This window comes from Achromobacter sp. SD115 (assembly GCF_017355315.1).
Lineage (GTDB): Bacteria > Pseudomonadota > Gammaproteobacteria > Burkholderiales > Burkholderiaceae_B > Achromobacter > Achromobacter xylosoxidans_B.
Map to the genome: position 1 here is coordinate 1 of NZ_JADIJM010000025.1, position 107,664 is coordinate 107,664.

A 107,664-nucleotide genomic window follows, 5' to 3' on the forward strand; every position below is an offset into this window, starting at 1 on the left:
CGTCCCCTTCCCGGCGAATTCGCCGGGTGGGGATCGGCAGGCCCCAAAAGCGCGGGGGCTGCTGCCCCCCTGGCCGGCCGCCTGGCGGCGTCCGCGCTTCCGACCCCCCGGGGAACCGCAACGGTTCCCCCGCGCCCGCTCACGGGCGCGGCTCCCCCTCCTTCAACCCCACGGTTCTCCAGCAGGAGGGACGACACCGCCAGCGTCAACTTAACCCCACGACAGTGCGCGGCCTGGACCGTTTCGCACCATCACACACCCGAGGAAATCTCATGAAAATCTCCGACTGGAAAACCAAAGTCCTGGCGCTATTTCGCCCTGGCCGGCACGATCACGCGCCCGTTTCAAACGGCCCTCGAGCTCTCTCCGCCGACAGTGAACGCAAGCCGGTTGAAATCTCGATTATCAGCACCGGGGAGCGATTCGTACATGCCCCCTCGCTCGGGGCGGCCGCCGAGCTCCGCGACCTGTCGGCCGATCCGCATCGAGACGAACTGGAACGCGGCGCGGCGGAGGGAATCGAGCGCTGGGACGGAAGATCCGTCCGCGACATCGACACGGAACGCTTCTACGACTATCCGCATCTCGAAACGCACACGGCGCTGGAGGCCACCGTGCCTGTGCAAGCCCGCGCAGAATTCTGGAACCCGGCGCCACAAGACCCAGCCTATCGGTCCAGCATCACCGTGCTAGCGATCGACCAGTTGGGCGAGGCGCTCGTCAAGCAGTACGTGGTCGAAGATGCTCGCGACGCCGAGGGGTGGTCCTATTCCGTCATGTCCGCCGACCGAGCCGCCCAACTCCTGAGAGATTACGGCGCGGCCGCAGATCTGAAGCTCGACGTTGCAGATGACCTTTGGGACGGCTCGCTTCCCGTACAGCCCGCAGAGATTGGCGCGACCTATCGCGGACAGATCGTCTCGATCCATGGCGATATCGCGTGTCAGATTGTTGGTGATGAGATCGCAATTGAACACAGGATCGGCACGCTGGCCATTTCCGACCCCCAGCAATACGTGGGCAAGGAAGTGGAGATCAGCTACCCGTGCGGAAAGGTCGGCCTGGTGCGCCAGGTCGACACCCTGGCGATGGCAACGACCGCTTTGGAAAAGGCCGGCGCGGAGAAAACTTCAGCCGCCCTCGAGCGGTAGAGAAGTATGCCGAAATCAGACGGTGAAGCAACTCACTATGGAAAAGAAACACTCGTCACAGGACGGCGTTCAGCCCACCACAGTTCAGCAGCTAAACGACCTTCGCGTTGCTGATTCGCAAGCGCGACTTCGGACGCTTCTCCCTCTCATCGACGATTTGAGGCGGCAAGGCGTTTCCCATTCCGGGATCCTCGAAGTACTTAGCCGCGCCGGAGTCACGTTGAAGCCCGCGTCGCTACGGCAGGCGCTGCACCGTTGGCGCCGGCGCCAACAACAGCCGTCACAACCATCCAGGGTTGCGACGGTCGGCAGCGCGTCTGCTGTTCCAGAAGTTCCGGTCGCTGCGTCACCTCAAACGCCAACCAGCAGCATTCAAAGCAAAGCCGACCTGGTTCGACTTCGCAATGCTTCAGATCCCATTGACCTCAACGAACTGGCCGAAATCGGCCGAAGAAAATAGGCATCACCCATGAAAATCGCAACCGTCAATTATTCCGGCTCCGTCGGCAAAACCGTCACGACGAGCCACCTGCTGGCACCCCGTATTCCGGACGCCGAGATTATCGCAGTTGAGTCGACCAACGAAAGCGCGGCCGATCTCGGCCTGGATGTCGAACAAATGCGTGGCGGGCAGTTCGGCCGTCTCTTTCGCAAGCTGCTTATGGCAGAAGCTGCCATCGTCGACGTCGGCGCCTCCAACATCGAGGACTTTCTGGCCGAGTTGGTGAAGTATGACCAGGCGCATCTCGAGATCGACTACTACGTCCTGCCCGTGGTCGCCTCGGGCAAAGCGCAACGCGAGACGATCAAGACGATCCAGGCTCTCTCCGAGATGGGCGTACCGGCCGAACGCGTGCGGGTGCTCTTCAATCGCGTCGACTCCGACGTCCGTGAGGAGTTTGCCGCCATTTTCGGATACGCGCACCAGTCCGGCGACTTTCGGGCGAATCCGGAAGCAGTGATCTTTGAGAACGAGGTATTCGATCTGCTGGCCAACAAGCGCACCACGATCAGGGAGATCCTTGCCGATCCGCGCAACTACCGTCAGGAGCTGCGCGAAGCTGATCGAAACGACCAGAAGCTCGTCAGCCATCTCAGCGACATGCACGCCCTGCAATCACTGGCGAGGCCCGTCGACATGCAGCTGGACAGGGCATTCGGCGCCCTCTTCATGTAGGGAGGCACTATGACCGCGATTCCGCCCGAAAGCCCGGCCACTTCCTCCGTCATTCCCCGCAGCAGAATGGAGCTTCTGTACCGCGACATGTTGCAGGAAAGCGCGCAGCTCGTCGTTCTGATCGAGCAGCTGACCGTCCGGCAACAAGAAATCGCGGAAACGATGCAGGCGGTTCCGGCCATGGTGCGTCAAGCTGGCTTGGACGCGGCTGCGCACGCGAGCGGCAACGCGGCGCGTGCTCTGCTAGAAGCAAGCCGGACGCTCGGAAAATCGGCCACAGACGCCCGTATCGCAACGCGCGTTGCAACTCGAGCATTGCCCGCGGCCGCGTGGCGAGCTGGCGTGCTTTGCGGCGTATGCGCGCTCGTCGGAAGCGGGATCGGCGGCGCGTTAGTGGCCCTCGCTCTTCGCTAGTAGCCCTCGCAGGCCCAATCTCCAAGGCGCCCCGGGGCGCCTTAATCATCTTCCAAAAGGACTTTCATGGCACCCGACATACGCCGGCGAATCATCAAATTCGTCCTCTTATTCCTGCCCCTTTCTGCCTGGCTTCTCACGGCCAAGATCATGTCAGGCATTCCGCTCTCGCACGTTACCTGGCTAGTCCTGTCGCATTGGGTCATATCGACGCCGGACTACCCCGCTCTGATCGCGGCGCCGAGCATCGGCTTCGTTCTGGCCCTGGCACTCTCGCTCACGCTCAAAAAATACTCGACCAAAGAAGGCTTTGACGGCGCGGGGTACAAGAAGCACATACGCGGCACCGAGGCGGTGCCGATTAGAAAGCTCCAGAAGGTTTGCACAGAGCGAGACAGGCAGCAGATCGATGTGGCCGGCGTCCCGATGCCGACTAGCATTGAGAACCTCCACATCCTTCTGAACGGCGCGACAGGCAGCGGCAAGTCTGTCCTCCTACGAAACCTCGTCTATTCAGCCCTCCGCCGGAGCGATCGCATGGTCGTAGTCGATCCAAACGGCGACCTCTACGGCAAGTTCGGCCGTGAAAGCGATGTGCTGCTCAACCCATACGACCAGCGTACCGAGGGGTGGTCGTTCTTCAACGAAGTCCGCGCTGATTACGACTGGAAGCGGTTGGCGCTGTCAATTGTCCCGCTTGGCAAGGACGCTAACGCTGAAGAGTGGAACGGCTACGCTCGTCTTCTTTTGCGAGAGACTGCCCGCAAGCTCAACGAGCTGGGAACGCCTTCAATCGACGAACTTTTCCGATGGACCACTATCGCCTCGGACAAGGACCTGCGCACCTTTCTGTCTGGCACGCTGGCTGAATCGCTATTTGCCGGCTCCTCCGAGGCCAGCAAAGCCCTGACCAGTGCCCGCTTTGTCCTTTCCAAATACTTGGCAGAACACGTCACCATGCCCGCTGGCCAGTTCAGCATCCGCGACTGGATGGAAGACGGCCACGGCAGCCTTTACATCACTTGGCGCGAGGACATGAAGGAGGCGATGAAGCCCCTCATCTCCGCCTTCGTTGACGTCTTCTGCTCGGCGCTGCTCTCGTTGCCGGAAGACCAGGCTAGACGCTGGTGGCTCGTAATCGATGAGTTGGGCTCGATGGAAAAGATGGCCAGCCTCGAGGACTTCCTTACCAAGGGTCGCAAGAATGGCGGGCGCGCACTGGCCGGCCTGCAGTCCGTATCGCAGATGGACGATATTTTTGGAGAGAAGATGTCGCAGACATTGCGGGCTAGCTTTCGCTCGCTGGTGGTGCTCGGCGGATCAAAGACCGACTTTGAAACGGCCGAGATTATGTCCAAGTCACTGGGCGAGCACGAGGTATTGCGGCCCGACTACTCCGACAGCCGAAACCCCGGAAAGACGGCCAACACGACCGAGCGCATGGAGCGAAAGATCGAACGTGTAGTGACGGCCGCTCAGGTTCAAACATTGCCTGATCTCACTGGTTGGGTCGCATTCGCCGGCGATCGGCCAATCGCGAAATTCCTCCTTAAGCCGAGGAATTTCGCCATTCGCAACGCACCTTTCGTGGAAGCGAAGCGAGCCGGTGCGCGGAGCATGGCCAATGCTCCCACCGACGGTCCCCAACCTTGGACCGCGGTGGATCTGCCCGAAGATCCGACCATGGCCGCATAACCATTTCACGCCGGACCGTCACCTTGCATGGCGGTCTGCGCGTACTGGAAATCTAATGATCTCTTTGAAATCGATCCATCGGAGCGCTGCCACAAAGGCCTCGCATTACTACGCCGACCAGAAGGACGATTACTACAGCCGCGACGGGACCGCCGCCCAGTGGCAAGGCAAGGCGGCTGACGCGCTCGGATTGACCGGCGCCATTCAGCAGGAGGAATTTCTGCGCGCGCTGCGCGGTGACTTCGGCCCTGACGTCAAACTATCGCGCTCGGTCAGGATGGATGCTGAGGCGCGTGCGGCACTGGACATGACGTTTTCACCGCCCAAGAGCATCAGCATCCAGGCGCTGGCTGGCAAGGATCCGTCAGTCATCGAGGCGCACGACTACGCGGTGAGCAAGGCGCTGGAATTTCTGGAACAAGAGCTACTGCGCGCGCGCCAGTCGGAGCACGGAATAACCACTACGGAGCGGACGGGCAACGCGGCTATCGCGAAGTTTCGGCACGAGACGGCCCGGCCCACCGACGGTGCCTATTCGGATCCCCAGCTGCACACCCACGCGCTGTTGATGAACCTCACCCAACGGGCCGATGGGCGCTGGGTCGCCATATCGAACGATGAAATTTATCGATTGAAGTCCATGGTGGAATCGGTGTATCACGCCGAGCTGGCCAGCAGCCTGGAGAAGTCCGGCCATCAAATTCGCTACGAGGGCAAAAGCTTCGAACTCGCGCACATCTCTCGGGACCACATCGAAGGGTTCTCCAAGCGTTCGCAGGACATCAATGCCGAACTGGCGGCGTTGGGTGAAACTCGCGAATCTGCGAGCAGAGCACTCAAGCAAACTATCGCCCTCAAAACTCGCCTGGACAAGGCTCCCGAAATTTCTCGCGAAGAGCTTCAGCGTGACTGGGAACGACAGGCGACTGAACTCGGCATTGATTTCAATGGAGCAAAGCAACCGCTGGAAAAAGATGCCGAATTGGAGAGCGGCAAGCCACCCCGTCAGGAATTGACGCCGGAGGCGGCTGCTCTGATTGCCAACGAGTGTCTCCGGTGGGCGATCAAACACCACACCGAACGCGAATCCGTAATGGACGGAAAAGAGATGCTCAAGACCGCGCTGCACCGTTCGCATGGCATGGGGATAAAGCTGGGCGATCTCAAATCGGCCGTCAAGCGCTCACTTGATAAAGGCCATCTGATCCTTGGGACGATTCAGTACCGGCACGCGAAGGACACAGACGGCGCCGGCGAATCACGGTCAGACTTGGTCGCCGCCCTCGTCGTCGGAGGCATGAGCAAAAAACATGCGGAAGAAAAAATCCGCATTTCGATTGCTCGCGGCGAGCTTGTTCCGACCGGTGCAAGGTACACCACACAGGTGGCACGGGAGCGCGAAAAGCGAATCCTCCAGATCGAGCGCGAGGGGCGTGACCAGGTCGCACCAATCTTGGATACTCAAGCAGCCAAAGGCGCTATGGCTGGCCGCTCGCTGAAGCCAGGCCAGCTGGCGGCCGCCAATCTGATCCTCAGTACGCCACACCGGTTCATCGGCGTCCAAGGCCTCGCGGGGACCGGCAAGTCGCACATGCTGGCCCAGGTCAAGGAGGCCGCTGAAGCAGCTGGCTTCAAGGTCCAGGCCGTGGCGTCCTACGGCAAGCAGATCGAGGCCTTGCGGGAACTCGGAATGGAATCCAGGACCGTGGCGTCTGTTCTGGAGGCACGTCAGAAAGACCGCTTCAAGCTCGACCCGAAAACCGTCCTGGTCATCGATGAGGCGGGCGTGGTCCCTGCCCGCCTCATGGAACGCCTGATGAAAATGGCGGAGGCTGACGACGCACGCATCGTCATGCTGGGCGACACGGGCCAAACCAAGGCCATCGAGGCTGGCCGCCCGTTTCACCAGTTGCAGGTCGCTGGCATGGCCACGGCCCTAATGGGCGACATCATTCGGCAGAAATCGCCTGAGTTGAAGGCTGCGGTGGAACTAGCTGCAAAGGGTCAGGCGTCGGCCTCCCTTGGCGTGTTAGATCAGAAGCTGAAAGCCGTGCACACCATCAAGGACGACGGCGAACGATATGACGCGATAGCGACGCGATACGCAACGCTGAACGACGATGAGCGGCGGGAGACGCTTATCGTGACCGGGACGAACGATTCGCGGAATGCCTTAAACGAGGCCACCCACCAAGCACTTGGCCTCGGCGGGCGCGGCTTTGAATTCAAGATGCTCACCCGACGTGACACTACGCAGGCAGAACGGCGAGTGGCCAAGTACTTCGTCGCTGGGGATATTGTGCAGCCGGAGCGGGACTACAAAACCGGGAATTTGCGCCAGGGCGAGATGTACCGCGTTATTGGGGCGCTTGCCGGAAAGCCCAATGACCTGGTCGTTGAGCATATGGAAAGCAAGGTCCGGACCACCTTCAATCCTGCCCGCGCCGCCAAGCTATCAGTCTACGAACCGGTCAAGGCAGAATTATCCGCCGGCGATTGGGTTCGGGCGACGAGGCACAACGCGGCTCTAGATTTGGCCAACGGTGATCGGTTTGAAGTGCTCGCGGTCACGCCCACAACGGTCACCATCGGCGGCAACGGCCGACGAATCACGATGAACGCGGCAACAGCGCCGCTGCATCTGGATCGGGCCTATGCGTCCACGAGCCACAGTGCGCAGGGACTGACATGCGACCGCGCGCTGATCAACTCAGAGAGTTTTAGCCGCACCACGCAGCGCGACGTCTACTACGTGGCGATTTCCCGGGCACGCTTTCACACGGAAATCTATACCGAGAATGCCGCAAAGCTGTCCGGTGCCGTGGACCGGCTGGAGGAGAAGACGGCGGCGCTGGACATCGGCCTGGAATCTACGCGTCCATGGCGTCCGCACAAGGCGCCTGCAGCCATGGAACACCACTCCAAATAGGATAAACAATGCAATCTACTCAAACACCGTTCTTCACCCTTACCGTCGAGGGCAGCTTCGTCCATATCAAAAGTACCGGGCTGGCTGGCGCCCAGGGCTTGATCCGTTTGGTGGAGAGGGACGCCATAGATACCTTCGATCAACTGCGGCACGCCCGCGAGTCCTCCTACGCGAACTGGGCGGAGGATCCGTACCCGGTGGAATGCGGAGCGGTGCTGCTGCGCGTCGATGACTTTACCCACGCGGACTACGGTCGCCTGCAGGTCGAGCTAGAACGGCATCCGTCTGGCGGATCCTTGGCTCTGGGTGAACCTGAGCAAGAGCAGATCCAGCTGCAAGCACTTCTGCAATTGCGGGACCAGGTCATGCACTTGTTCGAGGTATCCAAGCCAGACGAAGCGGCGCGGGCGCGCACTGCCGAGCGAGCGCAAACACTGCTCCGGCAAGCCAAAGGCCTCACCTTTCTACCGCCGGAAGGCTACTGCTATCGCTGCGAGCAGGACGTCACCCTGGACGTTACAGACGCCACCGGCATGACCGGCTGCCCGAAATGTCACGTGTCCTGGTGCGACTAGCGTCCAAGTACGAGTGCAGCTCATATGCTTGTCGACAAGCTGTCACGTTGCGTAGACAACGTGTAGACGTGGCGTCACAACGTGTAGACAAGCCGTCACAACGTGTAGACACGGCGTCACAACGTGTAGACAAGGCGTCACAAGGCGGGCAGTTGCAGCGCGAGAGTCCGCAAAATCAGACGTTTGTATACAGTGAGGATGCAAGCGCCAGCCTGCGTTTGCGCGGGTTTATGTTTTGAGGCGCTTTTCGTTGTCAGACAAAAGAAAACAGCCCGCCGCAAGGAAAACCCAAAAAAATCAAAGAGATGACCCCACCCGGAGGGTGCGTCCTGTGTGGTGGCTTTAAGGGACCCGCCGCCGCCCTGGCGGTGGGGGCCTTAAGGGCACCTGTGAACGTCCGGGGGACGTTCACGAAGTCCGCAGGACGGCCCCGCCGGCGCAGCCGGTGGGTATGGCCGCCCCGCATCGAAACCGCCGCCACGACCAAAGCAAAAGGCCGCCCGAGGGCGGCCTTTTGCTTTGGCGGATGGTTTAGGTCAGTGCGCTGCTGCCGTTGAGGCCAAGGGCCGAACAGGCGGTGGCTCACGCTGTAGAGCCTGCCACAAATCATAGTTGGCCTGCATTGCCACCCAAGCCTGGGCGGTACTGACCCCAGCAAGCTCCAGCCGGACAGCCAGATCGGGGCGGACACCAGCCTTGCCCTTGAGTACCCGGGAAAGTGCCACCCGCGACATGGCCAGCCGGTCAGCAGCCCCGGTCACAGACAGCCCCAAGGGGGCAATTACATCCTCCCGGAGAATTTCCCCGGGGTGCGGTGGGCGGTGCATAGTCATGGTCTGGCTTCCACTAGCTCTGCCCCGCCAATCTTGCCCGACAGGTCCGAAAAGTTGCTGATCCGCACCGATCCGTCCGGGAACCGGGCGACCACATCAAGCTGTCCACCCATCGCCTCGATGTGGCTGCGCAGCGTCGAAATGTACATGTCCGTGCGCTTCTCCATCTTGGCAATGGACGGCTGCTGTACGTGCAGTATCTCGGCCAGGACCTTTTGGGATAGCCCACGCGCCTGACGCAATTCCTGTAGAGGCATGTCCAGAAGCATCTCTTCCGTAGCGGCCTTGGCGCGAAGCTGAGATTCCGGCGACATGGCCGCCCGGAGCGCTGCAAATTTCTTAGCCATTGATCTGCCCTTCCTTTCGCAATTGTTCCAAATGATCGTCGTAAAGCTTGTCCGCTCGCGGCACAAACTCTTCATACCAGCGGTCATTCCCCGTTTTGTCGCCGCCTATCAGCAAGATGGCGGTCCTCCGGGGGTCAAATGCGTACAGGGTACGCAACGGATGCCCGCCCGCCTGAGTTCTAAGCTCACGCATGTGTTCGTGCTTGGAGCCGTTAATTCCACTCGAATGCGGAAAGCCCAACGACGTGCCCCGTTCCTCCAGCAGGCCGACCGTGGCGGCCACTGATTCCTGTTCGCTGACGGACAAGCTGTTCCACCAGTCTTCGAACTCATCCGTGAACTCAACTTCCCAAACCATCGGTTCCCCGCCTTAGCTGTTTGAAGAATTATAACCCTCGTGGAATATTCCATCAAGGGAATATTTCGGAAGTTTCTCTTGTCGTAGGCGACCGACGGACCGCAATGTCCGTCGACTCGCGTCCTCAGCCAGGGACCGCCCAGCGTCCCCGGCCCACATGCTCCTTATTCCTCCATTTCTCCCATCGGGCGTTCCACGGCCATTGCGACTTGAAGGGGTTGAGTGCGCATGATTTCAGGTACCCAGCCTTTGCCTTCCAGCAATTGCTCGGCGGTGGCGGCGGCCTGGGCCTTCTTCATGGCCAGCAGCGGGCTCGCCTGCTCCGCATCGACCGCCTCCGTGACCACTGCCGCGATCCGCTCCTTTGACACGTGGGCGAGGTAGGTTTGCGCGGTTGGCTTCCACCACTTGCTCATGTCCAAGCCGATCACTGTGCCTAAGCGGTCAAGGTGCCGAGGTTCTTCACCATAGGAATGGCTTTGGCGGCGGTAAATGGAAACGCTTGTGAGTACGGCGAGCAAGTCGATGAGGTCAGTCTGCGACTGATCCAGCAGCCAGGGCAGTACGGCTGCGGGGTCCTCCGGAACGTGCATCATGACGGCTTCGATCTGCGCATGCACCGCTGCCCATGCCGAACTGTCCTTGATGCCTTCGTCCGCCTTCGCCAGCTCGTCGTGCGCTGTCCGCAACGAAAAATCGAAGGTATTTCCGGCGCTGCTGCGGCGGCTTCTGTCGAAATCCCCCAGCATTTGTTCGATAAGCAGGCAGAGGGCGAGCGTCGGGCGCATCATGATTTCGGCTTGGAGCGCAATGACGCGCTGTGCCTGGAGCCGGTTGGTCAGCGCCTCTGAATGCACGGGCCGCGTCATAACGGGGGGCAAGTCTACGCCCGCCGTTTTCTGGCCATCTGCGTCGTTGCTTCGCGTGGCTTGTGCCACGGCGTCGCGCTCGTCCTGACGGATCAGGCCCCGAGTGACGGTCAAGTCGCCTTGATAGTCCAGGTGCACAATCGCGCCGCACAGGGCTTTCAGGTCGGCCGGGTAGTCGTAAAGCTCGGCCCGGATTTCACGAATCTGCCCTTCATAGCCGCGAATCACGCCGCGAACTTTGTCCAGGTCGGCCGCGCCATGGCCTTCGGACTCTTGCAATTCAGCAAGCTTTGTCCGCGCCGCTTCGATCTTCTTTTGCAGTCCGTCGATCTGCTTGGCCTGGGCCTTGGTCGGCTCCTGGTTGACGCGATGAATCTCGCCAAAGGGCTTTTTGTCGGCGTACTCGAAAGAAACACGGCATTCCACCCACAACCAGCCCTCTGCCTGCACCGCCTTGAACAGCTTGGACCGCTGCATCTTGGCATCGGCCATGCTGCGCACCTTCTCCGGGTCGGCCAGATAGGCGTCGTTCTCGAATAGGTCGCGGCGAACTTCCCCGCCCGCCTTCTCATACGCGGCGACGGTCACGTACCGCGCCACGGGCGAGTCGCCGCGCATTTCAGTTTCGGCCAGCAACTGGCGGATGTGGTCATCGCGGTTCCAGTATTGGCCCGCCGACGCCTTCCATGCCGCCTCCTGGCGGGTGTGGTCGGACACGGAAGCCAGCGCCTGCATTTCGTCCATCTTGATTTTGCCGTCGCGGAACAACTGCATGAGCGTGGGCGAAACGCCGCCCAGCGCCAGCAGCTTCTTGACGGCCGATTCTGAAGCGCCATGCGCGGCGGCGATGGCCGCAACCGTCCAGTTTTCGGCGCGCAGACGCGCATAGCCTGCATACACGTCTGCCGGGTGCATCGCCTTGCGCCCGAAGTTTTCGACTAGGCTGGCGTGGTAGGCGTACTCGCTCGGAATGACGAGGCAAGGGACCGGGTAGTCGGTTGGGAAAACGCCGCCTTCGATCAGCAGGCCAAGGGCTGTCCACCGCCGTCCGCCCGCGCACACTTCATAGGAGCCGTCCGGCGCCGCGACCACAACGAGGTTTTGCAGGAGTCCGCCCATCGCCTGGATGGTGGCTTTCAGCTCCAGAATCTCGGTGTCCTGTTTGCGGTCCTGCGCACTTCGTGCTTGGTACGCTTCGCTGAGGCGCAGTTGCGAATGCGGGATATCCATGCGCGTGGCGGCGGCGTGGATGGCGGCGAGTTCGTTGGAATCGATTTTCATCAAAATGCTCCGGGTCGATATCGAGATCAGTGCAGTTGCGCGGGGATTTCGGGCGCGTCAAGCGCCGCGATGAGGGCAGCAAGCTGGCGCATGGTCATCGCGGGAATGCGAAAGCCCAGGCCCAGCAAGTGAGCGCGGCGCATGTCGTTCGCCAATCTGATAAAGTCGTGGTTCATCACGATTCTCCTAGTCCGAGGGTTGCGGGTGATGGCCCTTGTCGGTTGCAGCCGACTGGGGCCTTTTACTTAGTAGCCAAGCCAGTTCAGCAGGTCGCGCCCGCGATATAGTGGGTGGTTCCCGTTGTCGGTGAAAAAGTCTTCGGCGCTCACTTGGTGATCACGGATCTCCTGCATCACCTGGAACCGGGTCAACACGGCATCCTCTGCCGCGTCCTTTTCGCGCAGGCCGTCCGCAGCGACCGGGCCGGTGTCCAACAGGTCGGCCAGCAGTTCGATCATGTCGGGCCGGTGGCCTGTCCAGGCGACCAACTCGTTTTCGATGGCGACGGCCAAGACCGGCGCGGTGTCATAGCCTTTTGCCGAGAGCGCTTGAGCGAAGTCGGCAGCGCTGCGTTCGGTGAAGTCGATGCCGCGCGCGGCAAGATCATCCTTGGAAAGCTCGCACTGGACGCAAGCCAGGTGGGTGTACAGAACGACGTCGCAAGACATGGCGGATTTCCTTGTTTGACTAGACTTCGGTTGAACCGATCCAGGACGTTCCCAGGAACGCATCGCAGCCGATCACGGCCGATTCAGGTTGCACAGCGCAAAGCCCCTCATGTGTCCAGCCGTGTGCCGGTGCCTGTTGGACGTGCAGGGTCGACCCATCCAGGCCGCGCAGGAGCAAAGGCTGGTGGCGCAGTGCGGTCAGAATGTCCGGCTCGCCTTCCATCTGGTCCGTTACGTACTTGATAAGCATCTGGGTTCCCCTCTCAGCCGTGATGCGGGCAAGGATTGCCAGAACCATCGTTGCAACCCGAACACGCTGCCATCACTACGGACTCTTCTGCTGCGTCCCAGCCGTCCACCCATGCGCTTGCCAGTTCGGCAACATCGGCCAGCAACGGCGGTACGTCGTCGGCGTCACGGCCACGGGTGAAGTCTTTGCGGCCTTGAACGTGAGCCAGCATTTGCGCGTAACCAAGGTCCATGAAACGGCTGTCTTCATTGAACATCCCTGCTGCTTTGGTGTGAGCAACGCGGGCGTCCAGGCCGCGAAGGAACACCACTGCGGGCTTCGGCATTGCGATTGTCTGAACAGTGTTTGCCATGGCTATTTCCTTTACATTCAAGAGCGTTTTTGGAGCGCTGACCGATCCTGAAGAAGTCGTCCGAGCGTAGGTTTGTTGGATTTGGTTGTTCATGGTCTTTCCCTCCGCGTTATTCGCATCCGTTCCTGTGAGGCCTGTCCGTGCCGTCCGTGGCCACGTAGTGACGACTGGAAAGGGCCGGAGCAGAGGCCGCATGCGGAGCGCAGCCGAAGGCGAGCACCGAACGGGTGAGCACCGGACCCTTGGAGGGAGAAACGCAGTGGTACGGTCGGCGTTTTAGGACGGGGCTCGCGGGAATGGATGCATTGCGAGAGACAGGGCGGCGACACCAAAGCCAGGCGCGCGCCGAGCGCCCCTACCCGCGCGCAGCGCGGGTCAAGCTGGCCGCAACGCGGCCGGCAAGCGGCAGCGCGCAGCGCCGGCAGGCGCGAAGGCGTGAGCCGACCGTAGGGAGGGTAGGACTGAAGCCCCGCAAGGGGGTGAGACTGGCGGGGTTGGCCAGGCTCAACGCGAAGCGCGATGGCCCGACCCGTAGGCGCAGCCGCAGGGGCACGCCCAATGGGGAGTCGTGATCAAAAAATCAGTGCTGGGATTGGGACCCGGGCGGCATCGAGACATTCAGCAAATCCAGGGCCTTATTTGCCCTATCTCGTGCGTCGTCGATGATTTGATTTTGCCGAACGATGTACTTGTACAGCGCTTTGGGGCTGTTTTCAGCTTCGACCAAACCTTGGTCGTTGATGATCTCGGTGCACATCTCGACGCACTCGTCGCAGATCGTGAGCGCCTTCTTGCCGGGAGGATTTTCTCGGGCGATCAGCTTGTGGACTTCGTCCTGAGACTTATCGCAAAATGCGCAATGCAGCACGGTCGGCTGCTTTTTTCGCCGAGGGCTCTTTTTATTGTTTTCGTCCATGGGGCGCAGGGTCCGCGTCAACGCGTCGCTAGGTCAGAGTACGTGCGAAATCTAGCACAAGGCCCAACAGCCCGGATGGGTGTTTTTCCTAGTTGTATCCCAATTTCGTAACGGCATTTTTGGCTAATGCCTCCGGTAGTTCTTTGAACAGGGAGAGTCACGGTGGATGGAACCATGATTATCAACGGTGTCCGTGCAGCCTACAGGACGATTCAAACGCCGAATGGAAAAGGGGTGATAGCGGAGGTGAAGTACGCCGACAACGGACAGTGGGAGTGCGTCGGTGGACTTCAAACGGTGTTTGCTGACGACGCCTCGGCCCGCCGTGCGATACAGAATCACGTCTCCGCTGACTGGTCTAAAAGGACGAACCAGGGGCGGTGAAGGGAGGCGGGACGCGCCGGCCTTTTCCCGCCATTCGGTCGCCGTTTCGAGATAGCCAGGCCGCCAGGCCTGGCTATGCCGTTCAGCCGTTTCGGTGATGGTCTACCATGCCGGCCAAGTACGCCGCCTGCAATGCCCTCCAAAGATCCCACACCGGTATTTCGCGATAGTCCTTCAAGCGGATCCTCTGAAGTTCCAGACATTCAATGTCCAAAATTTCCAGGGCGATGTTTTCGATGGCCAGTTCCGCGGCCTCGGATAGTTGCAGCATTGCCATCCGTTACTCCCTATCCAGTTCGATCAGCACTTGGCTGGCCAGCTCGTTCAGGTTGATTTTCGACTGGGCGATGGCTTGCACCTCGTCCAGCGGCAAGGATTCGAGGAATCGCGCCATGCGTTGTTCAATTTCCTGAGCTGCCAGCACCGGCCAGGCACCGTATGCGGCGATCGCGGATAAACCGGCCCGGTTGTTGCGGCCGTACCCTTGCAGGTATGCGATAAGCCCACTCTGCATTTCGCTAGCTGCCCGGCTCATGCTGCGATCTTTTCCTGGTTGGCCAGCGCAAGGCGCTGCACTGCGGCCTCGTGATACTTCGGGTCCATTTCGATCCCGTAGAAGCGCCGTCCGGTTTGGCGGGCGGCCACGCACGTGGAACCGGAGCCGGCGAACGGGTCTAGAACAATGTCGCGCGGGCGGCTAAAGGTTTCGATCAGTGGCGTCAGGCATTCGACCGGCTTCTGGGTCGGATGGTGGCGGTTCCCCGTGTACTTCCAGGGCAGCACATCGGGCAATGGTGTCGCCGGCAGCGCCGGCTGGCCCTTGGCCAGCAAGTAGGCGGACTCGTGCTGATACGCCAAGAATCGCGCATTCGACTGGTATTGCTTGGCGAACACGATGTGACCGACCACACGAAAGCCCGCCGCGCGCCAGGCCGCGAAGAACCGATCTACGCGGTTCCAGCCATAGAACGAAATGCAGAACGCATCATCGCGAAGCACGCGGAACATCTGCGAAAACGCCGGCGTCATCCATTCATCGGTGCGGTCGTTGGCAATACTCCGGCCGGATCGGTCCACGTAATTGACGAGGTACGGCGGATCGGTCAACACCAGGTCAACACAGCGATCCGGCAAGGTGGGAAGAACGGACAGGCAATCGCCCAGGACAACACGACTCATGGTTGGCTCCTTGCGTGCAGCAATGTCAGCCGATCTGCATTGCACTGCACGGGGCAGGCGGGCGCAGCCCACGAAAGCGCGGTCAAGGGACGTGGAATAAATAGCGAACGCAGAGAGCGGTTTATGCCGCGAAAGCCCTTGAAGATGGGGCCGCGGCCACAAAGCCGCGCGCAGCGGCCCTAGCGTCCGTGCGGGAGTGGGATGCGACTGTATGCTCCGTGCAGTGCTTGTGGCTCTACATGGTCCGCAGTTGGCGCGTGGCTAGCGCGCCAGGCCCCGGAAGGGGCCATCGCACCTTGCTAGAAGAGCGACATCTGGCCACCGGCGGCTGCTTGGCGAATGGCTTTCGGAATGGCCTGCAGCGGCTGCTCAACCTCAGATGAAATATCCCCGGCGATGGTCTCGTCGACTTGGCCCTGGTCTGCGGCCGCCGGCGCCTGCAGGAGCGCTCGAGCGCCCTCTTCCGCTTCGCGATGGCGAAGCCGCGCGCCCCAGCCGCCCAGGATATGTGCGGGCGTAATCCACTGCTCCCGGCACTCGCCCGTGAGGCCGTTGCCATGAATCACCACGGCCGGCACGTGCAAGAGCGCCAGCTGAATGAATGTCATATGCACGCACCGCTGATCGATGTCGATTGCAGTCGCGTGCATGCACTGCTGATAGTTCAGCTGCGCATCGTGCATCGCGTGCGCCGCCGCGATCAACATGCCGCCGGCGCCGCACGCCGGCTCCAGTACGCGGACGAACTCCTGCGCGCTCGTCTTGTCGACCAGATCCTGGCCATTGCCCATCATCATGTTGCCCATCAGGCGCGACACCTCATAGGGCGTAAAGAACTGGCCGGTGCCGGCGTTGCCCATGTCCAGCATCATGAACGTGCTCCCCAGCACGTCGCCAAAGTCTGCTGCCTGAACCCGGACCTCGTAGGCCATGACCAGGTGCGAGAACGCTTGGACGAGCTGGTCGAGTTTAGCTCGCTCGTACTGAGCGATCACCTGCAGGTAGCGCTGCTCGCGTGCGTCGCGCTGCGCGAGATCGGCATGGGCCAATGCGATCGCGCAGATCTCTACCCAATCGCTCCACACGCGGTCGATGCCGCGTGTACGCGCGACCTGCCGAATGAGGCTGACGATTTCCTTCTGATGGGCGTCGGCGCCGTTCAGGAAACGGCGTTGTTGTGCATTTGAGGTTTTGGCCATGTGGTCTCTCCGGTTGCCAGGGCGGGAATGCCCGGAACTTGAGAGTCACGGCGCAGCGCAGCGCTCAAGTGTCGAAGACGGCCAACGGCCGCAAGTGGCGCCGGCGCAGCCGGTGCCGCGCCGCACTTGAACGCGAGAACGACGTGGCACCCTGACCGGGAATGCAGACTCGCCACCCCGTATGGCCTTCAACGGTCCAACTTCAAAGCGCAGCCGTTCCCCTGCAGCGTCACTTAGCAGGGGCTGAGCCACGATGGCCTGATGGTGCTCAGAAGAAGAAAGGCCCGCCGAAGCGGGCCGGAATGGCGTCAATCGATCGCCGCGAAGATGGCATTTGCCTCGGCGTGTTCGCCGGCGAAGTCGCGCAGGGCGTGGTACTTCTCGGCCAGGTCGTCGCTGCGGTACTGGCTGCACAGTTCGCACAGGGCGTACAGCGTTGCCACGATGCCGGCGGCGTCCGCCGACATGGTCCGGTCGCACCAGTTCATGGGCCATACGATGTGAAGCGTCTCGTAGTCGGCCGGCGCCATGTAGAAGCCGTTCGGGATTTCGTAGTAGTGCCAGAAGCCGCCGCTGTACTCCTGCGACAGACGATCCAGCCAGTTGTAGACGGAGATTTCTCCGCGCAGCATCAGGCGGCTGCCGAAGTGTTTGGGCAAGAAGGCCAGACGATCGTGATCGGGGACCAGGCGGGCTTCAGCGCGGGTGGCGTGCATCATGTAGTGCTCCTTGGAAGAGGGCCCCAGCCGGGGTGGCAGGACGGGAGCACTGGCGCCCTGCGGAACAAGCGCCGGGGGCAAGGGGACGTGGAATATAAAGCGCGCGTAGCGAGCGGCTATATGCCGCTACAGGGACTTCCTGGTCGTTGCAAGAGCCATAGAAAAGTTGCCATCAAAGCGTTAATTAAGAACCGTACGGGAACGAACACACGCATACGTGAACGCAGCGCCGATTCGAAGATGACGAACGAACATGGTGCAGACTGCGCTTCTACAGTCGGTCTTGTGCGCTTAACATCACGCGGACCCAGATACAAACCGCTCAGCAAGGCTCCATTCGAAAGTCGGCGCTAACTTCACGCCGGCGGCATATACGAGCTTGCTTGCTGACGGTCTGACCAGTTCTAGTATCTTCGCTTGCGAGCTGCCGATGCGTTACACAGACTCAGGATGATGACGTACTGAACGGGCTAGGACTCACGTACGCTCGATCAAATTTCCGATCAAGCGCCAGGACCGCCCACAGAATCCTGGCGTTCTTGTTGGCCAAAGCAACGGTCGCTTTCTGCCATCCGATACGGTCACATAGTTTTTTCGCCCAGACTGAGGATGGATCATTTCTCTTCGCGCACGAGAAAATTGCCGCCTTGGCGGCGGTGACGATCAGGCACCGCAAGTAGGAATTCCCGCGCTTTGTAATTTTCCCGAGATTGGCCTTTCCTCCACTTGAGGACTGCTTGGGCGTCAACCCAAGCCAAGCGCCGAACTGGGCTCCGCTCTTGAATTGTCGAAAGTCGCCGACGTAGGCGACCAGAGCCGAAGCGGTAATCGGGCCAATGCCCACCAATTCTGTCGCGCGTCGCGCCTGGGGATCTCGCCTCACATGCTCGTTAATGCGGTCATCACACCAGGCAAGATGCTCTTCAAGCTCGATCCAATGTGAGTACGCCTGCCGGATTACGAGGCGTGCAAATGCTGGCATTTCGTTGGTAGCGTCATCGATTATGTCCGCTAACCTACGTCGCAGCACTTCCGGAGAACGAGAGACGCCGATGCCGAATTCCGCCAAAAGTCCACGAATCCTGTTGATGCACGCAGTTCGTTCTTCCTTAACGCCCTCGCGGACCTTATGCACGCTCATGATTGCCTGCTGCTCTGCCGATTTAATCGGGATCGCATGAATGTGCGGTCGCGAAGCGGCTTCGCAGATCGCAGCTGCGTCGTTTGCATCGTTCTTCCCGGTTTTTCCCTGGATTCGGTACGGCGCAACAAACTGCGCGGCAATGATCTTCACATCCAGGCCAAACGCAGTTAGCTTGCGCCCAATATGATGGGCGCCCGAACTGGCTTCCATTGCCACCACGCATCCTTCTGGAAGTTGAATACACCACTCGAAGAATCTCTCTCGAGATACGGCTCGATTGACTATGGTCGCGCCCGCGTCATCAACAGCATGGATCTGCAGGACGGTTTTCGACAGGTCTACCCCAACCCTAACAATCTGCGCCATGATTCGTCTCCAAAGGAATAAAGATGACGATTGATAGTACGGCTGCGGAGTTCGCCATCAGAAGGAAGTCCCTTTGTATTCGAAAGCCCCTTGAGCCTGGCGCGCGCAGGGCCAAGATGCGCCCAGGCCTGACACCCAGGCTGGTCCCGTTCCCAGCACCATGCCGTCCGCCTTCTCCGAATCGGATAGCGTCCGAATGACAGCAAGTTCGGCGGTTGAGAGGCGGGACGTGATCGTCGTTGTGGCGGGCGATCCCTTCTTCCGAGGAGGTTGTGAGCGAGCCGCACCAACAAATCTAGCCCGAGACGGAAGCTACTCTGCTTGCCACGTGCGCGCCAGACGTGGAATCGTTTGGGTGCGCTGTCTATGCCGCATATCGCCCCTGCACGCCGATTTTCTTCGATCTGAACAATAACTTGCCGGAATTTGCTGGGCGGAATACAAGTACTGTCAGCCGCCAGAATCAGGCCACTCTCGGTCATGTCACACCAAACCTGCAAGGAAGGCCTTTGAAAGACGTTGACCTTGCTGCATTGCAGATCGCCTGCCGGAATTTGGCGAGAGGCGCCCTATGGTCAGAACAGGGAACACCCGAGATTGCCGTGGCGAAGCTTGCGGGCGAATTCATGCGAATCGTAGCTACGCAAGTCGCTGACGTGATCGAATGCGGTCGAGATCCCAACATAGTCACACGTGCGGTCAGCTACCTGACCTATACCCATGTCGCTCCAGTTGGAGTCGATGTGAAATGGTGGTTCACTGAGTTGCTCACTTGCCTAGTTGAACTCGCCGTGCCATCAATGATCCAGACGCCCGAATCCAGCGCTTTCCTGCTCGATGTGCAAGAAGGGATCGCGGAATCTTTGGGGCCGGGAGAGGACTAGAGGCGGGGGCCTAAAAGAGCCCGGCCTATACTGAACTGACAGCTCCTTCCGACGAGGTCAGCGATGTGCGGTCGATTTGTCCAGAAGTCGGGTCCGCTCGATTACGTCGAGCGGATCTTTACCAATTTGGGCCAGATCTTCGCGGACCCAACGGGGCCGCGATTCAACATACCCCCGGGCACACGCCCGCTCGCTTTGCATCGCCTGGCCGAGGGCGCGGAAGCGATGGCACGCCTGCCCTGGGGCTATAAGCGCCCCGACTCCAAGCACTTTATGAGCAACGCGAAGCTGGAGACCATCTTGAAGAACGGGTGGCCCTGGCGCTTCCTGATCGGCGCCGGTCGAATTTTGGTGCCTGCCGATGGGTGGTATGAATGGCCCGTGCAGCCGGACGGCAACAAACAACCGTAATACATACATGGCGAAGCCCAGCTCTACTTTGCGGCGCTCACGGCGTGAGAATCGGGCGCTGAGCTCGATGCCGCGCATGGGTTCGCTATCGTGACAAACGACACCCGGGGCGGGATGGTGGATGTCCACGCCAGACTGCCTGTGGCGCTGCCGCCGGATGTCGCTCGGCGATGGGTCGATCCGTCCTACCTGACGCCCGACGCCCGCGCGCTATTGAACGAAAGCGTGCCTGAAGACGCCTTCACCTGGCATCCGGTGCGACAAGAGGTGGGAAATTCGAAATATCAGCTTCCGGACGCTATTGAACCAATATAACGGCGCCAGCGGTTCGTTGCGTCCCCGACTTGTAGTCCGCCCCGAGTTTAGCGGCTGAACAACTCCCAACATCTAGGCTGGAACGCGCTTTGCAGAGATACGTCATTGGCTAAACAGCGTCAGCGCGCGGAAGAGATGACGATGAACTCAGATGAATATCTTGCAAAGATGATCCTTCGCTCCACACCTCCACGCCATTTCGGGGATTGGGCGGACATCCTAAATGAATACGCCTTCTGCCTAGAGAAATGCAGCGGGAAGCTGGACGCCGAAGAACTCGACCGCCTCTTAGACGTCGGCGCGATGTTCTATCGAACGCTGGCGCGTGCGGAAGCCTATCGGGAGGAAATCATCAAGGACACGTGACGCCTGCTGTGGACCGCAAACATCATCCTGAGCGGATAGCCATCCCGCTTCCCAGGCGTCCACAGCCGCCTGCCACTCATGAATTGGCTGCCCGCTATGCCCCGCCATATTGTGGGCCTTCAAGAAGGGGCAAGACAATATCGACTCGCCGCAGCGCGCGGCCATCGCGCCCAGTTCCACAACGCTATGCATGATGGTTCTCCGAGAGACGGTTCACTCAGTTTCCCGAATTCAGCGCGCTTGGGTCAACGGATGCAACATTTTGAGGTATGACTGAAAAATCGGTTGGCGTGGCACTTCCGTCGCCGAAGCTCTGGACCAGCGTTGCCAAGTCACGGACTGACCGGCCAGCATGGCCGGACAAGGCGGTCGCCCCAACAATCACAAGGACCAGCCGCATTCAATTTATACTGTATATAAATACAGTACCCTTCCCCCCGCGCATCATGCTTTGCACTGTTACTCGTACCCACCACCTCGGTGTAAAACGTCCCGACCGAGACCCTGCTCCGGCGATCACCGGCACGGTCCGTATGTACTCGATCATGCGCGATGACATGAAGCGGTACATCCGCGTCATGACCATGGACGGCCTTCAAAAGTTCGGGGCGACCGCCAAGGGCGCAATCCCCGACCTTCTACAGCCGGAATTGCTAACGTTCTCGTCGGACCGAGGCATGATGGTCTGCGGCTTTGAAGAGATCGACGGTCGACGTTACTACCAGGGCTGGTGGATGCAATGGATCCAAGCATCACCTTGTAGGAACTAATGAATGTTCTCCTTACGACGGCGTGTGCGCTCAATACGCAGTCGTTAGATTCGGTCTATCTTGCTTCCCCTGAGCTGGCGGCGCTGCGCACGAGACTGGACGAAATCGCCGATGAACTGCACCGGCTTCAGGCCGACGCGGCAGGCTGCCCGTGATCGGCGCGAAATACATAGCACTCAATACCTCGCCGGAGCCGGTTTCGATTTTTAGCTCCAATTGATGGTCGATGGGGGCCGGTGGGTATGTGGGAGAAGCGCGGGTAGCCGGTGGGCATACCCTGTGGTCAAGCGCGTGGTCAGGCGGAGCCTGTCCACCGTTTGTCCATCAGCGGTTGTCCAGGGGCCGAGCACAGCGAGCCGGGCGGTCGCGAAGCGATCATCCACATATCCACGGGTCCGGATAAACGTGTTTTGAATGGGGTGTTTAGCGGCTAAACAGACCGAAAGGTCTGCAATCGGCCAGAAACGGTCAGCCATGGCAGACTTCCGGGCGACGGCTTCAGGCTGTGAGCCGCCGGTCGGCCCCGCCTTCCCATGAATGACGGCTGCCAGGAAGAGCGGACACTTAAGAGCAACCGGGCTCGCCACCCATATCTGAAGACCTGATGCAGCCAGCGTGGTCACTCGTGGACAGTGGCAGCGAGAAGGCGCATATTCATGACCTATTCACTCGGTGGGAAACCATCATGGAAGTCACTGCCCCGGTTGTTCACCGCGATCCCTGGAACAAGGGCAAGATCGTCGGACAGAAGGCACCCTTCAAGCCGAAAGACATCTGGGCGCTGCGCGTACGCCTTCAGATGGAGAGCCGGGCGCGAGAACTCGCGTTGCTCAACTTCGGAATTGACAGCAAGCTACGCGGATGTGATCTTGTCTCCCTCAGAGTCCGCGACGTTTGCTATGGCGATCAGGTCGCTTCACGCGCAGTCGTCATGCAGCACAAGACGCAGCGGCCAGTGCAGTTCGAGATCACCGCGACCACGCGCGACACGCTTCAGAAGTGGATCAAGGCTGCGGGCCTGAAGTCCGACAACTTCTTGTTCCCCTGCAGGCTGCACAGCTCTCCCCATCTTGGTACCCGCCAGTGCGCAAGAATCCTGGAACATTGGGTCGAACAACTGGGCCTGGATCCGGCGGACTACAGCACTCATTCAATGCGCCGCACAAAGGCGACGCTCATATATCGCAGGACCAAGAATCTTCGCGCTGTTCAGCTGCCACTTGACCACTCCAAGCTCGAGTCGGCCGTCCGCTATCTTGGCATCGAGGTCGACAATGCTCTTGAGATTTCTGAATAGACGGAAATCTGACAGTCTTGTACAGCAACTGTTCCACGTTCGCCGCCCGGGGTGTGCCCACAGCTGCCTATGATCACCTCTTCGACGGTCAACGTCGACGCGCAAGCATGGCGGTGAGAATGCGAAGACGTCGGCCCTGGCCGCTGGATGCAGCCCCAGTATTCCGATACATTCTATTTACATGGCAAAATTCAATGCCAGCACTGTCCGTTTCTTGACCTATGCAGGCCGCGCCGGATGGTGATTGCGGGCATGCCTCATCAACCCAGCCGCCAGAGATAGAGGAAACAGGAGACTTCGAGTTGCAGCCGACACAGCACATGCCACCTCCGTCCGAACAGCTGCAGCCCGATACGCAAGCTCTGCCAGTCGATGCAACAGTACTTTTCGTAGCGCTGCAGTACCAGTTGCTCGTGGCCGTAGAACAGTGCCACGACCTCATGCCCGGGGAGTGCCTGTGGATTGAAGCCATGGGCGATGTCACCGTGCCGGGCAAGACCCAGATCGAGGTCAAGCACTACCGTGACAAGCTGACCGACAGCCACCAGAACTTCTGGAACACGATCCGGAACTGGCTGCATGAGCGGTTTGACCGCAGCAGCTACAAGTCCCTGGTGCTTCTGACGACTCAGGAGTTCGGAGCCCAGAGCCGCCTCAAGGACTGGAACATCCTGACCGCTGTGCAGCGGCTTGAGCGCATGCAGGAGATCGGCGGCGACGGGGCTGGCGTACCGCGGACGCAAATGGAGGAGCCACCCGAGCCTCAGGACGAGACCATCCAAACTGCTGAAACTACGGCCCGCAAGCCGCCCAAGGCGCGGGCACTGCAGCAGGAGGTGCTAGCGCCCGAGAACCGCGCGGCGCTGATGGAGGTGTTGGAACGCATGCTCATCATCCCGGGCGAAGACGCTCTGCCAGAGCGCATCGACAGCTACAAGACCCGCTACCTCAAAGCCATACGACCGTCACTGCAGCAGCAGTATCTGGACGACTTGCTGGGCTTCATGTTCAGCACCGAACTCGTCCTGAACGGCTGGAAGATCACCCACGAGGCGTTCACCGCCAAGCTGACGGCTCTGAACGCCTCGTGCATGAAGCATCCGGCAGAGTTCCCTTTGAGGGATCTCCGACCGCTGGAAGAAAAAGTCGATCTCGACGAAATCAGGCCCATGCTCTTCGCCAGGAAGATCCTCGAGATTGAGGGCGAAAAATATCTCAAGCACGCGGCCCTGCACCGCCTGTTTGCGCAGGACACGATTTCCGGGCTCTTCAAGGATCAGATTCCCATAAAGCCCTCGCTCGACCTTTACCTCCACAACCACCGCAGCAACCATTTTGTGGCGCGAGAAGCCGCCATTCTGGATTGCGACGGGCTGCAGGACGACGCGGCCCTCAAGAAGGCGTCACTCAAGTTCTACCTGGCACGTATGAAAGCTCCGACGGAACCTTTTTGCGCCATGGCCAACACCATGCCGGAATTTCGCAATGGCATTTATCACATGCTGGCAGACGAGCCCCCCGAAAACAAGGACGATGAATTTCACTGGAAACTCTGGGAATGATGGATACCGCCGCCGATCATCTCTATATCCTGCATCGCAATGCCTTTGCGCTGGCGCCGGTGATCCAGAGCTTCTACCTGAACTGGGAGCCGATGGAGAAAGACATCCTGCTGAGCTATCTGGTTCTTCCCCTGGTGTCGTTTCCCGCGATGCAGGAGTATTTGCATACCGCCAATCGAACCAGCTCGATCCGGACGATGACATCCGACTCTTCGCGGTTGGTCGGTCTGGCGCTTCGCATCTCGGAATATGCGCCCATCACCAACAAGGCCCTGTTGATACTGCGCGCGGATGAAAGCCTTCAACTCAACGACGACCTGTCGGTTCTCGCCAGCGAAAACCGGCAGTCGGAGAATGCAGACCCCAAGATGCTGCGTTATGCGCGTCAGCTCGCCATGATATTCAGGAGTGAAAGCGTCGTGACCATTTATAGAATGCTGGGATTGAAGTCGCTATGAAATGTTATGTCCGATATATCGGCGTGATCGACCAGGAAAATGAGGCGCACAGCGTTAAGTTCAAGCAAGGCTTGAATATCATTACCGGCAAATCTTCGAAGGGCAAAAGTGCCATTCTCGACATCTTCGATTACTGCATGGGCAGCTCAGAAGACACGATTCCGCAAGGCATCATCACCCAGCGGGCGAAGATATTTTTCACCGTATGGCGCTTTTCCGGGATGGCGGTCGTCGCCGGCCGCAGGGCAGACAACGCCAACCAATGTTTCCTGCGAGAAGTCAGTGGCGAGCAGGCCAGGCATGTGCTGGCCTACGTCAAGGACGTGGTCAACTTCTTCACCGCGCAATACCAGCTTAGCCGGATCGAATTCTCCAAGAGCCTGGGGCGCTACTTCGGCGTCACCATGGACGACATCGACACCGACCCGCTGCAGAAGCAGCTCATTGGTCAGAAAAGCCCGACGCCTTCCATCCGTAGTTTTGCCTCGTTCATGCTCCAGCATCAAAACCTGGTGGCCAACCGGCATGCGATCTTTTACCGCTTCGACGAAAAGCGAAAACGCGAACAGGCCATCGATCACTTCAAGATCTTCATGGGGATCGTGGGAGAGGACTATTTCGACCTGGCCAAGAAACTCGCCGAAGCAGAAACCGAGCTCAAGCGTGCCCTGGCCGTCATCCCCAAGCAGGAGCAGATCAAATCGGCCGGCATCGAAGAGATGGCAGGCCACCTGCGTGAGTTCCACGCCCTGGCGGGCACGCCGCTGACAGAGTTGACCGCCGAAGAAATCTGGATGCAGCCGGCGCAGGCCTTGGAACGCTTGACCGGCATCGCCGTCACGGTCGATGGGCAGTCCGATACCTTCGACGCGACCCGCAAGGAACTGCGCACACGCAAGGCCGAGATCATGGCCGAGATCCAGAAGGCCCTGAACACGCGCTACCTGCTCGACGTCTCGACACAGCAAGTCGAGGGATTCGCCGGTGCCATGACGGATCTGCCCATCCCGAGGGCAACCCATCTGGACCATGCCGTGTGCCCGGTCTGTGCGTCACCCTCGGAGGCCGCCGAAGATGAGGCCAACAGACTCTCGGCGGCCATCCACTGGCTCAACGGCGAGCTGAAGGTCTCGGCCTATGCCCGCGAGGGCTTTGGCCAGGAGCGTCGGGACATCGACGAGCAACTCAAGAAGGCGCGCAAGGCCTTGCGGCAGGTCGAAAACGCACTGCGTCCACTGGACCAGGAGGCCGACCGCCTGCAGCGCTCGAAGTCTGTCGATGCGGCAGCGCAGAAAGCCAAGATCAAGCTGGAAATTGCCATTGAGCGCCGCATCGAGAGTCCGCCCACGGAAACCACGGAGTTGGTGAAGTTGCTCCAGGACCGGGTAGCGGACCTGAAATCGAAGAAGGCTTTGCTCGATGTTGCGCCCCGGCTGCTGGCCTTGCAACGCAACATCAACCGGCGCCTGGAGATCGTTGGCACACATTTCGACTTCGAGGACTCCTACAAGAATGGATCCCTGAAGTTCGACATCGATTCCTTCGACCTATGGCATGAGACACCGGGGGTAAACGGCGCGCCGGAGAAGAAAGTCTTCCTGCGGTCGATGGGCAGTGGCGCGAACTGGCTGTATTCGCACCTGACGCTGTTCCTGTCCCTGCACTACCAGTTTGCGGCCTACGCCGACTGCAAGCTGCCGCCCGTGCTGTTTCTCGACCAACCGACGCAGGTTTACTTTCCCTCCGCCGACTACGGAAAGGAGTTTAATGCAGCCCAATTGCGTGCGAACCAGGACGCCGCCAGCGCGCCCGGCAGCCCACAGTCCGAAACGACTGCGGACGAGCCCTCGACACGCGCCGCGAACTCGCCTGTGGACACGCACACACGCATCTCGACGGCCGATGACGACTTGAATACCGTCGCCAAGATGTTCACCGTCCTGGCCAAGTTCTGTGATGACACGGCACAGGAGGTCGGCAACAAGCCGCAAATCATCGTCTGCGACCATGCCGACAGACTGGAGCTCGGCGAGGGCTACGACTTCGAAGACTTCGTCGCCGATCGCTGGCGTGACCGTGGCTTCATCGCGACGTGACCCTGCAGCAGGCCCAGGCATACATCGGTCCGCCCGTATCGCCTGGATGGACCTGGCGGGCTTTGTGCTGGTGTTCGTACTGCTGGCGCTGGTAGGGTCTCTGAGTGACCGATTCGGGTCGAGAGCGGGCGTACACGGGGTCTGCTCGCGACTGTGCATTCAATCGGTCGTTGCAACACACTAGAGGCTGCGCAAGCAGAGAGAGTGTTGCACATGAAGCAAAGACCTCGAATCTACTACACGGAAGATCAGAGACTCCTCATGTGGGAGCGCTGGCGCAAGGGCGAATCGCTTCAGCAGATTGCTCAGCTATTTGGTCGAATTCACTCATCTATTCAGCGGATCCTTTCAGAGACGGGAGGCATTCAGCCAGCATCACGATGCCGTTCTCGTCTGGCGCTGACGCTAGCTGATCGAGAGGAGATTTCGCGGGGGCTGGTCTGCGGCCGGTCGATCCGTTATATCTCCGTAAAACTTGAACGGCCCGCCTTGCTGAAAGGAATTGACCTTAGCAACTACCCGCAAGCTAAGCTCAATGAAATTGCTAGAGCTCTGAACGAGCGTCCGAGGAAGACCCTGGGTTACGACAGCCCAGCACAACGATTTCAACAATCAGTTGCAACGACCGGTTGAATGCACAACCACAATCGGACATTCGCCTCAGCACTAGAGTCCAGGTTTGCTACTGGGGTTTCGGGCCCCATGCGCGTAGTTTCCGGGACTAGGCTCGGCCAACTCCCGGCATTCGCGATCTTGCGGTCAGTCCGCCGGATGCTTCTTTTCATTCGTCATAGCCAGTCCAGCCTCTCGCCATGCTTCGATCCCTCCCACGAGATACCGCGCAGGGATACCCCTTGCGTTGAGCGCCAACGCGATGCTTCGGCTGACTTCGTGGCCATGTACGCAATAGACCACGACAGGCCCGGACTTGTCGAAATTGCGCATCCATTCCGTAGGCTGCGCAGGGTCTTGCCACTCAGAGCCCGCAACCCTCTCGCAAGAAAGGGAAAATACCGCGCGCCGTCGCACGTCCAGAATTGCGATTGCGTCCACCGCCGCTGCTTCGGATGCTTGGATTTCCATCCCTAAGCTCGCTTCGTCTATCGCCCGGGCATACCGTGAAGCGACGACACGCCATTGGATTTCGGCCATAAATGAGTCGACGTAGGCAGCTGCCTTCGCACCAAAGTCGATGTGATAGGCGTGCTCGTACATGTCTAGTGCGAGCAATGTCGATGCACCAGCCAATAGCTGGGTGTGATCACCGGCCCAGTGATTGACCAACTTGGCGTCACGCGAGGACCACGCGAGGATCGCCCAACCGGATCCCCCACTCATCGCTCTTGCCAGAGAGGTGAATTCAGCGCTCCACTGATTGACAGACCCAAAATCGCGCTCCAATGCGACGGAAAGCCCTCCTGCGGGGAGTACCCCATCACCTCCTAGAACTTCAAAGTAGGCCTCGTGCAGAAACACGGAGTTAGCTGCGAGCAACTCCTCTCGCTTGGCGCCCACGAGCGAAAAGGCCGGCGTTGATTCCCAACGCGACTCCTTCATTTTTTTCCTAATAGCGTTCAATCGTGCCAGCGCGCCCAGGTAGTTGTTGTCATAGTGGCTGCGCACAAGCTTTCCACTCAGCCCAGAGATCCGTTCTGAATCCACGAGGAGCGGCTTTGCCAACAGTTCCATGATGACTCTCCTTTTGCTATTGCGCCTAACACGTTAGGCCGCTCTACCACTCTCGGACGCATAGTTCCAAGTGTGTGTTTCGCCGCGCGCGTGGCGGCACCAAGCGTACAAAGCGTCGTAGACCACCATGCCGTGTTCGAGCATCTGATGGTCGTCAGGGAAATTCCGAGACAGCCCGAGCGATACGGCCAGAAGACCGGCGCATTGGGGCGCAAGATCCAATCTGTCGGTATCCGCCCCGCGTACGATCACCGCCAAGTCCTTAAGACTTGCGTCGTGCAGTTCGTATTTATCCAGGAATGTGTCAAAGCTGCATCGCTCCCCGACGTGCGTCAGGGTCACTCCTGGGATGTCGTACGGCACAGCTCCCGTTGCTTCGGCCTCGCTCAGCACGCGGTCGGCCGGGACATACAGGAACTCGGGTTCTTTATCGATGTACCGGCTAATCAGCCAAGGACAGGCTATACGGTCAATCTTCGGATGCTCCCGCGTAATCCATTTCATGGCACCACCTCATAGGGTGAGTTTCAGGATAAGGCCAATGACGGCGCAAGCCGCAATGACCTCGATCACACCGCGTTTGAACTTAAACAGCGCGATGGCGGCGCCCAGCGCAATCAACGCCGAGCCCAGTTCGAAGCGTCCTGCCAAGCCCTCCGGCCACAGGACGTGATAGCCAAAGAACACCGCTAGATTGAGAATGACACCGACAACCGCCGCGGTGATCGCAGTGAGTGGCGCGGTGAACTTCAGGTCTTCCTTTGTCGCCTCGACCAGTGGGCCACCGGCCAGAATGAACAGGAACGACGGTAAGAAGGTGAACCAGGTGACGATCGTCGCAGCCACCGTGCCTGCCAGGAACAGCGTCTCCGGGCCCAATAGTGCTTTGGCGTACCCGCCGACGAATCCGACAAAAGCAACCACCATGATGAGCGGACCTGGGGTGGTCTCGCCCAGCGCCAGACCGTCGATCATCTGGATCGGTGTAAGCCACGCATAGGTGTCCACGGCACCTTGATAGATGTACGGCAGCACTGCGTAAGCGCCGCCGAAAGTAAGAAATGCAGCTTTCGTGAAGAACCAGCCCATCTGCGTATATGCACCATGCCAACCGTACACAGCGGTCAGTACACCCATGGGCACGCCCCACATCAATGCCGCTATTCCAGCAATGGCCGCCAACCGCGGCCAACGAAACTTGGCATGGCTGGGCGTGGGGGTGTCATCATCGATCAACGCGGGGCCGAAACCTGAGGCGCCTGAGCCATGCCGCGCGCCGGTTCGAAAGTACTCGGGCCATTTCTTGCCGCCTACGAAGCCGACCAATGCCGCCACTGCGACGATCAGCGGGAATGGCACATTCGCAGCGAAGATGGCCACGAAAGCCGCCGCCGCGATGCTCCAAAGAACGGGATTCTTCAGTGCGCGTGAGCCGATCCGGTGCGCCGCGTGCAGGACGATGGCCGTGACGGCTGGCTTGATCCCATAGAACAGTCCAGCGATGACGGGAACGTCGCCCCAAGCCACATATACCCATGACAATCCGATCAGAATGAATAGCGAGGGAAGCACAAAAAGGCCCCCTGCAACCACTCCCCCCCAGGTCCGGTGCAGCAGCCATCCGATATAGGTGGCCAACTGCTGGGCTTCTGGACCGGGCAGCAACATGCAGTAGTTCAGCGCGTGCAGAAACCGGCGCTCGCTGATCCAACGACGCCGCTCCACCAGTTCGGTGTGCATGATGGCGATTTGCCCAGCGGGCCCGCCAAAGCTGATGAAGCCTAATTTCAACCAGAACCAAAGCGCCTGACGAAAGCTCACGGGCTGTGGCGCTTCCATGGGAACCGAGCTTTCCAAAGGTGGCGTCCCTGCCTCTTGCAATCGGCTACTCATTTCCTGCCCCCTTTGCAAAGCTGGCCGCCAAGCCGTCAAAAATGCCACTGGCTAAGGCAAACAACTGGTCGTCATCAGTGATCGTCTCGCGCAAGCCAGCCAAGACCTGCTCCACGCCTGCAGCTTCCGCGGGTTGCACGCCACCAACGTCCAGGTAATGAATGATCGATCCCAACCGGTCCAGCGCCCGACTTTGCAAGCCAAACGCAGCCAAGAGCGTCTCGAACGTCACCTTGACGCCGACATGGGAAAAGGTCGCGCCATCGAAGTCGAAGCTCAGTGCGTCGTCCGGACAATCCGCTGGCGATTGAAGCCATAGAAAACGGGCGTCCGGGTCGATGAACCTCCGAATCAGCCAGGCGCTAGCCAACCGATCCACCCACGGGCGCGCCCGCGTGGCCCAGTGGCGGCCCCGGTATTCAGCGGCCGACAAGCGAGGAATCGCCCCGTTCGCCGCATGGGGCTCGTCGGGCGACAGCGCACGATTCGCCCCCTCTTCCAACTCTTTCAGCGCGGCATCCGCTTGCCGCTGGGCTTCGGCAGGGAAAAAGTCGATGGCCGCAATCTGAACGAACCGTTTGCGCAGCTTGCGGGTTTGCTTGAGCGTGTCCATGGCGCTGTCGGGCGTCAACAAGCTATGCACTTGCGCGGCCTCCTTCATCAGCTCGGCATAGTCCGCCGAGCGGTCGAAAAGCGCCTGATACTCGCTTTCCTCGTCAACATCCATCGTTGTTTGAAGCAGATGGGCCGTGCCCCCGTTGTCTCGCACTTCGCGCCCTATGGTGGCCAAGGTGTCGTCGCCGTCCTGCCTAGGCAGAAGGTAGACACCGTCGCGCAAAACAGCGGCGCCACATGCCTTCAAGGCGCGCCAGGCGCGCATGCGCGCCGTAGCGTTTTCGGTAGGCAAGGAGAGGACGAGAGTTAGCCAGTTCATGAGCGAAGCGTACATCCAAGAAGTTATAGACGCTACATAAATGTAGATATATCGACAAAATAATATTCGTGCGCCAATGCAACAGTTCCCTCGTACTAGTCATGGTTTTTGCCCGCATATCCCCCCTAGGGGGATACTATCGGTGCATGACGACATCGACTCCTCACCACCACCATGACGCCATCGCGAAGCGACTCAAGCGCGCCGAAGGCCACTTGCGGAGCATCTTGCAGATGATCGAAGAGCATCGTCCCTGCCTGGACCTTGCCCAGCAGTTGCACGCGGTCGAAAAGGCGATATCCCAGGCCAAGAAAGTTCTCATTCAAGACCACATTGACCATTGCCTGGAAGATGCGGTGGGCGAACTCAACGACGAACGTCGGCGCACCATCGACGAGTTCAAAGAAATCACGAAGTACCTCTAGCGGAAGCAACCATGCTGTCATTCTCCGACCTCCTCGCGCAGGGCGCCTCTCACGCGTGGCTGTTCATTCCAAGCGCCATACTTCTTGGCGCGTTGCACGGCCTTGAGCCCGGGCATTCCAAAACGATGATGGCGGCGTTCATCGTCGCAATACGAGGAACGGTTGGCCAAGCCGTGTTGCTTGGGGTCACAGCAACCATCTCGCACACCTTGATCGTGTGGGGAATCGGGCTTGGAGGGATGTACTTGTGGCAGGGTGTAGATGCCGAAGGCCTGGAACCCTACTTCCAGCTGGCATCAGGGTTGATCATCGTGCTGATTGCCGCCTGGATGTTCTGGCGCACTTGGCGCGAACAACACGCGAACGATCCCCACGACCACGATCATGGTCATTCGCACGAGGCGCATGCTCATGGCGAAGCGCATCGGGAAATCGACACGGGCCATGGCCGGGTAGTTTTAGAGGTCTTCGAAAACCGAGTCCCACCGCGCTGGCGTTTGCGGGCCCTCAATGGGCAAGCGTGGCGCGCCGCCGACGTCAACGTCTCCATAGAACGTCCGGATGGCTCGGTACAGAGTTTTGCTTTTGTCGATCATGGCGGATACCTGGAGTCCGTCGACCAGATTCCGGAACCCCATCAGTTCATGGCGCGGTTGACCTTGAGCCACGGACATCATGCGCACAGCTATGACGTTGCCTTTGTCGAAAACGATGCCCATCAGCACGACCACATTCACGAGGAGCTCCGTGGGTTGGACGTGACAGGAGAAGGCTTTCAAGACGCTCACCAATTGGCGCATGCGAACGACATCCGGCGTCGCTTTGCGGACAAGAACGTCACCAACTGGCAGATCGCGCTGTTCGGACTTACGGGCGGGCTCATTCCCTGCCCTGCCGCAATCACCGTGCTGTTGCTGTGCCTGCAACTCAAGGAATTCACGTTGGGCGCAGTTCTCGTGCTGTGTTTTTCCATCGGTTTGGCGATCACGCTGGTCACGGTCGGCGCCGTTGCGGCCTTGAGCGTACGGCATGCGACAAAACGGTACAGCTGGTTCTCCACAGTGGCGCGTCGTGCCCCGTATCTCTCCAGCATATTGATCATCGCCGTCGGCATCTATGTGGGGTTGAACGGTTGGATCGGCATGCGCGCCTTGCATGCGTAGGATTAACTGAATCAAGGAACAAGAATGCTAAGCATCCTTGCCAACAGAACGTATCGCCACTTGTTCACCGCGCAAGTGGTTGCGTTGGTAGGCACCGGCCTCGCCACGGTCGCTCTCGGTCTACTGGCCTACGATCTTGCGGGCGCCAGCGCTGGCGAGGTGCTGGGCACCGCACTGGCAATCAAGATGCTGGCCTACATCGGCGTCGCGCCTATCGCGGCTGCCTTCGCTGAGCGCCTGCCCAGACGAGCCATGTTGGTCGCCTTGGATCTTGTACGCGCCCTCGTCGCGCTGACGCTTCCCTTTGTCACGCAAACGTGGCAGATCTATATCCTCATATTTCTGCTCCAATCCGCGTCTGCGGCATTCACGCCGACTTTCCAAGCCACCATCCCGGACGTGTTGCCAAAAGAGGCAGACTACACACGGGCGCTTTCGCTTTCCCGGCTAGCGTATGACCTGGAGAGTGTCGCCAGCCCAATGTTGGCGGCACTTCTGCTGACTGTCGTGAGCTTTCACAGCCTGTTTTGGGGCACCATGGTGGGTTTCCTGGCCTCGGCCGCACTTGTGGTTTCGGTCGTGCTGCCCAAAGCGAAAACCCCTCCCCCCCGCGGCATATCCGAACGGACAACGCGCGGCTTGCGCATTTATCTGGCCACCCCGCGTCTTCGCGGCCTTCTGGCACTGAACGTGGCCGTCGCTGCCGCCAGCTCAATGGTAATCGTCAACACTGTGGTGCTCGTGCAAGGGCACTATGGACTCACGCAACACGCAACTGCGTGGGCGCTCGCGGCGTTTGGCGCCGGCTCCATGGTGGCGGCTTTAACGCTTCCAGGCATTCTGGAGCGCGTCCCCGACAGGCGTGCCATGTTGGCGGGTGCCGCCGTCCTGGCAGTTGGCTTATTGGGCGGCATGGCCGTGACGTCATATGGTGGGCTGTTGCCCTTGTGGGTAGCGTTGGGGCTAGGCTACTCACTCGCTCAGACGCCGTCGGGCCGATTGCTACGGCGTTCAGCCCATCAAGAGGATCGCCCTGCGCTTTTTGCAGCACAGTTCGCGTTGTCGCACGCCTGCTGGCTCGTCACATATCCGCTTGCGGGTTGGCTAAGTGCCAACGCCAGCGCTCACACAACATTCCTCATCATGGGCGGTGTTGCGTGCGCAGCCGTTGCCGTCGCGGCGGCGATCTGGCCATCGCACGATCCGGACCGGGTCAAACACCAGCATCCAGACCTCGATCCAGGTCACCCGCACCTTACGGTCGACGAACATGGAGCGACCGAAGATCATTCGCATGAATACATCGTGGACGATGATCACCGCCGGTGGCCTGACCGTCCCAAGTAGCGACAGCGACTTTGCCGACGATTTCGGTTTTCGTATCTTTTCTATACAAACATGATTAAATGTTAGTTGCCGTCCATAGGGGACTGCTCTAGAGAGGAGATCGATTATGAAGAAGCTCGCTTTGGCTGTTATCGCTATGCTGGTCTCGGTATCCGCGTTGGCACATAGCGGCGGCACCGATAAGAATGGTTGCCACCGAGACAACAAAAATGGCGGCTCGCACTGCCATTGAAGCTTGAAAGGCCCGGGGTCGGCGACCATGCTGCCCCCGGGAGAAGGCGGATAGGCTCCCGTTTCGGACCCAAACTCTTACGAAATTGTAAGTTGACCCCATCCCCCCCGCCAGGATAAGATCTGAGCCAGATCTAACCCGATTTTCGGCCTACAGCGTTAGACGAATCTCGGAGCACCGCTTCCCGTTCTATGCCCCTTCCCATCAAAAAGGCCGTTTCCTTACTGCTGTTTGCCGCAATGCTGGCGAGCACGGTACTGCTCGGCTGGGGAACAGGTTGGGTAACTCATAGCGACAGTCATGGAGAGACTCTTGTGCTGTCGGACGCCGAGCGTCATGCCGGCGAAGAGGCGGCGCCGGGCCAGCTTACCGACACGCAGCACCAGCTTCTACACGAAGCGTCTCACCATCCCTTTGGCCTTGTGCCGGCAGTTGCACAAACACTTCTTCTACCCCACCTAACGGCGCTCCCATCGCTCGCACGACCACAAGTGCCGAGCTTGGCCATTGCGCCGCCGCTGCGTCCTCCTCGCAGCGCACTCCCTCTCTGATTTTCATGCCCGCAAAGGGCTGATTGTTCAATTCGCTCGCGGCGACAAGAAGCCGCGTGAGCGTTGCTGCGCCTGTCTGGCGCCTTAGAGAGTCTCATGAAAAACCTATCGGCCACGGCGCGCCGCCGCGCTCGCTTGTGCCTTGTCGGCTGCCTGTTCGTGTATTCAGCCGCATTCGCGGCAGATCGACCGGCCGCCTTCGTTGTCGCGGACGACCAGATTGCCGCACTCGGGATCACGTTATTGCCGTTGTCCTCGGCTTCGCCGCAAGTTAAGACGGCTTATCCCGCTAAGGTCGTGCTGCCGTCCAATGCCGACCGGGTCATCAGTTCGCCAGTTTCAGGTCTTCTTACACAGATCCTCGCGCTACCCGGCCAAGCGGTAGACGAAGGAACGCCGCTCCTCACCGTCGCGAGCAGCGAATACGGCCAACTTCAGCTCGACATGATCCAGAACGGGGCCAAGGCCTCGCTCGCGCGCCAGAATTTCCAGCGTGAACGCAGCCTGTATGCCGAGGGCATCATTCCGCAACGACGGGTTCAGGAAGCTAATGCCGCCCTCCGTGAGGCAGAAGCGGCTCTGCTGCAGGCTCAGGCTGCGTTGCGCTTGACTGGCATGACAGTGTCCGAGATACAAAGTCTTGAGAAATCGGCCGCGCCCCAATCGACGCTTACGGTGCGCGCTGGCCACAAGGGCGTAGTCAACGCGATCACCGCGCGCCCGGGTCAACGGGTCGACACGACATCGCCCCTTGCGGAAATCTCCAGCGCCGAAATACTGTGGCTGCAGATTCAAGTGCCGGCGACGGAGCTCGTGTCGTGGACGGAAGGTTCCCAGGTGACCGTCCAAGGGCGTGAAGTAACGGCCCGCCTTATTAGCAGCGCAGCAATCGTAGACGCCGGGTCGCAGACCGTTATCGTGCGCGCCGAAGTCGAAAAATCGGCCACGCCCCTACGTCCTGGCGAGGTCCTGAGCGCAGAGCTTGCATCGAGCGAAGGACCGAAAGGATGGAGTATTCCACTTGCTGCCATCGCGCATGACGGAAAGAACGCATATGTCTTTGTTCGAAGCAAGGACGGTTTTGAAGCTCGCCCTGTCAAATTGCTGGCGAGCGCGGGGAACGTTACGCGAGTGTCCGGCGCCCTGAAGGATGGCGATCAGGTAGCGACAGCAGGGGTCGTGGCCTTGAAGGGCGCTTGGTTGAAGAATGGGGAGAAGGAGTGATGCTCCAACGCCTCGTTCAGTTCTCGCTCTCGCAGCGGCTCTTTATCCTGATCTTGGTCGCGATCCTCTCCGGAGCCGGTTGGTATGCGTACCGAGGGCTGCCTATCGACGCCTTTCCTGACGTATCGAGTACCCAGGTAAAGGTGATCATGAAAGCCGCGGGCATGACGCCAGAGGAGGTCGAAAACCGCATCGCAGTACCAATTGAAGTAGAGATGCTTGGCATACCAAACACCCGCATCCTGCGGTCGGTGACCAAGTACGGGTTGGTCGACGTGACGATCGATTTCGAGGACGGCACCGATATTTATTGGGCGCGACAGCAGGTCAGTGAGCGGCTTGGAGGGATTCTGGAGAATCTTCCGCCGGGCATCGAAGGCGGCATGGCCCCCATCACAACGCCCCTCGGTGAAATGTTCATGTTCACCGTGGAGGGCGACTCCCTATCGCTCGCCGAGCGACGGAGCTTATTGGATTGGGTCATCCGTCCTGCACTACGCTCAGTGCCTGGTGTAGCCGACATCAACGCACTGGGTGGCGTAGTACGCGCTTTCGAAATCGTGCCGGACGCCCTGCGCATGGCCGCTGCTGGTGTCACAAATGAGCAACTACGAGACGCCGTCTCCGCCAACAACCGCAACGACGGAGCCGGACGCCTGGGCGAAGGCGGCGAGGTGCTGCTGGTTCGCAGCGAAGGAAATGTTCGAGATTTAGACGACCTCCGTGCAATCGCCGTGCCTTCGGCAAACGGCAAATCCCTGCGTCTTGGAGATCTCGCCGAAGTCAAAGTTGGAACCGTCACACGATACGGCGTGGTCACCCAAGACGGAAAGGGCGAGGCCGTGCAGGGTCTGGTTTTAGGACTTGCCGGCGCCAATGCACAACGCGTAGTCGAAGGCGTCCAAGCAAAACTGGCAGAGCTTCAACCGACCCTGCCTGCTGGAGTGACGATCAAGCCATTCTATGACCGTGCATTGCTAGTCGATCGAGCGGTGGGAGCCGTCTCGAAAGCGTTGCTCGAAGCCACCGCGCTGGTGATCGTGCTGCTTGGCGCATTTCTTGGGAATCTGCGCGCCGCCCTTACCGTCGCCTTGGTATTGCCGCTGGCAGCATTAAGCACCTTCATCCTCATGCGTTTTTTCGGCATGTCCGCCAACTTAATGAGCTTGGGGGGCCTGGCGATCGCCATCGGCATGTTAGTAGATGCCGCAGTCGTGGTGGTTGAGAACATTGTCCAACGCATCGCCAGTGATCCCACTGCAGGAAAGGTCCCGCGACTCCATACGATTTATCGAGCGGTGAGAGAAGTTTCCGTTCCTGTGACCGCCGGCATTCTCATCATCATCACGGTGTTTCTCCCGTTGCTGACGCTACAAGGCCTTGAAGGAAAGTTCTTCGTACCTGTCGCGATCTCCATCGTATTTGCACTTGCAGGATCGCTGGTTCTGTCGCTCACCGTGATTCCCGTTCTGTCCTCCTACCTGTTGAAAGAGGTCAGCCATCACGAGCCTTGGCTGCCCCGCAAACTACTTGGCTTGTATGAGCCCACTCTTGAGTGGGTAATGAAGCGACAGAAACTCGTTGCCGGTTGCGCAATCGCAATGTTGCTCGGCGCCGCAGTCATCTACACCCAGGTCGGCAAGACTTTTATGCCGACGATGGACGAAGGCGAGCTCATTGTCGGCATTGAGAAACTGCCCTCGATCAGCCTTGAGGAAAGCGCCCAGCTGGATATGCGCATTCATCAAACACTGATGGCCTCGGTACCTGAAATTACGGGCATCGTGGCTCGTGCCGGGTCCGACGAGATTGGGCTCGATCCCATGGGGTTGAACCAGACCGACACGTACCTTCTTCTCAAGCCACGGGACGAGTGGCGTATGGGCAGCAAGGAAGCCCTCATGGACGAAATCCGCAAGGTCTTGGATCCCATGCCCGGCATCGAATACAGCTTCACGCAGCCGATCGAAATGCGCGTATCCGAAATGATCATCGGCGTTCGTGGAGATCTTGCCGTCAAGATCTATGGACCTGACTTGGATGAGCTCAATCGCTACGCTCAAGAAGTCGAGTCGGTACTGAAAACGGTTCCCGGGAACCAAGACGTTTACACGGTTCAAAACGACGGCGTGCAGTATCTGCAGGTGAAGGTAGATCGGGTGCAAGCCGGGCAGTTCGGACTCTCGGTCGAGGCGATTCAGGATGCACTTCGCGCTCAGATAGAAGGCCAACGTGCGGGCGAAGCAATCGAAGGCAACCGTCGAACTCCAATCGTCATCCGCGGTCCAGAGAGTACCCGAATGTCCCCCGCCGAGTTTGCGGCCATGCGCCTAACCACGCCAGATGGCAGAACGGTGCCTTTATCAACGCTCGCCAAGTTGGAACGCGAAGCCGGGCCGGTCAAGATCGATCGCGAGATGGGCAGCCGATATAGCGTCGTGATCGCCAACGTCGGCGGCCGCGACCTGGTCGGATTCGTTGAAGAGGCCAAGGCGCTGGTGGCCAGCAAAGTTCCGTTGCCGACCGGCTATCGGATTTCCTGGGGCGGGCAGTTTGAAAATCAGCAGCGCGCGGCGGCTCGACTCACGGTTGTTGTTCCCGTGGCCCTGGGCATGATCTTCACTCTGCTCTTCTCCACGTTCAGGTCCGTGCGGCAGTCATTGCTCATCTTGAGCAACATCCCGTTCGCTCTCGTAGGCGGCATCGTTGCGCTCTGGCTTACCGGCGAATACCTGTCGGTGCCAGCGTCTGTGGGTTTCATTGCGCTTCTTGGGATCACCGTACTCAACGGTGTCGTTCTCGTCAGCTACTTCAACCAGTTGAGGCTGGAAGGTCTTTCTTTGCGGGAAGTGGTAGTGCAGGGAGCCAAACGACGCCTGCGGCCAGTTCTGATGACGGCCTCGATCACCGCCTTCGGGCTCATTCCCCTGTTGTTTGCGACTGGCCCTGGATCTGAGATTCAGCGCCCTCTGGCCATCGTCGTCATCGGCGGTTTGATTACCGCCACAGCTCTCACCCTCTTGCTCCTTCCGATCCTCTACCTGCGCTTCGCGTTCAGCAAGCGAGGAGACGCCCATGTTTGAAACTTGCCTCACCATTCTCTGCACGCCTTCAGTCGAAGAAGGCATACAGGATCTTCTTCTCGTGATGGAGCCGTCGCCCGTATTCATCCGCCAAACTGCGGCCGCTCATGGAGTCGCTTTTGGCGCCCTGAGCCAGGCGGAACAGGTCTTGGGACGCGCGGCGGCCGTAGAGATCCGCGTGTTATGCGATCACCAGCAGGCAGACGAAATAGAAGAACGGCTTAGCGCCACGTTCGGAAAATCGGGATTGCTCATGTGGCGCACTGCGGTCGCTCAGTCCGGAGGGCAGAAATGATAAAGCCCTATATTTTTGCCGCTGTGCTCGTCGCAACGATGCCTGCGCAAGGGAAATCGCCAGCGCAACCCGGCGTCAAAATGCCGGATACGATGCAGGTCCGCGAGCTGCTTAACAAGGATCCGGCGGTAGCCGCGGCGATCGCGAACTTACGTGTTGCCCGCAGCGCGGCCGGCATTCTTGAGGATTCTCCCTATGAATGGACGCCTTCCGTTAGCGCGCAGCGCCGGAATGTGAACACCGGAGAGCACTACAACGAATGGAACATCGGTGTGGACAGAGGGATTCGTCTTCCCGGGAAAGCGAATGCGGATCGGGAGCTCGCCGGCGGCGTGCTCAGCGAGGCTCGAGCCAAGTACCGAGCACAAATACACAACTCCGCCACTGAGCTGATGAGGCTCTGGGTCGACTGGCTGCACGCCGAGGCGGCAAATCGCCTTGCCCAGACCAACTATGAGACCGTGCAAAAAAGTGTGCAGGCTGTCGAAAGACGTGTAAAGGCGGGCGACGCCTCGCGACTGGACCTGGGATTGGCGCAAGCCGAACTGGCAGATCAGAACCGACAACGTAGCCAGGCCGCCATGCTTGGCGATATTGCGTGGTCCCGCCTGTCCATGCGCTTCCCAGGCATTGAGCGCGAGCCGACTGAACTGCCTCTACCTGAAAAATTGCCGCAGGATGATGTCGAGCTTCGGACTCGAATCATCGACGCAAGCGAGGATCTTCAGATTGTCCAGACTCAATTGGCCCAATCACAAGCGGCTGCGGCCCGGGCGCGAGCCGAACGCGTTCCCGATCCAACCGTCGGTCTATATACCGCCTCCGAACGCGGCGGCGCCGAGCGTTATTGGGGAGTACGCGTCAGCATACCTATCCCCGGAGGCGCGCGGATCCAGCGCGCCGATCAAGCGGCGGCCAGCGCAGACGTTTCTTATCAAGGACTTGAACTCAAGCGACGCCAGCTAGACGTCGAAGCATCGAGCGACATCGCTGCGGCCCGCGGAACTTTGTTAACCGCCGAAGTCGCTCGGCAGAACGCGGAAATGCTATCGAAGAACGCCGCGTTGATGCAGCGCGCATACAGCCTCGGTGAGGTCGACCTGCAGAGCCTTCTGATCGCGAAACGTCAGGACACCGGAGCGAATGCCAGCGCATTGGCGGCCCAAGCCGAGGCATTGAAAGCGGCCTACAAGCTAAAGATAGACGCGCATCTGATCTGGGATCTCGACAAAGACTGACCCCCAAACGCTGTCGCTTCCAAGAGGAGCGCAGCAAAGGACTGAGTCCAGGAAAATCATGATGAAGATTCTCTACACAAATTTTCATGTCGGACCCAACGTCAGCGGTCACGCCATATACATCTCTCGCCTGGCGCAAAATCTGGTGGGGCGCCACTCTATCAGTGTGGCCGCGCCACCAGGGTGCGCACTTTTACGACTTGCGGCGGACATTCCGAATGTCAGCACTTACCCCATAGAGTTTTCATCTCGCATCTACCGGATGCCCGCTCCGGCAAGAAAGCTGCGCGCCCTGCTCGAACGCGAGAATTTCGATGTAGTACACGTCAACGGATCTGCTGATCACAAGCTGGTTATCTTGGCGTCTCTTTTCTTAAAGCAACGACCAAAGATTGTTTTTACGAAGCACAACGATCAGCCCATATCTGCGCTGAGCGCGCGTATCCGTACATGGTTAGGCACCGATCACGTGATTGCCGTATGCGATCACGTCCGCAGGAAGCTCGCAAAGACGGCATACGCGAACGCCGGCATATCCACGGTATTCAACGGCGTAGATACGAGAGCCTTTCGCCCATCTAGCGGGAAGGACAAATTCGGTATGAGAGCGCGCTACTTCGGCAAAGAGCTTGCTGGCCGCATCGTGCTGGGAAGTAACGCAGGGACGGGCGAGTACAAGAGCTGGATGGACATGATCCGCGCTGTTGCCCGCTTGCCTCTGGCAGTGCGGGAGCGCTTCCATGTAGCGGTCGCAGGGGGCCCGATATCCAGCACCGACCTTGCGGAAATACGAGGGTTCGGCATGGAAGGTCGATTTAGCTATGTGGGAATACTCGATGACGTTAGACCGTTCATTTCTGCGATCGATGTGGGCTTTGTTCTATCTCACCGGGTAGAGACTATCTCTTTCGCATGCCGTGAAATGATGGCCTGCGGAAAGCCCGTGATCGTCACTGAGTACGCTGGCCTACCCGAGAATATTACCCGCGGCATCGACGGCTGGGTGGTCCCCCCACGCTCCCCGGATTCAGTCGCAGCCTTGCTTACCGAGATCGCAGGGCAGACGTTCGACCTCTTTGACATGGGCGTCGCAGCGCGAAGAAAGGCGGAAGCCGAATTCGATCAGATTGACTTTATCCACGGTACCCAACGTGTCTATGTGGAACTGGTTTTCCCCACCCCAAGACGGCACGAATTGAGCGGCGCCAATGGATAGAGCTGAAGGTCGGCGTCCGCGTGCACGGTGTTTTTTTGATGCCGGTAAATGTCACTGCGCCTGGATTGATGTCTGGAGAAGACGCCGCTTCGAGGGCTTATCTCAACCGATCACACCGCCTACCCCTGCTCCGCCATTGAAATTGACCCATGGAGTTAGAACATGAAACGGATTCTCTTCGTCTCGGCGTACGCAGCTGTCCTGACGGCGTGCACGAGCGCCCCAACCGAAAGATCTGGGTTAAGCCGGATAGAGGTGCGGGCTGACGTAGCGATGTGGCAGCGATCGGGCATGGACCATTTCTACCGCGGCCGGGGGCCAATCGACGTCTTCAGCCCGGCGTATCGCCGTAGCTATGCGGAGTACCAGCGCCTGAAAAATGGCCCGGAGTATCAGGCTGAAGTGGAAAGACTACGGGCGGAAGCCGCCTCGAAAGTCCCAGACTAAGTCACGAAAGCGGCGACATGGGGATGTAGGCCTACAGATACTTTGTGATTTCCTTGAATTCGTCGATTGTACGCTGACTCTCCGCACTGACCGCCCCAATCGCACTTTCAAGACAGTGATCGATGTGATCCTGTATCAGTACTTTTTTTGCCTGAGAAATGGCCTTCTCCACAGCATGCAGCTGCTGGGCCAGCTCTAAACAGGACCTACCATCTTCCATCATCTGCAAAATGCTGCGCAGATGGCCGTCGGCTCGCTTTAACCGCTTGGAGACCGCATCGTGATGATGGTGTGGCTGTAGGGGGCTTGCTTTGCTCATGATGGAAGCATCATACACAGAAACATGCTGGAGCATTTGGTGCCAGCGCTCCCCCCCGCATAAGCTCGGCACGCCTGGACTCTCACTCTTTTACAGACCAGCTCCTTCGGGACAGCCAGCAGCGACGTCGCCTCGTGTCACATAGGTTCGCTTGGCTATTCGGTAAACGGACGCCGGGGGGAGATTACGAGCCACAAAGCTGACCAGACTGAAAGATAGTTCGAATTTGTCGAGAACCGATTGCGAGACGGGGCAACGAAATCCATAGGTGAACAAATACAAAGCCCCCTGAGGCACCATGACATCAAAGACCGTCCGAAGAACTCGCTCGTGCTCTAGACCGCTCATGTTCAGCAAGGGCAAGCCGCAGACCGTGGTCGAAACTTCTTTGAGCTCGGGATACTGGACCGGACATAAATCCTGAGCAAGCACTTGAAGTACGGTAGCGGCAGGGAACTGGACCTTCAGCCCTTGGCTCAAGGTAGCGTCCCGCTCTACCAAGATGAGCCCTGCCGGCGAGACACCTTTCCGCAGGATCTCTCGGGTGAACACGCCTGTGCCGCATCCAAGCTCCAGGATTCTCCCGGGCCCCGGCTGCACCGACGCTGTTATCGCAGCGGCAAGCGCAGCGCTTGAAGGCAGTACGGCGCCCATTGATAGAGGATTAGAGACCAATGCGGAGAGGAATTCCTTCGTTTCTGTCAACCAAGTAGCTAATGGGTTCCTAGACTGCACGGAGATTGGGCGCACCTGAGAGCGGCGAGAGTTCATGAACGGGATTTCCGATTGATTGTGGCCCCTGCCACAACCGGAGAACAAAATGGTGCGGCGCTTTCGGGCAGATATACGGCCACGGCCGGCCTAGGCGGGCAGAGGCGAATGGCGGCGAAGTGGCGGACGGGAAACGGCAAATTTCCCGCCCACCGGTAGACTGCCGGTTAAAGAACGCGTCGAATTTCCGCGTAGTCCCCATTGGTCTTTAGAGTGACGGTCACTGTGGCACCGTTCCGATTGCGCCAGAACCAGCCATGGTTTCCGTCGAAAGCAGCTTCCAGTACACCGTCATCAGCGTCCACGCCCCGCCCCTTTTCGTAGCTGATGGACTTTCCTTTGGTGTCTCCGTGCGTATCGAAGTTGACCGATCCGCCTTTCGATGCCCAGCTGAATTTGGCCTGTGCGCCTTCCTTCATGACGAGCTTGATTTCCGCACCCTGTCCCGGCGCGAGCTGGAAAGACACTTCGTCAGATCGTCCCGCCACTTTTTTGGAGGCAGCGGCTCCTGATGATGCGGTTACAGCCGGCGGCGTAGTCGGTACGGGCTGCGTGTTCACCGCCACCGTTGGGGCAGGCTTCACAGGGGCTGCTGGCGCGTCTGAAGCCCCCGGGGCAGCAAGACCCGCTGCCGTTGCATTCGGGACGGCACCACGAGAGAGCAGGGTCTCTATGCGTTCGAGCCGATTCAAAACAGCCTTTTGATCGGCTCCGCCGGAAGCGCTTGCGCCATCGCTGGCCCCGTCAGCGGCGGCTTCCGCAGCCAACTGAGTCTTGATCTGGCCCATTTCTGTCAGACCCAACAGGCGGCCGATGCGAGTGGGATCTATACCGTATTCGGACGGAAGCACGATAGTGACCAACAGGAATGCGGCGCTCACGGCAGCAATAAACGTGGACCGTTTTAGTTGGGCGGACGTTGGCAGTTCTTCGCGCGTAGGCTTATCGGTGTTGTACATGTCAGGGAATCCTTGAATTTCAGGCCACAAACAGGCCGGTAAGTTGGTAGCCAATCAGGACGAATCCAGCACACATCATCACGACGTTGGCCGAGTACGCGTGGCGGAAGAAGCTGTCGGTCCGACGCCAGTAGCCCATGACGATGAGAATCGCGGACAGGGCGAGCAATTGGCCGATTTCGACACCGACGTTGAACGCAAGCAGGTTTGGCACCAGCCCGTCTGGCGAGATGTTGTATTCGATGATCTTTGACGACAGCCCGAAGCCATGGAAGAAGCCAAATATCAATGTGGCTGCCTTCGTATTGGGCTGGAAGCCCAACCATCGTTGAAAGGCTCCCATGTTGTCGAGCGACTTGTACACGACGGATAGCCCAATGATCGCGTCAATGATGTAGCTGTTGATGCCCACGTTGAAGTACACGCCCAACAACATCGTCGTGGAGTGTCCAAGGGCAAACAGACTGACGTAAAGGCCAATGTGCTTGAGCCGATACAGGAAGAAGATGACGCCAAGCAGGAAGAGGATATGGTCATAGCCCGTGACCATGTGCTTGGCACCCAGGTAGATGAACGACAACAGGTGAACGCCTGAAATCTCCTGGATGTACCCCTTATCTCCTTCTGCCACGGCGTGGCCAAACGCGGCTCCGCTCAGAAGGGAAAGGGCGAAAAAAAGCAGTAGGGATGAGACGAGCAGGTGGCCGCGAGTTGCGCGCGCAAGCGTCTGCCCGTATCGATGAGCGATAGCGGTCATGCGAGTATCCATTAGTCGATGAAATTGGCCGCTGATGCGGCACGATTACAGGGCGACTACGGGTCTCGGTGGACGGTCTAGCAAGAATGGCGTGTGCGAAAGCGGCAGGCCAACCCGGCGGGTCTGCCATGATCGCTGGCGATAGGTTAGCGGCGCTGATGAAGAAGCAACCAAACCCGTTGCGTCGTGCGAATGATCGGCCTGGTTGTGGCCGTGCGAGTGCTTTGCATCCGGGTTTCCCGCTTGTGAAGCGGTCAATGTCGGGTCGTAATGTTCGTGCACGTGACCATGCAGCCCGCCTTCGACGCCCCAGCCCGGCTGGCCAGCAACCGCAGCGAATAGTTGATCCGGTGCGCTGGTGGTCGGGAGTACGAACACAATCATCGCGATGAACGCGATGACGTGTCGGATAAGGCGTAGATGAAACGGCAAAAGTGTCAATGACGCGATGGTCGAGCTGTAGTGGTCCGGACTAGGCGCGCCCGCACGGGGCGTTGCACCAACCGCCGAATTATATCCTCCCCCGTAGGATTTGCGGAACTGCATTAGATGTCTGTTCCGCGATGCGAAAGGGATCACGTATGCCAACTTAAACATGTTATATCATTGCAAAAATCTGTGCCTGTCACCTAGCTATGACCACAGAACCGGCAAACATTTGATGGCCGCATCTGCCTTGATTCCCTTGACCTGAAACTTAGGTTATAGCGGCAAGCCTGTCGTCGACCACGTCAGTGGCCACAGCTGCGACTTACCCGCTTTTAGCTTTGCTTATGCGGAACGACGCGCACTAGTACCTACGGGGGCCTGTTTAGACGTTATGTATCTTATGGCTGCTTGGTGGGGGCCGGTGGGTATGTGGGAGAAGCGCGGGAAGCCGGTTGGGCATACCCTGTGGTCAAGCACGTGGTCAGGCAGAGCCTGTCCACCGTTTGTCCATCAGCGGTTGTCCACGGGCCGAGCACAGCGAGGCGGGCGGTCGCGAAGCGATCATCCACATATCCACGGGTTCGGATAAACGTGTTTTGAATTGGATGTTTAGCGGCTAAACCGAACCGGTTGGCGCTGCCCCTCTGACGTGGAGCGCACCCGACCCGTCATGTCCACGTGCTAGCATTTCTGCCGAGACGCATGTCCCAGACAGCGTGCGTCTTTTTTGCGCTGAATGGCCCTGACCTCGCGGTCAGGGCCACCTTATTGGTCAGCACGGATGTTCACCTATCAAGGTGCCGGTGGATGGATACGCTGAAATAGACCGTAGAAATTTAGCGGCTAAACAGGTGCCCGCTCAGCAACCCAGGTCGCGATCACGCTGATGTTGTATAGAGTAGGCCTGCTCGGCCTGTAGATCCGTGCGCTCGACCAAGCCAACGCCACCATGCGGATAGCGTATCCCGACCATCTGCCCCGGGACGGCGAGATCCACGTTGAGCAGCGCGCGACGGCTGTGCAGGACCATCTCTCCAGCCTGGCCCTTTTGCTCTTGAACCAGGTACCGCTCGGTCAATCCGATAACCACGCCTTCATAACTCTGCCCAGGAGTAGCCTGGACGACGTGTGCGCGATCGCCTGCCACCGCCCTCGCCAGATCCAGAGCGTATTCCCGGTCAATTTCTCGGAGACTGGCGCGAATCAAGTGCGCCATGCGATGCGAGTCTCCTTGATAGGCTTCGATCGACGCCTTCGTCATCTCGCCCCGATCAACGCCCTGCCAGTCAATGCCGTAGCCGGCATCCCTTGCAAGCTGACCGATGAACTCCCGAATACTTCTGCCATTGCCTTCGCGGAAGGGATGCAGCACGTTCAACTCGCCCAAGTAATGGCCAGCACGCTCACTGAACGAATCGGGCCCAAGGCCTTTCAGCAGCCCGTCTCGAGCAAGTGGCCGCGAGATCTGCGGCGCATAGCTCGCGATCTGTTCGTGACTGGCGAAGCGCGTTGTGCCCTACGAAAGTCGACTGTGCGGATCTTGCCCGCCCAGTCATAGACGTCGCCGAACAGCCGCTGATGGATCTGTTGAAGGTGCGCCAAGTCAAACAGCCCCCGTATGGGGTCCGCAGCAAGCTCATAAGAGCGCACGGCGGCGAAGGTTGCCTCCACCTTGTCCAGTTCGGCCTGGTCAGTGATTTCAAGACGATTACGCAGAACCCCGGAACAGGGTCTACGTATGGATCTTGCGCGTTGATAGGGTATTTGGCCATGAACTGGCCTATTCGGTCATTGAAGCTAACGAGCGGGCGACGAACGAAATTCGCCAGCGGCGATGCGGGCATGCAGCGTACGGAGGACGTCCGACACGCTCAATTCACCAGCCGCTGCACGTTCAAGATCGGCAACAGTGCGTGAGTCGGGTTCCAAGCCTTCCAGCCGCTGGTTCGCCACCGCATTGGCTACAGCGCGGCGCCGTTCTATCACGTCATTAGAAGTCAGCATTGGGGTATCTCCAGAGGCGTTTCATTTTACTGCAACAAGCCCTCCTTCAGGGCCTAGCGTACCGAGTGGCCCCAACTGAACGACGTAAACCCGGCCGTGTCATTCTGGCTTTCGCCGCGACATAAAGCATGCACTGATGATGATGAGGAAAGCGATAGCGAAGAACGAGAGAATGTCGACGAACACCCTCGTGTCTGGGGCCAGGCTTTCCATAAACATGTATTCGAGGTAGAAGAACCCGATCGCAGCCGCGATAGCCATTAGCAGCATGCAGATCACAGTCACCCTAAACACCCACAGGTTGCCCAGGCATTGACGGGGCCTCGGACGCAAATGGCTATCGCACACGTCATATCTCCAAAGTCACAAGGTTGTTTCCAGGATGGCGGTCTGAGCTATGCCGCTTCAGATTCTGAACTGTTCGCGCGACGCTCCTGCGAGCTCCGCAGCAGTCAGCCAGCGCGGCGCTCGCCCACGTCCGGTCCAGGTATAACCAGATTCAGGATGACGGTATTTCGGCGCGACCGGGCGATGGGATTCGGTTCGCTCAACAGCCTTTTTGCGCTTGGGCCGAGCGGACTTCGTTGCGCCATATGCGGCCTGGATATCCGAGGGAGAAATCTGGAACTCGTGCATTTGCGCGACGATCTTTTGTACGGCCGACGCCCGACCGTTGGCGCGCAGGGTTTCGGCACGTCGCTGTAGAGCTTGAATTTGAGCGTTGAGCTTGGCGAGCGATTTGTTCGATTGCATTGTGGTTTCCTCGGTCTTTTGCTGGCGAATAGCCCGTTGGCTAGTCCGTTTTGTGTATTGGAGATCAGGAGTTGTTGATGACCATGCCGACAAAGATTGGCACCGCTGACGCAAAGAAAGTTACGTTAGCTATGGTGTCCCAGCCCGTCCATCGCGCAATGATGGAAGTCGCCATAAGTACACATCCGACAATCAACGCCACCTTTCCCGGACCCTTTTCAATCATCACTGCCTCCTCATTTTCAGGTTCATTTTGAGTTTGCTACGTTTAGCCGCTAAACATCCAGGGGCCATGTCATTCGTTAACGAGCTGTGGCCTCCAGATCTTTACTAGTTCTTTGAACGCCTCGTGAACGGGGGTGGTGAGCGTGTCCGGATAGGATCGGCTGCGCCGGACGAGGGCGATCACTGACGACATGTCGTCGTAGATTTCTTTGTCCACGCTCCACAGATCAGCTAAATCGAAGCCGCCGCAGCTCGTCGCGTTCCACCAGGCAAGCAGAAAGTCCGCGACACGCTTGCTCTGGCCGGTGTCCCGTAGAGCAATTTCGATGAGACGATTCAAGGCGTCCATGCCAGCCCGGCGCAACGCCGGGTTGGCTGCGTCTCGTTGCTCTTGATCTAGGACGTCCCTGCGACGTTGAAATTCGTCTTTCACCTCGTCTGGGAGTTCACGCTTAAAGCGGGTACTGGTCGTGTCTGCATCAGAATTGAGCGTCGCGCCCTGCTCTGCCTTCTGGCCCGCTTGCCGATCATCGACGGGATCCTCGGATTGCGTAGGGCCCTTGGGCTCGACCGATTGTTCCTTCGGCTTGTTGCCTTGCCGAATAGCTTTTACGGCCGCGCGGGTGGGCTTCTGTTCCGGCGCATTGAGGAGATCTTCAACCGCTTGCGGGTCTTCCCGATATGCAATCACGAGTTCTTTGGCAACGGTGACGTCGGTGATCTGCCCATTCGCAACCGCCTCCGCAACCAGCTCTGGAAGGTTGAGCATTGCGACGTGCATGCTGACCCATGCCTTGGACTTCCCCATCTTGAGCGCGATATCCGACTGGGTCATGCCTTCCGCAAGCTTCCCACCGATGAAGTCCGCCATTTCACGCCCGGTCAGGCCCTCGTGATGAAGGTTCTCCGTCACCTGGTCGAAGTCGTCGAAATCAGGATCTTCGTGTGCGGGAATCTGGTCGAGACCGACCTCGCGCGTACCCAGATAGCGGCGGTGTCCATGATTAATTATGAAGTCGCCCGGGATGGTCGGGTGAGGGCGCAATGAAATGGGGCACAGCACCCCTCTTTTCCCTGCCGCGACTCTTTCCCGAATAGTCGAGGCCATCTCCGCGATACTCTCCTTCGTGAGCCCCGGATTGCCGGCGCGACGAACGTTCCGCGCATCGAGATGGATGCGGGCGACGTCGTACATCTTGAAGCCGCCCTCCTGCTTCGGGTCGTCCAGCATCGATGCCAAGTCACCCAGCCCTTTCAGATCCATCATGCCTTTACTCCCATCTTGGTGCGGATGTACTGGCCCAGGGCGCGCATTTCGGCGCCAGCCGCACGCGCGGTGGTCTTCTTGGATTTCCAGACGGGTTCGCCAATAGACTGTGCTTCAGCGACACTCGTGCGTAGACCGATGGTGACGGGCGCAAGCAGCTTCTCGTGGGCGGCACGGACTTCTGCCAAATGTCGGACCTGGCGCGGATTCCGCCGATCCACCATGCTAGGAAGTAGCCCAAGAAATTGCAGCTTAGGATTGCGCTGCCGAGCATTGAGTATCACGCGCATCATCTTCTTGATCCCTTCGATGCTGTACTCCTCCATCTCCACAGGGGATATGACCGCATCGGCAGCGTGAAGCGCTGCTGCCAAGGCGATACTTACGCCCGGCGCTGTATCAATCACGCAGAGGTCATAACCCTTTTCAGCGAAGGCCGACAGATTTACCCGGAAATTTGTCAGCGCGGTCTCGAGCGGCATGTAGATCAAGTTCGCCAGCAGCTGATCTGCGGCGATCAAGGAGATGCTCGATTCGGGCGTGGCCACTGCCGGCACGCTGTCGAGAAATAGTGCGCTTGCAGGTATTGCCAACCTGAATCGAGCCAGGGTCTTCGAAAGGTCGCCGCTATCCAAGTCGATGACCAAGACCTTAGCCCCCGCTTCGGCTGCTTCAAATGAGGTGTTGACGGCGGTCGTGGTCTTGCCGACACCGCCCTTTCCTTGTGCGACTGCGAGGGTCTTCATGAGGGTTTTCCTAAGCCGTTTATGCAGCTATTGCTGCTTTTCAGTGCGCGCCCTGACTCGATGTGGGGCAAAATGCGCTCGCGCGCAGCGTTGTATTGATGCTTATCGGCGACGCGTCGGATGGTCCGTATCCACCTCGATTGGTTTGGTGGGAGGCGCGTCGGAAGCGAACACGTCGGGGCGTATCAATTCCAAGAACATTCTTCGCGCATCGGGTATTCCGGACTGGCGCCATTTGCTTACGGAAGGTGAACGAACCTTGCATAGGCGTGCCACGGCATTCGTGCCGCCCAAAAGGTCAATCTTGCGAGAGTCAGGGTGTAGTTCTTTATTCATTGTCGAATGATAGCCATAGCTAGCTATTTGCACAAGAAATCTTGCGTTCGATGCCAGCCATGGCTTTGATAGCTCGGGCTAGCGTGTACCCATGAAAACACTCTCTGACCGAATGCACGCCGCGCTCATCGCCGCAGGCAAAACCCAAGCGGATTTAGTTCGCGCGACAGGTGCAAAGAGCTCATCTGTAGCCAACTGGGTCGGCGGGCGCACGAAAAATCTGCGGGGGGAGAACCTAGTTATCGTTTCGAGGCTTCTAAACGTATCGGAGGCCTGGCTTGGTGCGGGCGTCGGCCCAAGAGAGCGCTTCAAAGCGGGCTCCTGGCCCCTCCGGTCGATAAGCCCAGAACAATGGGAGACATTGCCGCAGGGGCTTCGAGATCAGGCCGAAAGCTACATAGGCTACTTGCTGGAAAGGCACGCCAGCGGCGAGTCTCCAGACACATCCCTTAATAAATCTACGGTCAAGCCGTTGAAAGAACTAGGAGCAGAGCTTCAGGAAGTCAAAGCGCGACTACGTCACAATGTAACAAAGGATAAAAAAGTTGACGTACTCGAAACTGAAGGTCGTACAAAGCGGAAACGCGCGTCCGGATCAACGCGCTCGTAATGACTGGTGCTATCGGCACACATCCGTGGCGCACGAGGACCAGAAAGACATAGCGGCACACGCCCACGTGGACATCACGCAAGGCGGTGAATTCCGCTACACCATCAAAGCGCCGGAGGACGAGCTCCTCCCTCTCATCACTGCTAGCTACATCATGCTGGGCGAGCTGATAGAACAACTGGGAAAGCAAAAGTAGACGGGAAGGAAGGCGCTGAAACGCCTTAAATGCTAGCCTTGGCTATTGACATGTTTGCTAGTTATGGCTAAATTGGCATTTCGTCATGAAATTTGCTTTTCGTAACCGGCGCGCCTCAAAACGAACCGATGCGAAGCGGCAAATGTTGGATGAAGCCGCTCTTTAACCACCTGAAAACAAATACGCCCTGCGCAACTTCGGCTGTGCAGTGGGGGAGATAGCCGCGAGCGAAAGCTTGGCCCCAGGCATTAAAGAAGCGGCAAGAATCAATGCGCCAGACGAGGCCCGTGAAGCTCGTTAGCAACAGTGCTGACGTACAAATCCGGCCAGGTGCAGAGCCTGGCGGGCGCATTGATCTCGTGCAGTGAATGGAGTTGCTTTCCACCCCTGCTGAAGTGAACCGGCAACCGCAACCGCGAGGCCGGACTTTCAAACGAGCGCCTAAGTAAGACATGCTCCACGTGGCGAATAACGTGTTGGGCGAACACCGGGCAGGGTCTCAACTTGCCCGCGCCGTGCAAGTCGGCAGGAAGCCGCCAACGTTGTGGTATTTCGGCGGCGGCATCCGAATAGGCGTTCAGCAGAATTTTTCCCGGTGTTTAGCTGCTAAACACTTCGAAAGTCGAGCGCTCCGATTCGGATGGCACATGGCTCCATCTCACGTAGGTCTATAGCAGCTCAGCTGTTCATTAACAACGGCATCCTTGGGATGTTGGCGCTCTCTTCGACCGCTATCTCGTATCCGTCTGCATCGCCATCCTGACAGGAGCCATCTCCATGCTGACGAGAGGCATCTTGGTCTGCCGCACATGGTACCGCTCACGCTCGACATGAGTCCGTCAAGCGGGGCTTCCTTCATACGGAAATTCAATGAAAAAACATATGATTATCTGGGGAATCGTATCCGTGATCCTCGCTGCGGGCTATGCGTCGTACGAGTTTTACTCCTCCGCCAAAGAAGACTGCCACAGGCAGGCATACGTAGCCACCACGTTTTGTTCGATCGTGCGGAAGTAAGCCATGGATCGCAAGGTCTACCCGGTTGAAATAACGCTTGGGTCCACTACACGGCCGTACTCGCCAGAGTTTCAAACGGCTGACCAGTTCAAGGAAGGCTGGAAGCGCGTGCTGCTGATGGCACATGGCAAGGCAGAAGTCCGTTGCTCTTGCGGTGGCACGGGACAAAGGCGCCTGTCGATCCATGGCCGTTCGAACTCCGATCGCTTCCACTTAGCCCGCTTTCCCGAAACGGGATCAGAGCACAGCGAAGACTGCGTTTACTACGGCGTAGATCCGAGCATGTCCGGACTCGGATCATATCGACGTGGCGTGGTCCAGGAACTCGATGACGGCGCGGTCAAGATCAAGCTGAAGGTCGGGCTTCAACAGCGTGCGACAGCCGCGCCAGAAGAAGGAGACGCCTCGTCGGCCGCCGCGCCGCCGATGCCTGCGACGCGCCCGCGAGCCGGTCAAGCAAGCATGACGCTACTGGGCCTCCTGCACTTTCTCTGGACACAAGCGGGCCTGCACGCATGGTCGCCAGGCATGGAAGGAAAGCGCAATCTTGGTGTGGTGCATTACCACTTGATGCGCTCGGCCATGACTACCTACGCTGGGCGTGTGCGACTGGCTCAAAACCTCGTGATCGCCACGCCGACCGCGAGTGGGCAGCAAGCTGGACACAACAAGGCTAAGGCCCTGGAGGCGATTACCCAGCGACGGCGCTTGGTTGTAGTGGCACCGCTCGCGCAGCACCAAGAAGGAATGGAAGGCAGCGCTACGCTGCCTATCGCGGGGTTTCATGGAATCCCGTACCTGAACCTCGATGAGAACGTCTGGGAACCGTTGGAGCGCCGCTTTGCCCGAGAAATCGACTCTTGGCGGGCTGGGAATGCCGTCATCGCTGTCGTACAAACTGACCCACCCAAGTCCTCTGGCGGCAGCATGCGCGCGCAGGTTGTCGATATCGCCCTGATGCAGACAACGCGCGACTGGATACCAGTCGATTCAGGCTACGAGGCTCTGGTCGCTGAAAAGCTCGTGGCCGAAAAGCGTCGATTCGAAAAGCCGCTGCGGTTTGATGCTGGCGAGGATGCCGTTTTCCCCGACTTCTGGCTACGCGATACTGACACGCCCACGCCTTTGGAGGTTTGGGGTATGAGCACGCCCGAGTACCAATCTCGAAAGGCAGAAAAAACAGCTCTTTACGATGACAGGTATGGGGAAGATGGATGGTGGTCCTGGAACGCCGGAGCGGGAGATCCAGTTCCGAGTTTCCCCTCATGAACACATAAACGCTGAACCACGGAGATTCACGTCGTGAGCGAATATCTAACAGCATCAGAGCTCGCCGAACTTGTCGGCTGCAAGGCGAACCAACGAGCCGCTATGGCAAATTGGCTCACCGCTAACCGTTGGAGCTACGTCGTGACTATGAAAGGTCTACCGCGCGTGCTTCGCGAATACAGAAACAGAAAGCTAGGTCTTGTTGATGAGCAAAGAACAAAAGCCCGCCTCGAAGCGAGCCCGAACGTCGACGCGTTCCGGCGGCCAGCGAGAACCCACAGGAGTGGCGCGACTCTATAAACGCGTCGGCACGAACGTCGTGTCGTTCTATTACATTCACCCCGACGGCAGGGGCGAAACTCTGGGCAGGGCATCACTCGGCGATAAAGCGGCTATTGAACAGGCCCGTCGCACAGCTATGCGACGGGCCTTAGAAATCCGCGATGGTGCAGTCCTTGCTGGCTCCGTTGCCGAAATGATCGAGAAGTTCCGCGATGAGATCGATTCAACGCACTATGCAGATCAAAGTCAGCACGGGAAGGCACTGAGGCTCGCCGCTTACGAAAATCTGTCTGCCTTTTTTGGAAGAATGGGGCCAAGGACTCTACGCAAACAACACGGCTATCAATATCTGCAAGCGCGGGCCGAAGCAGGTGCGCCCGCTCGCGCAAACAAGGAGCTCTCGCAGCTAGCAACGATTTGCCACTATGGGGTGCGTTGGGACTTGATGGAAGACAACCCGTTCACGGGAATGATGCTCAACAAGACGGAGACGAAAGTCCGCGTGGTCAGTCGACGGCAAGTTTTGAGGTTCTACCTTTGGTCTCTCAAACAGCGCCAGAACTATCGAACGCTGGGCTGCGCGGCGATGTTCACGTATCTCACTGGGTTTCGTGCCGCCGAGGTGCGTCCGTTTACAAAAGACGGCCTCCAACGTGATGGCGTTATCGTCGTCTCCGCAAAACGGAAAAAAGGTGAAGCAGCCTCAGTAAAGCGGCGATACTGGTCTCGACGATTGCGTTGTGTAGTCGAACGCGCCCTACAGCGAGAGGACAAGATCGCTAGCAAATACCTGTTCGCTGCAACCCGCCGGGGCGCTTGCTATTCAAGGTCAGGATGGGGATCTTCTTGGCAAGACGCCATGAACGCTTGGATCAGAGCTCAGGACCAATCTGTGAACGAAACTGACCTCGTCACGGATCATCCGCTCTACTTCTCACTGCTTGATATTCGCCCGGCAGCAGTTTCCCGAAAGTTGGAGATGCAGGCCAAAGACGCATACGACTTCGCCGGTCACGCGAACCCGTCAACGACGCACAAGCACTATGATCGCCGACTGGTGAAAAGTGCCGCAGCAACGGAGTGAATTTAAAACTTCGAATTTCTATTTAAAAATTCACATCGTGAAATGAAAAAAGGCACTTAGCTTTCGCGTAAGTGCCTGATTTCTTTGAATTCTTTGGGGTGGCTGATGGGGCTCGAACCCACGACAACTGGAATCACAATCCAGGACTCTACCAACTGAGCTACAGCCACCTCTGGTACTGCTTTCTTCCTTGCCGCGCCGCTTTGAAAGCTGCTCAACAACGAAGAGGCCGAATTCTAGCACGTTTTTTTGAAGATGTGAAAACGGCCGCCGCTTCCCCACTTGCCAGGGCCGGCCGCCTTGCTATCCTTCGCCATTGATCATCTACGGAGGCCGCGCTTACGCCATCGCCATGGACCGCATACACGCAATCTTGACCGATTATTGGCCCCATCTGGTTTTTGCCATCAGCATCGTGGCCGGGACCGGCGCGGCGGTGCATGCCGCGATGACCAAGCAGGACGTGCGGGCAGCCATCGGCTGGGTGGGGGTGGCGCTGTTTTCGCCGCTGTTCGGCGCGCTGTTCTACTTCGTGGCGGGCATCAACCGGATCCGCAAGACGCGGTTGTCGCAGCAACGCGACGAGGCGATGGTGGTGGATGCGGAGCAGGTCGAGACCGCGCCCGTGGACGTGGCCCCGATCTCGGGCCAGCAGTTCTCGTCGCTGAAGGTGCTGGGCGACCGCGTCAGCCGCTTCCGCCTGCTGGGCGGCAACGCGGTGCGGCCGCTGGCTGGCGGCGACGAGGCCTATCCGGCGATGCTGCAGGCGATCCGCGAAGCGCGCCACGCGGTGGCGATGCAAAGCTACATCTTCGACAACGACGCCATAGGCCGCGAGATGGCGCAGGCGTTGATCGAGGCGCGCGAGCGCGGGGTCGAGGTGCGGGTGCTGATCGACGCCATCGGCTCCAAGTATTCGCGCCCGCCCATCGTGCGCATGCTGTCGCGCGGCGGGGTGCCGGTGGCGCGTTTCATGACCAATCCGCTGGGCGTGCTGCGCATGCCCTATGCCAACCTGCGCAGCCACCGCAAGGTGCTGGTGGTCGATGGACGCGTGGGCTTTACCGGCGGCATGAACGTGCGCGCGGCCTTTGTCAGCGCGCTGGCAGGCGACGGCACCAACCGCGACACCCACTTCCGCGTGGAAGGGCCGATCGTGACGCAGCTGATGTCGGTGTTCGCGCACGACTGGAACTTCACCACCCACGAATCGCTGCCCGCCAAGCCCTGGTTCGATCCCGAGGCCCTGCCGCCCACGGGCGACGTGCCGATGCGCTGCGTGCCGTCAGGCCCCGACCGCGCCCTGGGCAGCACGCACAATATGCTGCTGGGCGCGCTGGCGGTGGCGCAGCGCCATGTACGTATCCAGTCGCCCTACTTCCTGCCCGACCAGACCCTGATCGGCGCGCTGGCCACGGCCGCGCGGCGCGGCGTGGTGGTGGACATCGTGATCCCCGGCAAGAACAATCTGCGGCTGGTCGACTATGCGATGACGGCGCAGTTGGACCAGGTGGTGCGCACGGGCTGCCGGGTCTGGCGCTCGCACGGCGCATTCGACCATTCCAAGCTGATGACGGTGGACGATGCCTGGGCCTATGTGGGCTCGTCCAATCTGGACCCGCGCAGCCTGCGGCTGAATTTCGAGCTGGACACCGAAATCTACGACGCGGGCGTGGCGCGCTGGATCGGCGCGCGGGTCGACGGGTTGATCGCGCAAGGCCGGCGCGAAACGCTGGAGAACCTGCTGCGGGCGCCGTTCGCCAAGCGCCTGCGCAACAAGGTGATCTGGCTGGCCACGCCCTATTTGTGACGATGCCGCCGCAACTACGGTAATCTTGCGCGATGCGCTACGAACTCACCGATCTCCGCCTGTTCCTCGCGATCGCCGAGGCAAAAAGCCTGTCTGGCGGGGCCAACGCCGTGCATTTGACCGCGTCCTCGGCCAGCTACCGGCTGAAGAACCTGGAGTTCGCGATGGGCGTACCGCTATTCAAGCGCGAAGCCCGCGGCATGGAACTGACGGCGGAAGGGACCTTCGTGCTCAAGCATGTGCGCTCACTATTGGCCGGGGTCGAACGCATGCACGGCGAGGTCAGCGGCTTCGCCAGCGGCCTGAAGGGCAGCGTCAAGCTGTTCGCCAACAGCAGCTCCCTCAACGGCTTCATCGTGCCTAGCCTGAGCCGTTTCCTGTCGGCCAATCCCAACGTCAACATCCTGCTTGAAGAGCGTTCCAGCAATACCATCGAGGCGGCCATCGCCGGCCAGGAAGCCGACATCGGCATCTTCGCCGGCCGCGCCAAGTCCGCCGGCGTCAACGCCACGCGCTATGCGGTCGACGAACTGATCATTGCCGCCCCCTTGAACCACCCCGTGGTGGAAAGCTCGCCCGTGCGCTTTCCTGCGGTGCTGGACCTGGATTTCGTCTGCATGAGCCGCACCAGCAGCAACTACGTCTTCTTGTGTGACATGGCCAAGCTTGCCGGCAAGACTCCCAAGGTACGCATCCACGTGCACACTTTCGACGCGGTGCTGTCCATGGTGGAAGCGGGCGTGGGCGTGTCCCTGGTGCCGCGCAGCGTGGCCGCCAATGCGCTGCGCGAGAAGAGGATCGCGGCCGTGGCCCTGAGCGAACCCTGGGCCCTGCGCGAACTGACGCTGGTCACTCAGGCGGGGGTGCCGCCCTCGCCCTTCGTCGAGCAGGTCGCGGGGTACCTGCTCGACGATCCCATCGTGGCGGCCACGCGCGAGCAGGATTGATACTTCGCCAGGAACCAGGCGTCCCGGCGCAGGCCTGACCGGATCAGGCTTTGGCGCGGCGCTTGTTTTCCAGGAATTCGTTCATGAATTTTTGCGGTTCGCCGGTGTTGAACGCCACGGCGAATTCAGCGACGCTGTCCTCGATCCCCTCATCCACCGGCATGGTCTCCCACCGGCGCAACAGCTTCTTCTGCTGACGCAACACGGCCGGCCCCAGCGCGGCGAAGCCTTCCGCCACCTTGCGGACGACGCTGTCCAGCTCGGCCTGAGGCACGGCGGCGTTCACCAGGCCCCAGTCCTGCGCGCGCCGGGCATCGATCAGATCGCCGGTCAGCAGCATCCAGGCGCTGTTGGCGGCGCCGATCAAACGCGGCATGAGCGCCGCATGGATCACCGAGGGTATGCCCACCTTCACTTCGGGCATGCCGAACTGCGCATGATCGGCGCAGATGCGCAGGTCGCAAGCCAGGGCAAACTCCAAGCCGCCCCCCAGGCACCAGCCAGGAATGCGCGCGATGACGGGTGCCGGGAAATGGCGGACGTCATTGCAAAGGTCTCGCAAGTTCGAAATGAAGCGCCGCGCCGTCTGCTCGTCGAGCGCGGCCATTTCCGCGATATCGGCGCCCGCGACGAAGGCGCGGTCGCTGGCGCCGCGCAGCACCAGCACGCGGACCGACGGGTCCGCGCGCAGCCATGCCAGCGCGTTCCGCAGGCCGTCTATCACCGGCGTGCTCAGGATGTTCAACGCGCCGGCGTCCAGCATGGTCAAGGTGGCTATGCCGGACTCCTCGATCTCGGCTCGGGCATGGGGAATGACGTGGGATCTGGTGCTCATGAAACCTCCTTGTTATTGCATCTTCTCGAACTTGATGTCCTCGACCACCGTTTTCCAGTGGCCGTAGGATTGCGCGATCAGCGCGCCGAACTCGTCCCGCGACATCGGACTGGGCACCGCGCCCTGCTTCTCGATGGCGTCCGCGGTCGCCGGATCGGCCAGCGCCTGCCGCACGGCCACGTTCAGTCTGTCCAGCACCGCTGGCGGTGTGCCCGCGGGTGCGGCCAAGCCGAACCAGGAGGGGTTGTTCATGGCCGGCAGGCCAGCCTCGGCGTAGGTCGGCACGTCCGGCAATACCTTGAGCCTGCGCTTGGCCGCCACGGCCAGCGGGCGGATGCGCTGGGCCTGGATCAGCGGATAGGAAGACGGGATGTTGTCGAATACGACTTGCACCTGCCCTGCCACCAGATCATTCAGCGCCGGTCCCAGCCCCTTGTAGGGAACGTGCAGCATGCGGGTCCCGGTGGTCTTCAGAAACAGTTCTCCGTTCATGTGGCTCAAGCCGCCGTTGCCGGACGAGCCAAAGGCGTACTTGTCCGGCGCCGCCTTCAGCAACTGTTGAAACGCCGCCAGGTCCTGCGCGGGCAGCGACGGATTCACCACCAGCACATTGGGCACGTCGGCCAGGTTGCTGATGGGCGCGAAGTCCTTGACCGGATCGTAGGCGCTCCTGGCGTAGACGTTCGGGTTGACCGCATGCGAGCTTTCGACGGCCATCACCAGGGTATAGCCGTCGGCGGGCTGCTTGGCGGCGTAGGCCGAGCCGATGCTGCCGCCAGCGCCCGGCCGGTTCTCGATCACCACGGATTGGCCGAGCTGCTCGCCCAGCTTGCCGCCGACCACGCGGGCGATGATGTCCGTGGTGCCTCCCACGGCATAAGGGACGACCAGCCGGATGGGCCGGTCGGGATATTCGGCGGCCGCCATGGCCGGCAAGACCAGGCAGACGCATGCCGCCAGGCGGAATTGGGAAAGTTTCATTGTTTTGTCTCCTCGGGGGGTATTACTGCAATGCGGGATCCGGCAGCACCGCCGCCGTGTGTTCGCCCAACAGCGGCGGCGCCGCCCCCAACGCGTCGGCGGGGGTGCCGGCCAGCATGGGATTGCGCACCAGGCGCACCTCTCCCAGGGCAGGATGATTGGCGGTCTGCAGCAATCCGCGATGCAGCACCTGCGGATGCGCGAAGACCTCGTCCAAGGTGTGTATCGGCCCCCAGGGCACGCCCGCCGCGTCGAAGGCGTCCGTCCAGCGCTTGCGCGCCGCGGCCGCCAAGGTTTCGGCGATCAGCGGCCGCAGGCTGTCCATATGGGCCAGGCGTGCGCTGTTGGTCGCGTAGCGCGCATCGGCCGCCCATTCGGGATGGCCGGCCACGCCGCTGAAGCGCGCGAACTGGCCGTCGTTGCCTATCGCCAGGATCAGGTGGCCGTCGGCGCAGGCGAAGACCTCGTAGGGCGCGCAGTTCGGATGCGCGTTGCCGCTGCGCTTGGGCGCCTCGCCCGATACCAGGTAATTGGCTCCCTGGTTGGCATTGAGCGCCACCGCGACGTCAAGCAAGCAAATGTCCAGCGGCATGCCTTGTCCGGTCTGGTCGCGCTGGCGCAAGGCGGCAAGCACTGCGGAGGTGGCGTACATGCCCGTCATCAGGTCCACCACCGCGACGCCGGTGCGCAGCGGCCCCGCGCCGGGCGTGCCATCGGGCTGCCCCGTGTAGCTCATCAGTCCTCCCATGCCCTGGAATACGTAGTCGTACCCCGGCTTGCCCGCCAGCGGGCCGGACTGGCCATAGCCGGTGATGGACAGATAGATGAGCCGCGGGTTGATGCGCGCCAGCGAGGCATAGTCGAGCCCGTACTTGCGCAGGCCGCCAGCCTTGTAGTTCTCGACCAGGATGTCGGCATCGGCGACCAGTTCACGCACACGGGCGGCGCCTGCCTCGGTGGCGAAGTCGATGGCGACGGACTGCTTGCCGCGGTTGCAGGCCATGAAGTAGGCCGACATCGAGGCCCCGCCGTCCGCGGACCGCAGGTCTGGCGGCCCCCAGCCACGCGTATCGTCGCCGCGGTCGGGATGCTCCACCTTGACGACCTGCGCGCCCAGGTCCGACAGGTTCTGCGTGCACCATGGGCCCGCGAGGATGCGCGACAGGTCGACGACTTTGACGCCGCGCAAGGCATTGTGAAGCATAGTTTCTCCGTGATTCAGGCGATCCGGAAAAGTATGCAGGCCGCCTTGCGCGGTGAGGAGTCGAATGTTTCGAACGCTGTGTTCGTCGGCATTCAAGCGGCCGGCGCGCCCTGTGGACCGGCGCAGTCCTTTAGAAAACCGCGAAAGTTGGGTTCGAATATTTCGGATGGAGTAATGCGCAGGCCGCCTCCATACTGGCCGCACGGAGGCGTGGCGGCAGTCGCGCCGCCTTGACGACAAGACTCCAGGAGACAACCATGATCCGCAATATCCTGCGACGCGGCGCGCTCGGCGCGCTGCTCGCAAGCAGCCTGGCGGCGGGCGCCGCCCATGCCGCGTATCCCGACCATCCCGTCACCGTCGTGGTGGCCTTTGCCCCCGGCGGCATGACCGACATCGTCGCCCGCCTGCTGTCGGCGGAACTGGGCAAACGCTTCAACCAGACCTTCGTGGTCGAGAACAAGCCGGGCGCTGCCGGACAGATAGGCACGGAACTGGTCGCGCGCCAGAAGAACGACGGCTACACCCTGCTGGTCAGCGCCACCGGGCATGTGATCGGCCCGGCGGTCAACGACAAGGTCCGCTATGACCCGATCAAGGACTTCGAACCCATCTCGATCCTCGCCCGCGCGCCGAATCTGGTGGTGGTCAACGCGGGCCTGCCGATCAAGACCATCCCCGAATTCCTCAGCTGGGGCAAGTCGCAGCCTGGCGTGCCGTATGGTTCGGCGGGATTCGGTGGATCCACCCATCTGGGCGGCGAATGGTTGAAGAAGATTACCGGCGTGCCGATGGAACACGTGCCCTACAAGGGCGCGTCGCCGGCCACCAATGCGGTCGTTTCGGGCGAACTCAAGGTCGCGGTGCAGGACGCGATGAGCGTGGCGCCCTTCATCAAGTCCGGACAGCTGCGTCCCATCGGCGTCGCGAGCGCCGAACGCAGCAAGCTGTTCCCGGATCTGCCCACCTTCGCGGAATCGGGCGCGCCCGGCCTGGACGTCTACACCTGGCTGGGCTTCTACGCGCCTGCAGGCACGGATCCGGCCATCGTGGCCAAGCTGAACGAAGCCACCAACCAGATCATGAACTCGCCCGAAATGGTTCAGCGCCTGGCCGGACAGAACAGCGAGCCGCTGGGCCCGATGACGCCGAAACAGGTAAGCGGCTTTGTCGCGGACGAAACCGCCAAATGGCGCAACGTGGTTCAGACCACCGGCGTCAAGGTGGAATAGGCGCAGCCGAGGCGGTGCTGGCCGCCCTTGCGGCCGGCGCGGCCGCTAGTGTCTCGTTTCGTACCTGCGGGACGGGACGCTAGCCGTCCGACGCCGGCGCCGACGCCGCGCGCACGGCAAACACCGCGTTGGCCTTGAGCATGACGCGGCCTTCCACCTGCAGCAGGCAAGTGGCGTAGATCAGGCGCTTGCCCTGCTTGTCGATCTGGACGCGCGCCTCGAGCCAGTCGCCGGGCTTGACGGGGTTCATGTACTCCACCGACATCTGCACGGTGACAACCGACACCTGCGCCTGAGTGGCGATGGTATGCCCCAGCGCGCTGTCGGCCAGGGTAGCCAGCAATCCGCCGTGGGCAATGGCATGCATATTCGTGTGGGCCAGGCCCAGGCGCAACGCGAGCACATTGTCGCTGTCGCGCTTGTACAGCGCGCCAAGTTCGGCAAGATGCGCCATGAAGGGACTGCTCGGGCGCCAGGGCGCAAAACCGGAAGGTATGGAGTCTGTCATGGCTGGGATTTATGTCTGGGGGAATACAGTATCGCAAAGAAGGCCGCGGCCGGCATGACGCCGGGCGCGGCCGTGGCCATGGCGCGGACGCGTCAGAATGCGGTCCTGCCCTCTTTCACCAGCCGCTCGAGCAGCGGTGCGGGCGTCCAATGTTCGCCGTGATCGCGCTGCAATGCCCGGATTTTCTCCAGCGTCCCGGCCAGCCCCAGGGTCTGGGCGTAGAACATGGGGCCGCCGCGCGCGCCCGGAAAGCCGTAACCGTGGACATAGACCACATCCACGTCCGAGGCGCGCTGCGCGATGCCTTCGTCGATGATGCGCGCCCCTTCGTTGGCCAGCGCCAGCATGCAGCGCTCGACGATCTCCTCGTCGCTGACCGGCCGCCGCGCGATGCCGGCCTCGCGCGCGCATGCCTCGATGATGCCGTCCACCACGGGATCAGGCAGCGGCTGGCGGCTGCCCGGCTCGTAGCGGTAATACCCTGCCTGGGTCTTCTGGCCGAAGCGGCCCAGTTCGCAGATGCGGTCCGCAACCTTGGAATAGCGCAGATGCGCGGGACGGGTGGGCGCCAGCCGCTTGCGCGTGGCCCAGTTGATGTCCATGCCCGCCAGGTCGGCCATGGCCAACGGCCCCATGGCCATGCCGAAGCGCGTAAGCGCGCCATCGATCTGCTGCGGGCTGGCCCCTTCTTCCAGCAGGAAGCCCGCCTCGCGCCAGTATCCCGTCAGCATGCGATTGCCGACGAAGCCTTCGCATACGCCGACCAGCACCGGAATCTTGCCGATTTGCTGCGCCACCGCCATGCAGGTGGCGATGACGTCCGCGCCGGTGCGTGCGCCGCGCACCACTTCAAGCAGCTTCATGACGTTGGCCGGGCTGAAGAAATGCAGGCCTATCACCGCCTCGGGGCGCGCCGTGCAGGCCGCTATCTCGTCTATGTTCAGGCGCGAGGTATTGGTGGCCAGGATCGCGCCGGGTTTGCACACGGCGTCCAACTGCCGGAATACGGTCTGCTTGACCGCCATGTCCTCGAACACGGCTTCGATGACGAGATCCGCCTGCGCCAGGTCCTGCATGTCCAGACTGGGAGCAATGCGCGCAATCCGGGCTTCGAGGCCAGCGGCATCGAGCTTGCCCTTGGCGGCGGTGATTTCGTAGTTCTTGCGGATCAGGGACATGCCGCGGTCCAGTGCCGCCTGCTCGCGCTCGTACAGCGTCACGTCGTAGCCCGCATTGGCAAACGCCATGGCGATACCGCCACCCATGGTGCCGGCCCCCAGAATGCCGACGCGGCCAATCCGGCCCGCGCTGCCGCCACCAGCGACGCGCGGCGCTTCCTTCTCGGCGAAGAACAAGTGGCGCAGCGCCTTGGAGGCATCGCCCTCCACCAGCGTGTCGAACAGGCGGCGCTCTTCATCCAGCCCCGGCTCGACAGGCAGGCGCGTGGCGGCCTCCAGGCAATCGATGACTGCGCGCTGCGCAATGGCGTTGCGCGCCTTGGGATTGACGCCGGCCCGCGCCGCAGCGAAATCCACGCCGCCCGCGTCCAAGGCGCGGCGCGCAGCAAGCGGATGCGAGTCTTGCGCGGCACGCTCACGCGCATAAGTCAGCGCAAAATCCAGCAGATCGCCTTCGGCGACCGCATCGACCAGCCCGGCCGCCATGGCCGCCGTGGCATCCATGGGCTTGCCGGACTGAATCATGTCGAGCGCGCGCGGCACGCCTATCAATCGTGGCAGGCGCTGCGTGCCGCCGCCGCCAGGCACCAGGCCGAGGTTCACTTCAGGCAGCCCCATCCTGGAACCCGCCTGCGCGACGCGGTAGTGGCATCCCAGAGCCAGTTCCAGCCCGCCGCCCAAGGCGAAGCCATGGATGGCGGCCACCACCGGCTTGGCGGATGCCTCGACCGCGGCGATGACATCGCGCAGCATGGGCTTGGCGGTGGCGGCAGGCGTATTGAACTGGCGGATATCGGCGCCGCCGCAGAACGCCTTGCCGGCGCCGGCGATGACGATGGCGTCCACGCCTTCATCGGCCAGCGCCAGGGCCAGCCCCGCATGGATGCCGCTGCGCACGGTATCGCCCAGGCCGTTGACGGGCGGGTTATCAAGCAAGATCACGGCCACTCGTCCCTGCAGGACGTAGCGGGTGGTTGGGGATAGGTCGCGGGACGGCGACGCGGCGGGCAAGTTCATGGTGTACCTCGTTCAGCGGCGCGGCTCAGGCCGTCGCCAGCCGTTGATAGCGGTTGAGATGATGCCGGGTGTCGCCCAGCGTGTATTCGATAGCCAGCAGCCGCTTGACGTAATGGCCTGCCGGAAGCTCGTCGGTCATGCCCATGCCCCCATGCAGCTGGATGCTTTGTTGGCTGATATAGCGCGCGGCCGCGCCACAACTGGCCTTGGCGGCGGATACCAGCCGCGCCCATCGGCGCACCTCGGATTGCGCCGCGCCTGCCGCCAGCCAGGTCAGCGAACGCGCCTGTTCCAGCGCCAGCAGCATGTCCGCCAGCCGGTGCTGCACCGCCTGGAAGCGGCCGACGGGCTGGCCGAACTGGCGACGTTCAGCGACGTGGTCACGGGTGGCATTCAGCAGCGCTTGCATGGCCCCCAACGCTTCCGCGCACAGCGCCACGCGCGTGGCGTCGGCCGCGAACGCCAGGGCATCGACTGCCGGACCCAGCCGCGCGGCGCTGTCGACGCGGCAGTCCTTCAGCCTGATGTCCGCGTAGGGGCGGCCGTCCAGGCCGGGCGCGCCCTGGCGTTCCAGGCCGGGCGTGTCGGCTTCGACCAGGAACACTGCCGCCCCCGCTTCGTCGCTGGCGGTGACCAGCAGTTGCCGGACGCCCGCGCCATAGGGGATGCGCCGCTTCACGCCGTTCAGTACCCAGCCGCCACTTTCGCGCACCGCGGTCACGCTCAGATCGCCACTCGGCCAATCCGCATCTGGTTCCGCATGAGCCAGCAACGGCGCGGCTCCTTGCGCGATGCCGGCCAACAAGGCGCCTACCCGTTCGCCTTGCGGCAGGCGTGCCAGCAGTTGGCCGCAAAGCAGCGCGCTGGCGTCGTAGGGTTCGACCACCAGATGACGCCCGAAGCGCTGCATCAGCACGCACAAGTCCCCGAGCCCGCCATCCATCCCGCCTGCCGATGCCGGCAACCCCAAGCCCAGCAGGCCCATGTCGGCAAAGGCGCGCCAGTGCGGCGAGGCCTCGGGGTCCGCATCGCCCGGCAACGCGGCCCGGGCGGCGGGTGGCGGATACTCCCCCTGGAGGTACCGTCCGACGGCGTCATCGAGCGCGCGCTGATCTGCGCTCAGGTCGTCGGCTTCGCCCAACGCAAGCTTGGCGATGATGTTCTTCTGCACCTCGTCCGTTCCGCCGTAGATCGAGATCTTGCGCAGATTGAGATAGAAGCCGGGCATGGCTTCCAGTTCTTCCTCCAGGGTCGGGTCGCCTTGCGTATAGTCTCGCTCCAGCGCATCCGGGCGATAGGCGAGCGCGTGCGCGCCGGCCGCGTCGACCTGCGCTTCGCTGATGCGCTGCGCCAGCGTGGACCCCAGGTACTTCAGTATCGAAGCTTCCGCGCCATGCCCGGCACCGCGCTGGTCGCGCGCAATCAGCCGCAGGTTGGTCTGCTCCAGGGCCAGCGTATCGATCTCCAACTGCGCCAGCCGCTGCGCGAATACGGGATCTTCGGCCAGAGGACGGCCGTCCACCTTGCGTTGGACCGCCAGCCGCTGCAGATGGCCAAGTTCGCGCTTGGCGCGCCCCACCCGGGCGGCGCCGAAACGCTCGTGCGACAACAGGTACTTCGCGTATGTCCAGCCATGATCCACCTCGCCGACCAGATGCGAGGCAGGCACCACGACCTCATCGAGGAAGACCTCGTTGATCTCTACTCCGCCGTCCAGCGTCCGGATGGGGCGCAACGATACGCCGGGACTGCGCATGTCGATGAGCAGAAAGGAAATGCCTTCTTGCGCCTTGGCCTCGGGGTTGGTCCGCGCCAGGCAGAACATCATGTCGGCGTACTGGGCGTAGGTGGTCCAGGTTTTCTGGCCGTTCACCACGAAGCCATCGCCCTCGCGGCGCGCGCGGGTGCTCAGCGCGGCGAGGTCGGAACCCGCACCCGGTTCGGAATAGCCCTGGCACCACCAATCCTGCCCGCTGAGGATGCGCGGCAGGAAGTAGCTTTTCTGCCAGGCCGAGCCATGGGCCATGATGACGGGCGCCACCATGCGCAATCCGAATGGCACGGTTTCGGGTGCGCCCGCCAGGGCGCATTCCTCGTCGAACAGGTTGCGCTGTTCGATGCTCCAGGCGGCCCCGCCATGCTCGGCGGGCCAGTTCGGCGCGACCCAGCCGCGCTCGTTCAAGATGCGGTGCCAGCGCAGGAAGTCCTGCTTGTCCAGCCGCTGATGATCCATCACCTTGCGCCTGAGGTCGGTGGGCAGGCGTTCTTGCAGGAATGCGCGGACTTCGCGGCGAAAGTCCTCGAGGGAGCAATCAAGCGGCATCGGGCAGATCCTCCGCGAAGCGCAGCGGCGCGTCGGTCGCCGCCTGCAGGGTTACGCGGGTGAGGCCCGGCGCCATGTTGCGCACCAGGAATCCCTCGGGCGTGACGTCGAGCGTGGCGAGGTCGGTATAGACCCGGTCCACGCATGCCGCGCCCGTCAACGGCAGGTCGCATAGCCGGCGCAGCCGCGAGCGGCCGTCGCGGGTAAGGTGTTCCATCAGCACGTGGACCCGTTTGGCGCCCACGGCCAGGTCCATGGCGCCGCCCACCGCCGCGGCCACGCCGGGCTGTCCCAGCGACCAATTGGCCAGGTCGCCGGTTTCCGACACCTGGTAGGCCCCGAGGATGCAGTAGTCCAGATGCCCCCCGCGCATCATGGCGAAGGAATCCGCATGATTGAAAAAGCTGCCGCCCGCAGCCATGGCGATGCTCTGCTTGGCCGCGTTGGTCAGGTCGGGATCGACCGGATCAGTCTCTGCGCGTGCGCGCATACCGAGTATGCCGTTCTCGCTATGGACGATGACGCCGTGCTCCGGCCTCCAGTAGTCGAGCGCCATGACGGGCAAGCCGATGCCCAGATTGACGTAGGAGCCGGGAGGGATGTCCGCCGCCGCGCGGCGCGCGATGTCCTCGCGGGAATATCGTTCGATCATTGCAAGGCTCCAGTCAATTGGGCGTCGGGAATGCGCAGCACGCGCTGCACGAAGATGCCGGGCGTGACGATGTGCTCCGGATCCAGCCCGCCCACCTGCGCCAGGGCATGAACCTGGACGACGGCGGTCGCCGCCGCCATGCACATCAACGGACCGAAGTTGCGCCCCGCCTTGCGATAGATCAGGTTGCCCAGGGGATCCGCGCAATACGCCTTCACCAGCGCGTAGTCGGCGTGCAGGGGTTCCTCGAACACGTGCCCCACGCCTTTGATCATCCGTGTCTCCTTGCCTTCGGCCAACAGCGTGCCGTAGCCGGTGGGGGTGAAGAAACCACCCAGGCCCGAGCCCGCCGCCCGCAGGCGCTCGGCCAGGGTCCCTTGCGGCACGCACTCGTAGTCGATCAAGCCGTCGGCGTAGGCCGATTCGAACGCCTGGGACTCCGCGCCGCGTGGATACGAGGCGATCAGCTTGCGCACGCGGCCCAACCGGATCAGCCGCGCCAGCCCGCTGTCCCGGGCGCCGCTGTTGTTGCACACCACGGTCAGCTCACGCGCGCCTTGCTCCACCAGTGCATCGAGCAATTCGACGGGTTGGCCGGACAGGCCGAAACCGCTGACCAGGACGGTGGCGCCGTCCGGAATGTCTCCTACCGCCTGCGCGGCGCGATCTACTGTCTTGTTCATCGTGGCGGCCATCAGAGGGAGTGGGAAAGAATCGCGGTGGCCTGGCTGGACAGCACGCCGCCATTGCCGTGCACCAGCGCGACGTCGGCCTTGAACACCTGGCGTTCCCCAGCCTCGCGGCGCAGCTGCGCCACGGCCTCGATGACGAGGAAGATGCTGTACATGCCCGGATGCGTGAACGACAGGCCGCCGCCGTTGGTGTTCATCGGCAAGTCGCCGCCCGGCTCGATGCGCCCGCCGCCGATGAACGCGCCGCCCTCCCCCTTGGCGCAGAATCCCAGGTCTTCCAGAAAGAGGATGGGATTGATGGTGAAGGCGTCGTAGAGCTCGACCAGATCGATGTCGGCGGGAGTCAATCCGGCTTCCGCGAACGCGGCCCGGCCGGAGTCCACCGCGGGCGTGACGGTCACGTCCGGCATGCACGATATCTGCCGGTGCCAGTGGGCGTGCCCGGCGCCCAGCACATAGATGGGCCGCGGATGAAGGTCGCGGGCCCGTTCGGCGCGTGTGACCACGAAGGCGCCGGCGCCGTCGGTCACCAGGCAGCAGTCGCGCACGGTCAGGGGATCCGAGATCATTTTGGCGCCCAGCACCTCGTCGATCGTCAGCGGCGTGCGCAGAAAGGCGTCCGGATTCAGTTGCGCCCATTTGCGCGCCGCCACCGCAACCTCGGCCAGCTGGCGGCGGGTAGTGCCGTACTGGTGCATGTGGCGCGCTGCCGCCAGGGCATAGCTGGATACCGGATTGAACGGCTTGTAGGGATGCTCGTAGGGCTGCGGATCCAGCGCCGCCCGCATCTGATTGATCTGCGTGCTGCTGGGCGCGCTGCGCGGATTGGCGCCGTAGCAGACCAGCACATGCTCGCACTGGCCGGCCTCGATCGCCATGGCCGCGACCTTCAGGTCGGCGATGAACGACGATCCTCCGAACATGGTGCTGTCGGAGAAGCGAGGCCGTATGCCCAGATACTCCGCCATCCGCATCACCCACCATGGCGAGGTCAGGCTCGAGGTGATGATGCCGTCGATATCCTGCATCTTCAGGCCGCTGGCAACCACCGCGCGGTGGGAGGCCTGGGCGATGATTTCCTGTTCGGAACGGCCTTGGCAGTCGCCCAGTCCGGCCATGCCGGTGCCCAGGACCGCGATCGCGCCGCGATAGCTTCTAGTCATGGCTGCTCCTCCAGTCCCACGAACACCAGCAGCGGCGCGCCCTCCACGGCATCGACCCTGGCGCGGACCCGCAGGCCGATGGTCACCGCTTCCACCGGCATGTCGACCACGCGGCTCATCAGGCGCGGACCTTCGTCCAGATCCACCAGGCACACGGTGTAATCGCCGCTCTTGTTGCGAACCACGGTAGTGGAATACACCACGCCGTCGCCGCTGGGCTCGACCCAACGCAGGGCGTCGGAACCGCAATGGGGGCAGACTACCCTGGGATAGAAATGATGCCTGGCGCAGGCCTGGCATAGGGGAATGACGAAGCGGCCCTGCGCGAGCTGCTCGAAGTAATGGCGCTCGGCGCTGGGCGCCCGCTCGTTTGCGGTTTGCGGCATTGATGTGTCCGCCCTGCGGGCGGTTGTCTCCGTTGTATTTCGATCCGCGCCAGGCATGGCCGGCAGAAGTGGATCGATTTTAGGAATGGGTTCCGCGCCTTACCATCCGAAAGATTCGAAGGCTACTTTCGGCATATTCGAAGCGCGCCGGCGCCGCCCGCAAGTCAGAGTAAGATTTACGCCATAACAAACCCTACATGGCAGGAGCAGTGAAGATGGCGAAAGTCGGCATGGTTGGTATCGGCCTCATGGGCCATGGCATCGCAAGCAATCTGGTCAAGCACGGACACGCGCTGACCGTGCTGGAGCATCCGGGCAACCAGCCGCTGGACGCGCTGAAGGCCGCGGGCGCGGCCAGCGTGGCCGATGGCGCCACGCTGGCGGCCCAGTCTGACGTGATCATCCTCTGCGTCACCGGCAGCCCGCAGGTCGAGGCGGTGCTGCTATCCGAAGGCGGCGTGCTGGCGGGCCTGCGGCCGGGCACGGTCATCATCGATTGCTCGACGGCGATTCCATCGTCCACCGTGAAAGTCGCGCAGGCCGTGACAGAATGCGGCGGCCGCTTCCTGGACGCGCCGATGACGCGCACGCCCAAGGAAGCCGCCGAAGGCCGGCTCAACCTGCTGGTGGGCGGCGACGCCGCGTTGTTCGAGGAATGCAAGCCGCTGCTGGCCTGCTTCGCCGAGAACATCACGCACGCCGGGCCGATCGGCGCCGGCCACCGCATGAAGCTGCTGCACAACTACGTGTCGCTGGGCGTGGTCGCCCTGCTGTCGGAAGCGGCGGCTTGCGCCCTGCGCGCGGACATCGACCCGGCGGTGTTCGCCGACGTGCTGGCCAAGGGCGGCGGCGGCGGCGTGGCACTGGAGCGCATCAAGCCGTACCTGCTGGAACAGGATCCGTCCTCGCTGCGGTTCTTCATGTCGAACGCGCAAAAGGACCTGTCCTACTACAACACCATGGCCGCGGAAACGGGCGCGGTGCGCGAAATCGGCGCGGCCGTGCAGCACACCTTCGACCAGGCCGTCACGCAAGGCGGCGGCGACCGCTACGTGCCGGAACTGGTGTCGCTGCTGAAGGATCGCTAGGACGTTCTACCCAGCCATCGCGTCCGTTGCCGCGGACGCGATGGCGGCACTGCGGGCGGCATCGGCCCGCAGTCGGCCGGGCTCAACTTCCCGCCACCGCCACCGCGCGCGGCAGGCCCCGCGCCGGCAGGCGCAGGGAAATCAGCGCGGCCGCCAGCAGCAGCGCGCCCGCAGCCCCGAAGGCCACCCAATGCGTGCCGAAGGTCTCGTAGGCCCAGCCGCCCAGCCATGAGCTGATCATGCCGCCGACCTGGTGGCCCAGGTAGACCAGTCCGTAAAGCACGCCTACCAACCGCACGCCGTAAACGTCCGCAAGAATGGCCGATGACAAGGCGATACTGCCGGCCCATGCAATGCCGCCCAGGGTGGCGGCGGCGTACAGCTCCCAATGCGCGCCCACCGTGACCAGCGCGAAGAAGCCCAGCCCGCGCACGAGGTAAATCGCAGCCAGGATGGCGCGCCGTTCGACCTGGTCGGACATGCGCCCCAGGACCAGGGTGCTGAAGATAGCGACCAGGCCGATCAGTCCTATGCCCAGTGAACTGGTGGTGGCGTCAAAGCCATGGTCCATCAGCATGGGCACGCCATGCGTGCCCAGCAGGTTCATGCTGAAGCCACAGGCGAACAGGCCCAACGCCACCTGCCAGAACGGCAGCGAGTTCAGCGCCGCGCGCACGTTGGGCGCTGGCTGCTTCGCTGCGGCTTTGGCCGGTCCCGCCTTGTCGATGATCTGGTGCGGCAGCAGGTCGGTGTGCTCGGGCGCTTCATCGCGCATGACGAAGAGCGCCATCGGCACTGTCAGCAACGCGAACAGCGCGGCGAAGCCCAGCAGCGTTTCCCGCCAGCCCACGGCCGAGATCGTGAAGGTCAGTGTCGGCGTCATCAGCGCGATGCCTGCCATGGAACCGGTGGACAGGAAGAACAGCGCCATGCCGCGCTGGCGCGTGAACCAGCGGCTGATCACCGGCGTCAACGCCACTGGACTGGTGAAGCCCAGGCCGATGGACAGCGCCACGCCGAAGGACAGCAGGAATTCGATGGGTCCGCGCGCGTAGACCGTCCAGATGATCGACAACACAACGATGGCGGTGCCAGTCAGCAGCACGAAGCGGGTGCCGCGCGTGCCGACCAGATAGCCCGCCAGCGGCATGGCCAGCCCATAGCAGAGCATGCCGAGCGCGACGATGCTGGATAGCGTGCTGCGCGTGAAGCCCAGGGTGTCCGCGATAGGCAGAAAGAACGGCCCGACTCCCATGCGCAGGCCGACGGTCAACAGGGTGAGTACCGTCGCGGCGCCTACGATATTCCAGCCGAAATACCAGCCGCCCGACTCTTGCTTCTCCACTTGCGCTTCTCCTCGATATCTTCTTGTGGCCGCTTTGCGCGCCCAGATTCGCCAACGCCGCCAAAAAAAGGCGGCGGGAGCGGGAAGAACGAGCGTGCACCGGCTTGTCGTCGCCGGCGGCCTGACGCCGCCGGACGCATCATATTACTCCTGGCTATATGTCTGCTCCGCCCGAAATTCAGGAATCTGTTCGGTGAGCGGTCACCGAAGCGCTGTATATTGCTCGCCATTTCGTAGCGCCTGAAGCAGACCGTGAAGTCCAAGACCTCGATGTTCGCCCTGTCCCGCCAGGAAATCGCGCTGGTGCTGGTCACCATGCTGTGGGGAAGCACCTTCCTCATCATCCACATCGCCATGCAGCACAGCGGGCCGCTGTTCTTCGTGGGCGTGCGCTTCACGATCGCCGGCCTGATGGCGCTGCTGATGTTCCGCAAGCACATGGCCGCAATCACCCGCCAGGAGATCGGCGCCGGCATCGCTATCGGCTGCGCCCTGTTCCTGGGCTACTTCCTGCAAACCTACGGCTTGCAAACCATCACCAGCAGCCAGTCCGCCTTCATCACGGCGCTGTACGTGCCCATCGTGCCGCTGCTGCAATGGGCCGTGCTGAAGAAGCCGCCCGGCCTGATGAGCTGGGTGGGCGTGGCGCTGGCCTTCGCTGGCCTGGTCCTGCTGGCCGGTCCGCAAGCGGGCGCCCTGAATTTCAGCGCGGGCGAAGCGGCGACGCTGGCCGGGGCCGCGGCGATTGCCGCCGAGATCATCCTGATCGGCCACTTTGCCAAGAAGGTCGACAGCCGCCGCGTCACCTTCGTGCAGTTGCTGACAGCCGGCCTGGTGTCGTTCGCGCTGATGCCCGTCCTGGGCGAAGCCGTACCCGAATTCTCCTGGCTGTGGGCGGGCGCCGCCATCGGCCTGGGGCTGGCCAGCGCCATCATCCAGCTGGCCATGAACTGGGCGCAGAAGTCGGTGTCGCCAACCCGCGCCACCGTCATCTATGCGGGCGAACCCGTGTGGGGCGGCATCGTCGGACGCCTGGCCGGTGACCGGCTGCCGGCGCTGGCGCTGGTGGGCGCGGGCCTGATCGTGGCCGGCGTGCTGGCCAGCGAAGCCAAGATTGGGCGCAGGAAAAAGCCGCAAGCCGCGGCACAAGACGCGAAAGGCGCCGGCTAGCGGGCCAGGCGCGCGATCAGGCCGGCCTGCGCGGGGTATAGCCGTTGCAGTTCGGCGGCATCGGCCAACTCGAACTCGCTGAACTCGAAGCCCGGCGCCACCGTGCAACCGGCCAAGGCGTAGCCGTCCGGGTCTGCCGGGTTGGCCAGTTCCGCCGCAAACCAACTGCCGGCCGGCACGACCGCCTGGAACGCGGCATCGGGGTCCTCCAGCGCGTCGCCCACCCGCAGGCAGCCGTAGCCGCCATCCGGCGCCAGCACATGGACATGCAGCGCATCCCCCGCATGGAAATGCCAGAGTTCATCGGACTGGATGCGGTGCCAGGTGGACCAGGCGCCGTCGCACAACAGGTAGTAAATGGCGGTGCTGGCCGAGCGGCGCGCGCCATCGCCGCGCGTCACGGCGTCGGCTGCGCGATAGGTTTCGCGGTAGTAGCCGCCTTCGGGATGCGGCAACAGGTCCAGACGGCGTATGAGGTCGGCGGCTGCGGTCATGGCGGAACGGACGCGTGGGAAATGGCGCCAGTCTAGAGCAAAGCCGCGAGGCCTAGGCAGCCTGTTCCAGGAACGCCTGCAAGGCGGGCACGGTATTCAGCACATGCTGGCGCATTGCCGCCTCGCAGCGCGCCGGGTCGCGGGTTTGCAGCGCGGCGATCAATTCCTGGTGCGATTCACGCACCCGCAGGACGCGGCCAGGCTGCGCCACCCACAGGCGCATATAGGGTTCGACGACGGAATGCAGTTCGGAGATCTGGCGCAGCAAGCGCGGCTGCTGGCAGAAGCTGCACAGGTATTCATGGAATTCGCGGTGTGCCGTGATCCAGTCCAGATGTTCGCCCGGCCCCTGCTCCAGCTGCTCCAGCAGCAGGGACAAGCGGCGGATGTGCTCGGCGCCCATGTGCAGCACCGCGTTGCGCATGGCCAGGCCTTCCAGCACTGAGCGCATTTCGAACACTTCCAGCATTTCCTGCTGGTTCAGGCCACGCACCACCGCGCCGCGGTTGGCGCGGATCTCGACCAGTCCTTCGGAAGCCAGACGGCGCAAGGCGCCGCGCACCGGCATGCGGCTGGTGCCGATCTCGGCCGCGACCACCTCGGGTACCAGGCGCTGGCCGGGCGCGTAACGGCCCAGGCGGATTTCACGCTGCAGGTGCAGGTACGCCTCGTCTTCGGCGCTGATCGCTGTCTTCTGGAATTGCAGCATTGGGGATCCAGGGTTAGGGCCAGTCAACACTAAAAGGAGCCTCGCACAGGCCCCACGAAGCCGCCATGATAGATAACCGCAAAAATAACACAAATTGGATCCAGTGATCCATGGATGCAAATCCTAATAGTCCTGGAACGCCTGCTTGCGTCTAATCCCTGCACGCACTCCATAACGCGATCAAGGGGAATTCATGAAGTTTCGTCTCATCCGGGCGCTGGCAGGCGCCGCCGCCGTGGCCTTCGCCTCTCAGGCCGGGGCCCAGGCGACCGACTGGCCGCAGCATCCGGTGCGCATCGTCGTGCCCTTCCAGGCAGGTTCCGCCACCGACCTGATTTCGCGCCAGCTGGGCGCCGCGCTGTCGACGGAACTGGGCCAGCCCTTCGTCGTCGAGGCCCGCCCGGGCGCCGCGGCCGCCATCGGCAGCGCCTCGGTCGCGCGCGCCACGCCCGACGGCTACACGCTGCTGATGGGCGGTCCGGCGGCCATCGTCACCAACCGCTTCCTGCAGAAGCGCTTGGCATACGACCCCGACGCCTTCGCGCTGGTGTCGATGGTGGCCTACACCCCCAACATCCTCTTGGCCAACCCGTCGCAGCCGTTCAAGACCCTGCCGGAAATGGTGGCCTATGCGCGCGCCAACCCCGGCAAGCTGACCTATGCCTCGTTCGGCACCGGCACCACGTCCCACATGGCCGGCGAAATGCTCAAGTCCGTGGCCGGCATCGACATCCTGCACGTGCCGTACAAGGGCGCGGGCGAAGCCATCCCGGCGCTGCTCAGCGGCCAGGTGTCGATGTACTTCGACACCATCATGACCGGCCTGCCTCAGGCCAAGAGCGGCGCGCTGCTGGCGCTGGGCATGTCCAACGCCAAGCGTTCGGCGCTGGCGCCGGAGATCCCCACCATCGCGGAACAAGGCTACGCGGGCTACGACATCGCGCCTTGGTATGGCCTGGTCGCCCCCGAAGGCACGCCGGCCCCGGTGCTCGACAAGCTCAACCGCGCCGTCAACAAAGTGCTTGCCGATCCGGCGCTGCGCAGTAAGCTCGCGGAAGCCGGCGCGGAGCCGCGTGGCGGCAGCCGCGAGGAATTCGCCGCTTTCATCAAGTCTGAAATCCCGCGCACCAAGCAGCTGATCGATCAGGCCGGCATCACGCCCCAGTAATTTTCATCACGAGTTCCCGCATCCATGTCTTTACCCTTCGATTGGTCTTTCCCCTACGCCTCCCGGAAAATGCCGGTCCTGGCCGCCAACGCGGTCGCGACCAGCCAGCCGCTGGCGGCCCAAGCCGGGCTGCGCATGCTGCTGGCCGGCGGCAATGCCGTGGACAGCGCCATCGCCACCGCCATCGCGCTAACGGTGGTCGAACCCGTCATGAACGGCATCGGCGGCGACATGTTCGCGCTGGTCTGGCATGACGGCCAACTGCACGGCCTGAACTCCAGCGGCTGCGCGCCCGCCGCGTGGGCGCCGGAGTACTTCGCCGGACGCGACGCCATGCCCGGCACCGGCTGGGGCACGGTGACCGTGCCGGGCCAGGTCGCGGGCTGGAAGGCCTTGTCGGAACGCTTCGGCAAGCTGCCTTTCGCGCAGCTGTTCGAACCCGCCATCGCCTATGCCGAGGAAGGGTTCGCGGTATCGCCCACCATCGCCCGCCAATGGGCCACGCAGGCGCCCAAGCTGGCGCAGGAGCCGGGCTTCGCCGCCGCCTTCCTGCCCGAGGGACGCGCGCCGCAGGCCGGCGAATGGTGGCGCTTTCCCGCGCAAGGCAAGACGCTGCGCGCCATCGCCGAAAGCGGCGGCGAGAGCTTCTACCGCGGTGAACTCGCCCGGAAGATTGCCGATTTCGCCAGCCAGACCGGCGGCGCGCTCAGCGCCCAGGACCTGGCCGAACACCGCCCCGAATGGGTCGCGCCGATCTCGCAATCGTTCCGCGGCTACGAACTGCACGAGATCCCGCCCAGCGGCCAGGGCATCTCGGCGCTGATGGCGCTGGGCATGTTGGAGCAGTTCGACCTGGAAAGCATGGGCCGCGACAGCGCGGACTACTACCACGTCAGCATCGAAGCGATGAAGCTGGCTTTCGCCGACCTGCACCACCACGTCGCCGATCCGCGTCATATGCGCACCAGCGCTGCCGCCCTGCTAGACCGGTCCTACCTGGCCGAACGCGCACGCCAGATCTCCATGGACCGCGCCAGCGTGCCGGTCGCAGGCACGCCCGCCACCGGCGGCACCGTGTACCTGACCGCGGCCGACGCCAGCGGCACCATGGTGTCCTTCATCCAGTCCAACTACCACGGCTTCGGTTCCGGCGTGGTGGTGCCGGATACGGGCATCAGCCTGCATAACCGCGGCCTGAACTTCGTGCTCACGCCCGGCCATGCCAACCAGGTCGCGCCGCGCAAGAAGCCGATGCACACCATCATTCCGGCGTTCGTCACGCGCGGCGGCCAGCCGCTGATGTCCTTCGGCGTGATGGGCGGGTCGATGCAGGCCCAAGGCCATCTGCAGATGATCACGCGCCTGGCGGCGTTCGGCCAGAATCCGCAGGCCATGAGCGACGCGCCGCGCTTCCGCGTGGAAAAAGGCCCGGTGGTCAACGTGGAATCGCACCTGCCCGCGGACGTGGTCGACGCGTTGCGCGCGCGCGGCCACAACGTCGCGGTGGCTCCTGCGGACAGCCTGGAATTCGGCTCGGCGCAGCTGATCTGCCGCCTACCGCAAGGCGGCTACGTGGCTGCCTCGGACTCGCGCCGCGACGGCCAGGCCGTGGGCTTCTGAGCCCGCATCGGCCAGGCGCCCGGCCTGGCCGGGCGCGACGCGCCAAGCATCGCCGCCGGCAGCGGCGGCGATGCGCATTTAAGGCTATCGGATCACGCGGCGCAGACGGTCGCCAGCGTGATCGGCCAGGCCTGCACGCCCTAGGGCGGCGCTTGCGGCCCGGCGATCAGCAAGACATAGCGCCGGCTCGAGTAGACGGGCTCCAACACCGTGCCCAGTTGCTCGCGGACTCGCGGCAAGTCCGCTTTTTCCACCGCCAGGAAGACCCTGCCGCTCTCGCGGGGCAACACAGTCGCCACACCGTCCACCGGCACCAATCCGGCCTGCCCGCGCGAGTAGTAGCGCGCCGAGAACGGCAGGCTGTCGACGAAGTAGAGCTTTTCGTTGGACGCCATCAACGCATCCGCCCTGGCGACCAACTGCCTTTCGGTTTTGAGCCGTTCCGGGTTGGCCTGCAGCATGGCGCAGAAGACGATCACCGCAACCGGGGCCACCGCCATGCAGGCCAGCGCGGCACGGCCTGGCGCAGAAGCGCGGGCGCGGCTCAGGCACACCCCTATCGCCAGGGCTAGCGGCGGCAAGGCCGGCAGCGCATAGGTCCACAGGATGTTGCCCGACAAGGTGAAAAAGACCGGCGTGGCCGCCCCCCAGGCCAGCAGGTAGGTCCAGCGTGGACGGCGCAGCCATCTCCTGGCCTGCGTCGCGGTCCCGCAGCCCCGCCAGCGGCGCGCAAGCAGCCAGACGCCGAACAGTCCCCAGGGCAGCGATGCCACGACGCCGTCCAGCCAGATGGCGCCATAGGGCCGGCGGTGCGCGGAACCGTAGAGGTCCCCGCTCCAGCCCGCATCGACGAAGCGCAGGAAGTGTTCGCCGACGATGAAGTATTGGAGGAAGCCCGGCGTCTTGATTTCCGCCGCAACGTACCAGGGCAGGACCAGGACAGCCAGCATGATGGCGCCCCCCACCCACGGCAGGCGCCGCAGGTCGACCCTGACGGTCCCCTGCCACAGCATCCACGGCACGATGGCGCCCGCCACCAGCACTGCGGCCAGCGGGCCCTTGGACAAGAGGCCGATGGCCAGCCCCAGGAAGAAGCCGTAGCGCCATAACCCCGCCGCAGGTCCGCGCGCCAGCATGAATGACGCCATGCTGAGCGTAACGCCCAAGGCCAGGAACGGATCGGTCAACACCGCCCCGGCCGCGACCAGGGGCAAGAACATGGAGGCGTACACCAGCACGGCCCATCTGGCGGCCTGCGCCGTGTACAGGCGGCGGCCAAGCGCATAAAGAATGGCGAGCGTCGCCGCCGTGGTCAGCAGCGACGGGAACCGGATGCTGAATTCGCTCAGGCCCAGCAGGCGGATCGACAAGGCCTCGGCCCAGAATCCCAGCGGGGGTTTGCCCCAGAACGGCACGCCCGGCGCGAACCAGGGCGTGATCCAGTCGCCGCTTTCCGCCATCAGCCTGGCGATCTCCGCGTAGCGCGGCTCGGACGTGTCGGCGAACGGCACCAGGACCATCGCCAGCAGGCGCACGCCCAATATCGCCGCCAGGCCGGCGGCCACTGCCCGGGCGCTCAGCTGCAAGCTGCATCCCTCCCATAGCCCGATGCCGCCACGCCCGCGGCACCGCTGTGCTGGACGTCGCGCACCAGATAGACCGGCCGCTGCTTGCTTTCCATGTAGGTCTTGCCCACATACTCGCCCAGCAGGCCAATGGTGATGAGCTGCACGCCGCCCATGAAGGTCATCATCGCCATCAGCGAGGGATAGCCCGCGACATCATCGCCGAATATCAAGGTCTTGAAGATGATGCCGGCGCCGAATACCGCGCCGCCCAGGGCCGCGACCGCGCCCAGCCCCGTCGCCCAGCGCAAGGGCGCGGTGGAGAACGAAGTGATGCCTTCCATCGCCAGGCGGAACAGCGCCAGGTAGCTCCATTTGGTGGTGCCGGCGGCGCGCGGCTCGCGGTCGTAGTCGATGATGCGGGTTGGCATGCCCACCCAGGCATACAGCCCTTTCATGTAGCGGCACCGTTCGGGCAGCTGCATCAGCGCCGCCACGGCGCGCCGGCTCATCAGCCGGAAATCGCCGGTATCGGGCGGGATCGCGGCCTTGCTCAGCCGGCTCAGCAGGCGGTAGTAGGCGTAGGCAGAGAACCGCTTGAGAGCGCTCTCGCCCGCACGGCTGAGCCGCCGCATGCTGACGACGTCCGCGCCCTCCTTCCAGGCGCGGACCATCTCGGGAATGACCTCGGGCGGATCCTGCAGATCGGCGTCCAGCACGATGACCGCGGCGCCAGCCGCATGCTCTATCCCCGCCGTCATCGCCGCCTCCTTGCCGAAGTTCCGGCTCAGCCGGACCAGCTTGATGCCGCGCTCCTCACGCAGCAGCGCCTGCAGGTACTCAGCGCTGCCGTCGTTGCTGCCGTCGTCCACGAACACGATTTCGTACGACAGTCCCAGCGCTTTCAATACCCGCCGCAGGCGCTCGTGGCAGGCCGGCAGCACCTCCCTCTCGTTGAGGAAGGGAATGATGACGGACAGCTGGACCGGGCTGGCGGTACCCAGCACTGCGATATCGATATCAGGTCTGGCATTCATCGGATCGCCTCTCTATCAGGCTTGGTCCCGGGCAGGCGCCGGTTTCGACAGTTCAAGTTCGTCGGCGTCGTCATTCCTGTGCGCCAGGCGGTACAGGGCCGGCAACACCAGCAGCGTGAGGATGGTGGAAGAAATGATGCCGCCGATCACCACGGTGGCCAGCGGGCGCTGCACCTCGGCGCCCGTGCCGGTGGCGATCGCCATCGGCACGAAGCCCAGCGAGGCCACCAGCGCCGTCATCAGCACCGGACGCAAGCGCGTCAGTGCGCCGATGCGCACGGCCTGGGCCACCGATTTGCCTTCTTCGCGCAGGCTGCTGATGAACGACAGCATGACCAGGCCGTTCAGCACCGCCACGCCGCACAGCGCGATGAAGCCCACCGCCGCGGTGATGGAAAGCGGAATGCCGCGCAGCCACAAGGAGATCACGCCGCCGGTCAACGCAAAGGGAATGCCGGTGAACACCAGCAGCCCGTCCTTGACGTTGCCGAACATGGCGAACAGCAGCGCGAATACCAGCAGCAGAGCCGCCGGCACCACGATCTGCAGGCGCTTGGCCGCGGATTGCAGCTGCTCGAAGGTGCCGCCCCAGGACGTCCAGTAACCCGCCGGCACCTGCACCTTTTGCTCGATGGCCACGGTGGCCTCGGACACGAACGAACCCAGGTCGCGGCCCCGCACATTCGCGCTGACCACGATGCGGCGCTTGCCGTCCTCGCGCGAAATCTGGTTGGGACCCGGCGCCAGGTCGAAGGTGGCGACCTCGCTCAGCGGGATGTAGGACGCCTGCGCCTGACCATCCTGCCTGGGCAAGGCGACAGGCAGCTTCTTCAGCGCCGCCAGGTTCTCGCGCACGGCTTCGGGCAGGCGCACCACGATGTCGAAGCGCCGGTCGCCCTGGAAGAAAGTCCCCGCCTCGCGACCGCCCACGGCAATGGCCAGGGTGTCCTGCACGTCCGCCATGCTCAAACCGTAGCGCGCCGCGCGTGCCCGGTCGATGTTGACCGTGAGCATGGGCAGGCCGGTGGTCTGCTCCACCTTCACTTCCGAAGCTCCCGGTATGGTCTGCAAGACCTCGGCAATCTCGGCCGCCGTGCGGTTCAGCACGTCGTTGTCATCGCCGAACACTTTCACCGCCACGTCGCTGCGCACGCCCGAGATCAGCTCGTTGAAGCGCAGCTGGATGGGCTGGGAAAACTCATAGTTGTTGCCGGGGACTTTGTTGGCCTCCTCCTGGATCGCCGCCAGCAACTGGGCGCGGGTCTTCCTCGGGCTGGGCCACTGGTCGATCGGCTTGAGCATGATATAGCCGTCGGAAATGCTGGGCGGCATGGCATCGGACGCAATCTCCGCCGTGCCGGTGCGGGCGAATACGCGCTCGATCTCCGGAAACTTCTGCTTCAGCCGGGTCTCCAGCTGCTTCTGCATCTCGATAGACTGCGTCAGGCTGGTGCCCGGGATCCGCAGCGCCTGGATCGCCATGTCGCCTTCGTTCAGGTTGGGAATGAACTCGCTGCCCATGCGCGCCGCCAGCACCCCGCTCAACACCACGAAGACGGTCGCGCCAACCAGGATCAGCGGCGTGCGGCGCAGCGCGATTTCAAGCAAGGGCTCGTAGCGGCGCTTGGCCCACGCCATCAGGCGGTTCTCTTTCTCGGAGACATTGTTCCCCATGAACATCGCCACCGCCGCGGGCACGAAGGTCACGGACAGGATCATCGCCCCCAGCAACGCCAGCACCACGGTCAGGGCCATGGGATGGAACATGCGCCCTTCCACCCCGCTGAGCGCGAAGATGGGCAGGTACACGACCATGATGATCAACTGGCCGAACAGCAGCGGCCGCCGCGCCTCGCGCGCTGCCGCGAAGACCTCATGGAAGCGTTCGCTGCGCGTCAGCGGCCTGCCATGGTGCGCCCGCGCATGGCTCAGACGCCGCACGCAGTTCTCCACGATGACCACCGCGCCGTCGACGATGATGCCGAAGTCCAGCGCGCCCAGGCTCATCAGGTTGGCGCTGACTTTGTAGGTCACCATGCCGGTGAAGGTGAACAGCATGGATAGCGGGATGATCATGGCCGTGATCAGCGCCGCGCGGATGTTCCCCAGGAACACGAACAGGATGACGATGACCAGCGCCGCGCCTTCCAGCAGGTTCTTCTTGACCGTGGCGATGGCCTTGTCGATCAGGTTGGTGCGGTCGTAGACCGTCACGGCCTGCACGCCGGCCGGCAGCGATTTGTTGATGGCTTCAAGCTTGACGGAAACGGCCTGCGACACCGCGCGGCTGTTCTCGCCTATCAGCATGAACACCGTGCCCAGCACCACTTCCTCGCCGTTGCTGGTCGCCGCGCCCGTGCGCAGCTCGCGCCCGATGGACACCTCGGCCACGTCACGTATGCGGATCGCCTGGCCCTCCACCGTCGCCAATACCACGTCGCGGATGTCGTCCATGGACTTGACCTGCCCGGGGGCCCGGATCAGGTACTGCTCGCCCTTGCGCTCGATGTAGCCCGCGCCGATATTGGCGTTGTTCCGTTCCAGCGCGGTCATGATGTCGGTCAGCGCCAGCCCGTACGAGGCCAGCTTTTCGGTACTGGGCGCCACCTGGTATTCCTTGGCGTAGCCGCCAATGGCGTTGATCTCGGTGACCCCTGAAATATTGCGCAGCTGCGGCTTGATGATCCAGTCCTGGATCTCGCGCAAGTCCATGGGGGTGTAGGGCGTGCCGTCCGGCTTGCGGGCATCGTCCTGAGCCTCCACCGTCCATAGATAGATCTCGCCCAAGCCAGAAGATATCGGCCCCATCATGGGCGTCACGCCCTCGGGCAGTTTCTCCTTTGCTTCCTGCAGGCGCTGGTTCACCAGTTGGCGGGCAAAGTAGATGTCTGTGCCGTCCTTGAAGATGACGGTCACCTGCGACAGGCCATAGCGCGACAGCGAACGCGTCTGCTGCAGCCCCGGCAGGCCGGCCATCACCGTCTCGATCGGATAGGTGACGCGCTGCTCGGTCTCCAGCGGCGAATAGCCCGGCGCGCCGACGTTGATCTGGACCTGCACGTTGGTGATATCCGGCACCGCGTCGATGGCGAGCCTGGAATAGTTGTAGACGCCGATGGCGGCCATGCCCAGGGTGACGAACAGCACCAACCAGCGTTGTTCGATGGCGAAACGGATCAAGCGCTCAAACATGTTCCGCTCCGTCTCAATGCGCGTGCTCGGCGCCGGCCTTGCCCAGCTCCGACTTGAGGACGAAGGTATTTTCGACCGCGTAGCGCGTGCCGGGTGCAAGTCCCGACAGCACCTCGACCCGGTCGTCCGAAGCCTTGCCCAGTTTCACCGGCTGCACCAGAAAACCGCCCGGCACTTCCACGAACACGGTGGGTTCGTTGTCGACGGTCTGGACCGCGTCGGCCGCCACCGTTACCGCGGCGTCGGACATCCGGGTCACCACGTCGACCGAAACAAACAGCCCGGGACGCCAGGCCATGTCCGGATTCTCCAGCGTGACCCGCGCGGTGGCCGTGCGCGTCTGCTGCCCCAGCAGCGAGCCGATGTACGAGACCGTGCCTTCCGCCTTGCCGGCGAACGCGGCGGAGCTCACGCTGGCCGCTTCGCCGACGCGCACATCCTGCAGGTCCTTGGGTGCGATCACGAATTCAGCCCATACCGTGCGCAGGTCCGACAAGGTGAAGATGCTGGCGTTGTCCGGCAGCGCTTCGCCCAGCGCAATATGCTTTTCCACCACCACGCCGTCGAAGGGCGCGCGGATCTCCAGGCTGCCCAGGTCCTTGGAGCGCGGCTCGGCGCCCACGGTCCGTAGCTTCTGCTCGGCGTTCTGCACGGCGATATCGGCCTCCTGCAGCGCGGTGCGCGCCGCCTGGTAGTCCTGTTCGGCGGACACTTTTTCCTGCCACAGGCGCAGTTCGCGCCTGTGGGTCTGGGCGGCAAGATCGCGCCGCTTGGCCGCAGCCAGCCATTCGCTACGCAGCTCGGACAGCGCCGAACTGGACAAGGTCGCCAGCAGTTCACCCTTTTTGACCTGCTGGCCCAGATCCGCCGACACGCTTTGCACCACGCCGGCCATGCGCGGCACCACGTGCGCGGTGCGGTCCGCGTTGAATTTGATTTCGCCCGGGAACTGCACGGACGTCGCCAGCGCCGCAGGCGCGGCGACTTCGGACTTGATACCGGCCACCGCGATCTGCTCGGGCGTCAGGGCGATTTTTTCCTGTTCCTTCGCAGCCTCCGCGCCTTGTTCCGTCTCGGCATGCCCGTGATCCGCTTCGCCCGCGGCCTGCGCCGGGTACGCGGGCGCCAGCAGCAGCGCCGCGCACAGGCCGGCCGCCGTCCACATCATGGGGTGTTGCTTGTTTTTGTGTTTTGCCATTTCTTATGCTCGTTTCAACGTCCGAGAATGCGGTCGATATCCGCGGAAGCCTGGTACACGGATGCCAGCACCGTCAGGTAGGCGATGTTTCCGTCGGACAGGGTGCGCTGCGCGTCCAGCACTTCCAGGTAGCCGAACTTCCCTGCTTCGAAGCCCTTGCGCGCGGCGTCATAGGCCTGGGTGGCGCCCGGCAGCACCGCGGTCCGGTATTCACGCGCGGAGCCCACCGCCAGATCGAACCGGGTCACGGCCTGCAGCAGTTCCCCCATCAGGCCGGATTCCAGCTCGCGGAATTGGTCCTGCGCCTTGTAGGCCTGCATGGTGGCGGCGTAGACATTGCCCTGGTTCCGATCGAAGATCGGCAAGGGAATGGAGACGCCGAGCTGGGCCTTGTTGCGGCCTGCCTCGTTATCGCGGGCCACGCCCGCGCTCAAGGTGATGTCCGGATAACGCTTGCTCTTCTCGACCTCCAGCTGCGCCTGCCCCAGGTCGACGGCGAGCTTGCCGCCCTGCATCCTGGGCGTTGCGGCCAGGCCGGCGCGCAGCTCGTCGATGGACGCCCGCTCCGGCAACGTTTTCAGATCTCCACCCACGCTGGCGAAGCCAGGCTCCGCTTCGCCCCAGAGCAGGCCGAGCTTGCGGCGCGCGCCCAGCAACGCCGCCTCGGCGCCGCGCGCCTCGATGCGCGCATTGGCCAGCGCAACCTGGGCCTTGCTGCCTTCCAGGGGCGGCGCCTTGCCGGCGGCCACGCGCCTCTCGGCCAGCTGCAAGGCGCCGCTGGCGATGTCCACGGTGCCGCGCGTCACACGCACGGATTCCTGCGCCACCGCCACGTCGAAGAAAGCCGCGATGACCGCCGCCCGCAGGCCGGCCCGCGTGCCCGCCACGTCCTGGCGCGCCATGTCCCGGGACAGGCCTGCCGCCTTGACCCGGGCGGCGCGCTTGCCGCCCGTTTCCAGCGGCATGTTCAACATGGTGGTGGTGGTGCGCGTGGCCGATTTCGTATCGTCCACGCTGACGTCGATGGAAGGGTTGGGCAGCAGGCCCGCCTGCGTCAGCAGGCCTTCGGTCGCCGCGGCCTCATTCTTTGCCGCGGCGAATCCGGGATTGCGTTCCAGCGCCGCGGCCAGGGCGTTCTCCAGCGTCAGCACGGCGCCTGTCTGGCTCTGCTCCATGGGTACGGGAGCGCGGGCCGCGCCTGCGTCCTGGGCGGACGCGGACGCGGCGATCATCAGGGCCGCCAGGGTCAGCGGCAAGGCAGATACATGCATGGTTCAACCAAGGAAGGTGCGAGCCGGCAATGTATCCAGACGGGCGCGTCAATCGACCGACAGAAAAATGACATTTCCGTAAGGTTCTCGGGCCTTACAAAAACGTAATCAGGGAGTTCGCGAATTGACGGACACGGGTCCGTAGAGTGTCACCGTCGCTACACAAACAGCGTGTATGCGCCTGACGGAACACCGCTACCGGCGCCACGCCCAACCTGGGAGATATCCATGAAGATCAAAACCGCCGCCACCGCCCTCGCCCTGGGTTCCGCGTTGGCCTTTCCCTTTGCCGCCAGCGCCTCGAGCACCTGGCACCAGACCAATACGGAAATCGGCTACGCCATCGCGCCGGACCACGCCACCGCCGGCAAGACACGCGAAGAAGTGAAAGCCGAGCTGGCCGTGGCCAAGTCCGACCCGAAGCAGTGGTTCCTGACCAATCTGAACGCCGCCAAGCCTGGCTGGGTCAGGCAAGGCACCTCCCGCACCCGCGCGGACGCCATGGCGGAAATCGAGGCCATGACGCCGGCCGAACGCGCCCGCCTGGACGCGATCTACACCCCGGGCTGAACCCCGGCCCCGTGGCGGACGCGTCCCGCGTGCCTGCCGGCGCTGCGCAGGGCGGCTGGGCCGCCCTGTTTGCGTTTCTTTCCCCGCCACGATTCCGCCTAGAATAGGACTCAGAATCCGAGGACTTCCGCGCACTCTTTTTATTCTGCTGATATGAAAGTACTCGTAATCGAAGACGAAAAAAAACTCGCCGAGTACTTGCGGCGAGCGCTGACCGAACACAACTACGTCGTCGACGTGGCCCTGGACGGCGTCACCGGCCTTCATCTGGTCCGTGAAAGCCAATACGACCTGGTCCTGCTGGACGTGATGCTGCCGGCCATGGACGGCTTTTCCGTGCTGGCCGAGATCCGCAAGACCAGCCGCGTCCCCGTCCTGATGCTGACCGCGCGCGACAAGCTCGAAGACCGGGTCAAGGGCCTGCGCGACGGCGCCGACGACTACCTGGCCAAGCCTTTCGCCTTGTCGGAACTGCTGGCCCGCGTGCTGGCGCTGGGCCGGCGCAGCGGCCACGGCCAGACCGAAACCATTGCCCAGAACGTGCTGCGCATCGACGGGCTGGAGCTGGACCTGCTGCGCCGGCGCGCCAGCCGCGACGGCGTGCGGCTGGACCTGACCGCCAAGGAATTCACCTTGCTGGCGCTGCTGATGCGCAAACAGGGGGAAGTCCTGTCGCGGCTGGAGCTGGCCGAACAGGTGTGGGACATCAACTTCAACAGCAACACCAACGTGGTCGAGGTCGCGATCCGCCGCCTGCGCGGCAAGGTCGACGAACCCTTCGACAAGAAGCTGCTGCATACCGTGCGCGGCATGGGCTACGTGCTGGAACCGCGGAGCGACTGATGTCCGGGCAGCGCCCCCAATCGCTGCATCGCTGGCTGTCGCGCTGGCTGGCGATCCAGACCTTCATCGCACTTGGCCTGGTCTGCGTCGCGGTCTATTACGCGACCAACCTGAACCTGGCCAGCCGCCAGGAAGCCCTGCTGCAACAGAAGGTCGAAGTCGTGCGGCACCTGGTCGAGGAAAACGCCGCCAGCCAGGACTCCACCCGCCTGCGCCACAAGCTGAGCGACTTCTTCTACGGGCGTCCGGATTTCTCGCTGGTGCTGGAGATAGACGGCGAAAAGGTCTACTACGGCAGCCCCATCGCCGGCGACAACGATTTCCACCATGAGCGGCGCATTGCCTTCACGCTGCCCTATCCCGGCGCGCCCGGCGACGCCATGAACGCGGAACTGGTGCTGGACATCTCCAGCGACATCCTGCTGCGCAAGGCGCTGGCCTGGACCTTGTTTGCCTGCGCCCTGGCGGGCGCCATCGTCGTGGCGGCGGTGGGAACGCTGCTGGTGCGCCGCGGGCTGGCGCCGCTGGACGCGCTGGGCAAACAGGCGGCGCAGCTGTCTCCGGACCGCATCGGCGAACGGCTCGACGAAAGCGGCCAGCCCTGCGAGATCCGGCCGCTGGTGCGCCAGTTCAACGCAGTGCTCCAACGGCTTGAGCGCGCCTACGTGCAGATGGAAGGATTCAACGCCGACGTCGCACACGAGATGCGCACGCCGCTGGCGACCCTGATCGGCGAGACCGAGCTGGCGCTGAGCACGCGCCCATCGCCGCAAGCGCTGCTGGAAACGCTGGGCTCCAATCTGGAGGAACTGCAACGCCTCTCCAGCATCGTCAACGACATGCTGTTCCTGTCGCAGGCCGACCGCGGCGCGCAGGCCCGAGGCAGCTGGCAGAACAGCCTGTCCGCCATCGTCCAGGAGGTCACGCAGTATCACGAGGCCGAAGCCCTGGACGCCGGGGTCGATATCGCCGTGGTGGGCGACGCGCCGGCCCAGGTCGACCGTACGCTATTTCAGCGCGCCGTATCCAACCTGGTCTCGAACGCCGTGCGCTATGCCGCCCCGGGCAGCGTGATCGAAGTCGAGATCGCGCGCGGCGCCCCCGAAGAAATCCTGATCTCCGTGCGGAACCAGGGCGAGCCGATACCGGAAGAGCATCTGCCGCGGCTTTTCTACCGCTTCTACCGCAGCGACACCTCGCGCGAGTTCGACGCCAACCACCATGGGCTGGGGCTGGCCATTGTCGCCGCCATCGCCCGCATGCACGGCGGCCGCAGCTACGCCAGATCGGCGAACCGGACCACGACCATAGGCTTCAGCATCGCGGCGGCGAACATTACAGAAAGCTAATCCGCCTGTCCGGATTCTGTCCGCGCCCGCTCCCTAGAATTTCTCCATGCCGCTTGAAGACCGGCCGCTACAGCGGCTTTCAAGGGCGCCGGCCTCAGGGAGGCCATCTGCCTCCCCTGGATTTTTGAGACTGCCGGATTACGTTCCATGGAGAAATTATGAATCGTCTGACCCTGTTGATCCTTGCCATTTCCGTTGCCGCTGCGGCCCCGGCTGTCCAGGCCGAGCCAAAGACCCGCGAACAGGTCAGGCTCGAGCTCGAGCAGGCGAAGAACGCCGGCCTGGTCACGTACGGCGAGCTGGACTATCCGCCCGCCATCGCGCCCGCCCAAACCGGCAAGACCAGCGCCCAAGTCGCCGACGAGCTGCAACGCGCCAAGGCCGCCGGCCTGGTCACCTACGGCGAGCTGGACTACCCGCCGTCCCCGCCCGCCACCACATCCAAGACGCGCGCGGAAGTCCGCGCCGACCTGAACCTGTGGAAGCGCTCGGGCATGGCGGACCTCTATCGCGGATCACAAGGGCCTGACGTGTTCAGCCTGAAGTATCGTCAGCGCTACGCGGAGTATGTCAGGATGCGCACGGGCGCGGAGTATCGGCAGCAGCTGGAGATCGAGAACGGCAGGCAATAAGCACCGGCCGAAGCGCGACCCGGCATGAATGCAGGAGCGCCCCCCTCCTCAGTCCTCTTCGACAAATGCCTCCTCGCGCTTCTTGCGGATGTTCGGCAAGGCAACCAGCACCACCAGCACTAGCGCCGCGCCCAGCAGGCTCGCGGACAGCGGCCGCTCCACGAAAGTCGTGAAATCGCCGCGCGACAGCAGCAGCGCGCGGCGGAAGTTTTCTTCCATCATGGGGCCGAGCACCAGGCCAAGCAGCAGGGGCGCGCCCTCACAGCGCAGCTTGCTCCAGATGTAGCCAACGACGCCGAAGAAGGCCGTCATGTATAGATCGAAGGTGTTGTAGTTGAGCGAGTACACCCCGATCGTGCAGAACACCAGGATCGCGGGGAACAGGATGCGATAGGGAACCTTGAGCAGCTTGACCCAGAGCCCGACCAGCGGCAGGTTGAGTATCACCAGCATCAGGTTGCCGATCCACATCGACGCGATCAGGCCCCAGAACAGCTCCGGATGGCTGGTCATGACCTGGGGGCCGGGCTGGATGTTGTGGATGGTCATCGCGCCCACCATCAACGCCATCACCGCATTGCCCGGAATGCCCAGCGTCAGCAGCGGAATGAAGGACGCCTGCGCGCCGGCGTTATTGGCCGATTCCGGCCCGGCCAGTCCGGCCGGGTGCCCTTTGCCGAAACGCCCGGGTTCCTTGGACAGCTTCTTTTCCAGCGTGTAGGAAGCGAAGGCCGACAGCACCGAGCCGCCCCCGGGCAGGATGCCCAGCATCGATCCGACCGCCGTGCCGCGCACAATCGCAGGCGCCGCCTCGCGGATCTCCTGCCGGTTGGGATACAGCGAGCCCACCTTGTCCGTGATCTCGACCCGCTTGTCCTTCAGTTCCAGGTTGTTCATGATCTCGGCAAAGCCGAACACGCCCATCGCCACGATCGCGAAATTGATGCCGTCCTGCAGTTCAGGAATACCGAAGTCGTACCGGGCCACGCCGGAATTGACGTCGGTGCCGACCAGGCCGAGCAGCAGGCCCAGCAGGATCATGCAGATCGCCTTGACCAGCGAACCGGAGGCCAGCACCACCGCCCCCACCAGACCCAGCGTCATCAGCGAGAAGTACTCGGCCGGCCCGAACTTGAACGCGACCTCGGCCAGCGGCGGCGCGAATGCCGCGATCAGCATGGTGGCCACCGAGCCCGCGAAGAAGGAGCCGATGGCGGCGAGCGACAGCGCGGCGCCGCCGCGGCCGTTGCGGGCCATCTGGTGGCCGTCGAGCACCGTGACGACCGCCGATGTCTCGCCTGGCAGGTTGACCAGTATGGCGGTGGTCGAGCCGCCGTACTGTGTGCCGTAATAGATGCCGGCCAGCATGATCAGCCCCGCGACGGGCGGCAACACATAAGTGATCGGCAGCAGCATCGCAATGGTGGGCACGGGTCCCAGGCCAGGCAGCACCCCCACCAGCGTGCCCAGCACGCATCCCAACAGCGCATACAGCAGGTTTTCCGGCGTAAACGCCACGGAGAACCCCAGCATGAGGTTATCGACAAGTTCCATCCCCGCTCCTTGGTGTTTTTATCGTGATACGAAAATAGATCGTAATGCGATATAAATAACCAAGAAACCCGGGTTTTTACGGACTGGGGGAAGCGCAGCTGAAGAATGGCGGGCGCGCTGTCGATCTGCGCAACCCGCTCGCTACGATGCGATGCCGAGGTCATGCCGCTGACGCGGCATGGCTTCACATCGGCTTGAGATCGACCTCTTTGGCGATCTTGCCAAAGGTTTCCAGGTCGCTCTTCACGCGGGCGGTGGTTTCAGCCGGCGTGGACACGCGCGGGATCATTGCCAGGTCCAGCAGGCGCTGCTTCATTTCCGGCTTGGCGAACTCGCGCGCCAGGGCCTGCTGGATCTTGTCGACGATCTCGTCCGGCGTGCCCTTGGGCGCGGCCAGGCCGAACCAGGCAACCGCGGAAAACCCCGGCAGGCCAGCTTCGGGCGCGGTGGGCACGTCGGGCAGGGCCGCCACGCGTTCCGGGTTGGTGACGAACAAGGGCCGCACCTTGCCGGCCTTGATGAAGGGCGTCTGCACGCCGGTGTTATCGAGCACCGCGTCGATGTGCCCGCCCAGCAAGTCATTCATGGCCGGGCTGCTGCCCTTGTAGGGCACGATGTTGACCTGCATGCCGGCGGCGCGGGCGAACATGAGCTGGGTCAGATGCTGCTGCGTGCCCAGGCCGGCGTTGCCGAAGGTGATCTTGTTCGGATTCTTGCGGCCGTAGTCGATAAATTCCTGCAGGTTCTTGGCGGGGAATTCATTGTTCGTGACCACCACGAAAGGCAGGTCGACCAGCACCGTGATCTGCTTGAAGTCTTCCAGCGGCTTGTAGCGCAGTTTGTAGACATAAGGATTGACGGCCATGGTGCCGCTGGCGGTCAACGCCAGCGTGTAGCCGTCCGGCTCGGCGCGCGAGACGAACTCGGTACCCAGCACGCCGCCCGCGCCCGGCTTGGCCTCGACGATGGCCGGCTTGCCCAGTTCGGCCTGCAGGGCCTGCGCCGCGAAGCGCGCCAGCATGTCGGCGGACCCGCCGGTCGCATATGGCAAGACGATTGTGATCGGCTTGCTGGGATAGGTGTCCGCGGCCATCGCGGGCGCGGCGATCCCGGCCGCCAGACAGGCAGCGGCCAGAGTTTTCAGATGCTTGACCATCAATGATTTCCCCTCGTGGTGTAACGACTGCGCTTGCACCCGGGGAAGATTAAGCGGTCCCGTGTTATATGGCTAATCAACAATTAAAATAGATCTCTATCACCAACGTTGATAATCACCCGGGACTGCCATGCTGACCTCGATGGACCTGAACCTGCTGCGCATCTTCGATGCGGTCATGACCGAACGCAACGTTACGCGCGCGGCCTCCGCCCTGCACATGACGCAGCCGGCGGTCAGCAATGCCATCAACCGGCTGCGGCTGACCTTGAAGGATCCGCTGTTCGTGAAGATCCAGGGCGGCGTGCTGCCCACGCAACGCGCCGAACTCCTGTGGCCGCCGATCCGCGACGCGCTGGCCCGCATCGCCGACACGCTGGAGCGCAACGACTTCGATCCGGCGCGCTCCGAAGCCGTGTTCCGCATGGCCATGTCCGACTACGTGGCCGACCAGGTCATCCGCCCGCTGTTCGTGGAACAGCAGACCGTCGCGCCCAACGTCCGCATCCACCTGCATCCCTATTCGCTGGACAATGCCGGCGTGCTGCTGGAGAAAGGCGAAGTCGACATGGCGGCGGGCGTGTATTCGAACTTCGGCTCGTCTCTGCGCACCCTGCCGCTGGAAACGCTGACCTACGTCTGCGCCATGCGCAAGGGCCACCCGCTGCTGGCGCAGCCGCGCTTCACCCTGGACAACTTCTTGCGCGCGCGCCACCTGATGGTGAGCTTGCTGGGTACGCCGACCCTGATCGACCACGAACTCGCGCCCCACGGCTACAAGCGCAACGTGGTGCTCACCATCAACCAGTTCGCGCTGGCCCCGCGCCTGCTGGCCGAGACCGACCTGATCTGCGTGGTGCCCCTGAACACCGTGCGCAACAGTCCCTATAGCCATCTGCTGGAAGCAGTGGAGGCGCCCTTCCCGTTCGCCCCGCGCACCGTCAACCTGATCTGGCACGAACGTTCGGACAATATCCCCGCGCACCGCTGGCTGCGCGAAGAGATCCTCAAGGTCTGCCAGGCGCAAGGGATGGTGTTCGATCAGGCGCAGCCGGCTGAGTCTCATCCATACTGACGTGCCGACATATCATTCACAACAGTGATAATAACTGATACCAATCTTTGATTGGACCGAATGATGGTGCGTCAATAGCATTCTGGTCATCCCACTCCCGGCGCCTTGCGCGCCAGCATCCTGGAGACCAGCGTGACCCAGACCGCATCCGCCCCGGGCGCCCGCCGTTTTCGCGTCGGCTTCGACGTAGGCGGCACGTTCACCGATTTCACCCTGCTTGCCGAGCACACCGGTGAACTGCATTACTACAAGGTGCCTTCGACACCGCATGATCCGTCCGAGGCCATCCAGACCGGCCTGGCCCACCTGATACGCGAACACGAGATCGCCGGTTCCGAATTGGCGCACGTGGGCCACGGCACCACGGTGGCCACCAACATGGTCATCGAGCGCAGGGGCTCGCGCTGCGCGCTGGTCACCACGCGCGGCTTTCGCGACGTGCTGGAGATCGGCCGCCAGACGCGCCCTCACCTGTACGACTACAACGTCACCAAACCGCAGCCGCTGGCGCCGCGCGAATGGCGTTTCGAAGTGACCGAGCGCATCGGCGCCGACGGCGCGGTGCTGCAGGCGCTGGATGAGGATGAGGTGGTGGCGGTGGCGCGCGCGCTGGCCGCGGCCCGCGTCGAATCGGTCGCCATCTGCTTCATGCACAGCTACCGCAATGATGCGCACGAGCGCCGCACCCGCGACATCCTGGCTGAACACCTGCCGGGCGTCTACCTGAGCGTGTCCAGCGAGATCCTGCCGGAATTCCGCGAGTACGAGCGCATGTCGACCACCGCGCTCAACGCCTATGTAGGCCCGCGCATGGCCGGCTACATGCGCAACCTGGTGAGCTCCGTGCGCGCCATGGGCGTGGCGGCCGAGCCGACCACGGTGCACTCCAACGGCGGCCTGATGTCGGTGGAATCGGTGCTGACGGCCCCCGTGCGCACCTGCGTGTCGGGCCCCGCCGCCGGCGTGATCGGCGCGACCGAACTGGGCCGCGTGGCGGGCCTGCCCAATCTGATCACCTTCGACGTGGGCGGCACCAGCACCGACGTGTCGCTGGTGGCCGAGCTGCGGCCGCTGTTCACCTCCAGCCGCCTGGTGGCCGACTATCCGGTCAAGACCCAGATGGTGGACGTGCACGTCATCGGCGCGGGCGGCGGCAGCATCGCGCGCATCGACGACGCGGGCGCGCTCAAGGTCGGCCCGCAGAGCGCGGGCGCGGTGCCAGGCCCCATCGCCTACAACCGCGGCGGCGAAGTCGTGACCATCACCGATGCCCACGTGGTGCTGGGTCGCCTGAATCCGGTTGCGCTGCTGGAAGGCCGCATGGCCGTCCACGCGCGCCAGGCGCGCGAAGCGCTGGAAGCGCAGATCGCCCGCCCGTTGGGGCTGAGCGTCGAAGAAGCCGCCTACGGCATCCTGCGCATCGCCAACTCCAACATGGCGCGCGCGGTGCGCGCGGTCTCCACCGAACGCGGGCATGACATCCGCAAGTTCGCACTGTGCGCCTTTGGCGGCGCGGGCGGCCTGCATGCCGCCGAACTGGCGCGCGACTGCGGTATCGGCACCCTGCTGATCCCGCAGGAGCCCGGCACCATGTGCGCGCGCGGCATCCTGCTGTCCGACATTTCCATGGACTTCGTGCAGACCTTGATGGCCTACGCCACCGCCGACGGCTGGACGGTGGTCCGCCAGGCGCTGGCAGCCCTGGCCGGCAAGGCCCGGGCCTGGCTGGCCAGCGAAGGCGTGAACGACGCGGAGCAGCGCCTGTCCGCCGTCATCGACGCGCGCTACCAGGGCCAGAACTTCGAAATCGCCGTGCCGCTGGACGGCATGCAGCTGATGCCGCTGGACGAGTTCGTCGCGGCATTCAGCGCGGCGCACGTGCGCGAGTACGGCTATGACGCCGCCGGCCGTCCGGTGGAGATCGTCAATTGCCGGGTACGCGCCACCGGCCTGGTGCCGCGCGCTCCCCTGGCTCGCGTGCCTGGCGGCGCCAGCGTGGACGGCGCCCTGAAGGAACGCCGCAACGTGTATTTCGAAGGAACCGGCTGGGTGGCCACGCCCATCCTGCGCCGTGCCCTGCTGCCGGTGGATGTGCCGGTGGACGGGCCGGCCGTGATCGAGGAAATGAGCTCGACCACCGTCGTGCTGCCGGGCCAGCAGGCGCGCGCCGACGAATACGGCAACCTTGTCGTCAACCTCAACAGCTAAGGCGCACGCCATGACCAAGCAATCGACTTCCGCTGCCGGCACCGACACCTTCGACCCCATAGAAATGGAGGTCTTCAGCAACCGCCTGCTGTCCATTACCGAGGAGATGGGCAACACGCTGATCCGTTCGTCCTTTTCCACCAACATCAAGGAGCGCAAGGATTGCTCCGTGGCGCTGTTCGACGCCGCCGGCCGCCTGGTGGCGCAGGCCGCGCACGTACCGGTGCACCTGGGATCGCTGTCCGGCGGCATAGACGCCGTGCTGCGGCGCTATGGCGCGGCCGGCGTGCGGCCGGGCGACGCCTTCCTGTGCAACGACGCCTATCTGGCAGGCGGCACGCATGCGCCCGACATCACCGTCATCACCCCCATCTTCCACGAAGGCGCGCTGCGCTTCTTCGCGGCCAACATCGGCCACCATACCGACGTGGGCGGCGCCGTTCCGGGCTCCACCTCGCACCATCTGAAGACGGTGTGGGAAGAAGGCATCCGCCTGCCCGCCATGCGCATCGTGCGCGAGGGCGAGCTGGACATGGACCTGCTGGAGATGATCGCGCACAACACGCGCGAACCGGACAACCGCATGCACGACATCCGCGCCCAGATCGCCACCAACGACAAGGGCGCCAGGCTGATGCTGGAACTGGTGCAGCAGTCCGGCCTGCAGACCGTGCTGTCCGCCATCGACAGCATCATGCTGTACACGGAACGGCGCCTGCGCAACCGCATCGCGCAACTGCCCGCCGGCACCTATACCTTCACCGAGCGCATGGACGACGACGGCATGGGCGGCGACCCGGTCACCATCCAGGCCAACGTGCAGGCGCGCGACGGCCAGCTCCACGTGGATTTCACCGGCACCAGCAAGCAGGCGCGCGGCGCCTTCAACCTGCCCGCCAGCGCCCTGAACGCCAGCGTCTACTTCGCCGTGAAGGCCATGCTCGACCCGGAGCTCATGCCCAACAACGGCCTGTTCCAGCCCATCACCATCACCGCCCCCGAAGGCACCATCACCAATCCGCGCTTTCCGGCGGCGGTGGGTGCGCGCGTCACCACGGCGCAACGCGTGGCCGGCACCGTGATCGGCGCGCTGGGCCAGCTGCTTCCGCCCGACCGCGCCATGGCCTCGTGCAACGACGTCATGCCTTCCATGCTGTTCTCGGTGCCCATGCAGGACGGCAAGGGCACCTTCGTATACCTGGAAACGCTGGGCGGCGGCGCGGGCGGACGCGCGCAGGGCGACGGCATGGACGGCATCCAGGTGCACGTGACCAACACCTCCAACCTCCCGGCCGAAGCGCTGGAGATCGAGTACCCGCTGCTGGTCGAGGAGTACGCGCTGGTCAACGATAGCGGCGGCGCGGGCCGCCATCGCGGCGGCATGGGCATCGCGCGCCAGATCCGCTCCCTGCACGACCAGTTGATCTGCACCATACGCTGCGACGCCGCGCTGTTCGGCGCCGCCGGCCTGAACGGCGGACTGGCCGGCGGAACTTCCCGCGTCCTGCAGAACCCCGGCCGCGCGGACGAGCAACGCCTGCCCAACAAGATCGCCAGCCATTCCTTGGCCAGCGGCCAATCCGTGCGCCTGGAGACGCCAGGAGGGGGCGGCTACGGCCTGCCCGCCGAACGCGCCGCCGCCGCCATCCGCAACGACGTGCTGGGCGGCAAAGTCAGCCGGGGCGCGGCCGAACGCGACTACGGCGCGGAGCGCGTGACGCGCGCGCTGCAAGGAGACGCGGCATGAGCACGCCCGCCCCAGGGCCGCGCAACGGCGGTGAATTGCTGGTCGCGCAGTTGCAGGCCTATGGCGTCGAGCGTGTCTTCATGGTGCCGGGCGAGAGCTTCCTGCCCTGCATCGACGCGCTCTACGCCAGGCGCGACACGATCGAAGCCGTGGTCTGCCGCCAGGAAGGCGGCGCCGCCTACATGGCGGAGGCGCACGGCAAGCTGACCGGCCAGCCCGGCGTCTGCTTCGTCTCGCGCGGTCCGGGCGCGACCAACGCCGCGATCGGCGTGCACACGGCAAGGGAAGACTCCACACCCATGATCCTGTTCATCGGCCAGGTCGGCAGCGATACCGCCGACCGCCAATGCTTCCAGGAAGTGGACTACCGCGCCATGTACGCACCGCTGGCGAAATGGGTCGCCCAGATCGAACGGGCCGACCGCATTCCCGAGTACCTGGCGCGCGCCTGGGCGATCGCCACCGGCGGACGCCCAGGGCCGGTGGTCCTGTCGCTGCCCGAGGACATGCTGTCCAGTCTCGCCGACGTAACCTTGGCCGCCGCGCCACAGCCGCCCTGCGCCCGTCCGGCAGAAGCCGACATGCTGCGCCTGCGTGAACTGCTGGAAGCGGCCGAACGGCCCTTGCTGCTGCTGGGCGGCTCGCGCTGGCCGGCCGCCGCGCGCGCCGCCGTGCGCGACTTCGCGCTGCGCTTCGATCTGCCCGTGGCCACCGCCTGGCGCCGCCTGGAACTGTTCGACAACGACCATCCCAATTTCGTGGGCCAGGTCAGCGCCAGCATGCCCGCGCACCAGAAGCGCGCCGTCATGGACAGCGATCTGGTCATCGCGCTGGGTACCCGCCTGTGCGAGCCTACGACCATCAATTACGAATGGCTGGCCTCGCCCACGCCGCGCCAAACCCTGGTGCACATCCATCCCGACGCCAATGAGATCGGCCGGCTGTGCACGCCAGCGCTGGGCATGGTCGCCAGCGTCGAAGGCTTCGCCCAGGCCGCCGCCGGACTGGCGCCGACGCCGGGATGGCAGCCACGCCGCCGCGGCTCTGAAGCGGCGGCCCCAGCCCCTGCGCTAGCGCCCACACCCGGCCCGCTGGACCTGAATGCGGCAGCGCGCCACGTCGCCGCCACCTTGCCCCGACGCTCCTGCGTCACCGTGGGCGCGGGCAACTATGCGCTCTACGCGCACCGGCATATCGCCTTCAAGGGACCGGGCAGCCAGCTTGCGCCCGCTGTCGGCGCCATGGGCTATGGCCTGCCCGCAGCCATTGCGGCCAAGCTGCGCGACCGCGATGCGGCGGTGATCTGCTTTGCCGGGGATGGCTGTTTCCAGATGACGATGCAAGAACTGGGCACCGCCGCCCAGTATCGGCTAGGCATCGTGGTGCTGGTCTTCAACAACAGCCTGTTCGGCACCATCCGCCTGCACCAGGAACGCGCCTATCCCGGACGCGCGCTGGCGACGGAACTGGTCAACCCTGACTTCGCGCGGCTGGCGCAAAGCTACGGCGGCTACGGCGCCGCGGTCGAGCGCACGGAGGATTTCGCGCCTGCCTATGACGCCGCGTTGGCATACGCCCAAGAGCATTGCATGCCGGCCATAGTTGAATTGCGCTACGACGCCGACATCATCCTGCCGGACCGCACGCTGTCGCAGTTGCGCCGCGCGGAGACCGCCGCATGAAGCCGCTGCTGCGCCGCGTGTCCGCGCCCGCCTCGGCGCCACTGCGCCTGACCTGGAACGGCCTGCCGTTGCAGGCCCATGAGGGCGACACCGTGCTGACGGCGCTGCTGCTGGCCGCGCAGCAACTGCGCGTCACCCTGGGCGAAGGCGCGCCGCGCGCCGGCTTCTGCCTGATGGGCGCCTGCCAGGATTGCTGGGTGCAGACGGCGGAGGGCACGCGTCTGCGCGCCTGTTCCACCGCGGTCGAAGACGGCATGGCGCTGGTCAGCGCCCAGCCCGGAGAACTCGCATGCCGATGAATCCTCCCGGTGCCGATGACATGCCGCGCATGGTGGTGGTCGGCGCCGGCCCCGCGGGCGTGCGCGCCGCGCAGACGCTGCTGCGCCACGGCGTGCGCCCGGTGATCGTGGACGAAGCCGCCTTGCCCGGCGGCCAGATCTATCGCCAGGGCGCAATGCCGCGCGGCACCGCGCGCCAGCGCTATGGCTTCGAGTGGAAGCGTGCGCAAGCCATCCACGCGGCCGGCGCGGACCTGGCCGCCCGCGCCGACTACCGCGCCGCCACCGCGGTGTGGAATGCCGCGCCGGGCAGCCTCGACCTGGTTCGCGACGACGAACTGGAAACCCTGCCCTACACCCGCCTGCTGCTCGCCACCGGCGCCACCGACCGTGTGCTGCCCTTTCCGGGCTGGACCCTGCCCGGCGTCTACTCCTTGGGCGGCGCGCAGATCGCGCTGAAGAGCCAAGGCTGCATGTTCGGACCGCGCATCGTGTTCGCCGGCACCGGCCCGCTGCTCTATCTGGTCGCTTATCAATATGCGCGGGCCGGCGGCCAGGTGCAGGCCGTGCTGGACTGCGCGCCCCTGAATGGCCAGGTCCGCGCCGCGCCGGCCCTGCTGAGCCAGCCCGGCATGCTGGCCAAGGGCCTGTACTACCTGGGATGGCTGCGCGCCCACGGCGTGCCCGTGCGCCATGGCGCGCGGCTGGACGCGGCACAGGGCTCAGACCGCATCGAGAGCGTGCTCGCGACCCTGGACGGCAAGCCGCAAGCCATCGCTTGCGACGCGCTGGCGGTCGGCCACGGGCTGCGCGCCGAAACGCAGCTGGCCGACCTGCTGGATTGCGTTTTCGACTTCGACGCGTCGCAACGCGCCTGGCTGCCGCGCCGCGATGCCGATGGCCGCAGTTCGACAGCCGGCGTCTACCTGGCCGGCGACGGCGCGGGCATAGGCGGCGCCGTCCTGGCCGAGCTCGCGGGCGAACGTGCCGCGCTGGCCATGCTGGCGGACAGCGGCATCGCCGTCAGCGCCGCCAGAATGCAGTGGCTGGCCCGCCGCCAAGCTCGCTGGGCGCGTTTCCGGCGCGGCCTGGACCAGGCCTTTCCCTTGCCTGGCGCAAACTGCGACGACTCGGTCATGGTCTGCCGCTGCGAGGAAGTGCGCGCCGGCGCGTTGCGCGCGGCGGCCGGGCAATACGCCATCGACGACCTCAACCGACTGAAGGCGCTGACACGCATCGGCATGGGCCTGTGCCAGGGACGCATGTGCCAGGCGGGCGCGGCCGAACTGCTGGCCGACTGCCGCGGACTGGCCTTGGCGGACATCGGCCGGCTGCGCGGCCAGGCGCCGGTCAAGCCGCTGAACCTGTCCATGCTCGGCAAGGCGCAACCATGAACCCGCTGCATACGGAAGTCGCCATCATCGGCGCGGGCTTGGTGGGCGCCAGTGCCGCCCTGGCGCTGCGCCGCATGGGCGTCGCCACTACGCTGATCGACGGCGGCGCGAGCGGCGCACGCGCCAGCGGGGTCAACTTCGGCGGCGTACGCCGGCAGGGCCGCTCGATCGAACAGCTTTATCTGGCGCAGCGCGCGCACGGCATCTGGTCGCGCCTGCCCGAGCTCATCGGCACCGACGCGGAATACGTCCGCAGCGGCCACCTGAAACTGGCACGCACCGAATCCGACCTGGAAAAGCTTTGCGCCTACCGCGACAAGGTCAGCGACTTCGACCTCGGCCTGGAAATCATCGAGGCCGCCGAGTTGCGCCGCCGCTTTCCCGCGCTAAGTCCGGACCTTGCCGGCGGCTCGCTGTGTCCGCATGACGGCCAGGCCAATCCGCGCCTGGTCGCGCCCGCCTTCGCCCATGCCGCCGCGCGCGCCGGCGCCCGACTGCTCGAACACTGCGCCATCACCCATGCCGACACCCAGGGCGGCGATTTCCTGTTGACCGCCGCCGACGGCCGGCGCATACGCGCCGCCACGGTCATCAATGCGGCGGGCGCCTGGGGCGCGGCGGTGGCCCGATGGTTCGACGACGACCTGCCCTTGCAGGTCAAGTATCCGACCATGCTGGTGACCGAGCCGCTCACGCCGCAGATCGACGTGTCGCTGGGCGTGGAAGGCGGCGGCTTCTATGCCCGGCAGGTCGCGCGCGGCAACGTCGTCATGGGCGGCGGTTACGGCAGCGCGCTGCCCGGAGACCGCAGCCGGCCCGGCCGCGCCGCGCTTGCCGAGCTTGGACGCGCCGCTCCGTCGGTGCTGCCCGCCCTGGCTTGCGCCAGCGTGATCCGTTGCTGGTCCGGCATCGAAGGCTACTTCGCCGACAAGAACCCGGTTATCGGATTCAGCCCCCGGGTGCCGCAGCTGCTGCATGCCTTCGGCTTCTCGGGCGGAGGCTTCCAGATCGCGCCGGCGGTGGGCGAGGTCATCGCCGAAATGGCGACGGGGCGCGGCGGCTTGATGATGGCTGAAAAGTTCTCGGCCAGCCGCTGGGAGGCCGCGCAGGCGTGACCCTTGCGGCGGCCGCGCCAGGGCTTGCGCGGCGAGGCCGCATCAACTGCGCTTGCTGATCGCTCTTGCCGCCCTGATCACCAGCGGCCCCAGCTCCTCGCGCGCGCGTTCCAGCGACCAGCGCGGCTTGGGTACGGATATGTTGAGCGCGCCCAGGGGATTGCCCTTGTCGTCATGGATAACCGCGGCCACATTCAGGTCCCCGGCGTAGAACTCTTCGTCGGCATAGGCGTACTGGTCGCGCCTGGCCTCTTCGATCAACGCGCGCAGCTTGCCGATATCGGTGGTGGTGCGCGGCGTGTGCTTGACGCACGTGATGCGACGCAACTTCAGCTCGAGTTCTTCCGGCGGCAACAAGGCCCATAGCGCGCGCCCCGAAGCGGTCGCCACGCACGGTATCTGCGTGCCCACCGGCAGGTACTCGGGGATGTGCCTGGCTGGCGCCACGCGCATCACGAACACCATGTTGTCGCCGTCCGGCACGGCAAGGTTGACGATCTCTCCGCACTCCTGGTTGACCTGGTGCAGCACCGCATGCGCATGCTGGAACAAGGGCTGCCGGTAGAGATAGCTGTAGCCCAGCCCCACGGCCTTGACCGTCATGCTGTAGCGCTTGCTGCGCGGATCCTTGGACAAGTAGCCGGTTTTCTCCAGCGTGTACGCCACGCGTTGCGCCGAGCCGATGGTGATGCCGTTCTCGCGGGCCATCTCCTGCAAGCTCAAGGAGGCGTGGCCGCGGAAGGACTCCAGCACGGCCAGCCCTTTTTCCAGCGACTGGATCATCAAGGCGGAAGGTTCAGACATTCGGGTTCCGTGTGTATGGCTGGGAGGGAATTTTGTCCGCAAAAAACGGGAAAGCAAGCTGGCCTAGGGAAACCCTTACGTTGTGGCCCGGCCCCGCGAGCAGTATAAAAACACCTCAATTTATCGATATACGTATATTGTTATCGAATAGCGATAATTAAACAAATTGGGGTTTCATGCAAGCGTATCCATCCCATGATCCGGCGCACGCCACCGCCATGCCGCAAGCCGCAAACGACAGCTCAGGCGCCTCGGACACGGCGCTGCCTGCCGTCGTCGACGTCGCCATCGTCGGCGGCGGCATCATCGGCATCAGCACTGCCTACGCCCTCGCGCGCGCCGGGCTGCGGGTCGCCGTGTTCGAAAAAGGCACGCTGGCCTGCGAGCAATCGTCGCGCAACTGGGGCTGGGTGCGCACGCTGGGACGAGACCTGCCTGAAGTGCCCCTGGCGCAGCGCGCGAACCAGCTGTGGGAAGAGATCCAGGCCGCGGTGGATGTGGGCTTCCGTCGCAGCGGCATGTTCTACCTGCAGGAAAACGACGTGGACGCGGCGGGCCATCAGGCCTGGATCGACGGCGCGCGCGCGCATGGCGTTGATGCGCGCCTGCTGGATAACCGCATGCTGCGGAAAATGCTGCCGTCGACCGGACGCGCCTGGACGGGCGCCATGTATAGCCGCACGGACGGCGTCGCCGAACCGCAGTTGGCAACGCGCGGCATAGCCTCACTGGCCCGCGCAGCGGGCGCACACATCCTGGAAGGCTGCGCCGTGCGCGGCGTGGAACGCAGCGCTGGCCGCGTATCCGCCCTGCTTACCGAGCGCGGCCGCGTCGCAACCCAGGCGGTACTGGTCGCGGCCGGCGCCTGGTCGCGGCTGTTCTGCGGCAACCTGGGCGCCGACTTCCCGCAATTGAAGGTCCGCGGATCCGTGCTGCGCACGACCCCGCTAGACACGGGCCCGCTGGCTGCCATCAATGGCAAGGACTTCACCTGCCGCAAGCGCGCCGACGGCGGATACTCGGTATCGCAGTTCGGCGCATCGATGGCGGACGTGGTGCCCGACACCTTCCGCCTGATGCCTCATTTCTTCAGCGCGTGGCGCGCCAACAGCAGCTTCGTGCGGCTGCGCTTCGGCAAGCGCTTCTTCGAGGAACTGAAGATTCCGCGCCATTTCCCGGTTGATCGCGTTTCGCCCTTCGAACGGCATCGCGTGCTGGATCCGTCGCCGTCCAGGCGCGGCGTCGAGCAGGCGTGGCACAGGCTGGTCCAGGCCTTTCCCGCCTTCCGCGCAGCGCGCATCGCGCAGTCCTGGGCCGGCTACATCGACGTCACGCCCGACGCCATGCCCGTCATGGATGCGGTGCCCGGGCTCCCCGGGCTCTACCTGGCTTCCGGCTTCTCGGGCCACGGCTTCGGCATCGGCCCGGCAGTTGGCGAAGCCATGGCGCAGCTGATCCAGGGCCAGACGCCGGCCATCGATCTGCACCCGTTCCGCTACGGCCGCTACGGCACATGACGGCCGCAAGCGTTCGATCACTCATACAACCACAGGGGAGTTCTTTCATGGATAGCCACAGCGTCGACCTGCATCGCCGCGCCACCGTCGTCGACGGCCTGGTCTTCTTCAGCGACGGCAGCGCCCGCGACATGCTGTCCGGCGGCGTCAGCGCCATCAACGTCACGATCAGCGAGATGGGCGCGGACTTCGAGCAGGCGCTGCGCGACTGCATGGCCTGGCGCCAGCGCTGCGCCGCGCCGGACTCGCCCTGGCTGCTGGTGGAAAAGGCCGATGACATCGCGCGCGCCAAGCAGGCCGGCAAGCTGGGGCTCATCATGGGCTGGCAGAACGGCAAGCCGCTGGGCGACCAGATCGACCGCGTTGCCCTGTTCCATGAATTGGGCATGCGCGTCATCCAGCTGACCTACAACGAAGCCAATCTGCTGGGCGACGGCTGCCTGGAAAAGCGCAACGCCGGCCTCAGCGACCTGGGCGTGAAGATGGTCGCAGAGATGAACCGCATCGGCATCGCCATCGACCTCAGCCACTGCGCGCCGCAGACCTGCCTGGACGCCGCCCGTCACAGCAGCAAGCCCGTGCTGCTGACCCATGCCAACGCCAACGCCGTCATCACGCGTCCGCGCAACAAGTCGGATGAGGTCATCAAGGCGGTCGCCGCGACCGGCGGCGTGGTCGGCTGCAGCATCCACGCCTACCTGAACTGGCGTGGGGATCCACGCCAGCAACCCTTGCTGTCGGACTTCGTCGCCAACGTGAAGTACATCGGCGAACTGGTCGGCTACGAGCACGTGGGCATCGGTACCGACTTCCCGTCGGTCGACACCTACGAGGCCGTGCGTCACGTGATGGTGATGTCGCGCACCAAGTACGCCAAATCGGGCGGCGACTTCTCCGATGCCTTTGGCGACGTCATGGAAGCGCGCTATCCCGTGGAAACGCCGACGCCGGCGCAATTCCCCGCCTTTACCCATGCGCTGCATCAAGCCGGCCTGACCGACAGCCAGATCCTGGGCGTGCTGGGCGGAAACTTCCAGCGCGCATTCGCGCAAGCATGGGCCGCCGCCTGAATCGAATGGAGATCACCATGACCCTGCGCCTGCACCGCTACTTCACCGCCGCGCTGGCTTGCGCGGCCCGCGCCTTGCCGCTCGCGGGCGCCGCCATCACGGCGCCAGCTGCCGCTGCCGCGCCCTATCCCGCCCAGCCTGTCCACATCATCGTGCCCTATCAAGCCGGCGGTTCCACCGACATCGTGATCCGCAAGTTCGCCGAACTCGCCGCGCCCGAACTGGGCCAGGCCATCGTCATCGAGAACCGCGGCGGAGCCGGCGCCACCATGGGCGCGCGCGCCATCAAGAGCGCGCGTCCCGATGGCTACACGCTGGCCGTCCTGCCCAGCCCGGTCTATCGCATGCCCCACATCCAGGACATGGGCTACGACCCCACGCGCGACTTCACCTACGTCATGATGCTCAGCGGCTACACGCTGGGCGTGGCGGTGCCTGCCGCCTCCCCGTACAAAACCTGGGCCGACTTCATCAGCTACGCCAAGCAGCACCCGAATGAAGTCACCTACGGGACAGCCAGCGTCGGCAGCGCCTCCAACGTGATGATGGAAGACATCGCCGGCCGCAACGGCGTGACGTGGCGCCATATCCCCTACAAGGGCGAATCCGAGGTGCTGACCGCGGTGATCGGGGGCCAGGTCACGGCGTACGCCGGCTCGACCACCGTGCAGCCCATGGTGCAGTCCGGCAAGATGCGCATGCTGGTCACCTGGGGCGAACAGCGCAGCGCCCAGTATCCCGACACGCCCACCCTGCACGAAGTGGACGGCACGCCGCCGGCCAACGCGCCATTCGGCATTGCCGGCCCCCAGGACATGCCGCCCGCCGTCGTTTCCAGGTTGCATGCCGTCTTCAAGCAGGTGGCCGAATCCGATGCCTTCAAACAGATCCTGACCCAGTACGGCCAGGAGCTGGTCTACATGGACGGCAAGGACTACGCCGCCTATGCCGCCCGGCAGTACGCCCTGGAAGCGGAGATCGTCCGCAAGCTGGGGCTGGCCGCCAACAAGTAAGGCGCCACGGCCCGGCTGCGCCGCCGCAGCCGGGCTGCTTCGGCTTGGGGTCGCGCACGATCCGACAACAGCCGGGGTCCGCCAGGGCCTCGGCCAGCAAGAAGAGTCCAGGAGATATCCATGATTGTTCGAGCACTCGCCATTCTGCCTACACGCCGCCGCGCTCTCGCAGCCTTGTGCGGCCTGGCCGGCCTGCTGGCCGCCGCACACCCGGTCGCGGCGCTGGCCGAGGCATGGCCCGCCAAGCCGATACGCCTGATCGTCGGCTACCCGCCGGGCGGCGGCACGGACACGGTGGCGCGCATGCTGGCGCAACAATTGGGCCAGGAGCTCAAGCAGCCCGTCGTGGTCGAGAACCGCGCCGGCGCCAGCGGCACCATCGCGACCCAGCAGGTCGTGCGGGCCGAGCCCGACGGCTACACCGTGCTGTTCGCCACGGCGTCGCCGCTGACCGGAGCGCCGCTCACGGTCAAGGACCTGCCCTACGACCCCATGAACGACCTGATCCCGGTCACCCGCATCGGCGGCGGCCCCTTCATCCTGGTCGCCAACCCGGGGTTCCCGCCCAACACGCTGCCTGAACTGGTGGAGTACGCGCGCAGCCGCCCCGGAGAGGTCAACTATGCCTCGCCGGGCATCATGACCGCCAACTTCTTCTTCTCCGAACAGCTGAACATGGATGCCGGGATCAAGACCACGAACGTGCCTTACCGGGGCAGCGCGGCGCTGCTCAATGACGTCATGGCCGGCCAGGTGCAGTACACGCTGGACACGCCGGGCACCACGCTGCCCTTCATCCGCAACGGCAAGCTGAAGGCGCTGGCCATCTTCAGCGACCAGCGCCTGGACCGGGCGCCCGAGATTCCCACCGCCAAGGAAAGCGGCTATCCGAACCTGGTCGGCGGTTCCTGGTACGGCTTGCTATTGCCCAAGGGCACGCCGCCCGCGATCGTCGATGGCCTGTACAAGGCCACCAAGACCGCCTTGTCCAGCGCCGACGTGCGCGCCGCCATGGAAGCGCGCGACGTGATGGTGGAAGGCAGCTCCCCCGACGAATTCCGCAGCTACCTGCAAGCCGAGTTCAAGCGCTGGCAGGACGTGACGCAAAAGCTGGGCATCAAGCCGCAATGATCTTTTGAAGCCGCG

The 107,664-nt window shown here is 62.9% G+C and carries 99 protein-coding genes, 1 tRNA gene and 4 pseudogenes; 52 read left to right on the plus strand and 52 right to left on the minus strand.

Going from position 1 to position 107,664, the window contains the following annotated elements:
• Positions 1–272: 272 nt before the first annotated feature.
• The 7 genes from IPU70_RS26950 (at position 273) to IPU70_RS26980 (ending at position 7,941) form a co-directional block, all read left to right on the plus strand.
• Entirely contained in the window at positions 273–1,151 is an 879-nt protein-coding gene (locus IPU70_RS26950) for a hypothetical protein (protein ID WP_207472301.1), read from the plus strand.
• Positions 1,152–1,188: 37 nt separating this feature from the next.
• Positions 1,189–1,611: a hypothetical protein gene (locus IPU70_RS26955; RefSeq protein WP_175171953.1), complete on the plus strand. Its 423-nt coding sequence runs from the start codon at positions 1,189–1,191 to the stop codon at positions 1,609–1,611.
• Between the two features lie 9 nt (positions 1,612–1,620).
• Positions 1,621–2,328: a StbB family protein gene (gene stbB, locus IPU70_RS26960; protein WP_207472303.1), complete on the plus strand. Its 708-nt coding sequence runs from the start codon at positions 1,621–1,623 to the stop codon at positions 2,326–2,328.
• A gap of 9 nt (positions 2,329–2,337) precedes the next feature.
• Positions 2,338–2,742, plus strand: a complete 405-nt coding sequence (locus IPU70_RS26965; protein WP_207472310.1) for a hypothetical protein — start codon at positions 2,338–2,340, stop codon at positions 2,740–2,742.
• 66 nt (positions 2,743–2,808) lie between these two features.
• Positions 2,809–4,437: a type IV secretion system DNA-binding domain-containing protein gene (locus IPU70_RS26970; protein ID WP_207472314.1), complete on the plus strand. Its 1,629-nt coding sequence runs from the start codon at positions 2,809–2,811 to the stop codon at positions 4,435–4,437.
• Between the two features lie 55 nt (positions 4,438–4,492).
• On the plus strand, positions 4,493–7,366 hold the full coding sequence (gene mobF, locus IPU70_RS26975; RefSeq protein ID WP_207472322.1) for a MobF family relaxase: 2,874 nt from the start codon (positions 4,493–4,495) through the stop codon (positions 7,364–7,366).
• A gap of 8 nt (positions 7,367–7,374) precedes the next feature.
• On the plus strand, positions 7,375–7,941 hold the full coding sequence (locus IPU70_RS26980; protein WP_207472324.1) for a hypothetical protein: 567 nt from the start codon (positions 7,375–7,377) through the stop codon (positions 7,939–7,941).
• 536 nt (positions 7,942–8,477) lie between these two features.
• On the opposite strand, the gene IPU70_RS26985 is transcribed toward IPU70_RS26980, so the two are convergent.
• From IPU70_RS26985 to IPU70_RS27055, 15 genes are all read right to left on the minus strand, one after another.
• Complete coding sequence (locus tag IPU70_RS26985; protein ID WP_207472330.1) at positions 8,478–8,774, minus strand: HigA family addiction module antitoxin; 297 nt, start codon at positions 8,772–8,774, stop codon at positions 8,478–8,480.
• Entirely contained in the window at positions 8,771–9,121 is a 351-nt protein-coding gene (locus IPU70_RS26990) for an XRE family transcriptional regulator (RefSeq protein WP_006217529.1), read from the minus strand. Before IPU70_RS26990 ends, IPU70_RS26985 begins: the two co-directional genes overlap by 4 nt.
• Positions 9,114–9,479, minus strand: coding sequence for a type II toxin-antitoxin system RelE/ParE family toxin (locus IPU70_RS26995; RefSeq protein WP_175157153.1), 366 nt, complete (start codon positions 9,477–9,479; stop codon positions 9,114–9,116). The genes IPU70_RS26990 and IPU70_RS26995 overlap by 8 nt, the downstream gene beginning before the upstream one ends.
• 164 nt (positions 9,480–9,643) lie before the next feature.
• Positions 9,644–11,629: a ParB/RepB/Spo0J family partition protein gene (locus tag IPU70_RS27000; protein WP_207472332.1), complete on the minus strand. Its 1,986-nt coding sequence runs from the start codon at positions 11,627–11,629 to the stop codon at positions 9,644–9,646.
• 26 nt (positions 11,630–11,655) lie between these two features.
• Positions 11,656–11,805, minus strand: coding sequence for a hypothetical protein (locus IPU70_RS27005; RefSeq protein WP_199196850.1), 150 nt, complete (start codon positions 11,803–11,805; stop codon positions 11,656–11,658).
• A 69-nt stretch (positions 11,806–11,874) separates the two neighbouring features.
• Positions 11,875–12,297: a hypothetical protein gene (locus tag IPU70_RS27010; RefSeq protein ID WP_207472334.1), complete on the minus strand. Its 423-nt coding sequence runs from the start codon at positions 12,295–12,297 to the stop codon at positions 11,875–11,877.
• 19 nt (positions 12,298–12,316) lie between these two features.
• On the minus strand, positions 12,317–12,547 hold the full coding sequence (locus tag IPU70_RS27015) for a hypothetical protein (RefSeq protein WP_120156641.1): 231 nt from the start codon (positions 12,545–12,547) through the stop codon (positions 12,317–12,319).
• A gap of 13 nt (positions 12,548–12,560) precedes the next feature.
• Positions 12,561–12,992, minus strand: a complete 432-nt coding sequence (locus tag IPU70_RS27020) for a hypothetical protein (RefSeq protein ID WP_207472337.1) — start codon at positions 12,990–12,992, stop codon at positions 12,561–12,563.
• Positions 12,993–13,479: 487 nt separating this feature from the next.
• The gene (locus IPU70_RS27025; protein ID WP_207472339.1) at positions 13,480–13,815 is read right to left on the minus strand and encodes a ClpX C4-type zinc finger protein; all 336 of its coding nucleotides are present in this window, start codon (positions 13,813–13,815) and stop codon (positions 13,480–13,482) included.
• Positions 13,816–14,281: 466 nt separating this feature from the next.
• Complete coding sequence (locus IPU70_RS27030; RefSeq protein WP_207472341.1) at positions 14,282–14,476, minus strand: hypothetical protein; 195 nt, start codon at positions 14,474–14,476, stop codon at positions 14,282–14,284.
• A 3-nt stretch (positions 14,477–14,479) separates the two neighbouring features.
• The gene (locus IPU70_RS27035; protein ID WP_207472343.1) at positions 14,480–14,734 is read right to left on the minus strand and encodes a hypothetical protein; all 255 of its coding nucleotides are present in this window, start codon (positions 14,732–14,734) and stop codon (positions 14,480–14,482) included.
• Positions 14,731–15,378: a DNA methyltransferase gene (locus IPU70_RS27040; protein WP_207472345.1), complete on the minus strand. Its 648-nt coding sequence runs from the start codon at positions 15,376–15,378 to the stop codon at positions 14,731–14,733. Before IPU70_RS27040 ends, IPU70_RS27035 begins: the two co-directional genes overlap by 4 nt.
• Before the next feature lie 299 nt (positions 15,379–15,677).
• On the minus strand, positions 15,678–16,577 hold the full coding sequence (locus IPU70_RS27045; RefSeq protein ID WP_207472358.1) for an N-6 DNA methylase: 900 nt from the start codon (positions 16,575–16,577) through the stop codon (positions 15,678–15,680).
• Positions 16,578–16,885: 308 nt separating this feature from the next.
• The gene (locus IPU70_RS27050) at positions 16,886–17,296 is read right to left on the minus strand and encodes an antirestriction protein (RefSeq protein WP_207472359.1); all 411 of its coding nucleotides are present in this window, start codon (positions 17,294–17,296) and stop codon (positions 16,886–16,888) included.
• Positions 17,297–17,741: 445 nt separating this feature from the next.
• On the minus strand, positions 17,742–18,806 hold the full coding sequence (locus tag IPU70_RS27055; protein WP_127183285.1) for an IS110 family transposase: 1,065 nt from the start codon (positions 18,804–18,806) through the stop codon (positions 17,742–17,744).
• 509 nt (positions 18,807–19,315) lie between these two features.
• Here IPU70_RS27055 and IPU70_RS27060 point away from each other — a divergent pair.
• From IPU70_RS27060 to IPU70_RS27070, 3 genes and pseudogenes are all read left to right on the plus strand, one after another.
• A complete protein-coding gene (locus IPU70_RS27060) occupies positions 19,316–19,690 on the plus strand; it encodes a hypothetical protein (protein WP_207472360.1) in 375 nt (124 codons plus the stop codon).
• A 63-nt stretch (positions 19,691–19,753) separates the two neighbouring features.
• A pseudogene (locus IPU70_RS27065) lies at positions 19,754–20,416 on the plus strand (SOS response-associated peptidase).
• A 141-nt stretch (positions 20,417–20,557) separates the two neighbouring features.
• Positions 20,558–20,782 carry a DNA-3-methyladenine glycosylase gene (locus IPU70_RS27070; RefSeq protein WP_207472361.1) on the plus strand — a complete coding sequence of 75 codons (225 nt, stop codon included), beginning with the start codon at positions 20,558–20,560 and terminating at the stop codon, positions 20,780–20,782.
• Here IPU70_RS27070 and IPU70_RS33110 read toward each other — a convergent pair.
• Positions 20,705–20,974, minus strand: a complete 270-nt coding sequence (locus tag IPU70_RS33110; RefSeq protein WP_371819109.1) for a CrpP-related protein — start codon at positions 20,972–20,974, stop codon at positions 20,705–20,707. The two genes, IPU70_RS27070 and IPU70_RS33110, sit on opposite strands and share 78 nt — an antisense overlap.
• 341 nt (positions 20,975–21,315) lie before the next feature.
• Between IPU70_RS33110 and IPU70_RS27075 the strand changes: the two genes are divergently transcribed.
• From IPU70_RS27075 to IPU70_RS27100, 6 genes and pseudogenes are all read left to right on the plus strand, one after another.
• Complete coding sequence (locus IPU70_RS27075; RefSeq protein WP_207472362.1) at positions 21,316–21,552, plus strand: hypothetical protein; 237 nt, start codon at positions 21,316–21,318, stop codon at positions 21,550–21,552.
• Between the two features lie 685 nt (positions 21,553–22,237).
• Positions 22,238–22,849, plus strand: a complete 612-nt coding sequence (locus IPU70_RS27080) for a tyrosine-type recombinase/integrase (RefSeq protein WP_207472363.1) — start codon at positions 22,238–22,240, stop codon at positions 22,847–22,849.
• A 302-nt stretch (positions 22,850–23,151) separates the two neighbouring features.
• On the plus strand, positions 23,152–24,411 hold the full coding sequence (locus IPU70_RS27085) for a hypothetical protein (RefSeq protein ID WP_207472364.1): 1,260 nt from the start codon (positions 23,152–23,154) through the stop codon (positions 24,409–24,411).
• Positions 24,408–24,869 carry a three component ABC system middle component gene (locus IPU70_RS27090; RefSeq protein WP_207472365.1) on the plus strand — a complete coding sequence of 154 codons (462 nt, stop codon included), beginning with the start codon at positions 24,408–24,410 and terminating at the stop codon, positions 24,867–24,869. The genes IPU70_RS27085 and IPU70_RS27090 overlap by 4 nt, the downstream gene beginning before the upstream one ends.
• On the plus strand, positions 24,866–26,965 hold the full coding sequence (locus IPU70_RS27095; RefSeq protein WP_207472366.1) for a DUF3732 domain-containing protein: 2,100 nt from the start codon (positions 24,866–24,868) through the stop codon (positions 26,963–26,965). The genes IPU70_RS27090 and IPU70_RS27095 overlap by 4 nt, the downstream gene beginning before the upstream one ends.
• Before the next feature lie 213 nt (positions 26,966–27,178).
• Positions 27,179–27,448 (plus strand): annotated as a pseudogene (locus IPU70_RS27100) (IS30 family transposase); the annotation flags it as partial.
• Between the two features lie 276 nt (positions 27,449–27,724).
• Here IPU70_RS27100 and IPU70_RS27105 read toward each other — a convergent pair.
• The 4 genes from IPU70_RS27105 to IPU70_RS27120 are packed head-to-tail and all read right to left on the minus strand — an operon-like array spanning position 27,725 to position 31,481.
• Positions 27,725–28,654 carry a Fe-Mn family superoxide dismutase gene (locus IPU70_RS27105; protein WP_207472367.1) on the minus strand — a complete coding sequence of 310 codons (930 nt, stop codon included), beginning with the start codon at positions 28,652–28,654 and terminating at the stop codon, positions 27,725–27,727.
• A 33-nt stretch (positions 28,655–28,687) separates the two neighbouring features.
• On the minus strand, positions 28,688–29,158 hold the full coding sequence (locus IPU70_RS27110) for a chromate resistance protein ChrB domain-containing protein (RefSeq protein WP_076468622.1): 471 nt from the start codon (positions 29,156–29,158) through the stop codon (positions 28,688–28,690).
• A gap of 9 nt (positions 29,159–29,167) precedes the next feature.
• Entirely contained in the window at positions 29,168–30,493 is a 1,326-nt protein-coding gene (gene chrA, locus IPU70_RS27115) for a chromate efflux transporter (protein WP_238924855.1), read from the minus strand.
• Positions 30,494–30,539: 46 nt separating this feature from the next.
• The gene (locus tag IPU70_RS27120) at positions 30,540–31,481 is read right to left on the minus strand and encodes a chromate resistance protein ChrB domain-containing protein (RefSeq protein WP_207472369.1); all 942 of its coding nucleotides are present in this window, start codon (positions 31,479–31,481) and stop codon (positions 30,540–30,542) included.
• A gap of 146 nt (positions 31,482–31,627) precedes the next feature.
• Between IPU70_RS27120 and IPU70_RS27125 the strand changes: the two genes are divergently transcribed.
• The 9 genes from IPU70_RS27125 to IPU70_RS27165 all read left to right on the plus strand — a co-directional run bounded on the left by IPU70_RS27125 (position 31,628) and on the right by IPU70_RS27165 (position 42,255).
• Positions 31,628–31,906, plus strand: coding sequence for a metal-sensing transcriptional repressor (locus IPU70_RS27125; RefSeq protein WP_207472370.1), 279 nt, complete (start codon positions 31,628–31,630; stop codon positions 31,904–31,906).
• A gap of 11 nt (positions 31,907–31,917) precedes the next feature.
• Positions 31,918–33,069, plus strand: a complete 1,152-nt coding sequence (locus IPU70_RS27130; protein WP_207472371.1) for a nickel/cobalt efflux transporter — start codon at positions 31,918–31,920, stop codon at positions 33,067–33,069.
• A gap of 24 nt (positions 33,070–33,093) precedes the next feature.
• Positions 33,094–34,416: an MFS transporter gene (locus IPU70_RS27135; protein ID WP_207472372.1), complete on the plus strand. Its 1,323-nt coding sequence runs from the start codon at positions 33,094–33,096 to the stop codon at positions 34,414–34,416.
• A 106-nt stretch (positions 34,417–34,522) separates the two neighbouring features.
• Positions 34,523–34,648, plus strand: coding sequence for a YHYH domain-containing protein (locus tag IPU70_RS27140; protein ID WP_127185740.1), 126 nt, complete (start codon positions 34,523–34,525; stop codon positions 34,646–34,648).
• Between the two features lie 647 nt (positions 34,649–35,295).
• Positions 35,296–36,423: an efflux RND transporter periplasmic adaptor subunit gene (locus IPU70_RS27145; RefSeq protein ID WP_207472373.1), complete on the plus strand. Its 1,128-nt coding sequence runs from the start codon at positions 35,296–35,298 to the stop codon at positions 36,421–36,423.
• Positions 36,423–39,506, plus strand: a complete 3,084-nt coding sequence (locus tag IPU70_RS27150) for an efflux RND transporter permease subunit (protein WP_207472374.1) — start codon at positions 36,423–36,425, stop codon at positions 39,504–39,506. The genes IPU70_RS27145 and IPU70_RS27150 overlap by 1 nt, the downstream gene beginning before the upstream one ends.
• Positions 39,499–39,801: a DUF3240 family protein gene (locus IPU70_RS27155; RefSeq protein ID WP_076469030.1), complete on the plus strand. Its 303-nt coding sequence runs from the start codon at positions 39,499–39,501 to the stop codon at positions 39,799–39,801. Before IPU70_RS27150 ends, IPU70_RS27155 begins: the two co-directional genes overlap by 8 nt.
• Positions 39,798–41,039, plus strand: coding sequence for a TolC family protein (locus IPU70_RS27160; RefSeq protein ID WP_207472375.1), 1,242 nt, complete (start codon positions 39,798–39,800; stop codon positions 41,037–41,039). The genes IPU70_RS27155 and IPU70_RS27160 overlap by 4 nt, the downstream gene beginning before the upstream one ends.
• A 58-nt stretch (positions 41,040–41,097) precedes the next feature.
• On the plus strand, positions 41,098–42,255 hold the full coding sequence (locus IPU70_RS27165) for a glycosyltransferase (RefSeq protein WP_238924854.1): 1,158 nt from the start codon (positions 41,098–41,100) through the stop codon (positions 42,253–42,255).
• A 478-nt stretch (positions 42,256–42,733) separates the two neighbouring features.
• On the opposite strand, the gene IPU70_RS27170 is transcribed toward IPU70_RS27165, so the two are convergent.
• The 7 genes and pseudogenes from IPU70_RS27170 to IPU70_RS27200 all read right to left on the minus strand — a co-directional run bounded on the left by IPU70_RS27170 (position 42,734) and on the right by IPU70_RS27200 (position 48,694).
• Positions 42,734–43,021 carry a metal-sensing transcriptional repressor gene (locus IPU70_RS27170; protein WP_207472376.1) on the minus strand — a complete coding sequence of 96 codons (288 nt, stop codon included), beginning with the start codon at positions 43,019–43,021 and terminating at the stop codon, positions 42,734–42,736.
• Between the two features lie 938 nt (positions 43,022–43,959).
• Entirely contained in the window at positions 43,960–44,751 is a 792-nt protein-coding gene (locus tag IPU70_RS27175) for a transmembrane anchor protein (protein WP_207472377.1), read from the minus strand.
• A 19-nt stretch (positions 44,752–44,770) separates the two neighbouring features.
• Positions 44,771–45,508: a HupE/UreJ family protein gene (locus IPU70_RS27180; protein ID WP_207472378.1), complete on the minus strand. Its 738-nt coding sequence runs from the start codon at positions 45,506–45,508 to the stop codon at positions 44,771–44,773.
• A gap of 45 nt (positions 45,509–45,553) precedes the next feature.
• On the minus strand, positions 45,554–46,054 hold the full coding sequence (locus IPU70_RS27185; protein ID WP_207472379.1) for a hypothetical protein: 501 nt from the start codon (positions 46,052–46,054) through the stop codon (positions 45,554–45,556).
• A 742-nt stretch (positions 46,055–46,796) separates the two neighbouring features.
• Positions 46,797–47,432 (minus strand): annotated as a pseudogene (locus tag IPU70_RS27190) (Fic/DOC family protein); the annotation flags it as partial.
• Positions 47,433–47,734: 302 nt separating this feature from the next.
• The gene (locus IPU70_RS27195) at positions 47,735–47,941 is read right to left on the minus strand and encodes an antitoxin VbhA family protein (protein ID WP_207472380.1); all 207 of its coding nucleotides are present in this window, start codon (positions 47,939–47,941) and stop codon (positions 47,735–47,737) included.
• Between the two features lie 405 nt (positions 47,942–48,346).
• On the minus strand, positions 48,347–48,694 hold the full coding sequence (locus IPU70_RS27200) for an H-NS family nucleoid-associated regulatory protein (protein WP_207472381.1): 348 nt from the start codon (positions 48,692–48,694) through the stop codon (positions 48,347–48,349).
• 77 nt (positions 48,695–48,771) lie between these two features.
• Here IPU70_RS27200 and IPU70_RS27205 point away from each other — a divergent pair, with 77 nt between their 5' ends.
• Positions 48,772–48,951 (plus strand): hypothetical protein, encoded by a 180-nt coding sequence (locus tag IPU70_RS27205; RefSeq protein WP_207472382.1) that lies wholly within the window; start codon positions 48,772–48,774, stop codon positions 48,949–48,951.
• A 38-nt stretch (positions 48,952–48,989) separates the two neighbouring features.
• Here IPU70_RS27205 and IPU70_RS33115 read toward each other — a convergent pair whose 3' ends face one another.
• Both IPU70_RS33115 and IPU70_RS27215 read right to left on the minus strand, forming a co-directional pair.
• Positions 48,990–50,186, minus strand: a complete 1,197-nt coding sequence (locus tag IPU70_RS33115) for a ParB/RepB/Spo0J family partition protein (protein WP_207472383.1) — start codon at positions 50,184–50,186, stop codon at positions 48,990–48,992.
• Entirely contained in the window at positions 50,183–50,932 is a 750-nt protein-coding gene (locus tag IPU70_RS27215) for a ParA family protein (RefSeq protein WP_207472384.1), read from the minus strand. The genes IPU70_RS33115 and IPU70_RS27215 overlap by 4 nt, the downstream gene beginning before the upstream one ends.
• Before the next feature lie 881 nt (positions 50,933–51,813).
• Here IPU70_RS27215 and IPU70_RS27220 point away from each other — a divergent pair.
• The 4 genes from IPU70_RS27220 to IPU70_RS27235 all read left to right on the plus strand — a co-directional run bounded on the left by IPU70_RS27220 (position 51,814) and on the right by IPU70_RS27235 (position 55,726).
• Positions 51,814–52,074 carry a hypothetical protein gene (locus tag IPU70_RS27220; RefSeq protein ID WP_207472385.1) on the plus strand — a complete coding sequence of 87 codons (261 nt, stop codon included), beginning with the start codon at positions 51,814–51,816 and terminating at the stop codon, positions 52,072–52,074.
• 1,020 nt (positions 52,075–53,094) lie between these two features.
• Entirely contained in the window at positions 53,095–54,360 is a 1,266-nt protein-coding gene (locus tag IPU70_RS27225; protein WP_207472386.1) for a DUF1173 family protein, read from the plus strand.
• Between the two features lie 33 nt (positions 54,361–54,393).
• On the plus strand, positions 54,394–54,660 hold the full coding sequence (locus IPU70_RS33120; RefSeq protein WP_207472387.1) for a DUF4224 domain-containing protein: 267 nt from the start codon (positions 54,394–54,396) through the stop codon (positions 54,658–54,660).
• Positions 54,566–55,726 (plus strand): hypothetical protein, encoded by a 1,161-nt coding sequence (locus IPU70_RS27235; RefSeq protein WP_207472430.1) that lies wholly within the window; start codon positions 54,566–54,568, stop codon positions 55,724–55,726. Before IPU70_RS33120 ends, IPU70_RS27235 begins: the two co-directional genes overlap by 95 nt.
• A 94-nt stretch (positions 55,727–55,820) precedes the next feature.
• Here IPU70_RS27235 and IPU70_RS27240 read toward each other — a convergent pair.
• Positions 55,821–55,896, minus strand: a tRNA-His gene (locus IPU70_RS27240).
• Between the two features lie 182 nt (positions 55,897–56,078).
• Between IPU70_RS27240 and cls the strand changes: the two genes are divergently transcribed.
• Together cls and IPU70_RS27250 are read left to right on the plus strand one after the other, a co-directional pair.
• Entirely contained in the window at positions 56,079–57,536 is a 1,458-nt protein-coding gene (gene cls / locus IPU70_RS27245) for a cardiolipin synthase (RefSeq protein ID WP_207472388.1), read from the plus strand.
• Positions 57,537–57,568: 32 nt separating this feature from the next.
• Positions 57,569–58,483: a LysR family transcriptional regulator gene (locus IPU70_RS27250; protein WP_207472389.1), complete on the plus strand. Its 915-nt coding sequence runs from the start codon at positions 57,569–57,571 to the stop codon at positions 58,481–58,483.
• Positions 58,484–58,526: 43 nt separating this feature from the next.
• Here IPU70_RS27250 and IPU70_RS27255 read toward each other — a convergent pair whose 3' ends face one another.
• The 3 genes from IPU70_RS27255 to IPU70_RS27265 are packed head-to-tail and all read right to left on the minus strand — an operon-like array spanning position 58,527 to position 61,503.
• On the minus strand, positions 58,527–59,318 hold the full coding sequence (locus IPU70_RS27255) for an enoyl-CoA hydratase (protein ID WP_207472390.1): 792 nt from the start codon (positions 59,316–59,318) through the stop codon (positions 58,527–58,529).
• A 12-nt stretch (positions 59,319–59,330) separates the two neighbouring features.
• A complete protein-coding gene (locus IPU70_RS27260) occupies positions 59,331–60,299 on the minus strand; it encodes a tripartite tricarboxylate transporter substrate binding protein (RefSeq protein ID WP_207472391.1) in 969 nt (322 codons plus the stop codon).
• Between the two features lie 22 nt (positions 60,300–60,321).
• Positions 60,322–61,503, minus strand: a complete 1,182-nt coding sequence (locus IPU70_RS27265; protein ID WP_207472392.1) for a CaiB/BaiF CoA-transferase family protein — start codon at positions 61,501–61,503, stop codon at positions 60,322–60,324.
• Between the two features lie 257 nt (positions 61,504–61,760).
• Between IPU70_RS27265 and IPU70_RS27270 the strand changes: the two genes are divergently transcribed.
• The gene (locus IPU70_RS27270; RefSeq protein ID WP_207472393.1) at positions 61,761–62,735 is read left to right on the plus strand and encodes a tripartite tricarboxylate transporter substrate binding protein; all 975 of its coding nucleotides are present in this window, start codon (positions 61,761–61,763) and stop codon (positions 62,733–62,735) included.
• Between the two features lie 79 nt (positions 62,736–62,814).
• On the opposite strand, the gene IPU70_RS27275 is transcribed toward IPU70_RS27270, so the two are convergent.
• The 8 genes and pseudogenes from IPU70_RS27275 to IPU70_RS27305 form a co-directional block, all read right to left on the minus strand.
• Positions 62,815–63,243 carry a PaaI family thioesterase gene (locus IPU70_RS27275; RefSeq protein ID WP_207472394.1) on the minus strand — a complete coding sequence of 143 codons (429 nt, stop codon included), beginning with the start codon at positions 63,241–63,243 and terminating at the stop codon, positions 62,815–62,817.
• A 92-nt stretch (positions 63,244–63,335) separates the two neighbouring features.
• On the minus strand, positions 63,336–65,438 hold the full coding sequence (locus tag IPU70_RS27280) for a 3-hydroxyacyl-CoA dehydrogenase NAD-binding domain-containing protein (protein ID WP_207472395.1): 2,103 nt from the start codon (positions 65,436–65,438) through the stop codon (positions 63,336–63,338).
• Between the two features lie 25 nt (positions 65,439–65,463).
• Entirely contained in the window at positions 65,464–66,579 is a 1,116-nt protein-coding gene (locus IPU70_RS32895; protein WP_242702728.1) for an acyl-CoA dehydrogenase family protein, read from the minus strand.
• Positions 66,574–67,761 (minus strand): annotated as a pseudogene (locus tag IPU70_RS32900) (acyl-CoA dehydrogenase family protein); the annotation flags it as partial. The pseudogene IPU70_RS32900 and the gene IPU70_RS32895, both read right to left, overlap by 6 nt.
• Positions 67,751–68,413, minus strand: coding sequence for a 3-oxoacid CoA-transferase subunit B (locus tag IPU70_RS27290; protein ID WP_207472397.1), 663 nt, complete (start codon positions 68,411–68,413; stop codon positions 67,751–67,753). The gene IPU70_RS27290 and the pseudogene IPU70_RS32900, both read right to left, overlap by 11 nt.
• Positions 68,410–69,096 (minus strand): 3-oxoacid CoA-transferase subunit A, encoded by a 687-nt coding sequence (locus tag IPU70_RS27295; RefSeq protein ID WP_242702723.1) that lies wholly within the window; start codon positions 69,094–69,096, stop codon positions 68,410–68,412. Before IPU70_RS27295 ends, IPU70_RS27290 begins: the two co-directional genes overlap by 4 nt.
• Before the next feature lie 11 nt (positions 69,097–69,107).
• Positions 69,108–70,268: a thiolase gene (locus tag IPU70_RS27300; protein WP_207472399.1), complete on the minus strand. Its 1,161-nt coding sequence runs from the start codon at positions 70,266–70,268 to the stop codon at positions 69,108–69,110.
• Positions 70,265–70,654, minus strand: coding sequence for a Zn-ribbon domain-containing OB-fold protein (locus tag IPU70_RS27305; protein WP_207472400.1), 390 nt, complete (start codon positions 70,652–70,654; stop codon positions 70,265–70,267). The genes IPU70_RS27300 and IPU70_RS27305 overlap by 4 nt, the downstream gene beginning before the upstream one ends.
• A gap of 215 nt (positions 70,655–70,869) precedes the next feature.
• Here IPU70_RS27305 and IPU70_RS27310 point away from each other — a divergent pair, with 215 nt between their 5' ends.
• Positions 70,870–71,742, plus strand: a complete 873-nt coding sequence (locus tag IPU70_RS27310) for an NAD(P)-dependent oxidoreductase (RefSeq protein ID WP_207472401.1) — start codon at positions 70,870–70,872, stop codon at positions 71,740–71,742.
• A gap of 82 nt (positions 71,743–71,824) precedes the next feature.
• Here IPU70_RS27310 and IPU70_RS27315 read toward each other — a convergent pair whose 3' ends face one another.
• Complete coding sequence (locus tag IPU70_RS27315) at positions 71,825–73,087, minus strand: MFS transporter (protein ID WP_207472402.1); 1,263 nt, start codon at positions 73,085–73,087, stop codon at positions 71,825–71,827.
• A gap of 270 nt (positions 73,088–73,357) precedes the next feature.
• Here IPU70_RS27315 and IPU70_RS27320 point away from each other — a divergent pair, with 270 nt between their 5' ends.
• Positions 73,358–74,257, plus strand: coding sequence for a DMT family transporter (locus tag IPU70_RS27320; RefSeq protein WP_207472427.1), 900 nt, complete (start codon positions 73,358–73,360; stop codon positions 74,255–74,257).
• Here the strand turns inward: IPU70_RS27320 and IPU70_RS27325 are convergent.
• Both IPU70_RS27325 and IPU70_RS27330 read right to left on the minus strand, forming a co-directional pair.
• A complete protein-coding gene (locus tag IPU70_RS27325; RefSeq protein ID WP_207472403.1) occupies positions 74,254–74,751 on the minus strand; it encodes a cupin domain-containing protein in 498 nt (165 codons plus the stop codon). The two genes, IPU70_RS27320 and IPU70_RS27325, sit on opposite strands and share 4 nt — an antisense overlap.
• A 52-nt stretch (positions 74,752–74,803) precedes the next feature.
• Positions 74,804–75,460, minus strand: a complete 657-nt coding sequence (locus tag IPU70_RS27330) for a GntR family transcriptional regulator (protein ID WP_013395291.1) — start codon at positions 75,458–75,460, stop codon at positions 74,804–74,806.
• 193 nt (positions 75,461–75,653) lie between these two features.
• Between IPU70_RS27330 and IPU70_RS27335 the strand changes: the two genes are divergently transcribed.
• Complete coding sequence (locus IPU70_RS27335) at positions 75,654–76,628, plus strand: tripartite tricarboxylate transporter substrate binding protein (protein WP_207472404.1); 975 nt, start codon at positions 75,654–75,656, stop codon at positions 76,626–76,628.
• A gap of 24 nt (positions 76,629–76,652) precedes the next feature.
• The gene (gene ggt / locus IPU70_RS27340) at positions 76,653–78,248 is read left to right on the plus strand and encodes a gamma-glutamyltransferase (protein WP_207472405.1); all 1,596 of its coding nucleotides are present in this window, start codon (positions 76,653–76,655) and stop codon (positions 78,246–78,248) included.
• 140 nt (positions 78,249–78,388) lie between these two features.
• Here the strand turns inward: ggt and IPU70_RS27345 are convergent, their stop codons facing one another.
• From IPU70_RS27345 to IPU70_RS27365, 5 genes are read right to left on the minus strand one after another with little or no spacing between them, the layout of a single operon-like run.
• Positions 78,389–79,834: a glycosyltransferase family 39 protein gene (locus IPU70_RS27345; RefSeq protein WP_207472406.1), complete on the minus strand. Its 1,446-nt coding sequence runs from the start codon at positions 79,832–79,834 to the stop codon at positions 78,389–78,391.
• Positions 79,825–80,850, minus strand: coding sequence for a glycosyltransferase family 2 protein (locus IPU70_RS27350; RefSeq protein WP_207472407.1), 1,026 nt, complete (start codon positions 80,848–80,850; stop codon positions 79,825–79,827). The genes IPU70_RS27345 and IPU70_RS27350 overlap by 10 nt, the downstream gene beginning before the upstream one ends.
• 15 nt (positions 80,851–80,865) lie before the next feature.
• Positions 80,866–84,042, minus strand: a complete 3,177-nt coding sequence (locus tag IPU70_RS27355; RefSeq protein WP_207472408.1) for a CusA/CzcA family heavy metal efflux RND transporter — start codon at positions 84,040–84,042, stop codon at positions 80,866–80,868.
• A 13-nt stretch (positions 84,043–84,055) separates the two neighbouring features.
• On the minus strand, positions 84,056–85,240 hold the full coding sequence (locus IPU70_RS27360) for an efflux RND transporter periplasmic adaptor subunit (protein WP_207472409.1): 1,185 nt from the start codon (positions 85,238–85,240) through the stop codon (positions 84,056–84,058).
• A gap of 14 nt (positions 85,241–85,254) precedes the next feature.
• Positions 85,255–86,511 (minus strand): TolC family protein, encoded by a 1,257-nt coding sequence (locus IPU70_RS27365; RefSeq protein ID WP_207472410.1) that lies wholly within the window; start codon positions 86,509–86,511, stop codon positions 85,255–85,257.
• 228 nt (positions 86,512–86,739) lie between these two features.
• Between IPU70_RS27365 and IPU70_RS27370 the strand changes: the two genes are divergently transcribed.
• The 4 genes from IPU70_RS27370 to IPU70_RS27385 all read left to right on the plus strand — a co-directional run bounded on the left by IPU70_RS27370 (position 86,740) and on the right by IPU70_RS27385 (position 89,905).
• Positions 86,740–87,081 carry a DUF4148 domain-containing protein gene (locus IPU70_RS27370; RefSeq protein WP_207472411.1) on the plus strand — a complete coding sequence of 114 codons (342 nt, stop codon included), beginning with the start codon at positions 86,740–86,742 and terminating at the stop codon, positions 87,079–87,081.
• 153 nt (positions 87,082–87,234) lie between these two features.
• Complete coding sequence (locus IPU70_RS27375) at positions 87,235–87,924, plus strand: heavy metal response regulator transcription factor (RefSeq protein ID WP_013395300.1); 690 nt, start codon at positions 87,235–87,237, stop codon at positions 87,922–87,924.
• On the plus strand, positions 87,924–89,273 hold the full coding sequence (locus IPU70_RS27380) for a heavy metal sensor histidine kinase (RefSeq protein WP_207472412.1): 1,350 nt from the start codon (positions 87,924–87,926) through the stop codon (positions 89,271–89,273). Before IPU70_RS27375 ends, IPU70_RS27380 begins: the two co-directional genes overlap by 1 nt.
• A gap of 158 nt (positions 89,274–89,431) precedes the next feature.
• On the plus strand, positions 89,432–89,905 hold the full coding sequence (locus IPU70_RS27385) for a DUF4148 domain-containing protein (protein ID WP_207472413.1): 474 nt from the start codon (positions 89,432–89,434) through the stop codon (positions 89,903–89,905).
• Between the two features lie 48 nt (positions 89,906–89,953).
• Here the strand turns inward: IPU70_RS27385 and IPU70_RS27390 are convergent, their stop codons facing one another.
• Together IPU70_RS27390 and IPU70_RS27395 are read right to left on the minus strand one after the other, a co-directional pair.
• Positions 89,954–91,459: a tripartite tricarboxylate transporter permease gene (locus IPU70_RS27390; RefSeq protein WP_207472414.1), complete on the minus strand. Its 1,506-nt coding sequence runs from the start codon at positions 91,457–91,459 to the stop codon at positions 89,954–89,956.
• A gap of 184 nt (positions 91,460–91,643) precedes the next feature.
• The gene (locus tag IPU70_RS27395; protein WP_207472415.1) at positions 91,644–92,615 is read right to left on the minus strand and encodes a tripartite tricarboxylate transporter substrate binding protein; all 972 of its coding nucleotides are present in this window, start codon (positions 92,613–92,615) and stop codon (positions 91,644–91,646) included.
• Positions 92,616–92,745: 130 nt separating this feature from the next.
• Here IPU70_RS27395 and IPU70_RS27400 point away from each other — a divergent pair, with 130 nt between their 5' ends.
• From IPU70_RS27400 to IPU70_RS27430, 7 genes are all read left to right on the plus strand, one after another.
• Positions 92,746–93,690, plus strand: coding sequence for a LysR family transcriptional regulator (locus IPU70_RS27400; RefSeq protein ID WP_013395305.1), 945 nt, complete (start codon positions 92,746–92,748; stop codon positions 93,688–93,690).
• 132 nt (positions 93,691–93,822) lie between these two features.
• Positions 93,823–95,898 (plus strand): hydantoinase/oxoprolinase family protein, encoded by a 2,076-nt coding sequence (locus tag IPU70_RS27405; RefSeq protein WP_207472416.1) that lies wholly within the window; start codon positions 93,823–93,825, stop codon positions 95,896–95,898.
• A gap of 10 nt (positions 95,899–95,908) precedes the next feature.
• Entirely contained in the window at positions 95,909–97,645 is a 1,737-nt protein-coding gene (locus tag IPU70_RS27410; RefSeq protein WP_207472417.1) for a hydantoinase B/oxoprolinase family protein, read from the plus strand.
• Positions 97,642–99,327, plus strand: coding sequence for a thiamine pyrophosphate-dependent enzyme (locus tag IPU70_RS27415; protein WP_207472418.1), 1,686 nt, complete (start codon positions 97,642–97,644; stop codon positions 99,325–99,327). The genes IPU70_RS27410 and IPU70_RS27415 overlap by 4 nt, the downstream gene beginning before the upstream one ends.
• Complete coding sequence (locus tag IPU70_RS27420; protein WP_207472419.1) at positions 99,324–99,626, plus strand: (2Fe-2S)-binding protein; 303 nt, start codon at positions 99,324–99,326, stop codon at positions 99,624–99,626. Before IPU70_RS27415 ends, IPU70_RS27420 begins: the two co-directional genes overlap by 4 nt.
• Positions 99,617–100,999, plus strand: a complete 1,383-nt coding sequence (locus tag IPU70_RS27425; protein ID WP_207472420.1) for an FAD-dependent oxidoreductase — start codon at positions 99,617–99,619, stop codon at positions 100,997–100,999. The genes IPU70_RS27420 and IPU70_RS27425 overlap by 10 nt, the downstream gene beginning before the upstream one ends.
• Positions 100,996–102,114, plus strand: coding sequence for an FAD-binding oxidoreductase (locus tag IPU70_RS27430; protein ID WP_207472421.1), 1,119 nt, complete (start codon positions 100,996–100,998; stop codon positions 102,112–102,114). The genes IPU70_RS27425 and IPU70_RS27430 overlap by 4 nt, the downstream gene beginning before the upstream one ends.
• Positions 102,115–102,156: 42 nt before the next feature.
• On the opposite strand, the gene IPU70_RS27435 is transcribed toward IPU70_RS27430, so the two are convergent.
• Positions 102,157–102,918, minus strand: a complete 762-nt coding sequence (locus tag IPU70_RS27435) for an IclR family transcriptional regulator (protein ID WP_242702725.1) — start codon at positions 102,916–102,918, stop codon at positions 102,157–102,159.
• Positions 102,919–103,094: 176 nt separating this feature from the next.
• On the opposite strand from IPU70_RS27435, the gene IPU70_RS27440 reads away from it, so the two are divergent.
• The 4 genes from IPU70_RS27440 to IPU70_RS27455 all read left to right on the plus strand — a co-directional run bounded on the left by IPU70_RS27440 (position 103,095) and on the right by IPU70_RS27455 (position 107,649).
• On the plus strand, positions 103,095–104,435 hold the full coding sequence (locus IPU70_RS27440; protein ID WP_242702726.1) for an FAD-binding oxidoreductase: 1,341 nt from the start codon (positions 103,095–103,097) through the stop codon (positions 104,433–104,435).
• Between the two features lie 47 nt (positions 104,436–104,482).
• Positions 104,483–105,505 carry a dipeptidase gene (locus IPU70_RS27445; protein WP_207472422.1) on the plus strand — a complete coding sequence of 341 codons (1,023 nt, stop codon included), beginning with the start codon at positions 104,483–104,485 and terminating at the stop codon, positions 105,503–105,505.
• Between the two features lie 17 nt (positions 105,506–105,522).
• A complete protein-coding gene (locus IPU70_RS27450; RefSeq protein WP_242702727.1) occupies positions 105,523–106,518 on the plus strand; it encodes a tripartite tricarboxylate transporter substrate binding protein in 996 nt (331 codons plus the stop codon).
• Positions 106,519–106,638: 120 nt separating this feature from the next.
• Complete coding sequence (locus tag IPU70_RS27455; RefSeq protein WP_207472424.1) at positions 106,639–107,649, plus strand: tripartite tricarboxylate transporter substrate binding protein; 1,011 nt, start codon at positions 106,639–106,641, stop codon at positions 107,647–107,649.
• Positions 107,650–107,664: the final 15 nt, after the last annotated feature.

Coding starts and splice junctions, on each gene's coding strand:
- IPU70_RS26950 (WP_207472301.1), top strand. CDS start 273: ATGAAAATCTCCGACTGGAAAACCAAAGTCCTGGCGCTATTTCGCCCT.
- IPU70_RS26955 (WP_175171953.1), top strand. CDS start 1,189: ATGGAAAAGAAACACTCGTCACAGGACGGCGTTCAGCCCACCACAGTT.
- stbB (WP_207472303.1), top strand. CDS start 1,621: ATGAAAATCGCAACCGTCAATTATTCCGGCTCCGTCGGCAAAACCGTC.
- IPU70_RS26965 (WP_207472310.1), top strand. CDS start 2,338: ATGACCGCGATTCCGCCCGAAAGCCCGGCCACTTCCTCCGTCATTCCC.
- IPU70_RS26970 (WP_207472314.1), top strand. CDS start 2,809: ATGGCACCCGACATACGCCGGCGAATCATCAAATTCGTCCTCTTATTC.
- mobF (WP_207472322.1), top strand. CDS start 4,493: ATGATCTCTTTGAAATCGATCCATCGGAGCGCTGCCACAAAGGCCTCG.
- IPU70_RS26980 (WP_207472324.1), top strand. CDS start 7,375: ATGCAATCTACTCAAACACCGTTCTTCACCCTTACCGTCGAGGGCAGC.
- IPU70_RS26985 (WP_207472330.1), bottom strand. CDS start 8,774: ATGACTATGCACCGCCCACCGCACCCCGGGGAAATTCTCCGGGAGGAT.
- IPU70_RS26990 (WP_006217529.1), bottom strand. CDS start 9,121: ATGGCTAAGAAATTTGCAGCGCTCCGGGCGGCCATGTCGCCGGAATCT.
- IPU70_RS26995 (WP_175157153.1), bottom strand. CDS start 9,479: ATGGTTTGGGAAGTTGAGTTCACGGATGAGTTCGAAGACTGGTGGAAC.
- IPU70_RS27000 (WP_207472332.1), bottom strand. CDS start 11,629: ATGAAAATCGATTCCAACGAACTCGCCGCCATCCACGCCGCCGCCACG.
- IPU70_RS27005 (WP_199196850.1), bottom strand. CDS start 11,805: ATGAACCACGACTTTATCAGATTGGCGAACGACATGCGCCGCGCTCAC.
- IPU70_RS27010 (WP_207472334.1), bottom strand. CDS start 12,297: ATGTCTTGCGACGTCGTTCTGTACACCCACCTGGCTTGCGTCCAGTGC.
- IPU70_RS27015 (WP_120156641.1), bottom strand. CDS start 12,547: ATGCTTATCAAGTACGTAACGGACCAGATGGAAGGCGAGCCGGACATT.
- IPU70_RS27020 (WP_207472337.1), bottom strand. CDS start 12,992: ATGAACAACCAAATCCAACAAACCTACGCTCGGACGACTTCTTCAGGA.
- IPU70_RS27025 (WP_207472339.1), bottom strand. CDS start 13,815: ATGGACGAAAACAATAAAAAGAGCCCTCGGCGAAAAAAGCAGCCGACC.
- IPU70_RS27030 (WP_207472341.1), bottom strand. CDS start 14,476: ATGGCAATGCTGCAACTATCCGAGGCCGCGGAACTGGCCATCGAAAAC.
- IPU70_RS27035 (WP_207472343.1), bottom strand. CDS start 14,734: ATGAGCCGGGCAGCTAGCGAAATGCAGAGTGGGCTTATCGCATACCTG.
- IPU70_RS27040 (WP_207472345.1), bottom strand. CDS start 15,378: ATGAGTCGTGTTGTCCTGGGCGATTGCCTGTCCGTTCTTCCCACCTTG.
- IPU70_RS27045 (WP_207472358.1), bottom strand. CDS start 16,577: ATGGCCAAAACCTCAAATGCACAACAACGCCGTTTCCTGAACGGCGCC.
- IPU70_RS27050 (WP_207472359.1), bottom strand. CDS start 17,296: ATGATGCACGCCACCCGCGCTGAAGCCCGCCTGGTCCCCGATCACGAT.
- IPU70_RS27055 (WP_127183285.1), bottom strand. CDS start 18,806: ATGGCGCAGATTGTTAGGGTTGGGGTAGACCTGTCGAAAACCGTCCTG.
- IPU70_RS27070 (WP_207472361.1), top strand. CDS start 20,558: ATGAACTCAGATGAATATCTTGCAAAGATGATCCTTCGCTCCACACCT.
- IPU70_RS33110 (WP_371819109.1), bottom strand. CDS start 20,974: ATGCATAGCGTTGTGGAACTGGGCGCGATGGCCGCGCGCTGCGGCGAG.
- IPU70_RS27075 (WP_207472362.1), top strand. CDS start 21,316: ATGTACTCGATCATGCGCGATGACATGAAGCGGTACATCCGCGTCATG.
- IPU70_RS27080 (WP_207472363.1), top strand. CDS start 22,238: ATGGAAGTCACTGCCCCGGTTGTTCACCGCGATCCCTGGAACAAGGGC.
- IPU70_RS27090 (WP_207472365.1), top strand. CDS start 24,408: ATGATGGATACCGCCGCCGATCATCTCTATATCCTGCATCGCAATGCC.
- IPU70_RS27095 (WP_207472366.1), top strand. CDS start 24,866: ATGAAATGTTATGTCCGATATATCGGCGTGATCGACCAGGAAAATGAG.
- IPU70_RS27105 (WP_207472367.1), bottom strand. CDS start 28,654: ATGGAACTGTTGGCAAAGCCGCTCCTCGTGGATTCAGAACGGATCTCT.
- IPU70_RS27110 (WP_076468622.1), bottom strand. CDS start 29,158: ATGAAATGGATTACGCGGGAGCATCCGAAGATTGACCGTATAGCCTGT.
- chrA (WP_238924855.1), bottom strand. CDS start 30,493: ATGGAAGCGCCACAGCCCGTGAGCTTTCGTCAGGCGCTTTGGTTCTGG.
- IPU70_RS27120 (WP_207472369.1), bottom strand. CDS start 31,481: ATGAACTGGCTAACTCTCGTCCTCTCCTTGCCTACCGAAAACGCTACG.
- IPU70_RS27125 (WP_207472370.1), top strand. CDS start 31,628: ATGACGACATCGACTCCTCACCACCACCATGACGCCATCGCGAAGCGA.
- IPU70_RS27130 (WP_207472371.1), top strand. CDS start 31,918: ATGCTGTCATTCTCCGACCTCCTCGCGCAGGGCGCCTCTCACGCGTGG.
- IPU70_RS27135 (WP_207472372.1), top strand. CDS start 33,094: ATGCTAAGCATCCTTGCCAACAGAACGTATCGCCACTTGTTCACCGCG.
- IPU70_RS27140 (WP_127185740.1), top strand. CDS start 34,523: ATGAAGAAGCTCGCTTTGGCTGTTATCGCTATGCTGGTCTCGGTATCC.
- IPU70_RS27145 (WP_207472373.1), top strand. CDS start 35,296: ATGAAAAACCTATCGGCCACGGCGCGCCGCCGCGCTCGCTTGTGCCTT.
- IPU70_RS27150 (WP_207472374.1), top strand. CDS start 36,423: ATGCTCCAACGCCTCGTTCAGTTCTCGCTCTCGCAGCGGCTCTTTATC.
- IPU70_RS27155 (WP_076469030.1), top strand. CDS start 39,499: ATGTTTGAAACTTGCCTCACCATTCTCTGCACGCCTTCAGTCGAAGAA.
- IPU70_RS27160 (WP_207472375.1), top strand. CDS start 39,798: ATGATAAAGCCCTATATTTTTGCCGCTGTGCTCGTCGCAACGATGCCT.
- IPU70_RS27165 (WP_238924854.1), top strand. CDS start 41,098: ATGATGAAGATTCTCTACACAAATTTTCATGTCGGACCCAACGTCAGC.
- IPU70_RS27170 (WP_207472376.1), bottom strand. CDS start 43,021: ATGAGCAAAGCAAGCCCCCTACAGCCACACCATCATCACGATGCGGTC.
- IPU70_RS27175 (WP_207472377.1), bottom strand. CDS start 44,751: ATGTACAACACCGATAAGCCTACGCGCGAAGAACTGCCAACGTCCGCC.
- IPU70_RS27180 (WP_207472378.1), bottom strand. CDS start 45,508: ATGACCGCTATCGCTCATCGATACGGGCAGACGCTTGCGCGCGCAACT.
- IPU70_RS27185 (WP_207472379.1), bottom strand. CDS start 46,054: ATGCAGTTCCGCAAATCCTACGGGGGAGGATATAATTCGGCGGTTGGT.
- IPU70_RS27195 (WP_207472380.1), bottom strand. CDS start 47,941: ATGCTGACTTCTAATGACGTGATAGAACGGCGCCGCGCTGTAGCCAAT.
- IPU70_RS27200 (WP_207472381.1), bottom strand. CDS start 48,694: ATGCAATCGAACAAATCGCTCGCCAAGCTCAACGCTCAAATTCAAGCT.
- IPU70_RS27205 (WP_207472382.1), top strand. CDS start 48,772: ATGACCATGCCGACAAAGATTGGCACCGCTGACGCAAAGAAAGTTACG.
- IPU70_RS33115 (WP_207472383.1), bottom strand. CDS start 50,186: ATGATGGATCTGAAAGGGCTGGGTGACTTGGCATCGATGCTGGACGAC.
- IPU70_RS27215 (WP_207472384.1), bottom strand. CDS start 50,932: ATGAAGACCCTCGCAGTCGCACAAGGAAAGGGCGGTGTCGGCAAGACC.
- IPU70_RS27225 (WP_207472386.1), top strand. CDS start 53,095: ATGGATCGCAAGGTCTACCCGGTTGAAATAACGCTTGGGTCCACTACA.
- IPU70_RS27235 (WP_207472430.1), top strand. CDS start 54,566: ATGAGCAAAGAACAAAAGCCCGCCTCGAAGCGAGCCCGAACGTCGACG.
- cls (WP_207472388.1), top strand. CDS start 56,079: ATGGACCGCATACACGCAATCTTGACCGATTATTGGCCCCATCTGGTT.
- IPU70_RS27250 (WP_207472389.1), top strand. CDS start 57,569: ATGCGCTACGAACTCACCGATCTCCGCCTGTTCCTCGCGATCGCCGAG.
- IPU70_RS27255 (WP_207472390.1), bottom strand. CDS start 59,318: ATGAGCACCAGATCCCACGTCATTCCCCATGCCCGAGCCGAGATCGAG.
- IPU70_RS27260 (WP_207472391.1), bottom strand. CDS start 60,299: ATGAAACTTTCCCAATTCCGCCTGGCGGCATGCGTCTGCCTGGTCTTG.
- IPU70_RS27265 (WP_207472392.1), bottom strand. CDS start 61,503: ATGCTTCACAATGCCTTGCGCGGCGTCAAAGTCGTCGACCTGTCGCGC.
- IPU70_RS27270 (WP_207472393.1), top strand. CDS start 61,761: ATGATCCGCAATATCCTGCGACGCGGCGCGCTCGGCGCGCTGCTCGCA.
- IPU70_RS27275 (WP_207472394.1), bottom strand. CDS start 63,243: ATGACAGACTCCATACCTTCCGGTTTTGCGCCCTGGCGCCCGAGCAGT.
- IPU70_RS27280 (WP_207472395.1), bottom strand. CDS start 65,438: ATGAACTTGCCCGCCGCGTCGCCGTCCCGCGACCTATCCCCAACCACC.
- IPU70_RS27290 (WP_207472397.1), bottom strand. CDS start 68,413: ATGATCGAACGATATTCCCGCGAGGACATCGCGCGCCGCGCGGCGGCG.
- IPU70_RS27295 (WP_242702723.1), bottom strand. CDS start 69,096: ATGAACAAGACAGTAGATCGCGCCGCGCAGGCGGTAGGAGACATTCCG.
- IPU70_RS27300 (WP_207472399.1), bottom strand. CDS start 70,268: ATGACTAGAAGCTATCGCGGCGCGATCGCGGTCCTGGGCACCGGCATG.
- IPU70_RS27305 (WP_207472400.1), bottom strand. CDS start 70,654: ATGCCGCAAACCGCAAACGAGCGGGCGCCCAGCGCCGAGCGCCATTAC.
- IPU70_RS27310 (WP_207472401.1), top strand. CDS start 70,870: ATGGCGAAAGTCGGCATGGTTGGTATCGGCCTCATGGGCCATGGCATC.
- IPU70_RS27320 (WP_207472427.1), top strand. CDS start 73,358: ATGTTCGCCCTGTCCCGCCAGGAAATCGCGCTGGTGCTGGTCACCATG.
- IPU70_RS27325 (WP_207472403.1), bottom strand. CDS start 74,751: ATGACCGCAGCCGCCGACCTCATACGCCGTCTGGACCTGTTGCCGCAT.
- IPU70_RS27330 (WP_013395291.1), bottom strand. CDS start 75,460: ATGCTGCAATTCCAGAAGACAGCGATCAGCGCCGAAGACGAGGCGTAC.
- IPU70_RS27335 (WP_207472404.1), top strand. CDS start 75,654: ATGAAGTTTCGTCTCATCCGGGCGCTGGCAGGCGCCGCCGCCGTGGCC.
- ggt (WP_207472405.1), top strand. CDS start 76,653: ATGTCTTTACCCTTCGATTGGTCTTTCCCCTACGCCTCCCGGAAAATG.
- IPU70_RS27350 (WP_207472407.1), bottom strand. CDS start 80,850: ATGAATGCCAGACCTGATATCGATATCGCAGTGCTGGGTACCGCCAGC.
- IPU70_RS27355 (WP_207472408.1), bottom strand. CDS start 84,042: ATGTTTGAGCGCTTGATCCGTTTCGCCATCGAACAACGCTGGTTGGTG.
- IPU70_RS27360 (WP_207472409.1), bottom strand. CDS start 85,240: ATGGCAAAACACAAAAACAAGCAACACCCCATGATGTGGACGGCGGCC.
- IPU70_RS27365 (WP_207472410.1), bottom strand. CDS start 86,511: ATGCATGTATCTGCCTTGCCGCTGACCCTGGCGGCCCTGATGATCGCC.
- IPU70_RS27370 (WP_207472411.1), top strand. CDS start 86,740: ATGAAGATCAAAACCGCCGCCACCGCCCTCGCCCTGGGTTCCGCGTTG.
- IPU70_RS27375 (WP_013395300.1), top strand. CDS start 87,235: ATGAAAGTACTCGTAATCGAAGACGAAAAAAAACTCGCCGAGTACTTG.
- IPU70_RS27380 (WP_207472412.1), top strand. CDS start 87,924: ATGTCCGGGCAGCGCCCCCAATCGCTGCATCGCTGGCTGTCGCGCTGG.
- IPU70_RS27385 (WP_207472413.1), top strand. CDS start 89,432: ATGAATCGTCTGACCCTGTTGATCCTTGCCATTTCCGTTGCCGCTGCG.
- IPU70_RS27390 (WP_207472414.1), bottom strand. CDS start 91,459: ATGGAACTTGTCGATAACCTCATGCTGGGGTTCTCCGTGGCGTTTACG.
- IPU70_RS27395 (WP_207472415.1), bottom strand. CDS start 92,615: ATGGTCAAGCATCTGAAAACTCTGGCCGCTGCCTGTCTGGCGGCCGGG.
- IPU70_RS27400 (WP_013395305.1), top strand. CDS start 92,746: ATGCTGACCTCGATGGACCTGAACCTGCTGCGCATCTTCGATGCGGTC.
- IPU70_RS27410 (WP_207472417.1), top strand. CDS start 95,909: ATGACCAAGCAATCGACTTCCGCTGCCGGCACCGACACCTTCGACCCC.
- IPU70_RS27415 (WP_207472418.1), top strand. CDS start 97,642: ATGAGCACGCCCGCCCCAGGGCCGCGCAACGGCGGTGAATTGCTGGTC.
- IPU70_RS27420 (WP_207472419.1), top strand. CDS start 99,324: ATGAAGCCGCTGCTGCGCCGCGTGTCCGCGCCCGCCTCGGCGCCACTG.
- IPU70_RS27425 (WP_207472420.1), top strand. CDS start 99,617: ATGCCGATGAATCCTCCCGGTGCCGATGACATGCCGCGCATGGTGGTG.
- IPU70_RS27430 (WP_207472421.1), top strand. CDS start 100,996: ATGAACCCGCTGCATACGGAAGTCGCCATCATCGGCGCGGGCTTGGTG.
- IPU70_RS27435 (WP_242702725.1), bottom strand. CDS start 102,918: ATGTCTGAACCTTCCGCCTTGATGATCCAGTCGCTGGAAAAAGGGCTG.
- IPU70_RS27440 (WP_242702726.1), top strand. CDS start 103,095: ATGCAAGCGTATCCATCCCATGATCCGGCGCACGCCACCGCCATGCCG.
- IPU70_RS27445 (WP_207472422.1), top strand. CDS start 104,483: ATGGATAGCCACAGCGTCGACCTGCATCGCCGCGCCACCGTCGTCGAC.
- IPU70_RS27450 (WP_242702727.1), top strand. CDS start 105,523: ATGACCCTGCGCCTGCACCGCTACTTCACCGCCGCGCTGGCTTGCGCG.
- IPU70_RS27455 (WP_207472424.1), top strand. CDS start 106,639: ATGATTGTTCGAGCACTCGCCATTCTGCCTACACGCCGCCGCGCTCTC.